Annotated in this window: 66 protein-coding genes and 2 tRNA genes; 34 read left to right on the top strand and 34 right to left on the bottom strand. The window is 68.9% G+C overall.

What is annotated here, in order from left to right; translation table 11 throughout:
• The first annotated feature begins 49 nt into the window (after nucleotides 1–49).
• Nucleotides 50–123, top strand: a tRNA-Met gene (locus GVN67_RS02490).
• Nucleotides 124–426: 303 nt separating this feature from the next.
• On the opposite strand, the gene GVN67_RS02485 is transcribed toward GVN67_RS02490, so the two are convergent.
• The 5 genes from GVN67_RS02485 to GVN67_RS02465 all read right to left on the bottom strand — a co-directional run bounded on the left by GVN67_RS02485 (nucleotide 427) and on the right by GVN67_RS02465 (nucleotide 6,815).
• Nucleotides 427–2,148: an ABC transporter ATP-binding protein gene (locus GVN67_RS02485; protein ID WP_159992685.1), complete on the bottom strand. Its 1,722-nt coding sequence runs from the start codon at nucleotides 2,146–2,148 to the stop codon at nucleotides 427–429.
• Between the two features lie 124 nt (nucleotides 2,149–2,272).
• Nucleotides 2,273–3,280 (bottom strand): MBL fold metallo-hydrolase, encoded by a 1,008-nt coding sequence (locus GVN67_RS02480; protein WP_159992684.1) that lies wholly within the window; start codon nucleotides 3,278–3,280, stop codon nucleotides 2,273–2,275.
• Between the two features lie 134 nt (nucleotides 3,281–3,414).
• On the bottom strand, nucleotides 3,415–4,074 hold the full coding sequence (locus GVN67_RS02475) for an EI24 domain-containing protein (protein ID WP_159992683.1): 660 nt from the start codon (nucleotides 4,072–4,074) through the stop codon (nucleotides 3,415–3,417).
• A gap of 109 nt (nucleotides 4,075–4,183) precedes the next feature.
• On the bottom strand, nucleotides 4,184–5,875 hold the full coding sequence (locus GVN67_RS02470; RefSeq protein WP_159992682.1) for an acyl-CoA dehydrogenase: 1,692 nt from the start codon (nucleotides 5,873–5,875) through the stop codon (nucleotides 4,184–4,186).
• A 55-nt stretch (nucleotides 5,876–5,930) separates the two neighbouring features.
• On the bottom strand, nucleotides 5,931–6,815 hold the full coding sequence (locus GVN67_RS02465) for a LysR family transcriptional regulator (RefSeq protein ID WP_159992681.1): 885 nt from the start codon (nucleotides 6,813–6,815) through the stop codon (nucleotides 5,931–5,933).
• A gap of 110 nt (nucleotides 6,816–6,925) precedes the next feature.
• Here GVN67_RS02465 and GVN67_RS02460 point away from each other — a divergent pair, with 110 nt between their 5' ends.
• Genes GVN67_RS02460 through GVN67_RS02450 form a run of 3 tightly spaced genes read left to right on the top strand, consistent with a single transcriptional unit; the run spans nucleotide 6,926 to nucleotide 9,607 of the window.
• Nucleotides 6,926–7,909: a tripartite tricarboxylate transporter substrate binding protein gene (locus tag GVN67_RS02460; RefSeq protein ID WP_159992680.1), complete on the top strand. Its 984-nt coding sequence runs from the start codon at nucleotides 6,926–6,928 to the stop codon at nucleotides 7,907–7,909.
• A gap of 4 nt (nucleotides 7,910–7,913) precedes the next feature.
• On the top strand, nucleotides 7,914–9,293 hold the full coding sequence (locus GVN67_RS02455) for an acyclic terpene utilization AtuA family protein (protein ID WP_159992679.1): 1,380 nt from the start codon (nucleotides 7,914–7,916) through the stop codon (nucleotides 9,291–9,293).
• Nucleotides 9,290–9,607 (top strand): hypothetical protein, encoded by a 318-nt coding sequence (locus GVN67_RS02450; RefSeq protein WP_159992678.1) that lies wholly within the window; start codon nucleotides 9,290–9,292, stop codon nucleotides 9,605–9,607. Before GVN67_RS02455 ends, GVN67_RS02450 begins: the two co-directional genes overlap by 4 nt.
• Nucleotides 9,608–9,650: 43 nt before the next feature.
• Here GVN67_RS02450 and leuD read toward each other — a convergent pair whose 3' ends face one another.
• From leuD to GVN67_RS02435, 3 genes are read right to left on the bottom strand one after another with little or no spacing between them, the layout of a single operon-like run.
• Nucleotides 9,651–10,247: a 3-isopropylmalate dehydratase small subunit gene (gene leuD, locus GVN67_RS02445; protein ID WP_159992677.1), complete on the bottom strand. Its 597-nt coding sequence runs from the start codon at nucleotides 10,245–10,247 to the stop codon at nucleotides 9,651–9,653.
• Nucleotides 10,247–11,650, bottom strand: a complete 1,404-nt coding sequence (gene leuC, locus GVN67_RS02440; RefSeq protein WP_159992676.1) for a 3-isopropylmalate dehydratase large subunit — start codon at nucleotides 11,648–11,650, stop codon at nucleotides 10,247–10,249. Before leuC ends, leuD begins: the two co-directional genes overlap by 1 nt.
• Nucleotides 11,651–11,652: 2 nt before the next feature.
• Nucleotides 11,653–12,783, bottom strand: coding sequence for a CaiB/BaiF CoA-transferase family protein (locus GVN67_RS02435; RefSeq protein WP_159992675.1), 1,131 nt, complete (start codon nucleotides 12,781–12,783; stop codon nucleotides 11,653–11,655).
• A 64-nt stretch (nucleotides 12,784–12,847) separates the two neighbouring features.
• On the opposite strand from GVN67_RS02435, the gene GVN67_RS02430 reads away from it, so the two are divergent.
• From GVN67_RS02430 to GVN67_RS02420, 3 genes are all read left to right on the top strand, one after another.
• Complete coding sequence (locus GVN67_RS02430) at nucleotides 12,848–13,822, top strand: tripartite tricarboxylate transporter substrate binding protein (protein ID WP_159992674.1); 975 nt, start codon at nucleotides 12,848–12,850, stop codon at nucleotides 13,820–13,822.
• A complete protein-coding gene (locus GVN67_RS02425) occupies nucleotides 13,819–14,853 on the top strand; it encodes an NADPH:quinone oxidoreductase family protein (RefSeq protein WP_159992673.1) in 1,035 nt (344 codons plus the stop codon). Before GVN67_RS02430 ends, GVN67_RS02425 begins: the two co-directional genes overlap by 4 nt.
• Nucleotides 14,854–14,938: 85 nt before the next feature.
• Nucleotides 14,939–15,352 carry a hypothetical protein gene (locus GVN67_RS02420; RefSeq protein WP_159992672.1) on the top strand — a complete coding sequence of 138 codons (414 nt, stop codon included), beginning with the start codon at nucleotides 14,939–14,941 and terminating at the stop codon, nucleotides 15,350–15,352.
• 6 nt (nucleotides 15,353–15,358) lie between these two features.
• On the opposite strand, the gene GVN67_RS02415 is transcribed toward GVN67_RS02420, so the two are convergent.
• The 5 genes from GVN67_RS02415 to GVN67_RS02395 are packed head-to-tail and all read right to left on the bottom strand — an operon-like array spanning nucleotide 15,359 to nucleotide 21,399.
• Nucleotides 15,359–16,636 (bottom strand): four-carbon acid sugar kinase family protein, encoded by a 1,278-nt coding sequence (locus GVN67_RS02415; RefSeq protein ID WP_159992671.1) that lies wholly within the window; start codon nucleotides 16,634–16,636, stop codon nucleotides 15,359–15,361.
• A complete protein-coding gene (locus GVN67_RS02410; protein ID WP_159992670.1) occupies nucleotides 16,633–17,907 on the bottom strand; it encodes a ribulose-bisphosphate carboxylase large subunit family protein in 1,275 nt (424 codons plus the stop codon). The genes GVN67_RS02415 and GVN67_RS02410 overlap by 4 nt, the downstream gene beginning before the upstream one ends.
• 5 nt (nucleotides 17,908–17,912) lie before the next feature.
• Nucleotides 17,913–18,452 carry a VOC family protein gene (locus tag GVN67_RS02405; RefSeq protein ID WP_159992669.1) on the bottom strand — a complete coding sequence of 180 codons (540 nt, stop codon included), beginning with the start codon at nucleotides 18,450–18,452 and terminating at the stop codon, nucleotides 17,913–17,915.
• A gap of 35 nt (nucleotides 18,453–18,487) precedes the next feature.
• Complete coding sequence (locus GVN67_RS02400; protein WP_159992668.1) at nucleotides 18,488–20,365, bottom strand: TRAP transporter large permease subunit; 1,878 nt, start codon at nucleotides 20,363–20,365, stop codon at nucleotides 18,488–18,490.
• A 14-nt stretch (nucleotides 20,366–20,379) separates the two neighbouring features.
• Complete coding sequence (locus GVN67_RS02395) at nucleotides 20,380–21,399, bottom strand: TRAP transporter substrate-binding protein (RefSeq protein WP_159992667.1); 1,020 nt, start codon at nucleotides 21,397–21,399, stop codon at nucleotides 20,380–20,382.
• A 138-nt stretch (nucleotides 21,400–21,537) separates the two neighbouring features.
• Between GVN67_RS02395 and GVN67_RS02390 the strand changes: the two genes are divergently transcribed.
• Together GVN67_RS02390 and GVN67_RS02385 are read left to right on the top strand one after the other, a co-directional pair.
• Nucleotides 21,538–22,593, top strand: coding sequence for a LacI family DNA-binding transcriptional regulator (locus tag GVN67_RS02390; protein WP_159992666.1), 1,056 nt, complete (start codon nucleotides 21,538–21,540; stop codon nucleotides 22,591–22,593).
• Nucleotides 22,594–22,827: 234 nt separating this feature from the next.
• On the top strand, nucleotides 22,828–24,120 hold the full coding sequence (locus tag GVN67_RS02385) for a site-specific integrase (RefSeq protein ID WP_159992665.1): 1,293 nt from the start codon (nucleotides 22,828–22,830) through the stop codon (nucleotides 24,118–24,120).
• A 157-nt stretch (nucleotides 24,121–24,277) separates the two neighbouring features.
• Here GVN67_RS02385 and GVN67_RS02380 read toward each other — a convergent pair whose 3' ends face one another.
• A complete protein-coding gene (locus GVN67_RS02380; protein WP_159992664.1) occupies nucleotides 24,278–28,990 on the bottom strand; it encodes a hypothetical protein in 4,713 nt (1,570 codons plus the stop codon).
• A 362-nt stretch (nucleotides 28,991–29,352) separates the two neighbouring features.
• Here GVN67_RS02380 and GVN67_RS02375 point away from each other — a divergent pair, with 362 nt between their 5' ends.
• The 4 genes from GVN67_RS02375 (at nucleotide 29,353) to GVN67_RS02360 (ending at nucleotide 32,901) form a co-directional block, all read left to right on the top strand.
• Nucleotides 29,353–30,468: an alpha/beta fold hydrolase gene (locus tag GVN67_RS02375; protein WP_200845096.1), complete on the top strand. Its 1,116-nt coding sequence runs from the start codon at nucleotides 29,353–29,355 to the stop codon at nucleotides 30,466–30,468.
• A 26-nt stretch (nucleotides 30,469–30,494) separates the two neighbouring features.
• Complete coding sequence (locus GVN67_RS02370) at nucleotides 30,495–31,607, top strand: alpha/beta hydrolase (protein ID WP_200845095.1); 1,113 nt, start codon at nucleotides 30,495–30,497, stop codon at nucleotides 31,605–31,607.
• A 74-nt stretch (nucleotides 31,608–31,681) separates the two neighbouring features.
• Nucleotides 31,682–32,167, top strand: a complete 486-nt coding sequence (locus tag GVN67_RS02365; protein ID WP_159992663.1) for a cytochrome P460 family protein — start codon at nucleotides 31,682–31,684, stop codon at nucleotides 32,165–32,167.
• A 113-nt stretch (nucleotides 32,168–32,280) separates the two neighbouring features.
• Nucleotides 32,281–32,901, top strand: a complete 621-nt coding sequence (locus tag GVN67_RS02360) for a DUF4405 domain-containing protein (protein ID WP_200845094.1) — start codon at nucleotides 32,281–32,283, stop codon at nucleotides 32,899–32,901.
• Here GVN67_RS02360 and GVN67_RS02355 read toward each other — a convergent pair.
• Nucleotides 32,864–33,754, bottom strand: a complete 891-nt coding sequence (locus tag GVN67_RS02355) for a LysR family transcriptional regulator (protein ID WP_159992661.1) — start codon at nucleotides 33,752–33,754, stop codon at nucleotides 32,864–32,866. The genes GVN67_RS02360 and GVN67_RS02355 overlap by 38 nt on opposite strands.
• A gap of 301 nt (nucleotides 33,755–34,055) precedes the next feature.
• On the opposite strand from GVN67_RS02355, the gene GVN67_RS02350 reads away from it, so the two are divergent.
• From GVN67_RS02350 to GVN67_RS02330, 5 genes are all read left to right on the top strand, one after another.
• The gene (locus tag GVN67_RS02350) at nucleotides 34,056–35,525 is read left to right on the top strand and encodes an MFS transporter (RefSeq protein WP_235034906.1); all 1,470 of its coding nucleotides are present in this window, start codon (nucleotides 34,056–34,058) and stop codon (nucleotides 35,523–35,525) included.
• Nucleotides 35,526–35,579: 54 nt separating this feature from the next.
• Complete coding sequence (locus tag GVN67_RS02345; protein WP_159992660.1) at nucleotides 35,580–36,407, top strand: oxidoreductase; 828 nt, start codon at nucleotides 35,580–35,582, stop codon at nucleotides 36,405–36,407.
• An 89-nt stretch (nucleotides 36,408–36,496) separates the two neighbouring features.
• Nucleotides 36,497–37,486, top strand: a complete 990-nt coding sequence (locus GVN67_RS02340) for an aldo/keto reductase (RefSeq protein ID WP_159992659.1) — start codon at nucleotides 36,497–36,499, stop codon at nucleotides 37,484–37,486.
• 77 nt (nucleotides 37,487–37,563) lie between these two features.
• Nucleotides 37,564–38,589, top strand: a complete 1,026-nt coding sequence (locus GVN67_RS02335; protein WP_159992658.1) for an alpha/beta hydrolase — start codon at nucleotides 37,564–37,566, stop codon at nucleotides 38,587–38,589.
• A complete protein-coding gene (locus tag GVN67_RS02330; RefSeq protein WP_159992657.1) occupies nucleotides 38,586–39,371 on the top strand; it encodes an SDR family oxidoreductase in 786 nt (261 codons plus the stop codon). The genes GVN67_RS02335 and GVN67_RS02330 overlap by 4 nt, the downstream gene beginning before the upstream one ends.
• Nucleotides 39,372–39,410: 39 nt before the next feature.
• Here GVN67_RS02330 and GVN67_RS02325 read toward each other — a convergent pair whose 3' ends face one another.
• Complete coding sequence (locus GVN67_RS02325) at nucleotides 39,411–40,061, bottom strand: flavodoxin (protein ID WP_159992656.1); 651 nt, start codon at nucleotides 40,059–40,061, stop codon at nucleotides 39,411–39,413.
• Nucleotides 40,039–41,229 carry a carboxymuconolactone decarboxylase family protein gene (locus GVN67_RS30510; protein ID WP_368667221.1) on the bottom strand — a complete coding sequence of 397 codons (1,191 nt, stop codon included), beginning with the start codon at nucleotides 41,227–41,229 and terminating at the stop codon, nucleotides 40,039–40,041. The genes GVN67_RS02325 and GVN67_RS30510 overlap by 23 nt, the downstream gene beginning before the upstream one ends.
• Before the next feature lie 565 nt (nucleotides 41,230–41,794).
• Between GVN67_RS30510 and GVN67_RS02315 the strand changes: the two genes are divergently transcribed.
• Nucleotides 41,795–42,241: a (2Fe-2S)-binding protein gene (locus GVN67_RS02315; RefSeq protein WP_159992655.1), complete on the top strand. Its 447-nt coding sequence runs from the start codon at nucleotides 41,795–41,797 to the stop codon at nucleotides 42,239–42,241.
• Entirely contained in the window at nucleotides 42,238–44,514 is a 2,277-nt protein-coding gene (locus GVN67_RS02310; protein ID WP_159992654.1) for a molybdopterin cofactor-binding domain-containing protein, read from the top strand. The genes GVN67_RS02315 and GVN67_RS02310 overlap by 4 nt, the downstream gene beginning before the upstream one ends.
• Nucleotides 44,515–44,565: 51 nt before the next feature.
• Here the strand turns inward: GVN67_RS02310 and GVN67_RS02305 are convergent, their stop codons facing one another.
• From GVN67_RS02305 to GVN67_RS02285, 5 genes are read right to left on the bottom strand one after another with little or no spacing between them, the layout of a single operon-like run.
• Entirely contained in the window at nucleotides 44,566–45,411 is an 846-nt protein-coding gene (locus GVN67_RS02305) for an oxidoreductase (protein ID WP_159992653.1), read from the bottom strand.
• A 16-nt stretch (nucleotides 45,412–45,427) separates the two neighbouring features.
• Complete coding sequence (locus tag GVN67_RS02300; protein WP_159992652.1) at nucleotides 45,428–45,826, bottom strand: Zn-ribbon domain-containing OB-fold protein; 399 nt, start codon at nucleotides 45,824–45,826, stop codon at nucleotides 45,428–45,430.
• A 2-nt stretch (nucleotides 45,827–45,828) separates the two neighbouring features.
• The gene (locus GVN67_RS02295; protein ID WP_159992651.1) at nucleotides 45,829–46,953 is read right to left on the bottom strand and encodes a thiolase family protein; all 1,125 of its coding nucleotides are present in this window, start codon (nucleotides 46,951–46,953) and stop codon (nucleotides 45,829–45,831) included.
• Nucleotides 46,954–46,956: 3 nt separating this feature from the next.
• Nucleotides 46,957–47,733: an enoyl-CoA hydratase/isomerase family protein gene (locus GVN67_RS02290; RefSeq protein ID WP_159992650.1), complete on the bottom strand. Its 777-nt coding sequence runs from the start codon at nucleotides 47,731–47,733 to the stop codon at nucleotides 46,957–46,959.
• 5 nt (nucleotides 47,734–47,738) lie between these two features.
• Complete coding sequence (locus GVN67_RS02285) at nucleotides 47,739–48,923, bottom strand: acyl-CoA dehydrogenase family protein (RefSeq protein WP_159992649.1); 1,185 nt, start codon at nucleotides 48,921–48,923, stop codon at nucleotides 47,739–47,741.
• A 130-nt stretch (nucleotides 48,924–49,053) separates the two neighbouring features.
• Here GVN67_RS02285 and GVN67_RS02280 point away from each other — a divergent pair, with 130 nt between their 5' ends.
• From GVN67_RS02280 to GVN67_RS02270, 3 genes are all read left to right on the top strand, one after another.
• Complete coding sequence (locus tag GVN67_RS02280; protein WP_159992648.1) at nucleotides 49,054–49,800, top strand: FadR/GntR family transcriptional regulator; 747 nt, start codon at nucleotides 49,054–49,056, stop codon at nucleotides 49,798–49,800.
• Nucleotides 49,801–49,905: 105 nt separating this feature from the next.
• Nucleotides 49,906–51,147: a CaiB/BaiF CoA-transferase family protein gene (locus tag GVN67_RS02275; protein WP_159992647.1), complete on the top strand. Its 1,242-nt coding sequence runs from the start codon at nucleotides 49,906–49,908 to the stop codon at nucleotides 51,145–51,147.
• Between the two features lie 44 nt (nucleotides 51,148–51,191).
• Nucleotides 51,192–52,175, top strand: coding sequence for a tripartite tricarboxylate transporter substrate binding protein (locus GVN67_RS02270; protein WP_159992646.1), 984 nt, complete (start codon nucleotides 51,192–51,194; stop codon nucleotides 52,173–52,175).
• A gap of 66 nt (nucleotides 52,176–52,241) precedes the next feature.
• On the opposite strand, the gene GVN67_RS02265 is transcribed toward GVN67_RS02270, so the two are convergent.
• The 3 genes from GVN67_RS02265 to GVN67_RS02255 form a co-directional block, all read right to left on the bottom strand.
• Complete coding sequence (locus tag GVN67_RS02265; RefSeq protein WP_159992645.1) at nucleotides 52,242–53,585, bottom strand: cytochrome c; 1,344 nt, start codon at nucleotides 53,583–53,585, stop codon at nucleotides 52,242–52,244.
• A gap of 90 nt (nucleotides 53,586–53,675) precedes the next feature.
• Nucleotides 53,676–55,934 carry a molybdopterin cofactor-binding domain-containing protein gene (locus GVN67_RS02260; protein WP_159992644.1) on the bottom strand — a complete coding sequence of 753 codons (2,259 nt, stop codon included), beginning with the start codon at nucleotides 55,932–55,934 and terminating at the stop codon, nucleotides 53,676–53,678.
• Nucleotides 55,935–55,945: 11 nt separating this feature from the next.
• Complete coding sequence (locus GVN67_RS02255) at nucleotides 55,946–56,392, bottom strand: (2Fe-2S)-binding protein (RefSeq protein ID WP_159992643.1); 447 nt, start codon at nucleotides 56,390–56,392, stop codon at nucleotides 55,946–55,948.
• A gap of 571 nt (nucleotides 56,393–56,963) precedes the next feature.
• Between GVN67_RS02255 and GVN67_RS02250 the strand changes: the two genes are divergently transcribed.
• The 4 genes from GVN67_RS02250 to GVN67_RS02235 all read left to right on the top strand — a co-directional run bounded on the left by GVN67_RS02250 (nucleotide 56,964) and on the right by GVN67_RS02235 (nucleotide 61,768).
• A complete protein-coding gene (locus GVN67_RS02250; RefSeq protein WP_159992642.1) occupies nucleotides 56,964–57,464 on the top strand; it encodes a hypothetical protein in 501 nt (166 codons plus the stop codon).
• Between the two features lie 88 nt (nucleotides 57,465–57,552).
• Entirely contained in the window at nucleotides 57,553–58,479 is a 927-nt protein-coding gene (locus tag GVN67_RS02245; RefSeq protein ID WP_159992641.1) for a hypothetical protein, read from the top strand.
• A gap of 456 nt (nucleotides 58,480–58,935) precedes the next feature.
• The gene (locus GVN67_RS29870; RefSeq protein ID WP_235034905.1) at nucleotides 58,936–59,511 is read left to right on the top strand and encodes a hypothetical protein; all 576 of its coding nucleotides are present in this window, start codon (nucleotides 58,936–58,938) and stop codon (nucleotides 59,509–59,511) included.
• A gap of 166 nt (nucleotides 59,512–59,677) precedes the next feature.
• A complete protein-coding gene (locus tag GVN67_RS02235; RefSeq protein ID WP_159992640.1) occupies nucleotides 59,678–61,768 on the top strand; it encodes a hypothetical protein in 2,091 nt (696 codons plus the stop codon).
• Between the two features lie 365 nt (nucleotides 61,769–62,133).
• Here GVN67_RS02235 and GVN67_RS02230 read toward each other — a convergent pair.
• A tRNA-Ser gene (locus GVN67_RS02230) sits at nucleotides 62,134–62,224 on the bottom strand.
• 308 nt (nucleotides 62,225–62,532) lie between these two features.
• Here GVN67_RS02230 and speD point away from each other — a divergent pair.
• Both speD and speE read left to right on the top strand, forming a co-directional pair.
• Nucleotides 62,533–62,985 carry an adenosylmethionine decarboxylase gene (gene speD, locus GVN67_RS02225; protein WP_159992639.1) on the top strand — a complete coding sequence of 151 codons (453 nt, stop codon included), beginning with the start codon at nucleotides 62,533–62,535 and terminating at the stop codon, nucleotides 62,983–62,985.
• A 90-nt stretch (nucleotides 62,986–63,075) separates the two neighbouring features.
• Nucleotides 63,076–63,945 carry a polyamine aminopropyltransferase gene (speE, locus tag GVN67_RS02220; protein ID WP_159992638.1) on the top strand — a complete coding sequence of 290 codons (870 nt, stop codon included), beginning with the start codon at nucleotides 63,076–63,078 and terminating at the stop codon, nucleotides 63,943–63,945.
• Between the two features lie 7 nt (nucleotides 63,946–63,952).
• On the opposite strand, the gene GVN67_RS02215 is transcribed toward speE, so the two are convergent.
• Nucleotides 63,953–64,249 (bottom strand): hypothetical protein, encoded by a 297-nt coding sequence (locus GVN67_RS02215; protein WP_159992637.1) that lies wholly within the window; start codon nucleotides 64,247–64,249, stop codon nucleotides 63,953–63,955.
• Between the two features lie 101 nt (nucleotides 64,250–64,350).
• Between GVN67_RS02215 and GVN67_RS02210 the strand changes: the two genes are divergently transcribed.
• The 3 genes from GVN67_RS02210 (at nucleotide 64,351) to recA (ending at nucleotide 67,510) form a co-directional block, all read left to right on the top strand.
• Complete coding sequence (locus tag GVN67_RS02210; protein ID WP_159992636.1) at nucleotides 64,351–64,584, top strand: hypothetical protein; 234 nt, start codon at nucleotides 64,351–64,353, stop codon at nucleotides 64,582–64,584.
• A gap of 49 nt (nucleotides 64,585–64,633) precedes the next feature.
• Nucleotides 64,634–66,199, top strand: coding sequence for an ATP-binding protein (locus tag GVN67_RS02205; RefSeq protein WP_235034904.1), 1,566 nt, complete (start codon nucleotides 64,634–64,636; stop codon nucleotides 66,197–66,199).
• A gap of 270 nt (nucleotides 66,200–66,469) precedes the next feature.
• Nucleotides 66,470–67,510, top strand: coding sequence for a recombinase RecA (recA, locus tag GVN67_RS02200; protein ID WP_159992634.1), 1,041 nt, complete (start codon nucleotides 66,470–66,472; stop codon nucleotides 67,508–67,510).
• A 93-nt stretch (nucleotides 67,511–67,603) separates the two neighbouring features.
• Here recA and GVN67_RS02195 read toward each other — a convergent pair whose 3' ends face one another.
• The 4 genes from GVN67_RS02195 to GVN67_RS02180 all read right to left on the bottom strand — a co-directional run bounded on the left by GVN67_RS02195 (nucleotide 67,604) and on the right by GVN67_RS02180 (nucleotide 73,028).
• Nucleotides 67,604–70,168: an AsmA family protein gene (locus tag GVN67_RS02195; RefSeq protein ID WP_159992633.1), complete on the bottom strand. Its 2,565-nt coding sequence runs from the start codon at nucleotides 70,166–70,168 to the stop codon at nucleotides 67,604–67,606.
• Nucleotides 70,169–70,172: 4 nt separating this feature from the next.
• On the bottom strand, nucleotides 70,173–71,153 hold the full coding sequence (locus GVN67_RS02190) for an RluA family pseudouridine synthase (RefSeq protein ID WP_159992632.1): 981 nt from the start codon (nucleotides 71,151–71,153) through the stop codon (nucleotides 70,173–70,175).
• 100 nt (nucleotides 71,154–71,253) lie between these two features.
• Entirely contained in the window at nucleotides 71,254–71,643 is a 390-nt protein-coding gene (locus GVN67_RS02185; protein ID WP_159992631.1) for a CrcB family protein, read from the bottom strand.
• Nucleotides 71,640–73,028 (bottom strand): replication-associated recombination protein A, encoded by a 1,389-nt coding sequence (locus tag GVN67_RS02180; protein ID WP_159992630.1) that lies wholly within the window; start codon nucleotides 73,026–73,028, stop codon nucleotides 71,640–71,642. Before GVN67_RS02180 ends, GVN67_RS02185 begins: the two co-directional genes overlap by 4 nt.
• A gap of 140 nt (nucleotides 73,029–73,168) precedes the next feature.
• On the opposite strand from GVN67_RS02180, the gene alaS reads away from it, so the two are divergent.
• Nucleotides 73,169–75,814: an alanine--tRNA ligase gene (gene alaS / locus GVN67_RS02175; RefSeq protein WP_159992629.1), complete on the top strand. Its 2,646-nt coding sequence runs from the start codon at nucleotides 73,169–73,171 to the stop codon at nucleotides 75,812–75,814.
• Nucleotides 75,811–76,899 (top strand): P1 family peptidase, encoded by a 1,089-nt coding sequence (locus tag GVN67_RS02170; RefSeq protein ID WP_159992628.1) that lies wholly within the window; start codon nucleotides 75,811–75,813, stop codon nucleotides 76,897–76,899. Before alaS ends, GVN67_RS02170 begins: the two co-directional genes overlap by 4 nt.
• Nucleotides 76,900–76,940: 41 nt before the next feature.
• Here GVN67_RS02170 and GVN67_RS02165 read toward each other — a convergent pair whose 3' ends face one another.
• The 3 genes from GVN67_RS02165 to GVN67_RS02155 all read right to left on the bottom strand — a co-directional run.
• A complete protein-coding gene (locus GVN67_RS02165) occupies nucleotides 76,941–78,302 on the bottom strand; it encodes a glycosyl hydrolase (RefSeq protein ID WP_159992627.1) in 1,362 nt (453 codons plus the stop codon).
• Nucleotides 78,303–78,961: 659 nt separating this feature from the next.
• Nucleotides 78,962–79,978, bottom strand: a complete 1,017-nt coding sequence (locus tag GVN67_RS02160) for an NAD-dependent epimerase/dehydratase family protein (protein ID WP_159992626.1) — start codon at nucleotides 79,976–79,978, stop codon at nucleotides 78,962–78,964.
• An 11-nt stretch (nucleotides 79,979–79,989) separates the two neighbouring features.
• The coding region (locus GVN67_RS02155; protein ID WP_159992625.1) for a glycosyltransferase family 1 protein at nucleotides 79,990–81,913 on the bottom strand (1,924 nt) is incomplete at its 5' end.

Raw genomic sequence — 81,913 nt, 5'->3', positions numbered from 1 at the left:
CCACCAAGCCGGACACAACACCTTGTCTTGCATCGACGCAGTTCACCACCGCGGGGTGGAGCAGCCCGGTAGCTCGTCAGGCTCATAACCTGAAGGTCACAGGTTCAAATCCTGTCCCCGCATCCCAAATCGACACATCACAAAAAAGCCGCCCAGGGCCATCAAGCCCAGGGCGGCTCTTTTGCGTGCGCGAGGCGCCAGAACAGAGCGCGGGGTTTGCGCCTCGACAGCAACCGACAACGACGAGCCCGCGACGTCGGCATGCCGAAGGCGAGCACGACAGCGCCAGAGGCGCAGCGCCCTCAGCTTCAGCAAGGGCCTGCCTGAGCCGGGCCTCAAAGATCACCCCCGCCAGCCCAAAGAAAAAGCCGAGACCCGCAAGGGTCCCGGCTTCCACAAGCCATATCAAAACCGACGGGCAGAGCCTTACCCCGTCACCCCATACTGCACCGAATGCAGCCGCTGGTAGAGCCCCGGCTGCGTCACCAGCTCGTCGTGACGGCCGCGGGCGACGATGCCGCTCTGGTCCACCACCACGATGCAGTCGGCGTTGCGGATGGTCGCCAGGCGGTGGGCGATGACCAGCGTGGTGCGGCCTTCCGCCAGCTCGGCGAGCGACTGCTGGATGGCGCGTTCCGTCTCGGTGTCGAGGGCGGAGGTCGCCTCGTCCAGGATCAGGATCGGCGGGTTCTTCAGGAAGATCCGCGCGATCGCCAGCCGCTGCTTCTGGCCGCCGGACAGCTTGACGCCGCGCTCGCCGATCACCGTGTCCAGCCCCTCGGGCAGCGCGTCGATGACGCTTTCCAACCGGGCGCGGCGGGCGGCATCCAGGATCTCGGCCTCCGACGCGCCGAGGCGCCCATAAGAAATGTTCTCCCGCAGGCTGCCGGCGAACAGGAAGACATCCTGCTGGACGATGCCGATCTGCTGGCGCAGCGAGGCCAGCGTCATCTTCTGGATGTCGATCCCGTCGATGGTGATGCGCCCGGCCTCGACGTCGTAGAAGCGCGGCAGCAGCGAGCACAGCGTCGTCTTGCCGGCGCCCGAGGGGCCGACAAAGGCCACCGTGTCGCCGGCGCGGATCGCCAGGTCGACGCCGTCCAGCACGGGTCGGCCCTCGCCATAGCCGAAGCGGACCCCTTCGTAGCGGATGTCGCCACGGAGCGAGGTCACCGCACGGGCATCGGGCGCGTCCTCGATATCGGGGGCGGTGTCGAGCAGCTCGGTATAGCGGCGGAAGCCGGCGACGCCCTTGGGATAGACCTCCAGCACCGCGCTGATCTTTTCGATCGGGCGGAAGAAGACATTCACCAGCAGAAGAAAGCCGACGAACTCGCCATTGGTCAGCCCGCCCTGGATGACGAAATAGGCGCCGGCGATCATGACGATCATCTGGGTCAGCCGCATGCCCAGGTAGTTCAGCGAGGTGCTGGCCGCCATGATGCGATAGGCGGCGAGCTTGGTGCGGCGGTAGCTGAGATTGTCCTTGGCGAAGAGGGCGCGCTCATGCGCCTCGTTGCCGAAGGCCTGGACCACGCGGATGCCGCCCACCGTCTCCTCGATGCGGGCGTTGAAGGCGCCGACCCGGCCGTAGATCTCGCGCCAGGTGCGGGTCATCCCCGCGCCGTAATGCGCCGAGGCCCAGGCGATGCCGGGCACCACCAGGGTGGTCAGCAGCGCCAGCGGCCAATGGACGCTGAACATCAGCGCGAAGGCGCCGAGCAGCGTCATGATGGCGATGAACAGGTCTTCCGGCCCGTGATGGGCGACCTCGCCGACCTCTTCCAGGTCGCGGGTGACGCGCGCCACCAGGTGCCCCGTCTTCTGGTTGTCGTACCAGCCGAAGGAAAGCTTCTGCAGATGGTCGAAGGCCTTGCGGCGCATCTCCGTCTCGATGTTGATGCCCAGCGCATGGCCCCAATAGGTCACGATCGCCATCAAGCCGGTGTTCAGCACATAGATGCCGAGCAGGCCGGCCGCGGCCGCCATGATCAGCCCCCAATTCTGCCCGGGCAGCAGCTTGTCGACGAAGACCTTGACCGCGATCGGGAAGCCGAGCTCAAGCAGGCCGGCCAGCACGGCGCAGGAGAAATCGAGGATGAACAGCCCCTTATGGGGCCGGTAATAGGCAAAGAAGCGCCGCAGCATGGGGTCATCCGGCCGGAGGAGACAGCGCCGTGGCGGGGTCGCCGCGACGCTGCCCGGTATCCGACCGGAATGGCGGGCGGGTCAACCGCCCATCCCATGCCCCAGGGGCGCGTTCAGCCCCGGATCAACCCAGACCCGACAGGTTCATCGGCTCGGCGATCCAGTCATAGCCTTCGCCGGCCTTGCTGACATGGCCGAGGCCCGGCCAGGGGAAGTGGTAGGACAGCACGGCGTGGCGGTCGGTCGCCAGCCGGTCCAGCATGCGCGAGCGGCTTTGCGCCGACAGCTTCGGGTCGGTGTCGAAGGAGAATTCCCACATCGGCTTCTTCAGCAGCAGGATGTGGTGATGCGCCAGGTCGCCGGTGTTCACCAGCGTCTGGCTGCCGGAGGTGATGGCATAGCAATGATGTCCCACCGTGTGGCCCGGCGCGAACAGCGCCACCACGCCCGGCGCCACTTCCTTGCCGTCCTGCACCATGATCATCCGGTCGCGATACGCGGCTAGGTTCTTCTTCGCCCCATCGATGAAGGGCGTCATGAATTCCGGGCCGCGCTTGTTGTTGTCGTCGGTCCAGTAGCGCAGGTCGATCTCGCTCAGCGCCACCTGCGCATTGGGGAAGACCTTGGCGCCGCTGGCATCCGTCAGGCCCCAGCAATGGTCGCAATGGGCATGGGTCAGCACCACCAGGTCGATCTGCTCCGGCTGGATGCCAGCGGCGCGCAGGTTCTCCAGCATCTTGCCGGTGGTCGGCCCGAACATCTTGCTGGCCGCGCCCATGCTGTCGCCCATGCCGGTGTCGAACAGGATCAGCTGCTTGCCGGTGTTCAGCACCAGGATGTTCTGCTCCAGCGTCGCGGCATCCGGCGGCAGGAAGGCACCTTCCAGCAGGCCGACGATCTCGGCCGGCGGCGAGGCCGGGAAGGCCGGCACCGGCTTGCCCAGCGGCAGCCGCCCATCGGAGATCACCGTGGCCTCGAACTCGCCGAAGCGGAATCGGTGCCAGGCCGGCGGCAGGCTGTTGAGGAAGGGCGCCGCCGCCTCGGCCGGGCGGCTGCCCAGGCCGGAGAGCAGCGGCGTGGCAGCCAGGGCTGCGGCGCCGGCCATCAGGCCGCGCCGTGTCATCGATGTCATCGGACTTCCTCCCCCGTCATTTTGCGGGAATACCGCGCCGCCGTTCGAGCCGCGGCGCAGGGCTAGCCGAGCATGGTTCGCGCCGCCGCCGCAACGTCTGGCTTCACAATTCTTTGGGCGGGGAGAGGCGTGCGTCAGGCCCGGTGCAGCAGGTGGGTCATGGCCGCCGTGCCCAGCACCGGCACCAGCAGGTTGACCACGGGCACCAGGGCCAGCGCCGCCAGCGCCGCGCCGATCGCCAGGATCTGGCTGCGGTGGCGGCGGCGCAGCGCCAGGCTGTCGGCCACGCCCATGCGCCGCTGCGCCACGCCGTCGAACAGCCCGTAGCCCAGCGACACCGCCGCCAGCACCCAATAGACCACGACGCCCAGCGGCGGCGCGACCAGGGCCAGCGGCAGCAGCGCCAGGCTGATCACCAGGAAGCGCAGCGCCAGCCCCAGCCCGGCCTTCACCTGCGCCGCCACCGAGGCGCCGGCGGCGGGCGGCAGGGCCGGGTAGAAGCGGCGCTCCACCGCCTCGGCCACCTCGTCGGAGAAGATGCCGGTGATGCCCAGCATGACCGGGACGAACAGCCAGAAGGTGCTGGCCAGCACCAGCAGCCCGCCCAGCAGCCCGGCGATGGTGGCCAGCCAGCCGGTGCCGCCGGCGAGCCAGGCCACCCCCCAATCGGCCAGCCAGGCCAGGCCGGCAAAGGCCAGCAGGGCGACGCCCAGCCCCTTCAACAGCGGGCGGCGGAAGGCAGGGTCGTCGAGCTGGCGCAGCGGCAGCAGCAGGCTGGCGGGCACGGCCTTCATGGGCGGGGCATCTCCGGGCGGCAGGGGGTGCCGGCAGAGATGGCCTTTTTCCATCCCGCCACAATGGGTGTCCTCGTCGACGCGCCGGGCGTGGCAAGGCGCCTGCGTCTCAGAAGATATCGTCGTCGGGGGCCATCAACGTCGCCGGGCCGGCGGCGATGGCCGCGGCGAGGCCCGCGCTCTGCGGCAAGAGGCGGGCGAAGAAGAAATCGGCGCCCTGGCGCCAGCGGCGGTGATGCGGCTGCTCGGACGCTCCGGCCGCGACCCGCATCCGCCGCCACATCCAGCCCAGCGCCACCAGCGCGAAGAGCCGCAGGTAGTCGGCCGCCGCCGCGCCGGGCTCGGCCGGATCGGCGCCGGCGCGCTGCAGCTGGCGGGTCGCCGCCTCCAGCCGGTCCAGCGCCGCGATCAGTTCGGGTTCATCCGCGCCATCGGCGCGGACCCGGGCAAAGAAGCGGTGGGGCAGGGCGCCGTCCTCGGCGGCCAGCTTGCGGGTGACCAGGTCCATGGCCTGGACGCCGTTGGTGCCCTCGTAGATTGGGGCGATGCGGGCGTCGCGCACCATCTGCTCCAGCCCGAGCTCGCGCAGATAGCCGGCGCCGCCCAGCACCTGCTGCCCCAGCACCGCCGCCTCGAAGCCGAGATCGGTGAAGGCGGCCTTGACCACCGGCGTCAGCAGCGCGACCAGCCCCTCGGCCTCCGCGTCGTCCTCGGCACGGTCGAGCAGGATCGCCAGCCACAGGGCCAGCGCCCGCCCGGCGCCGGTGAAGCCGCGGATGGTCAGCAGCATGCGCCGCACATCGGGATGCACCAGGATCGGCTGCGGCGGGCCTGCCGCGACACCCGGCGCCCGGCCCTGCAGCCGGGTCCGCGCGTAATCGCCGGCGGCCTGGCCGGCGGCCTCGGCGATGCCCAGCCCCTGGATGCCGACGAACAGCCGCTCGGCATTCATCATGGTGAACATGGCGGCCAGCCCGCGATGCGGCGCGCCGACCAGCCACCCCTGGGCGCCGTCATACTGCATCACGCAGGTGGGCGAGGCATGGATCCCCATCTTCTGCTCCAGCCCGATGGGGGCCATGGCATTGCGCGGCCCGGGCCGGCCCTGGTCATCCGGCAGGAACTTCGGCACCAGCACCAGGCTGATGCCGCGCACCCCGGGCGGCGCATCCGGCAGCCGCGCCAGCACCAGGTGGATGATGTTCCCGGCCAGGTCGTGGTCGCCGGCGGTGATGAAGATCTTGCTGCCGCTGACGCTCAGGCTGCCATCGCCGCGCGGTTCCGCCCGCGTCGTCAGCAGGCCGAGATCGGTGCCCGCCTGCGCCTCGGTCAGCGCCATGGCCCCGGCCCATTCGCCGGAGACCATCTTCGGCAGGTAGGTTTCCTGCAACTCGGGCGTGGCGTGGCGGGCGATGGCCTCGGCGGCGCCGCGGGTCAGGCCGGGGAACAGGCCGAAGGCGAAATTCGTCGAGGCCGTGAACTCGTCCAGCGCCAGCTGCGCCAGCCGCGGCATGGCCTGGCCGCCCCAGCGCTCCGGCTGCGACAGCGCCGGCCAGCCGGCCTCGACCATTTTTTGGTACGCTTCGGGGAAGCCGGACGGGGTGCGGACATTGCCCTGCTCGATCCGGCAGCCCTCGGCATCGCCGGATGCGTTCAGCGGCGCCAGGATCCTGCCGCAGAAGCGGCCGCCTTCCGCCAGCACCGCCTCCAGCGTCGCGAGGTCCAGGCCCTGGGCCTCGGCCGCCAGCACCTCGCGCAGGATCGACAGGATTTCTGGAACGGGCGGTTCATAGGCGGGCATCGGCGCTTCCCCTGGGCGGTCTTGCCGCCAGCCGACACCGCGCGGGGCTGCGCCGTCAATCGCCGGGCTGCAGCACCTCGATCAGCGCCTCGGCGGCCGGCGACAGGCTGGCGCCGCGCCGCCGCAGCAGCACGATGCGCCGGCGCAGCAACGGGCTGTCCACCGGCCGCGTCGCCAGCAGCGGCGCCACCCGCAGGTCCATGGCGCTGGCCGGCAGCAGGCCGACGCCCAGCCCGGCCCGCACCAGCGCCACCGCCGTGCTCATATAGGTGGCCTCATAGGCCGGGCGGGGGGCCAGGCCGGCGCTGGCGAAGGCGGCCTCGGCCAGGGCCCGCAGGCTGCTTTCCGGGTCGGTCAGCACCAGCGGCGTCGCCGCCAGCTCGTCCAGGGTCAGCCGGCTGCGCGCGGCGAGCGGATGCCCGGGCGGCAGCACCGCGACCAGCTCATCCTCATAGAGCAGGGATTCCGACAGTTCCGGATCGGGGGCGGTGGCATGGCCGATGCCGAGCTCGACGCTGCCTTCCTTCACCAGCGTGGCGACCCGCCGGGCCACCGCGTCGCGCAGCATGACGCGGATGCCCGGATGCGCCGCCCTGAGCCGCGCCAGCGCCCCGGGCAGCAGGGTCGAGGCCACCGAGGGCAGCACCGCCAGATGCACCACCCCCGCCCGCCGCGCCGCCTGTTCCCGCGCGCCATCCACCACCGCATCCAGCTCCGCCAGGATTCTCCCGAAGCTTTCGGCCAGGGCGGCGCCGGCGGCGGTCGGCCGGGCGCCGCGCGCCGTGCGGTCGAACAGCGAGACCCCCAGCGCCTGCTCCAATTCCCGGATCTGCACGGTCAGCGCCGGCTGCGACAGATGCAGCCGCAGGGCGGCGCGGCCGAAGCTGCCGGTCTCCACCGCGGCGGTCAGGGCGCGAAGCTGGCGGATCGATGGGGTCATTTCCTTTTCTTATGACTGGCCTCGGAAATCTTCAATTGCCTGATGGCTCGCGCGCCCGCTTTCTGGCGGCCAGAAAAACAAGGCCGCATTGCCGGCCGCGAGGGTCCAAGATGACGAACACCATCCCGCGCCGCGCCCTGCTGGGCGCAGGCCTCGGCCTGCTTTCCGCCCCCGGCATCCTGCGCGCCCAGGCGCCCTGGCCCGCGCGCGCCATCCGCATGGTGGTGCCCTTCGGCGCCGGCACCAGCACCGACATCATGACCCGGCTGGTCAGCCAGCGCATGACCGCGACGCTGGGCCAGCCGATCGTGGTGGAGAACCGCGCCGGCGCCGGCGGCGTGGTCGGCAGCGATGGCGTCGCCAAGTCCGCCCCCGATGGCTACACGCTGTGCATGGGCAGCATCGCCTCGCATTCGGTGAACATGTCGCTGATGCCGAACATGCCCTACGACGTGCTGCGCGACTTCGTGCCGATTTCCCTCGTCACCAACGCGCCAAACCTGCTGGTCATCTCGCCGAAGATCCCGGCGAAGACGCTGCCCGAGTTCATCGCCTGGGCGAAGGGGCAGCGCAACGGCGTCAGCTACGCCTCGGCCGGCAACGGCACCTCCAGCCACCTGGCTGGCGAGCTGCTGAAGATGAAGACCGGCGCGCCGCTGGAGCACGTGCCCTACCGCTCCGGCTCGCAGGCGGTGACCGACGTGGTGGCCGGCAACGTGCCGATGATCGTCTACCAGGTGACCGCCGTGCTGCCCTTCGTGAAGGACGGCACGCTGCGGGCCCTGGCCGCGACCTCGGCCCAGCGGCTGGAGCTGACGCCGGAGATCCCCACCGCCATCGAGCAGGGCATCGCCGATTTCGACGTCTCCGCCTGGCACGGCCTCTTCGCGCCGGCGAAGCTGCCGGACGCCATCCGCGACCGGATCTATGCCGCCCTGCGCGAGGCGGTGAACACGCCCGAGCTGCGCGGCCAGTTGCTCGACCAGGGGCTGCTGCCGGTGGCCATGCCGCCGGCCGAATTCCGCCCCTGGCTGGAAGCGGATATCGCCAAGTGGCGCGAGGTGGTTCGCGTTTCCGGCGCCAAGGCGGATTGAACGAATGGAACAGACCCTGTTGCGCATCGGCTGCGGCTCCGGCTTCTCGGGCGACCGGCTGGATGCCCCGGGCCCGGTGGTCGATGCGTTGATCGCCGCCGGCGGCCCCGCCGCCCTGATGCTGGAAGTGCTGGGCGAGCGGACGCTCGCCCTGGCCCAGCGCGAGCGCCTGACGAAACCCGAGGCCGGCTTCGAGCCCGCGCTTGTCGCCCTGCTGCGTCCGATCCTGTCCCGCTGCGTCCAGCACGGCATCCCGATCGTCACCAATGGCGGCGCCGCCAATCCGCGTGGCGCGGCGGATGCGGCGCTGGCCCTGGCGCGGGAGCTGGGCGTGGCGGCGCTCCGCGTCGCCATCGTCGAAGGCGACGACATCCGCGGCAGCGGGGCGCTGGCCGACCTCGACCCCTGGGAAGGCGATGCCGGCGCGGTGCTGGACCCTGGCCAGGTGATCGCCGCCAATGTCTATCTCGGCGCCGCCCCGATCGCGGACGCCCTGCGCCAGGGCGCGCAGCTGGTCATCACCGGCCGCTGCTCCGACCCGGCGCTCGCCCTCGGCCCCATGCTGGCGCATTTCGGCTGGGCTGAGGATGACTGGGATCGCCTGGCCGCCGGCACCATGGCCGGGCATCTGCTGGAATGCGGCGCCCAGGTCACCGGCGGCTACTTCGCCGACCCCGGCACCAAGGATGTCGAGGGCATGGCCGAGATCGGCTTCCCCATCGCCGAGATTTCTCCCGACGGCAGCATCCTGATCACCAAGCCTGCCGGCACTGGCGGGTTGGTCGACCGCCGCACGGTCACCGAGCAGCTGCTCTACGAGCTGCACGACCCCGGCGCCTACCTGACCCCCGACGTCATTCTCGACATCACCAACGTCGCCATCACGGAAGAAGCCCCCGACCGCGTCCGCGTGACCGGCGCGCGTGGAAAACCCCGCCCGCCGACGCTGAAGGCCACCGTCAGCCTGCCCGGCGGCTGGCTGGGCGAGGGCGAGATCTCCTATGGCGGCCCCAACTGTCGCGCCCGCGCCGAGCTCGCCGGCCGCACCCTGCAGGAACGGTTGAAGAAGCTTGGCCTCGAAGGCCAGGCACGGCTCGACCTGATCGGCGTGGTCAGCGTCTTCGGCGGCGATGCCGGCGTGCCCGCGGGTCTGGAAGACCTCGCCCCGCCCGATATCCGCCTGCGCCTGGCCGTCGCCACCGACGACCGCGCCACCGCCGAATCCGCTGTCCGTGAGGTGCTGTCCCTCTACTGCTGCGGTCCCGCCGGCGGCGGCGGCGTGCGCAGCCGTGTCATCGACCGCATCCGCACGCTGTCCTTCCTGGTGCCGCGCGAGCGCCTCTCCCCCCGCGTCACCCTGCTGACCCTGGAGCCCGCCGCATGACCCCGGTCCCGCTGCACCGCCTGGCCCATGCCCGCGCCGGCGACAAAGGCAACCGCCTGAACCTGTCGCTGATCCCGCACGACCGCGCCCATTACGACCACCTGGCCGCCCAGGTGACGGAGGAAAAGGTGCTGGCCCGCTTCGCCCATCGCGGCGCCACCGCCGTCCGCCGCTACGACCTGCCCAACCTCGGCGCCTTCAACTTCGTCGTCGAGGACGTGCTGCAGGGCGGCGTCAACGGCGCGCTGAACCTGGATGGGCATGGGAAGTCGCTGTCGTTCCACCTGCTTGGGATTGAGATCGACAAACCGTAAAGGCTGGGGGAAGGAATTCCCCCAGGCCCCCATCTTTTTTCTGTCAGTTAGAATCCAAACGCGCCCAGGGGCGATGCGAACGATCGGCTGCGGCAAAGGCACGGATCGCATCGGCATGACTCAAGGTCAGGTCGATGTCGCTCCACCCGTTCAGCAGCTTCACCCGCCACACCGGGTCTATGCGGAACGCGAACACCGCATCCCCCGCCACCACCTGGCACGCTTCCAGATCCACCGACACGACATCGGCCGCCAACAAGACTTCCACGCAAGCCTCGTCGACGACAGCCGGCAGCAGCCCGTTGTTCACGGCGTTCCCCGCGAAAATGTCGCCGAAGCTGGGCGCGATCACGCAGCGGAACCCCGCATCCACCAGCGCATAGACCGCCGCCTCCCGCGACGACCCGCTGCCGAAGTTGCGCCGCGCCACCAGCACCTGCGCGCCGCGTCCCAACGCCGCGTCGACCACGTTCGCCCGCGCCGCCCCCGCCTCGTCGAACCGCGTGTCGTAGAGCAGGAAACCGCCATAGCCCTCGCTGCGCGGCCGCTTCATGAAGCGCGCCGGGATCAGCTGGTCGGTGTCGACATTGGCCAGCGGCAGCGCGCAGACCGGCGCGCGCACCTGACGGAACGGCCGCATCACCCGCGCCCCTGCAGGAAGTCGCGGACATCGGCGATCCGGCCCACGACCGCCGCCGCCGCCGCCATGGCCGGCGACATCAGATGCGTCCGCGCCCCCTTGCCCTGCCGCCCCTTGAAGTTGCGGTTGGTCGTCGAGGCGCAGCGCTCGCCGGCCGGCACCAGGTCGCCATTCATGCCGACGCACATCGAGCAGCCGGAATCCGCCCAGACCAGCCCGGCATCGCGGAAGACGCGGTCCAGCCCTTCCTGCTCCGCCTGCTGCTTCACCAGCGACGACCCCGGCGACACCAGCCCGGGCACCACCGCGCGCCGCCCGGCCAGCACGGCGGCGGCGGCGCGCAGATCCTCGATCCGCGCATTGGTGCAGGACCCGATGAAGACCCGGTCGATGCCGATCTCCTGCAGCTTCTGCCCGGGCCGCAGCCCCATATAGTCCAGCGCGTCGCGGATCTGCGCCGCCCGCGCCGGCGAGGCCGCCACCGCCGGATCGGGCAATTGGCCGGTGACCGGCAGCGCATCCTCCGGCGCCACCCCCCAGGTCACCACCGGCGCGATGGCGGCGGCCTGCAGCCTGTGCTCCACGTCGAACTCGGCATCGGTGTCGCTCGGCAGCGCGGCCCAGGCCTCGACCGCGGCGTCGAACGCGACGGGCGCGAAGGGACGGCCGCGCAGGTAGTCGAAGGTGGTCGCGTCGGGCGACACCATGCCGCAGCGGGCGCCGCTCTCGATCGCCAGGTTGCACAGCGTCAGCCGGCCTTCCATCGACAGGCTGGTCACCGCGCTGCCGGCATATTCCACGGCATGCCCCTGCGCCCCATCTGCGCCGAGCCGGGCGATGATCGCCAGCGCCAGGTCCTTCGCCCCGGTCCCCGGCGACAGCGCGCCGTCGACCACCACCCGCATCCGCTTCGGCCGGCGCTGCCAGAGCGTCTGCGTCATCAGCACATGCGCGACCTCGGAGGCGCCGATGCCGAAGGCCAGCGCGCCGAAGGCCCCATGCGTCGAGGTATGGCTGTCGCCGCAGACCACCGTCAGCCCGGGCAGCGTCAGCCCCTGTTCCGGCCCCACCACATGCACGATGCCCTGCCGCGGATCCTGCAGCCCGAAGAGCCGCGTGCCATGCGCGGCGGCATTTTCTTCCAACCCCGCCACCATGCCGGCGATGCCGGCGTCGGCGATGGCGCGGCCGGGCGACTGTGTCGGCACGTAATGGTCGGCGACGCCGATGGTCAGCGACGGCTCGGCCACCTTGGCGCCGCGCGCCCGCAGCTGGGCGAAGGCGTGGTGCGAGCCCTCATGGAAGAAATGCCGGTCGATCCAGAGCAGGCTCTGCCCGTCCTCGCGCGTCAGCACGACATGCGCGTCCCAGAGCTTGTCGAACAGCGTGCGGGGCGGGGCCATGCTCAGGCCGTCGCCAGCTCGGCCAGCACGGCCTCGGTATCGGCGCCGAGCCGCGGGGCAGGGGCCAGCCAATGCCCCAGCCCGGGCAGCGCCGGCATCGGCATCGCGCCGAGCTCCGGCTGCTGCAGCATCGCCGTCGCCCCCACCGCCTGCACATGCCGGTCGGCGAGGAAATCCAGCGGCGCATTGACCCGCTCGGCCAGCAGCCGCGCCGCGCCCAGCTTCTCCAGCCAGTGGCTGGCGCTTTCCCGCGCGAAGACCTCGCGCAGCTGCGGCAGCAGCGCCTCGCGGTTCACGTCGCGCGCGGCGAAGCCGGTGAAGCGCGGATCCTCCGGCAGATGCGGCAGGCCCAGCACGCCGCACAGCGCGACGAACTCCGCCTCCCGGACGAGCGCCACCATCACCCAGGCGCCGCAGGCGGTGCGGTAGCTGCCGGCCGGCACGTTCAAGGCCGGCGGCGCCTGGCCGAGCAGCCCGGCCTCGGCCAGCGGCATCACCAGCATCGCCGCCATCCCCGCCATCAGCGAGATATCCAGCCGGCGCTGCTGCGGCGCGGTGTCCAGCGCCCGCTGGGCCAGCGCCGTCTGCACCGCGGCGAAGGCGGTCAGCCCGGTCACCACATCGGCCACCAGCGTGCCCACCTTGTGCGGCGTGCCATCGGCGCCGGTGTTCAGCGCCACCAGGCCGGAAAAGGCCTGGGCCACCGAATCCGTGCAGGGCCGCTCGGCATAGGGCCCGTGCTGGCCGAAGCCGGAGATCGACAGGCAGATGGTCGCTGGCCCGGCATTCTCCGGCCCCAGCCCGATGCGGGCGGCGACGCCGGGGCGGAAGGCCTCGATCAGCACATCGGCCCGGCCGGCCAGGGCGCGGGCGGTGGCGCGGCCGGCCTCGCTCTTCAGGTCCAGCACGATGCTGCGCTTGCCGCGATTGAACGAGACATGCATCACCGACTGGCCCTCGGCGCGGGTCGACAGGCCGCGCGACCAGTCGCCCTCCGGCGGCTCCAGCTTGATCACCTCGGCGCCCGCGGCGGCCAGCAGCATGGCGCAATAGGGGCCGGCGATGCCCTGGCTGGCATCCAGCACCCGCAGCCCGGCATAGGGGCCCAAGGGTTCCTGCCGTCTTTCCTGCATTGTGTTCCCTCCAATCCTTGGCCGATCATCCGGATAAAGAACGATCAGGGGAAGGAACATCCGGATGACCGAGCTCACCCGCCGTGCCGTGCTGGCGGCCGCCGCGCTGCTGCCGCTGGCGGCCCAGGCCCAGGCCGAGACCGCCTGGCCGCCGCGCTCCACCCGGCTGGTCATCCCCTATCCGCCGGGCGGGCCGACCGACATCCTGGGCCGGGTGGTGGCGCAGGGCCTGCCGCAGGCCGGGCTGGGCGCGGTGGTGGTGGACAATCGCAGCGGCGCCTCGGGCGTGATCGGCGCCGGCGAGGTCGCCCGCGCCGCCCCGGATGGCGCCACCTGGCTGGTCAACGCCTCGCTGCAGGTGATCCTGCCGCATATGAAGCCGCAGATGCCCTACGACACGCTGCGCGATTTTCTCCCTGTCACCAACATCGCCCGGGTGCCGCTGATCCTGGTGATCGATCCGCGTCTGCCGGTGCGCTCGGTGCCGGAGCTGGTGGCCTGGTTGAAGGCGCAGGGCGGAAAAGCTTCCTATGGCTCGTCGGGCATCGGCGCGGCGCCGCATCTGGCGGGGGAGCTGTTCAAGCAGCTGACCGGCACCGAGATGACGCATGTGCCCTATCGCGGCTCCGGCCCGGCGCTGCAGGACCTGATGGCGGGGAATATCCAGCTGATGTTCGACTCCATGCCGAGCAGCGCCGGCGCGGTGCGCGAGGGCCAGCTGCGCGCGCTGGCCGTCACCACCGCGGGCCGGGTCGCCGCCTTCCCGGACCTGCCCACCGTCGCCGAGGCCGGCGTCCCCGGCTATGAGATCGCCACTTGGTACGGCATCTGGGCCCCGGCCCGGACGCCGGCCGAGATCATCGTCAAGATGCAGCGCGCGGTGGCGACGGTGCTGGCCACCCCCGAGGCGCGCACGCGGCTGGAGGCGCTCGGCGCCGACCCCGTGGCCGACACGCCGGAGGCTTTCGCCGACTTCACCCGCGCCGAATGGGACCGCTGGGGCCGTCTGGTCCGCGACGCCCGGATCGAAGCGCAGTGAAGGCCCTGGTCTGCGAATCCTGGCGAGACTTCGACGATCTTGAGCTGAAGGAGGTCGACCCGCCGCCGATGCGGCCGCGCGGCGTGCGCATCCGGGTCGAGGCGGTGGGCGTCTCCTTCGCCGTGCAGCTGGTCGTCGCCGGCAAGTACCAGCGCAAGCCGCCGCTGCCCTTCAGCCCCGGCACCGAGATCGTCGGCACCGTGCTGGAGGCCGCCCCCGATGCCGAGGCGCCGCCGGTCGGCACCCGCGTCTTCGCCGTGCTCGACTGGGGCGGCATGGCGGAGGAGGCCATCGCCGACGACATCCATGTCATGGCCTTGCCGGAGGGGCTGCCGGAGGGGTTGCAGGCGGCGGCCGCGGTGGCGCTGCCGATCAGCTACCCGACCGCGGCCGCGGCGCTGCTCTGGCGCGGCAGGCTGGCGGCCGGGCAGACGGTGCTGGTGCAGGGGGCGGGCGGCGGCGTCGGCCTCGCCGCGCTGGAGGTGGCGCGCGCCGTCGGCGCCCAGGTCATCGCCCGCGCCGGCCTGCCGAAGCATCCGATGCTGGCGGCGCGCGGCGCGATCGCCGTGCTGGACAGCGCCGAACCCTTCCGCGCGGCGGTGTCCAATGTCACGCAAGGCCGCGGCGTCGACCTGGTCGTCGACACGCTGGGCGGAGAAGCCTTCGACGAAGGGCTGCGCTGCCTGGCCGAGGGCGGCACGCTGCTGACGCTGGGCTATGCCGCCGGCACCATCCCGCAGCTCGGCGTCAACCTGCTGCTGCTGAAGAATATCGGCGTCGCCGGGCTGAACTGGGGGACCTATATCGGCTGGTCGCCGGGCGACAACCGCCATGCCCATGCGCCGCGGGTCCGCGCGCTGTGGCAGCAGCTGCTGGACTGGTGGGGCGAGGGCAAGCTGCGGCCCGAGCTGCATGCCGCCCTGCCGCTGGAGGATTTCCGCGCTGGCATGGCGCTGGTGCGCGGGCGGGGCGTGACCGGCCGCGTCGTGCTGTGCCCCGGCGGCGTCCCACCAGGCCGATCGATCCCATAGCCGCGGTCTATTGGCCGGCCCGAGACGCTGCCCCTACTGTCCCACACGAGGCCGTGAGGACACGGCGCAACCGGGGACGACACCAATGACCAAGCGTTTCGCGATGATGGGCCTGATCGCGCTCGGCGCCGCCGCCACCCTGGCGGCCACTGCCGGCAGCAGCGCCGCGCAGCCGGCCAATGCCTGCGCCGGCAAGATGTTCATCGATACCGTCTATCCGCAGAGCACCGGCGGCAACAACTTCGACTATTTCATCCAGATCCGGAACCAGACCAACGCGACCGTGGTGGCCGACGTGCTGCTGGGCGGCTTCCCCACCGGGGTGACGCTGTTCTCGCCGCAGCTGCCGGGCGTGCCGACCCCCGCCTGGCAGAGCCAGCAGATCCGCATCGGCCGCGGCACCGTCGCGCAGATCAACCCGGGCACCGTCGACCGCCTCTATGACCGCGCCGGCAGCGGCAAGCCTTTCGTCACGCTGCGCAACTGCCGCGCCGGCTGAACCGCCTCAGGCCGCCAGCCGGGTGAAAAGATCGGGAGGCCCCATCTGGCCCCCCTTCAGCATCAGCTCCATCCCGTCCAGCCGCGGGTCGTGGCTATGCGCCCGGCACAGCGTGACGCCCGGCGCCAGCGTGGTGCGGTAGGACAGGCCCCAGAGGTCCAGCCCCTGGGTCGCCAGGCTGGAAGTGTCGCCGCCGGCGATGCCCAGCCGGCGCACCGGCGCCTCGGCCAGCAGGCCTGCCAGGAAATCGGCGGTGGCGAGCGCCACGTCGCGCGCCGGCGGCGGCGTGCTGCCGGGAGGCGAGGTCGCGACCAGCAGGTGGCGGCCGTCGCGCAGGGCGCGCAGCGCCTCGGCCCGCAGCGCTTCGCGATGCGCGGCATCGGTCAGCAGCCGGGCGGGATCGGCGGCGAGGTGCAGAAAGCCGGTGGCGGCCTCGGCCTGGGCGCGGCTGATCGGCGACAGGCTGCCGACCATGACCAGCACCGGGCCCTGCGCCGGGCCGAGCGGCGGCTCGGGCAGGGGTGCCATGGCGGCGGCGCCCGGCCAGGTGGCGGCCAGCGCCTGGGCCAGCCCGCTGGCGCCGGCGGCCAGCAGCGGGGCGCGCGCCGCCTCCCGCCACAGCAGCTTTCCCAGCGGCGCCAGGTCTTCGTCGCGCGCCACGTCGAGCAGCATGGCTTGCTGGGGCGTCGTCAGCGCCGCATCAAAGGCGGCCTGCAGCCCGTCGCCCTGGTCGGTGAAAGGCAGGTGAGAGATCGGCGCCAGGCCTTGGGCGGCCAGATGCGCGCGCAGATCGGCCTCCTGCATCGGCGTCACCGGATGCGCGCGCATGGTAGGGTGGCGGTCCAGGCGATACACCGCGCCCCCGGTGCCGGCGGCGGCGAAGAGATTGCCGAAGAGGCAGTAGCGGCCAAGATCCGGCTGGCCGCCCAGGATCGGCAGGCAGCGATGCGGGAAGGCCGGGCGCAGCGCCGCCAGCGCCGCGCCGATGCTGCCGCGATCCGGCGCGCTGTCGAAGGTCGAGCAGATCTTGTAGTGCAGCACATCGACGCCGAGCTCGCGGAAGAAGCGGCCGACGGGTTCCAGCGTCTGGGCGATGTCCTCGGGCGTCATGGCGCGGGTGGCGCCGGCGATGCCCAGCGCGTCGAGCGGCCCGGCCTCGGCCAGGTCCTGCGGCGAGGGCGGCCGCAGGAACAGCAGCGCCCGCTTGCCCCGCCGCGCCAGGTTGGCCAGCGTGTCGGTGGCGCCGGTGAAGTCGTCGCCATACCAGCCGAGGCGCGGTGTCACGACGTCTTCGCCCCGAAGAAGGCCATCGCCTGGGCCAGCGCCGGGTGGCGGCGCGCGGCGTCGTCCAGCGTCTCGCCGCGGGTCACGGCGTCCCAGGCCTGGCGGATGCTGCGCACGCCTTCGGCGGGCCCGGCCGGATGCGCCATGATGCCGCCGCCGGCCATGAACAGCAGGTCGTCATGGCCGATGGCGTCATAGGTCGCCGGCGCCGTGCCCGCCCACTGCCCGGAGGAGAAGGCGGGCAGCACGCGGTCATCCACCCCGTCGGCCAGCGGCGTGACGCAGTCGCGGGCGGATTCCACGACCTCCTCGTCGGTCTGGGCGAACTTGCCCTGCAGCCCATGCACATGCATGTGGTCGACACCCGCCAGCCGCCACAACACCTGATAGGCCTGAAAAGAAATCCCCAGCAGCGGGTGGCGGGAGAAGCCGCCATAGCCGTTGCGATGCCCGTGCAGCGCCAGCCCGGTCGAGCGGCGCAGCGTCTCGATCGCCGAGAAGCCGCACCAGTTCAGGCTGGCCATGACGCAGCTGCCGCCCTCGCGCGCGACGAGGTCGGCATGGCGGCGCATCGCATCCGTCTCGTCGGTGATGTTGAAGGCGACCATGACGTGCTGGCCGGTGCGGTCCTGGTGCCGGCGCACCGCCTGCATCACCAGCGGGATGCGCTGCGCCAGCGGCGCATGCGGCGGGTCGGCGCAGATCTCGTCATCCTTGATGAAGTCGAGGCCGGCGGCGCAAAGGCGGCCGACCAGATCGGCGGTCTCCTGCGGCGACAGGCCGACATTCGGCTTGATGATCGAGCCCACCAGCACGCCGCGCCCGACGCCGGTCAGCCGCCGCGTGCCGGCGATGCCCTGGGCCGGCATCGCAAACTGCGCGCGATAGGCGGCGGGAAGACGCACTTCCTCCAGCCGCATCCCCGTCACCTCGCCAAGATCGAACAGATTGCCGGCGACGGTGGCGGCGAGGCTGGCGAGATTGGCGCCGACATTGGCGACGGGAAAGGAAATGCGGATCCGCGCGCGGCGCCACGGGCCGGCGACGCCGCGGCGTTCCAGCCAGGCATTGGGCAGGCTGGGGGCGGGGGCGGCTTCGAGTTCTTCCACCGCCTCGACGATGGCGCCGGCGCGGGCGCGCAGGGCATCGGTCTCGCCCTCGACGCGGGTGAAGGTGCCGCAGGACTGCTCGCCGGCCATGATGCCGGCGATGCGGGCGGGGTCGAGCGGCGTCTCGACCCGATAGACCGCCTCGAAGCGCGCGGGATCCATCGGCGTCAGAGCTTGCTGAGATCGGGGAAGGGACGCACCGGGTCGCTGCCGTCCCAGCCTTCGGAGGCTGCGCGGATCAGGCGGAACATCTCGCCCTTGGGACCTGCGACCTCGGACAGCTCGATCACCGTGCCCGGGTGGTAGTGGGTGTCGAAATAGACGAAGCGGCCGCGCTCGCCGACCTCGCCGCTCATGACGGGCTTGAAGCCCTCGGCGGTCAGGCGCGCCAGGTCGGCATCGTAGTCTTCCGTCCAATAGGCGACATGCTGCAGCCCGCTATGCCCGGCCTGGGTGAAGTCGCGATACATGGAAGGAACATCGTTGCGGCATTGGATGAGCTCGATCTGCAGCGGCCCGGAATTGGCCAGCGCCACCGAGTTGTGCGGCTCGTAGCTCTCGCCCTTGTAGCGATAGTTCTTGATGGGCACACGAGGGTTGTAGAAGAAGGGGCCGACGCCCAGGGTGCGGCTCCAATAGTCCATCGCGGCCTCGATATCGGGCACGACATAGCCGGCCTGGCGGATCTGGCCGAAGAAGCGGCTCATGCGGGGGTCTCGCTTGCGACAGGAGAAAAGGGGGATCAGCGCGCCAGGAAGCCGGTGGAGAACCACGGCACGGCGGCGACCAGGATCAGCCCGACCAGCAGCGCGGCCATGTAGCCCCAGATCGGGCGCAGGCCCTCATCCGGGTTGACCTTGCTGATGGCGCAGGCGCCGTAATAGCCGACGCCGAAAGGCGGCGCGAAAAGCCCGATGCCCATGGCGAAGATGACGACCATGGCATAGTGGACCTCATGCACCCCGGCCTCGCGGGCGATCGGGAACAGCAGCGGGCCGAACAGCACGATGGCGGGAATGCCCTCCAGCACGCTGCCCAGCAGGATGAAGGCGACGATCGAGACCGCCAGGAAGCCATGGGCGCCGCCCGGCATGCCGGCCATCATCTTCGCCAGCTCCTGGCTGAAGCCGGATTGCGTCAGGCCCCAGGCCATGGCGGTGGCGCAGCCGACGATGAAGATGATGGCCCCCGTCAGCGAGGCGGTCTCCACCAGCATCGGCTGCAGCCGCCGCCAGTCGAATTGCCGATAGACCAGCAGCCCCATCACCAGCGAATAGGCGATGCCGATGGTGCTGACCTCGGTCGCCGTGGCCACGCCCTCGACCACCGCGGCGCGGATGACGAAGGGCAGCGCGATGGCGGGGATGGCGATGGCGGCCAGCTTGCCGATCTCGCGCAGCGGCGCGCGGCGGATCTGGCTGAGATCCTCAGCCCGGTAGCGCCACCAGACCACGCCGCAGAGGCAGGCGCCGAGCACGAGGGCCGGCACCATGCCGCCGGTGAAGAGCGCGGCGATGGAGACGCCGGTGACCGAGCCGATGGTGATCAGCACGATGCTGGGCGGGATGGTTTCCGTCTGAGCGCCGGTCGCCGCGAGCAGGGCGACCAGATCGCCCGGCTTCGCCCCCCGCTTCTTCATTTCAGGGAACAGGATGGGCGCGATGGCGGCCATGTCGGCGATCTTCGAGCCGGAAATGCCGGAGACCAGGTACATGGCGCCGATCAGCACATAGGACAGGCCGCCGCGCACATGGCCGAGCAGGCTGGCCAGGAACTGGATCATCGCCTTGGCCATGCCGGTCATCTCGATCAGCAGGCCGAGGAAGATGAACAGCGGCACCGCCAGCAGGATCAGATGCGACATGCCCTCGTCGAGGCGCCCCACCACCACCAGCAGCGGCGTCGTGGTCGTGCAGGCGAGATAGCCGAAGGTGGCCAGCGCGAAGGAGAAGGCGATGGGGACGCCGGCGAAGACGTTCACCGCAACGACGCCGACGAAGAAGATCAGCAGGTTCAGCTGGCCCAGCGGCTTCAGCACCGGCGAGAGCAGCCAGAAGCCCATGACCACGGCGAGGGTGATGCTGCCGGCCAGCGCGACCGCGGTGACCGAACCCTGCCGCGCCAGGCGGAAGAAGCTGGCGACGATCATCAGCCCGATGCCGACCGGAATGGCCGAGGCGCGCCAGGCATTGGTGATCTCCAGCGCCGGGGTGACGACGAAGCTTTCTTCCTGCGCGTATTCCACCGCCGAATGCATGACCAGGATCAGGAAGGCCAGCGACGCGGTCAGCGCCAGGGTGTCGAGCAGCAGCTGCGCCCCCGGCCCGACGCGGGTGACCAGCCCGGTCATCCGCATATGCTCGCCGCGACGCAGCGCGACGACTGCGCCCAGCATCGACAGCCAGAGGAACAGGATGGAGGCGAGCTCGTCCGACCAGATCAGCGGGCTGTGGAACAGGTAGCGCGCGGTGACGCCGGCGCCGAGGATGCCGATCTCGGCCAGCAGCAGCAGGGCGGCGGCGCCCTCCACCAGATGGCCGAGGGCGCGGTCCAACCGCCCGGCGAGGCCGGTCAGGGCAGGCGCGGCGCCGGGGGCGAGAGCAGGGGCGTGGCCGGCCATCGTCGTCGTCCCGCTCAGGCCAGCCGGCCCACGGCCTCTTCCAGCAGCCCCCAGGCCTCGTCGCCGAAGCGGGTCTTCCACTCGGCGTAGAAGCCGCCCTCGCGCAGCTTGGCGCGGAAGCTGTCGGGGGCGGGGCTGTTGAAGCGCAGCCCCTTGGCCTCGAGCTCGGCCTGCAGCGAGGTGTTCAGCGTCTTGATGTCCTCGCGCTGCTGCATGCCGGCATCGTTGATGGCGGCGGTGACGATCGCCTGCAGGTCGGCCGGCAGCCCGCGCCAGGCGCGGCCATTGGCGATGAACCAGTAGCCGTCCCAGATATGGTTCGACAGGGCGCAGCTCTTCTGCACCTCGTAGAGCTTGGCGACCTGGATGATCGGCAGCGGGTTCTCCTGCGCGTCGACGATGCGGGTCTGCAGCGAGGAATAGACCTCGCTGAACTGCAGGCTGGCCGGCGCCGCGCCCAGCGCCTTGAACATCGAGATCGACAGCGGGCTGACGGGCACGCGGATCTTGAGGCCGTCCATGTCGCGCGCCGTCTCGATCGGGCGGCCGCTGGTGGTCATCTGGCGGAAGCCGTTGTCCCACATCTTCTCAAAGGCGAAGAGGTTGACCCGGCTGATGGCGGCGCGGACATGGGCGCCGAGCTTTCCGTCCATCGCCTTCCAGACCTGGTCGTAATCGGCGAAGGCGAAGCCCACGGCGTTGATCGCCGCCGCCGGCACCAGCGTCGCGATGACCAGGGCCGAGGGGGTGAAGAAGGTCAGCGCGCCGTTCCTGACCTGCGACAGCATGTCGGTGTCGCCGCCGAGCTGGTTGTTCGGGAAGATCCGCATCTCGACCCGGCCGTTGGTCTCGCGCGCGATGCGCTCGGCGGCCTGTTGTGCGCGGGTGTTGAGCGGATGCGTCATCGGCAGGTTGTTGCCGTATTTCAGCTCGAACTCGGCGGCGCGGGCGGCGCGCGGGGCGGCCAGCAGGGGCACGGCGAGCGGCGCTGCCGCCAGGCCGCGCAACGCCGCGCGGCGGGTGATGATGCTCATGGCCGGTCTCCCCTGACAGCGTCGCCTGGACGGCGCGCCGACCGTCATTGTGCTGATGCAAAATGATGGTTTGTTCTTGATGGAGAAGGATATGAACGCCAATAGAGGGGTGTCAAACGCAATTGGTGATGGTTTTTGATGGACGAGACCGTCGGGGAATCAGTCAGGACCCTGCCGCGGGTGGTGGATGTGGCGCGCCGCGCCGGCGTCTCCCCCGCCACCGTCGACCGCGTGCTGAACCGCCGCGCCGGGGTGCGGCCGGCCACCGTCCAGCGCGTGCTGCAGGCGGCCGAGGCGCTGGCCTATCTGCCGCCGGACCTCGCGCCGCATCCGGCGCTGGCCCAGCGGCCGATGCGGCTGGTCTTCCTGCTGCCCGCGGGGGGCAACCGCTTCCTCGCCCTGCTGGCCAGGATGATCGCCGAGGCGGAGGCGCTGCTCGCCCCCTTTGGCGTCACCGCCCGGGTCGAGCCGGTGAAGAGCTTCGACCCGGCGCTGCTGGCGCGCCACCTGCTGCGCGCAGGCGCCGAGGCGGACGGCGTCGCCTTCATGGCGATCGAGCATCCGGTGGTGCGCGAGGCGGTCAGCCAGCTGGCCGCGCGCGGCGTGCCGGTGGTGACGCTGATCTCCGACATCGGCCATGCGCCGCGGGCCGCCTATGTCGGGCTCGACAACCGCGCGGCGGGGCGGCTGGCGGGCTATCTGATGGCGCGCTTCCTCGGGCGGCGCCCGGCCAAGGTCGCCGTCATCGCCGGCAGCCTGAGCTACCGCGCGCATCAGGAGCGCGAGGCGGGGGTGCTGCAGCTTTTCGCCGAGATGGCGCCGGAGATCCGCATCGTCGCGGTGCGCGAGGGCCACGACGAGCCGGCGCAGAACTACCGCCAGATGCGGATGCTGCTGGCGGGGCATCCGGACCTCGACGGCATCTACAATATTGGCGGCGGGGCGGAGGGGATCGGCCGCGCGCTGCGCGAGGCCCGGCGCGACCAGGCCATGGTCTTCATCGGCCATGGGCTGACGCCGGAATGCCGCGCCATGCTGATCGACGGCACGATGGAGGCGGTGATCACCCAGAACCCGCGCGCCACGCTGCTGGATTGCGCCCGGGTCTTCGCCAATCTCAGGGCGGGAAGGCCGGCGCTGCAGGACGTCGACCCGGCGCGCAGCGAGGTGCTGTTCCGGGAGAACCTGCCTTAGGGCGGGGAGAAAGCCGGGGGAATGCCGGCGGGGGTCATGGCGGATCGGGTGTCTGCCATTGTGGAGTCCACCGTGATGCAGGATTGTCTATCAGAAACTATTTTATCATTTATAATCAGACATATGAATGGATCTGGTGTCTACCGGCGCCTACCCACAGCCACCAGAATCTCCTACATTTCGTGGGAACGGGCGTGGGAACTCCATCCCTCGCTATGACCGCGTGTGGTGCTCATGGCCAAGTTGACCGCCCTTGCTCTCAAGGCAAAGCTTGTGACGATCGGTAAGGAGGTTCAGACCTCGCCGATCCGCATCGGCGACGAGCGGGGCCTGCATCTGCTTGTCAAAGCCAACCAGGTCGGCGCCGGGAGTTGGGTGCTGCGCTACACTTTCGCCGGCAAGCGTAAGGATATGGGCCTCGGCGCCTATCCTGGCGTCAGCCTGGCAGAGGCGCGGGAGACCGTGGAAAAGGCGCATCAGCAGATCCGCCGCGGGGAAGACCCGATGGCGCATCGGCAGGCCAGCAAGCAAGCCCTGATCGAGGCCGCCCGTCAGCCTGCGGAGAAGCTGATCACGTTCCGCGACGCATGCCTGGCGACGGTCGAAGCCAAGCGCGGCGGCTGGAGCAATCCGAAGCACGCGGCCCAGTGGATGGCCACCTTGGAGCAGCACGCCTTTCCCGTGATCGGAGGCCGGCCGGTGGCGGAGATCGATTTGGCGGCGGTGCTGCAAGTCCTGCACCCCATCTGGCCCAAGATTCCTGAGACGGCATCGCGCCTGCGGCAGCGGATCGAGGCCACGCTCGATCTTGCCCGCGTGCGGGGCTGGCGCGAGGGCGACAACCCGGCCCGTTGGCGCGGCCTGCTGTCCGAGGAATTGCCGCCGCCGCGCCGCGTGCAGCGCGTGGCGCATCGGCCGGCGCTGCCCTGGCAGGAGATGCCTCACTTCTGGGCCGCCCTCTGTACCGTCGATGGCATGGGCGCCAAGGCGCTGCGCTTCTCCATTCTGACCGCGGCCCGCACCGGCGAGGTCCGCGGCATGCGGTGGCGGGAGGTTGATCTGGCGGCGGGCGTCTGGTCGGTCCCCGCTCTCCGGATGAAGGCCCGAAGGCTGCATCGGGTGCCGCTTTCCGACGCGGCTTGCCGGCTGCTCCATGAACTGCAGCCTTTTGCCCGATCGGGCGATGATCTGGTCTTTCCGAGCGCGCGCAGCGCCTCGCCGCTATCGGATATGACGATCTCGGCGGTCATCCGACGTATGAACGAGGATGCCGGGACGTCGGCCGCTTCTCTTCCACGATGGCGCGATCACGAAGGGCGGGCCATCGTCCCGCACGGCTTGCGCTCGACCTTCCGCGACTGGGCGGGGGAAACCCGCGAAGAAGGGCGAGAAGTGGTGGAGCGAGCGCTGGCCCATACGATCAAAGACAAGGTCGAGGCGGCCTATGCACGCTCCGACCTGCTCGAGAAACGGCGCGCGCTGATGCAGGCCTGGGCATTCTGGTGCACGGATGCCGTCACGCCGTAAGCCGCGGCGGCATAGGGATCATAGGGGTCATGGCGCACCGCCAGCGGCCTCAGCAGCTGTCAGCCCGCTACGGAGCGGCAATCATGGCCTCGGCTGGCGGATCGATTGTTATCCGTCCTACCCGGCACTGGGCTGACGCCCTGCCCGAAAAAGGCTTTCAGCCCTGCGAGGACGTTGCTGCCGCGCCGCCTGCTGATGTTTTACCCAGGACAAAGGGAGAGATATGCCCGCGCTGGGTTCGCGTACCGAACAGCTTGCCTTCTTCGCCGGCACGCTTCTTTATCGCCTGTGACAAGGCGGTTTCGTTGCTGGCGACATAGGGCAGCTTCCAGGCGCCATGGAGTCCAGCCTCCGCTGTCGTTCTCCAGATCGCGAACCGGCCATCCGCCGTCGCGAGAACCATGCGGAAGGCGCCCCAGGACGTCACGGGATCATCCGCCACGCAGAATCGCCGATACCATTCCTTGGCCCGCCGGTTCGCCACTACCCTGGCACGCAGATCATCCACCCTGCCTGTCACCCAGGTCCCGGCAATATCCGCTTTCGCCAGGAAGACGTCGAAACGATCCAGCTCGACATCCGAGAAGCTCAGGAGGTAAAGGCCCACGGCCCGCCGCCAGAGAGGCCCTGCGCCGAGACACCGGTCAACGGCGGCATCGAACCACGCCTGACGATCCGACCACATGGTATGGAGCGCGACGCGCTGGAGGGCTTCGTCGGACCGGCAGGCCGCCAGGACCTCATCGCGTGCCGCGTCACCAGCTTCCTCGCCATCCGGTGCATCGAAGGCAATGCGGATGATGTCGTCACCTGATGAGGAACGGCGAAAAAGAGCCTGCCAGAACTCAAGCGCAAGCGGATGGCGTGACTGAAACATGGCCGCGGCCAGAGGGCCATTGAAACCATTCAGGCGAATCTGGAGGGCGTCATCCAGGTCGTCGATGACGGCCTGAGCCCACCGGTCAGCCAGATCGGGACGTTGCTTTACGATCCGCGTCAGGCCATCGGCGGAAAAGAAGGTCGCGTACCAACTGAATGCGTCGGTTCCCCAAGCCTCCTCAAGCGCCCGCTCGCGCTCGGCCATTCGGCGGAGAAAGGCGTCCCACTGCCGGCCACGGTCATCAGGCAGGAAGGCTTCGCGCCCCTGGCCGAGCGATGCCGTCGAATCGTCGTCATCGGCACCGCCGGTCTGCACGACCGGCCGGCCCATGCCGGCCGTCTCCTCCGTCGGCAAGCTGTCCACCGCGGGTGGGGTCATGGTGGTGGACGCGTCTGCATCTGCAGCGCGCGCCCAGCCCAATTCCAAGAACGCCGCGGCACGCCTGATGTCGGCATCGTCCCGATCTTGCCAAACTAGCGCGAATGACAAGGCCGCCGGATGCAACCGGCTCGCCAAATCATCCAATGGCAGATGTTTGCCGTACCGGGCCAGCAAAGACGACCCGTAGCCCTCCTCCCACTGACGCCGGTGTTCCGTCGCGGAGGGCTGGACAATGTCTGCGAGGGCGCGACCAAGCTTGGCATCCTTCAGGATGTAGGCGGCGCGCAGGGCAGCACCGCGAACAAGCTTGCTCCCATGGTGCGCCAGGCGAAGGATGTGTTGGGCAAGACCCATCGTAGGCCCTGCATTGGCGCCCAGCAGTAGCAAGCAACGAATCAGTCGTTGGGGCGAGGTGGCAGGATCGTGGAGCATACTAAGGATGTCAGCCCGCATCTCCGACGCGAGGCCTCCGTTCCACTTCTCGCAATCTCGAAAGTCAAATCCGGCCTCGGCGCGTCGAAGAAGCTGCTGGGCACGCTGCTCCGGCGTGAGCAGCAGCAAGGTGCCGAAGAACAGCCCTCCAACCAGGCCGACTTCGCTTTTACCCAACTGCTCTGCGTCGAGCCGTTGGACCGCGGCCAACAGTATATCGGCATCCCTTCGCGTCAGCAGGGGAGCGAAGGCCGGCAAAGACCGGCCTATCCCGGCTGCATCTTCAGGGCAACGAGCTGGAAGGGAGGCGATGACACGCCGGTAGAAGACTGCCAGCGGACCCGGCCGGCGCCCGGCGAGGACAACTTCCATCCGCTCCCGATCGTGATCCTGGGATGTATGTGAGCGGTGACTGCCGAATGCGTCTGCGGAAATCAGTGCCAATTCGACTTCGACCCGATCCAGAAAGGCTGACGGGACACTTGCATTCGGATCGAGAAGATAGCTCTCGCTTTTGAGAAGCAATGCCCTCATCGGAATATCGTCGCGCCCGAGGCAGGTCTCGCATTCGGGCTCGGTCAGCTGGAAGAACCCACGGCAAGGATCGGCTGCATGCTGGCGCCTTAGCCGCTCGAAGTCCTCGTTCAGCGGCGCCGGATGGAGGGTAGCGATGTTGCCTGCCCCGTGCGTCCCCAGGGCGCGAAGCAGCATACGCGCCGCCTCCCTCTCGGTCTCGTCGCCCTGTGCCAGTGCAAGGGCCGCAGGCAACAAAACGGGATCGAGATCCTCATCCGTGAGCTGGAGGATCCAGGCGGCCTTGTCGGCTTCGAGCGTGTAATCCATGACCGCCGAGGACACCGCCCAGGTCGGGATGGCGCGTGCGAATGGCAGGCGCGATCCGGCCGACATGACCCCAAGCGCGAGCGAGCGTAACCGGATCAGGCCGTCGCTCCCGGTTGCATGCAGTTTGATGCCCAGTTTCCCAGCAACCGAGCCTTCGGCGGCAAGGGCATCGAGGCGGGACCGGATCTCCGCCGGCTCCGGGCCGAGGCCTGCCTGCCCCTCCTGCGCGCGGTGGAACGGAAAGCCGACCTCCTGGACAAAGCCGAGCCAATATTCGACGGCGGCAATCAGGATCGGCTGCACGGCAGGGTCGTCGCGATGCTCGATAAAGGCTCGCGCGACGAAATCCTCGCCACCGCCATAGGCCCCGTCGCTGGACCATATGCGCTCGGCGGCTGCGACGAAGTCCTCCGGGATACGCCGGACATAGGCAAGGACTGCGATGCGGGCGTTGTCGTTCCAGTTCCGCAGACGCAGCCAGTGATGCAACAAGGCACGCCTGGCGATGGCAGGATAGCTGTCCATCGCGAGGGTCGCACGGAACAGCGCAGCCGCCGCGGCCTCTACCTTTAGGTCAGCATCCGGCTCTGGCTCCAGCCATTGAGCGATCGCCTCGTCGATCTCGGCCTCGCCGGCGCCTGATCGGGCTCGGCTGGCGAGATCCTCGGCCAGGAGCAAGCCGATCGCATAGGCAAGGCGCACGGGTTCCACCCTGTAGCGTCCCGTGCTGCCCGCGACCGGCACGAGGATACCGGAGCTGTGCAGCTCCGCGACAACGTCGCGGCTTCGGTCAGGGCCTGGAACAAGGGCGGCAAAGTCGTGCTTCGGCACGCCGTCTCGGGATTTCCGATGCAGACGCGCGGCCTCGACCACAAGGTCTTCGAATTCTTGATTGGTAAGCGGATACTTCCGACGGCTCGCGGCACGATCGCGCGTATCGAGATAGATAACCCTGGCCCGGGTGAAGTCCCCAGATGCCGCCATCTCCGCGAAATGGCGGCAAACCAGCCCGCAGTACCGCGGCAGCCGGATCAGGTCATCAAGGTCTGGCGGCACCTTCGCTGCGTCGACGCCCTGGGCACGCAACGCAAGGCGAAGCTCCGCTGGCGTGTAGCCTGCCACCGGCACCCGGTGAAACGGCGTGCCCATCTTCCGGGCGCAGGCTTCGTCCCAGTGAAGCGGCCGATCGACGATGACCGCGGCGACCCGCCCCGCCCAAGCGGGCTCCTCCAATCTGGACAGGATGGCTGCCCAGTAAAGCTCCGTCCGCTCGTTCAGACCATCCAGGATCACGAGCAGGCGCGGCGGGGTCGGCCCCTTGTCGTTGAGCCAGCGCCGCAGCCGGGGCCGCCACTCTTCCTCGTCGGTTTCCGTCCATCGGGCCAGCGCAAGCGGCAGGATATCCTCGATCGTGTCGCCATCGCCGAACCGGGTCGCCGAAGCGGATATCGGCACCACCAGCCAGCCGGTCCAAGGCTGCTCGAGGAGATCGGCAATCCACGCCAGGACCGCCCAGGTCTTACCAGCGCCTTCTTCTCCGAGCACTGCGGCATGCGTGCCGGCAGGTGCAAGATCGTGCAACCAACGGTCCAGCCCTCTGGAGATATCGAGACGTGGGACGACTTCGCGGCCCGCGGCGAGCACCGCAACATCCTGGTTGAAGCGTCGGCCCATCTCAGAGGGAGAACTGAGGGCGCCGCGGACCGCCGCGTGTACCTTGCCTGCTGCGTCGGCAAACCCGAGGATCTTGCTGTGCAAAGCGTGTCGAAGTCGGGCGAGGCGATCGCCAAACCCCTCCGACTGCGTCAGGGCTTGCAGCGCCGATGCCAAGGCAGCGCGATCGACAGTGGGATGATGCTGCTCGGCAAAGGCCAGTACCGCCTTTTCCTGCGCAGCAAGCAACCAGAGCAGCCTGGGTCCCTCGGGGTCAGCATCGAGCGCGAACCAATCGATGCCATGACCCCGAGCGTGCTCGCCGATCTCTCGCTGCATCTCCGGGGAGAGCGGCGCCGTCGTCGCCACCACCCAGACATCGACCGGAGGGTGAAGGAGTGATGCCTGCGCCAAGCCGCCAGTCAAGTCTCGCAGGTCAGGCATGGACTTCGAATAGTGCTTCGCCTCCATGCTGATGACCGTGCCGGTTCCGAGCTCAGTCTCGGCATCTCGTCCCGCCTGGTTCCCAGAGCGCTGCAGGCGGAAGGTACGGCCCGTCTCGGCCGTGAGGACACGAGCGACGAGGCCTTCGAAGCCGGCCTCCCCTGTGTGTGGCAGGGAGCAAAGGAAGCCGTTAACGGGGTCGATAGGCAAGCTAGGCTGGCGGGGCTTCTTCGCCATGCACGTTCCTTGCGAATCGTAGCGAACATGGCGAGAAGACCACGCCTCATCGTGCACTACTAGGTCCGAGCAGCACCAAAATACTGGAGATCGGCGGAGGCGACAGAGCCTCTCCAGAGATCTTCAACCCCAGCGCGGCACCGATTTCCATGTGCCCACCCCGCGCTGCCTCGCGTCGTCATCAAAATTGGATTCTAGGAGTGGCGAGCAGGTACAGCCGTCATTCCACTAGCGCAAGGCGAAAACTTGGCAGCACCTACCGGGCTGAGCGCCACGTTGAGAATCCCACCAGAGATTAGATGGGCTAATGATTGTTATTGGCGATACCCGCCTAATCGGAGAATGAATTGGGGTTCATGTTAGTGCAGCAGTTCACGCCAGAGGCTCGCACCGTGCATAGAACGAAGTCCCTTGCCACGACGCTGTGGATGGCCGCGAGCCTCCTAGCGGCGCCCGTCGCCCTGGCCCAGCAGGCCGGGCGGCCTGCGCCGCTGGTGATCCAGGAGCAGGGCAGCTTCGCCGTTGGGGGCACCGTCGCAACGGCACCCGGGACCTTCGATCCCCACCGCCCGCTTGAGCCCGCCGGGCAGACTTTCCGCGGCGACCACCTCTACGCCTTCTACCAGGTCCCGCCCGATGCGCGCCGGCTTCCGATCGTCATGTGGCACGGGGCAGGGCAGTTCTCGAAGACCTGGGAGACCACCGCGGATGGCCGCGAGGGCTTCCAGAACATCTTCCTGCGCCGCCGTTTTGCAACCTACCTGGTCGACCAGCCCCGCCGCGGCAATGCCGGTCGCAGCACGGTCGCAGCGACCCTCACGCCGACCCCGGATGAGCAATTCTGGTTCGGGCAGTTCCGTGTCGGCATCTGGCCAAACTATTTCGACGGCGTGCAGTTCGACCGCGCACCCGAGACCCTGAACCAGTATTTCCGTGCCATGACGCCGAACACCGGCGCCTTCGACATGAATGTCGTGTCGGACGGTGTCGCCGCCCTGTTCGGCCGCATCGGGCCCGGCATCCTGTTCACCCATTCGCAGTCCGGCGGCCCGGGCTGGGTAGCGGCGATCAAGAGCCCGAATATCCGCGCCATCGTCGCCTTCGAGCCCGGCAGCAACTTCGTCTTCCCCGAAGGCGAGGTACCGGCCGCGATCCCGACCAGCTTCGACACCGTCGCCGGCATGCCGGTGCCGATGGCCGAGTTCATGGCGCTGACCCGCATCCCCATCGTCATCTTCTACGGCGACAACATCCCGGCGACGCCGAGCGACATCCCCACCCAGGATGCCTGGCGCGGACGGCTGAAGATGGCGCGGCTCTGGCGCGACGCCGTCAACCGGCATGGCGGCGACGTGCAGGTCGTGCACCTGCCGGAGGCGGGCATCCACGGCAACACGCACTTCCCCTTCTCCGACCTGAACAACGTCGAGATCGCTAATCAGGTCTCACGCTTTCTCGCCGCGAAGAAGCTGGACTGACACGCTCTCATCGAGAGGACACCACGATGCACGACGCCGACATCCGCATGTCGCGCCGGAACCTCCTCGCGGCAACCACGCTGGCCGTATCAGGAACATTCACAGGAGTCATGGCCATGGCGCCAGCAACAGCAACCGCCGCCGACAACGCGCGGAACCCGTTCGGGCTGGTCTATCGTGGTGCGTTGACAGCGAACGAAGCCGGCAAGGTCAATATCCGCCCGGTCAGCTACAAGCTCAACGGCCTCGACATCGCAGCCAATGTCTATACCCCGCCCGGCTACGACGCGGCCCGGCGGTACCCCGCGATCGTGGTCGCGCATCCCAACGGCGGCGTGAAGGAGCAGGTGGCGGGCCTGTATGCACAGCGCCTGGCCGAGCTCGGCTATATCGCGATTGCGGCTGACGCGGCCTATCAGGGCGGTAGCGGCGGCCTGCCGCGCAGCATCGACAAGCCGGCCTTCCGGATCGAGGACATCCATGGTGCCGCGGATTTCATCACCCGCTACGCCGGGGTGGATGCCGCACGGCTCGGTCTGCTGGGCATCTGCGGCGGCGGCGGATATTCGCTGGCGGCAGCAGCCACGGACAAGCGCTTCAAGGCAATTGCGACGCTGAGCATGTTCAACTCCGGCCGCGTTCGCCGCAACGGCTTTGCCGACAGCCAGGTCAGAACGATCGAGGCGCGGCTGCGGCAGGCTTCAACCGCGCGGGCGCAGGAAGCGGCGGGGGGCGAGATCCTCTATGCCGGCGATGCGGACATGACCGATGCGCAGATCGCGGCGCTGCCCTTCGAGATGTACCGCCAGGGCTACGAATACTACTGGAAGACCCATGCGCATCCCAATTCCACCTTCAAGTACACCACGAGCAGCCTGCTCGACCTGATGCGCTGGGACGCGACGGACTCGATTGCGCTGATCGACCAGCCGCTGCTGATGATCGCCGGCAGCAAGGCCGACAGCCTGTACATGACCGAGGAAGCCTTTCCGAAGGCGGTCGGCACCACGGACAAGGCCTTAGTCCGGATCGACGGTGCGACGCATATCGAGACCTACTGGGTTCCGGCCTATGTCGCGGCCGCCATGGACAGCCTGACACCTTTCTTCGCCCGGACGATCGAAGCTCCTCCCACCTGAGCGGGCCGTGCCCGGTCGACGGCAAGTGATCGTCGACCGGGTGCATGCCACGCGTCTTCGCGAGCACAGCAGCCATGAAGTTTTCCGCGCGCAGCCTCGCTCTGGCGGCCCTTGCCGCCGTGGCCATCCTGGCGATCGGCTGGCAGGTCCAGGCCGAGCCCAACCGGGTCAGCTTCCCCGAGAATCTCGACCAGCTCGTCCATTATACGACGGTCCGGCGCGGCAATGTGACCGAGCACATCATGACCACGCCTGAGGCGATCGAGGCGGTAAAGAACCGCCAGCCGATCCCGGCAGGCACCCATTTCGTGCTGGTCGATTACCGCGACGGCAAGCTCTACCGCTACTTCGTCATGGAGAAGGGCGAGGGCTTTGGCGCCGACTACGATGCGCGCCGCCGCACCGCCGATTGGCAGTTCCAATGGTACTGGCCGGATCGCAGCCTGAACCTCAACGAGAACACCGCCCGCTGCCAGTCCTGCCACACCAGCCAGCAGGGCGCCGACTACCTGTTCACCGCCTATCGCATTCCCCGCTTCAACGGCACGCCGGTCGAGTGAGCTCTGCCCTGTCCCGGCGCCTGCTGCTGGACCTGGCCTCGGCCAGCCTGCTGCTGTTCGGCCTGTCCTACTGGTGGCTCGGCAATACCGCGCATGAGGTGGCAGGAACCGCGATGTTCCTGCTGCTGATCCTGCACAATGTCCTTAACCGGCGCTGGTGGAGCCGCCTGCCCCAGGCGCGGCGCGAGACGCGGGGGCTGTTCAACACCGCGCTGACGCTGCTGCTGCTCGGCTGCATGCTGGCGTTGCTGGTGACCAGCATCATGATCTCGAACGCGCTGTCAGGCCTTCTCTCGGCCTTCGGCGGCTTTACCGTGCGGCAGATCCACACCCTGGCCGCCTATTGGGCACTGGTGATCGTGGCCGTTCATCTGGGCCTGCGCTGGCCGATGCTGATGGGCGCGGCGCGCGGGCTGTTCGGCCTGGACAGGCCCAGCAAGGCGCGGGCCTGGCTCCTCCGCGCCGCGGCCGCCGCCATCGCGGTCCAGGGCGTCTGCAGCGCCTTCGTGCTCGGTCTGGGCGGCAGGCTCAGCATGCAGGTGTCGCTCGACTGGTGGAACTTCGAGGACAGCGTCGCCGGCTTCTTCCTGCATTGCCTCGCGATTGCCGGCCTGTGCATTGCCCTGACCCATTACGGGCGGCTGACTTTGCGCAAGCCAACCGGCAGGACGCCGCGAAGGCCGCCTGCGCCGTCGGCTATCCCCGATGGCGAAGAACGTCCACCAGCAGGCTGAAGGCCGGGGAGGCGTGCCGACGGCTCGGGTAATAGAGGTGGTAGCCCGGAAAAGACGGGCACCAGTCGTCGAGCACCCGCACGAGCCGGCCCTCCGCGATCGCCGCGCTGGCCTGGTCCTCCGGCAGATACGCCAGGCCCAGGCCGTCCAGCGCCGAGCTCAGCCGCAGACCAAGGTTGTTGAAGATGAGCTGCCCCTCGCCCCGGACATTGACCTCTCGCCCATCCTTCTCGAGATCCCAGGGAAACAGCCCGCCATAGGTGGGCAGGCGCACATTGATGCAGTTGTGCGCGGCAAGGTCCTGCGGCGTCATGGGCTTCGGATGTTGGGCGAAGTAGGCGGGCGACCCCACCACCGCCATGCGCAGGTCGGGGCCGATGCGGACCGCGATCATGTCCTTCGCCACCTGCTCGCCCATGCGCACGCCGGCGTCATAGCCCTGGGCCACGATGTCGGTCAGGCCGTAGTCGACGATGATCTCAATGGTGATGTCGGGATAGTTCGGCAGAAAGCGCTTGAGGGCAGGCTGCAGCACGGAAATGGCAGCGTGTTCGCCTGCCGTGATCCGGATCTTGCCCGACGGCTTGTCGCGCAGTTCCTGCAGGGCACCCAAGGCGTTCTCGATCTCCTCGAAGCTGGGCGCGATGGAAGCCAGCAGACGTTGTCCGGCCTCCGTCGGCGCAACGCTGCGGGTGGTGCGGGTAAGCAGCCTGACCCCGAGCCTCTCCTCCAGCCCGCGGACCGACTGGCTCAACGCCGACTGGGAAACGCCGAGCTTGGCCGCGGCACGGGTGAAGCTGCGCTCCCGAGCAACCAGGGCCAGGGAAGCCAGGTCATTGAAATTCGCCGCCATTCATTAATAAACCTTATGCCGACATTCGATTTATAGCGCCGGCTTCCGGAATGCGACATCGCCAGAATTGATGCGCGATGGTGACACGGCGAGGACGGGCTGACTTGGCTCGGTCGCGCGCCCTGGTGGCGAAGCCTGCGCGGAGATCAGTTGCCGCCATCAAAGCTTGCTTCTCCGCAGCCGAAGGAATGCCGCTGCGCAGGGATGTGACCAGGTCCTTTTATTAGGTCTGCTTATCTCGACATGCGGATCCATGTGTCTAATCGAGCTCGCCGGTGGGATTTAAGGTGCCTGCATTCTCATGGCAGCCGCGAAGACAAGAATGCCTCCAGCGCTCACGCTCACCAACGCGATCAATCGAGGCAAGGACCAGCCGGCTCCTGCTTCGCTTCCGCACGTCGACAAGCGGGCCATCCTCGCCATCATCATGATGAGCTACATCATGATCGTCCTCGACATTTCCATCGTGATCACGGGCTTGCCCAAGATCCGCATGGAACTGGGCTTTTCCGACGCTGGCCTCTCCTGGATCTCGACCGCCTACACGCTGACCTTCGGCGGCTTCCTGCTGCTGGGCGCGCGCGCCGGCGACATCCTGGGGCGTCGGCGCGTCTTCGCGATCGGGCTCGCCATCTTCGCCATCGCCTCGCTGTTCATCGGCTTCGCGCAGACGCCGACCACCATGATCGCAGCGCGCGCCGCCCAGGGCCTCGGTTCAGCGATCCTGGCGCCTTCCACCCTGGCCCTGCTGCAGATCAATTTCCCCGCCGGCCCGGAACGAACCCGCGCCGTCGCCTATTACGCCGCGGCAGCCGGAATTTCGGCGAGCTTCGGCCTCGTCCTGGGCGGCATCCTGGCGGACTGGCTGTCCTGGCGGGTCGGCTTCTTCATCAATCTGCCCGTGGCGCTCGGGCTGATCGCCGCAGCCTACCGCTTCATCGCGGAGACGGAGCGCCATGGCGGCACCTTCGATTTTGCCGGCGCGGTGACCTCGACCCTCGGCATGACCGCGCTCGTCTTCGGCATCGTCCATTCGGCCGCCGCCGGCTGGGCCGATGCCGCGACCCTCGGCGCCGTGCTGTCGGGCGGCGTGCTGCTCGCCGCCTTCGTTGCCATCGAGGCCCGCGCCCGCCAGCCGATCATGCCGCTTCGGTTGTTTCGAAGCCGCGAGCGCGCCGGCGCCTATCTCGCGCGCCTGCTGTTTCTGGGCGCGAATGTCGGCTTCTTCTTTTTCGCCACGCAGTTCATGCAGGGCGTGCTGGGCTATAGCCCCGCTTTGACCGGCCTCGCCTTCCTGCCGGCGATGGTGGTCAACTTTATCGTCGCCCTGCGCGTGCCCCAGCTGATGGCACGCCTCGGCGCCACGCGGCTGCTCGTCGCGAGCATGATCGCCAGCCTGCTTGGTCTCCTCTGGCTCAGCCTGCTGCCCGCCGAGGCGACCTATTGGGGCAGCCTTGCCCTGCCGATGCTGCTGATCGGGCTCGGCCAGGGAGGCGCGATGGCGCCGCTGACGCAGTCCGGCATCGCCGGCGTTGCGGACCAGGATGCCGGCGCGGCCTCCGGGGTGGTCAATGCCGCGCACCAGCTGGGCGGCTCCCTCGGCCTGGCTGGACAGGTCGCCGCGTCGGTCATCGCTTCCGAAGGGTTGGCGGGCATCGCGCTGCTCGCCCATCGGGTCGACAACGCCATGCTGGCCGCCGCCGTCATGGTGTTCCTGGCGCTCGGATGCGTCTTCCTCCTCATCGCACGGCGCAAGCCCTCAGCTGCCTGAGCGAGGATGGCGATCACCCGTCACATCGAAGCTGCAACACGAAGGGAGAGTCCCATGGCCACCTGGCTCATCACCGGATGCTCGACAGGATTGGGCGGCAGCCTGGCGCGTGCCGTCCTGGAGGCGGGATTCAACGCGGTCATCACCGCCCGCAAGCTGGACAGTCTCGAAAGCCTTGCGGCCGAGTTTCCAGACACGGCCTTGCCGCTCGCCCTCGATGTCACCGATCGAAGCCAAGTCGAGGCCAGCGTGACCGCGGCTGTCGAGCGGTTCGGCGCGATCGACGTGCTGGTGAACAATGCGGGCTATGGCTATCGCGCCGCCGTCGAGGAAGCCGACGAGGCCGAGGTCGCCACGCTGTTCGCCACCAACTTTTTCGGTGCCGTCGCGATGATCAAGGCGGCCCTGCCAGGGATGCGGTCGCGCCGCTTCGGCACCATCGTCAACCTCTCCTCCATTGCGGGCCGCCGTGCCTCGCCTGGCTCCGCCTATTACGCGGCGTCGAAGTTCGCGCTGGAGGGGATGTCGGATGCCCTGCGCAAGGAGGTCGGCCCGCTCGGGATCCGCGTCATCGTGGTGGAGCCTGGCGCCTTCCGCACCGATTTCGCTGGCCGCTCCCTCCAGCAGGCCGGCGCGAACATCGCCGACTATGCCAAGACCGCCGGGTTGCGCCGCAAGGAGAATGACCGGACGCACGGCACCCAGCTTGGCGATCCTGCTTTGGCGGCCCAGGCGCTGATCAAGGTCGTCGGCGGGAACACGCCGCCCTTCCGCCTGCTTCTCGGCAGCGATGCCGTGCAGGGAGCAAAGGACGAGCTGGACAGCCAGCGTCAGGAGCTTGAGCGCTGGGAATCCGTCAGCCTGAGCACCGACCATCGATAAGAAATGCCGCCTCGTGACGCCTGCCGCGATGGCCTCTTGCCGACGCGCCGCGGTCCGCGAGCCTGCTTCATGAACAGTGAGAAAATATGATGAACCAGCGTCGACTTGGAAATCTGCAGGTCTCGAGCCTTGGCCTCGGCTGCATGAGCATGAGCTCCGCCTACGGTCCTGCCGGTGATGTGGCCGAGATGACGGCGCTCATCCGCGCCGCGTATGAGAAAGGTGTCACGTTTTTCGACACCGCCGAGGTCTACGGTCCTTTCGCCAATGAGGAGCTGGTCGGCGCGGCGCTCGCGCCCATCCGCGACGAGGTGGTGATCGCGACCAAGTTCGGCTTCGACATCGACCATGCCACCGGCGAGCGCCGCGGTGGCACGAACAGCAGGCCAGACCATATCAAGCAGGTCGCCGATGCCTGTCTGAAGCGCCTCCAGACTGACCGGATCGACCTGTTCTACCAGCACCGGGTCGATCCGGCTGTGCCGATCGAAGAGGTCGCCGGCGCGGTGAAGGACCTCATCGCCGCCGGCAAGGTGCAGCATTTCGGCCTGTCGGAGGCGGGCGTCGCCACCATCCGCCGGGCCCATGCGGTGCAGCCGGTGACGGCGGTGCAGAGCGAGTATTCTTTGTTCTGGCGCGGCCCCGAGCTGGAGTTGCTGCCGGTGCTGGAGGAGCTGGGCATCGGCTTCGTGCCCTTCAGCCCGCTGGGTGCAGGCTTCCTCACCGGCAAGATCGATGCGACCACCCAGTTCGATCCGAGTGATTTCCGCAACCACGTCCCGCGCTTCTCGCCGGAAGCCCGCCAGGCCAACATGGCGCTGGTGGCGGTGATCCAGGCGGTCGCGGATCGCAAGGCGGCGACGCCCGCCCAGGTAGCCCTGGCCTGGCTGCTGGCGCAGAAGCCCTGGATCGTGCCGATCCCGGGCACCACGAAGCGGCATCGCCTGGAAGAGAATCTGGGTGGCGCGGCCTTGGCGCTGAACGCCGCGGAGCTGGCCGAGATCGAGGCCGGGGCCGCCAAGGTTGCGGTGCAAGGCGAGAGGCTGCCCGAAGGGGCGCTGAAGATGACCGGCCTTTGAGCCGGAGGGCCTCCGCGCTCGGCACGGCGGTCAGGCGGGCGGCGGAGCTTCGGCCTCGCTGTCTGCCCGGCATGGCGATGAGCCTGGCGCTGCTGGCAGGTGTGCAGGAGGCCCAGGGCCAGGCTGGCGGCGGCAGCGCCGCGAATGCGCAGGGATCCGAGATGTCAGGCACGACCGCCACTGCTCTCCATCTTGGCCCGGACAGCAGCCTTGGCCAGCTTCTGGATCACCCCGGCTTCACCGGTTTCGCTCCGCTGCTGCTGCCCTGGGATGGACGGAGCTATGACCGGGCGTTGCGGCTGCGCGACATCGGATCGCTGCTGCCCTATCACAGCCACGTCGAGCCAACGGTCGTGGCCAGCGGGTTGAACCGCCTGATCGACGAGGTCGCGCGCGGCGCGGTGGTCTTCCATCGCTTCTACAGTGAGGCCGAACAGCAGGCCGACCCGGCCAAGGCGAATACCGGCCTTTTCCTGCTCCGCGGTCGCCCGGGGGCACCCTTTGCCGTGATCGCGCCTGGCGGTGGCTTCGCCTATGTCGGCGCCGTGCATGAAGGCTTTCCCTATGCGGAAGCAATCAGCCAGGCCGGATACAATGCCTTCGTGCTGCGCTACCGGACCGGCGGTGGCGGCGCCGTCGCCACCGAAGATCTCGCGGCCGCGCTATCCTATGTTCTCCGCAACGCCGGTGCGCTCGGTGTCGGTGCCGCCGGCTATTCCCTCTGGGGCAGCTCGGCAGGTGCGCGCATGGCCGCGTCCATAGGATCGCACGGCACCGCCGCCTTCGGTGGCGAGCCCTTGCCCGGGCCCGCAGCCGTTATTATGGCCTATACCGCCCATGCCGATCATGCCGCGCGGGAGCCACCGACCTTCGTCGTGGTTGGCGACGAAGATCGCATCGCGCCGCCCAGCGCCATGGCGCGCCGCGTCCAGGCGCTGAGTGCCCAGGGCAGCCTGGTGCAGTTCCACCGCTACCCTGGCGTCGGCCATGGATTTGGTACCGGCGCGGGCACCGTCGCGGAAGGCTGGATCGGCGAGGCCATCGCCTTCTGGCAAGCGCAGCTCGCCACCGCCGACGATGGCAAGACAGGAAAAGCACAATGAAGCAGCAGCCCTTGACGATCCTCGTGGTCGGCGCGACGGGAAGCATCGGACGGCAGGTCGTCGATCAGGCCCTGCGCGACGGCCATCACGTGCGTGCCCTCGTCCGCAGCCCGCGCAAGGCCTCGTTTCCGCCAGGGGTTGAGATCGCCGAGGGCGACCTGACCCGGCCGGAATCTCTGGCCGCCATCGTGGCCTCCGTCGATGCCATCATCTTCACGCATGGCAGTTCCGGCGGACTCCGCGGCACCGCCGAGGCCGTTGATTACGGCGGCGTCCTCCATGTCCTCGAAGCCCTCGGCGGCAGATCCGTTCGCGTCGCGCTGATGACCACCATCGGCGTGACCGACCGCAAGGGCGCGCATGACTGGAAGCGGCGCGGCGAGCGGCTGCTGCGGGCCAGCGGGCTGCCCTATACCATCGTCCGTCCCGGCTGGTTCGACTACAACGAGACCGGCCAGCAGCGGCTGCTCATGCTGCAGGGCGATCGGAGGCAATCCGGCACCCCGGCGGATGGCGCGGTCTCGCGCCGACAACTCGCGCAGGTCCTGGTCCAGGCGTTGTCCTCCGCCGAGGCGGTGGGGAAGACCTTCGAGCTGATCACCGAGCATGGTCCGCCGCAGCCTGATCTGGACGCGGTCTTCGCCTCCACGACGGCGGATCGGCCCGGTGCCCTGGACGGCGTCTCGGACGCGGCGAACATGCCGCTGGATCGCGAGCCGGCGACGATCCGCACCGCGCTGTCCAGCTTCTCACGGCTTGCTCAGGGCACGACGGCAGGCTGACGCTGGTCGCGCCGGCCGAGGGGGCAATGCTTGGGGCGGTCAGCCCGTATCGCCTTGAACGCCCAACGCACGGCGCGCCCATGCCTTCGCGCGGGCCTTCGACGGCGCCACCGCGTCATCGCGGACGGCCAGGCCATCCAGAAGCCGGGCCCGCGGTGCGATCTGCATGACGTTCCGGCGGACCTGGCCCATCCGGCTGACCTTGTAGGTCACGAAGGGTGCGATCCTCAGCCCTGCGAGGTCATGATCGGCCAGGAAGCGCTTCATCGGCGGGTTCAGGTGGTCGCCCCAGATTGGCGAGCCCAGGAAGATCATGTCGTATCGGCGGATGTCGGCGATCCGCGGCCGTATCGAAGGCCAACGGCCGCTGTCGCGCTCGCGCCGGGCCTGTTGCACCGTCGCCTGATAGTCCTCGGGATAGGCCTCGAGTGTCTCCACGCGGATCAAGTCGCCACCCACCTGCCGATGGATGGCTTCCGCCAGCTGCCGGGTATTGCCCGTTCGCGTGAAGTAGACGGTCAACGCATGCCGGGACGAACCTCGGCGCGCCTGCGCCCCGAGCTTGCCTGCGGGCAGAAAGGCCAGGCCGAAGCTGCCTGCGGCGGCGGCCAGCAGCCGTCGCCGTCCCGCCAGGATCGATCCCGCAGGCATCATCTTTCCAGACAGCTCAGCCGCCACAGCGACCGGCATTGCCGGCGGCCCCGTCATATTGCTGGTCGCTCACCTGCTCCATCCAGCGCACGCTGACGCCTTCGCTCGCCTCGGCAACCGCCAGATGGCTCATGGCGGTGTCGGGGGCGGCTCCATGCCAATGCCGCACACCTGGTGGAATCCACACGACATCGCCGGGCCGGATGACCTCGACGGGCCCGCCCTCTGCCTGAACGCGGCCGCAGCCGGCGGTGACGACCAGCGTCTGGCCGAGCGGATGCGTGTGCCAGGCGGTCCGTGCCCCTGGCTCGAAGCTGACCAGGCCGCCACCGACCCGCGCCGGGCTCTCGGCCTGGAAGCGGGAGGCGACGCGCACGGTTCCGGTAAAATTGGCGGCGGGCCCTGTCGTGGTCGCACCCGCCGCATGGCGCTGCAGCCGCAAGCCGGTGGCCGCGGGCGGTGCCGTGCGATCTGCCAGGATCTTCTGCACCACCGGCACCGCCGACATGGCGCGCGGCCAACCGGCATAGAAGGCCAGATGCGTCACCGCCTCCGACAGCTGCGCCGCGGTCAGCCCTGCATCCATGGCCCGATTGACGTAGAACGGCAGTTGCTCCGATGCACCGTTGGCGATCAGCGCTGCGATAGTGACCAGGCTGCGGTCGCGCGGCGTCAGATCGGGGCGCCGCCAGAGGTCGGCGAAGAGCACGCGGTCGGTGAGCTCGGCCAGCGGCGGCGCGGCGGCACCGGCGGTGGCCTGGAGGTCAGCCTTGCGCCGCGCTTCGGCAGCAGCGTCGACCGGCAGCGGCTCGGCACCGAAATCGGGGGTCTCGATCTTCCGCTGGTCGAAGACAGCCTTGATCTCCTGGACAGAAGAAACGGCGACAGGCCAGCCGGCATAGAAGGCGAGATGCGTCACGATCTCAGCGATCTCGGCTGGCTTCACGCCATTGTCGAGCGCCCGCCCGACATGGCCACGCAGCTGCGCCGCTCGGCCATTGGCGATCAGCGTCGAGACAACCAGCAGGCTGCGATCCCGGGGGCTGAGCCCTTCCCGCCGCCAGACCTCGCCGAACAGAACCTCGTCGGTGTAGCGGCCCATCGGCGGGGCAACCTGGTAGACCGCCGGCGGTGAGACCCGGGGCGCCGTGCCGCTTTGGGCCAGGGCAGTGCCGGAGGCACCAAGCGCCGCCGCCGCGACGGCCACGAACAGGTTTCTCATGAAGGCTGGTCCTTGGCGCAAAGGTGGACTGCTGGCGGGCGTCCTGGGCAAAAACGATCCACGAGGATGGCTGTGCTCAGGCATGGTCTCGTTCAGAAGATGGCCCAGCAGTAATTTTTGGATTAGGGGGCCAGAACTGCATGAAGTTATTAGGCTGACTAATAGGTTGGCAGCTCTTCCCAGAAAGCGTTTGATCCTCACCCGGCATCGGCCGTCGTTATCGAGGGGAGGGCAACGGCGCCGAAGGCCATGCGGGGCAGTTTTGGGAGCCGGTGCTCTTCAGCGAACCTCGTCACCAAGGTGCAGCGGGGTGCAGCAGGGCTGCCGCCTCTCATGTGACCCGACCTGCCGATTCAATGAAATTGATAAGCCTGCCTAATGCTAGCTAGCGGAAAGCCGTGGCTAATGCGCCGTCGGTGGCGGCGGTAGGATTGCTGGAATGTTGGGCCAGAGGGTGGGCCGCGTGCGGCCCCGCCATCGTCCCGTCCGACCCCGCTTCGAAGGATGCGCTGCGGGGCGAGCCTCTGCCGATCCTGCCAGGAGAATGACCATGCAGTTGAGCATCAACGGCACGACGCACGACATCGATGTCGAGCCGGAAACGCCGCTGCTCTGGGTCATCCGGGAAGAACTGGGCATGACCGGCACCAAATACGGTTGCGGCCTGGCGCAGTGCGGCGCCTGCACGGTGCTGGTCGATGGCGAGGCTGTCCGCTCCTGCGTCACACCGGTCGATAGCATGGCCGGCGCCGATATCGTGACGATCGAGGCGGCCGCGGCCGATCCCGTCGGCAGCAAGGTGATCGACGCCTGGATCGCCCATCAGGTGCCGCAATGCGGCTACTGCCAATCGGGGCAGGTCATGGCCGCGGTGGCGTTGCTCAAGGCCAATCCGAGCCCGTCGGAGGAGGACATCCTCGGCAGCATGGCCAATCTGTGTCGCTGCGCTACCTACAACGGCATCGTCGCGGCCGTGCAGCAGGCAGCCAAGGCATGATCCCCGCCGGCACCGCTGCGCCCGCTGGCTTCGATCCCCATGTTGTCGACGCGGAACTCGCCGCAGATCCGCCGGTCAACCTGTCGCGCCGCGGCGTCCTCGGTGCCTCGCTCGGCGCGCTGGTGCTGGGCTTCACCCTGCCGGGCGGCAGCGCCAGGTCCCAGGCGCTGGCTCCCGCCATCGAGGCCGGAACCCGGGTGCCCGCCTTCCTGGAAATCCGCCCGGATGGCAGCGTGGTGCTGCAGAGCCCCTTCATCGAAGGCGGCCAGGGCATCTACACCGCCATGGCGCAAATCGTCGGCGAGGAGCTCGACGCCGACCCCGCTCGCTTCACCGTGGTCAGCGCGCCGCCGGGCCCCGACTATCTGGTGGTCAACGGCCGGCTGCGCTTCACCGGCGGCAGCACCTCGGTTCGCTCCAGCTACACGCGGATGCGCCGCCTGGGCGCGCTGGCCCGGCGGATGCTCATCGAGGCTGCGGCAAGCCGCCTCGGCGCGCCCATCGCCGAGCTGACGACCGAGCCCGGCCGCGTGATCCATGCCGCCTCCGGCCGTTCGCTCAACTATGGAGACCTTGCCGCCGATGCGCTCGCCTTGCCTGTTCCCGATCAGGTGACGCTGAAGGCCGACGCGGCCTTCCGATGGATCGGCAAGGGGATCGCGCGGCTCGACGTGCCCGACAAATCCACTGGCCGCGCGGTCTATGCCATCGACATCCAGGTCGAGGGGATGCTGCTCGCCGCTGTGCGGCACGCCCCGCGCCTGGGCTGCGAGCCGGGCATCATCCGCAACGAGGCTGCGGTGCTGGCCATGCGCGGGGTGTATTCGCTGCACCGGCTGCCGGGCGCCATCGGCGTCGTCGCCGACCGCTGGTGGCGCGCGCGGCGCGCGGCCGAGGCGCTTCAGGTCAGCTGGAACGAGGCCGAGCCCGGCAAGGCGCGTGGCTTCCCGGCGATGCCTGCGGATTTCTCGACGGTGGCGCTGCGGCAACGGCTGGCGGACGGCACCGGCCCGGTCTTCGAGGCTGCGACCACCGGCAATTCGGCGGCCGCGCTGGCGGCGGCCGCAACCCGGCTCGAGGCCGTCTATGACGCGCCGCTGATCGCGCATGCCCAGCTCGAGCCACCCTCGGCCACCGCCCGCTTCAATGCCGATGGCACGCTGGACCTCTGGGCGCCGAACCAAGCGCCGGACGCCTTTCTCCGCGCGGCCGCCGCCGTCGCCCAGCTCGATCCCGCGAAGATCCGCCTGCACTCGCCGCTGCTGGGCGGCTTCTTCGGGCGCCACTTCCTCTACGAGGCCTCCAATCCCTTTCCCCAGGCCATCCTGCTGGCCAAGGCGGTCGGCCGGCCGGTGAAGCTGATTTGGAGCCGGGAGGAGGAATTCCTGCGGGACACCCTGCGGCCGATGGGCGTGGTCCGCTTCCGCGCCGGGTTGGATGCGCGCGGCAAGCCGGTGGCGCTGGAGGCCGAGGTCAAGGGCGAAGGCCCGCGCTTCCGGGTCAACAAGATGCCGCTCGACAAGGTCGATCCCACCGCCGTCGAGGGCATCGCCGGCAAGCCCTATGCCATCCCGAACGGGCGCGTCACCCAGGTCGTGCTGCAATACCCGGCCTTGATCGGCTTCTGGCGCTCGGTCGGCGAGTCGATGAACGGCTTCCTCTACGAGACCTTCTTCGACGAGATGGCGGATGCCGGAAACCAGGATCCTTACGCGTTGCGCATGGAGCTGCTGTCGGGCAACGCGCGGCTGACCCATCTGCTGCGCGCGGTGGGCGAGATGTCGGGCGGCTGGAAACGCGGTCCCTATACCGCGGGCGACGGCTCCCGCCGGGCCCGCGGCGTGGCCATGGTGTCCCCCTTCGGCACCGAGGTCGCGACCATCGCCGAGGTTTCCATCACCGGCGGCGAGATCGTGGTGCACGACATCTGGGTCGCGATCGATCCGGGCCGCGTCGTGAACCCGGCGATCGTCGAGGCGCAGGTCCGCTCGGCGGTCGGCAACGGCCTGTCGACGGCGCTGTACGAGGAGATGGTCTTCGAAGCAGGCCTGCCGCGGGCGCGCAACTACGATGGCTACCCGATCCTGCCGATGCACCGCATGCCCAGGGTGCATGTGCGTATCATCGAAAGCGGCGCGCCCATGGGTGGGGTTGGCGAGCCGGGAGTGCCGGGGGTGCCGCCGGCGGTGACCAATGCCCTGTCGGTGCTGCTCGGCCGCCGGATCCGCAGCCTGCCACTGTCCAAGGTGTCGTTCACCGGCGCACCAAGCTGAACTGAGCTCGGCGCGGCGGGCGTCCCTGCCGCGCCGCGCAACAGCAGCGCCTCACGACGCGTCGGCGAAGTCGGTGGCGCCGGAAGCGGCTTCCCAGGCGTCCAGGTCCGAGGCCAGGGCCGCGAGCTTTGCCCGGGCGCTACGCATCGCCGAGGCACCCAGCACCAGCCGCGCCGGTGGCGAGGCCGCCAGGGCCGCGTCCAGGATGACCTCCGCAGCCCGCGCCGGATCGCCAGGCTGTTGCCGCGCAGGATCACCCAGTTCGCGCATCCGCTGCCCCGCGGTGCCGGCGTAATCGGCGAGCTCCGCCTGTCCCCGCGCCAGGGAGCGGTCGTTCCAGGCGGTGCGGAACGGACCCGGCTCCACCAGCATCACCTGCAGGCCGAGCGGCGCCACCTCCTTCGACAGCGCCTCCGACCAGCCCTCCAGCGCGAATTTGGTCGAAGCGTAGAAGCCGGAGCCGGGATTGGCGACCAGCCCGCCAATCGAGGAGATATTGACGATGCGGCCCTGGCCGCGCTGCCGCATCCCCGGCAGCACCAGCCTGGTTAGTTCCAGTGGTGCGAAGAGATTGACCTCGAAGAGCTGCCGCACATCTTCCATGCGGCCCTCCTCGATGGCGGCCAGGTAGCCGCGGCCGGCATTGTTGACCAGCGTCCCGATGCCGCCGAAGCGCTGGGTCACCGCCGCCACGCAGGCTTCGCGCTGCACCGGCTGCGTGACGTCGAGCGGCAGGGCGACGACCCGATCCGGCGCCAGCGCCACCAGATCGGCGATCTCCTCCACCCGCCGGGCGGTGGCGGCAACATCGAAGCCACGCCGGATCGCCTCCAGCGCGATCTCCCGCCCGAAGCCGCTGGAGCAGCCGGTGATCAGCCAGGAGTCAGTGCCGGTCATGGGGTTCTCCCTGTCCTTATTCAGCGATGCAGCGGAAGCGCGGCACGTTCATCCCGGCGACCGCGCCGATCTCCAGCGCCAGCTTCTGGTCGATGCGCGCGGGGCCGGGCGGCAGCACGCTGCTGATCAGCCGCGGCCCTTCCTCCAGCTCGACGATGGCGACGTTGTAGGGCACCAGGTCACGGAACCAGTCGTGGAAGGCGCGGTGATAGATGACCCAGCTGACCAGGCGGCCGGCACCGGAGGCCTGCTCCCAGGCCCAATCCGCCTCCAGGCATTCCGGGCACTCACCCCTCGGCGGCAGCCAGGCATGCCGGCATTGCTGGCAGCGCTGGAAGGTCAGCCGGCCTTCCTGCAGCGCGGCCCAATAGGGTTCGGTCAGCGGCGTGCGTTCGGGCGCCGGAAAATCCGCCATGGCTAGCGTCCCAGGATCATGGTGGCGTGCGTGGTCATCATGCCGCCCTGGTTGCTGACCAGGCAGCGGCGCGCATCGGCGACCTGGTTGCACGAGCTGCCCCGCATCTGCCGCACCCCCTCGATCACCATCTGCAATCCGGGCAGGCCGGTCTCGGAGAGCAGGCCGCCGCTGGTGTTGATCGGCAGCGTGCCGCCCAGTTCGATGCCGCCAGCCTCGACGAAGCGGCCCGACTGGCCCTTGGCGCAGAAACCGTAGTCTTCCAGCGTCATCAGCACGGCGACGGTGTAGCAGTCATAGATCTGCGCCACGTCGATATCGGCGGGCGCCAGCCCGGCCATGGCAAAGGCGGTCTTCGCCGATTGCCGCGCCGCCGTGCTGGTCAGGTCCGGGCGAAGCGCCACGTCCCAGGAGGTATGCGCCTGGCCGTAACCCAGGATCGGCACCGGTGTCGCGACGCCCAGCTGGCGGGCGCGGTCCTCGCGCATCACCACCACGGCCGAGGCGCCGTCGGAGACCAGGCAGATGTCGTCACGCCGCAGCGGTTCCACGATCATGGGGGACGCCATGTAGTCGTCCATGGTCAACGGCTTGCGGAGTTGCGCATGCGGGTTGCGCGCACCGTTGTTGCGACAGGCGATAGCAATGGCGCCGAGCTGCTCCGGCCGCGTGCCATAGGCCTGCATGTGACGTTGAAGGATCATGCCGTAGCCGGCCGCCACGCCGAACCAGCCGTGCACGGCATCATCGCCCCAGCCCTTCTCATAGGCCTGGCGGGTGCCGGTCTTGGGATTGTCGGCCAGGGCGACGATGGCCACCTCGCATTGCCCGGCCTCGATCGCCATGCAAGCGAAGGAGATCATGCTGATCGGCGCCGCGCCGCCCTGGTCCCAGACGCCGCCGACCCGTGGCTGCAACCGCATCGCCTCGGCCAGCTTCTGCCCGTACATCGCCTCGTAGCGGGAGGTGGGCACCTTCACCAGCAACCCGTCCACCGCGCATTTGGCGATGCCGGCATCGGACAGGGCCTTGCGGCAGGCCTCGACATTCAGGGACAGCGTGTCACGCCCGGGATGCCGGCCGTATTCGGTCTGGCCGATGCCGGCGATGACCATGCGGTGCGCCATGGCTCACGCCCCGCGGAACTGCGGCGGCCGCTTGGCGGCGAAGGCGGCGGGGCCTTCCGTCGCATCGGCGGTGCATTGCAGCAGCCGGTTGACCAGGCTTTCCATGCGCAGCCCGGTGCCGCGATCGACGTCGCGGGAACGAACCGCCAGCTCCTTCGCCGCCTGCACTGCCAGCGGCGCATTGGCGGCGATGCGTTCGGCATAGCGCCGCGCCGTCGCCATCAGCTCCGCCATCGGCACCACGGCATTGACCAGCCCGAACTGCGCCGCGCGCGCGGCGTCAATGGCGTCGCCGGTCAGCAGCATTTCCATGGCGATGGGGTAGGGCAGCTGTTCCAGGATGCGCTGGGTGCCGCCATTGCCGGGCACGATACCGCGCTTCACCTCCGCGACGTTGAAGGTCGCATGCGTGGCGGCGATGCGGATGTCGGTCGCCATCAGCAGCGTCATGCCGCCCGCCAGGCAATAGCCGTTCACCGCGGCGATGATGGGCTTCCACACTTCCAGCCCACGGTTCAGCAGCTGGTCCTTCTGCGTCAGCCACATATCGGAGAAGGTTGGCGGTGCGGTCAGGAAGCTCTTGATGTCGGCGCCGGCGCTGAAGGACTTTTCCCCCGCGCCGGTGACGATGGCGACGCGCACCGCCGGGTCGTCGCGCACCCGCTGCCACGCTTCGGACAGGCCGCGGTAATGCTCGGCGTCCATGGCGTTCATGCGGTCGGGGCGGTTGATGACGATGGTCGCGATCCCCCCATCATCGAGCGTGAAGTCGATCGACATAAGGGCTAGCTCCTGGTCTGGCTGTTCAGCAGCTCGCGCGAGACCACCATGCGGTGGACCTCGGACGGCCCTTCACCGATCCGCTTGATCCGCAATTCGCGATACCAACGCTCCAGCGGCATTTCCTGGGCGACGCCGAGACCGCCGAAGATCTGCATGCAGCGGTCGACGACGCGTCCCGCGGCCTCGGTCGCGTAGACCTTGGCAATGGAGGTCTCCATCTTGATGTCGCGACCGAGGTCGCCGTGCCAAGCCGCCTGGTAGACCAGCAGCCGCGCGGCCCGCAGCTCGATCTCGGAATCGGCGATCATCCATTGGATCGCCTGCTTGTCCGCCAGCTTGCTGCGGAACACCTCGCGGTTGCGCGCCCAGTCGATGGCCAAGGCCAGGGCCGCCTGGGCCACGCCGATCACCGCCGCCGCATAAGGGACGCGGGCATGCACTAGCCAGGTTTCGGCCAGCTTGAAGCCGCCGCCTTCCTCGCCCAGCCGGTTCTCCACCGGCACCTCGCAATCGACCAGGCTGATCTCGTAGGGCGAATAGCTGCGGATCACCGGGATTGGTTTGTAGGAGAAGCCCTTGAAGCCTTTCTCCACGACAAAGGCGGTGATGCCGTCGCGCCCCTTGCCGGGCCCGGTGCGCGCGAACAGCACGCCCCAGTCTGAATCGCCGACGCCGGAGATCCAGGTCTTCGTGCCGTTGAGGATGTAGCGATCGCCGCGGCGCTCGGCGCGCGTCTCGATGGCGCGACCCGGATCCGATCCGCCGCCGGGCTCGGAGATGGCGACGAAGCTCTTGTCGCCGCTTTCCATCACCGGCACCGCGTAGCGCCGTATCTGATCCTCGGTGCCGCGGAAGATGACGTTCGGCGGATCCCAGCCGAAGGCATGCCCGGCCGGGATATAGGCGCCCATCTTGCACTGGGAGGACTCTTCGGCAACGACCGCCTGCCCCAGAAGGCCCAGCCCCGCACCGCCCCATTCGGCAGGCGACTCGATCTGCCACAGCCCGAGCGGCCGGGCCTTGGCCTGGAGCCGCTTCAGCGTTTCCGCAGGCAGCCGGGTCGCATCATGGGGCAGCCCATCCTCGGCCGGGCGCACTTCCTCCTGCATGAAGCGGCGCACGCTGTCGCGCAGCATCCGCAGCTCGTGGGGCAGTTCCCACGCACCCAATGCGGCGTCTTTCTCCATGGATCTTCCTCCCCGCGCCCTTCCTGTCCGGCGCGCCGTTGACCGCACCGGAGCATGGTCGGGTCAGACAGTCAATAAAGGTCTGACCTTTAATAATTGACGGACCGATGCCGCTGCTTATGATGGGCGCATGGACCAAACCTCGCCGATGCGATCACTGCTGACGGGCGTGCAGGCCCAGAAGGCCTCCAACGTCCTGGCCGACAGGCTGCGGGAGGGCATCCTGACCGGTGCCCTGGCCGAGGGCGCGCCGCTGCCGAACGAGCGGGCGCTGGCCGACATGTCGGGCGTCAGCCGCGCCTCGGTGCGCGAGGCGCTGCGCTTGCTGGAAGTGGAGGGCCTGGTGCGCACCCGCTCCGGCCGCGGTGGCGGATCCGTGCCGCATTTGCCAGGGGCCGACATGCTGGAGCGGTCCATCCGGCTGTTCACCCGTGGGCAGCGGGTGCGCTTCGGCGCGCTGCTGGAAACCCGCAGCGCGATCGAGCCGCAGCTGGCGCGGTTGGCGGCGCTGAACCGCACGGAGGAAGACCTCGCCCGGCTGGCGCAGATCCAGGCCCGCTTCGAGGATGATTCCGTCGGTGTCTCCGCCTGGACGCATATGAACGTCGACTGGCACCTGGCAGTGGTTGTCGCCAGCCGCAACGAGCTGCTGATCGGCATCTGGAAGGCGGTCAGCAGCCTGATGCACGAGGCGACAGGACTCGAGGAGCCCTACAACCTGCCCGAAGTGCGCGTCGCGGTGCGGCGCGTCCATCGCCGCATCCTCGACGCGATCCAGAAGGGTGATGGAGAGGCGGCGGCGCGCCGGATGGCGCGGCACCTCGACGCCTATGTGGCGCATATCAAACCGCAGGCGCCGCCCGACCTGGAGGTCTGAGGCGCTTCCGGCACCGACTTCCCGGGATGCAGGTCCTGGTGACGACAAGCCGCCTCAAGGCGGCAAGGCGACAACGAGCCGCTCAAGGCGGCAGAGGGAGGATGCATGGGCCAGGACGAGGGCCAGCCGCAGGCCGCGGTGCCGCAGCAGGAGTCGCGCGCCCTGCCGCTGGCCGGGGTGACGGTGCTGGATCTTGGGCAAATCTATAACGGCCCATATTGCGGCTTCCTGCTGGCCATGGCGGGCGCCCGGGTGATCAAGGTGGAGCCGCCCGGGGGCGAGCATCTGCGCAGGCGTGGCTCAGTGGGCGGCGGCGCGCTGCCCTTCGCCATGCTGAACTCCAACAAGCAGTTCGTGACAATCAACCTTAAGACGCCGGCGGGGCTCGACCTCCTTAAGCAGATGGTAGCGCGGGCGGATGTGCTGCTGGAGAACTTCGCCCCCGGCGCCATGGACCGGCTGGGCGCCGGATTCGAGGTGCTCAGCCAGATCAATCCGCGGCTGATCTATGCGCAGGGCTCCGGCTATGGCCTGTCGGGGCCGAACCGCGACAAGCCGGCCATGGATCTGACGGTGCAGGCGATGACCGGGATCATGTCGATCACCGGCTTTCCGGACCGCCCACCGGTCAAGGCCGGCCCAGCGCTGTGTGATTTCCTCGGCGGCGTGCATCTCTACGGCGCCCTGGTCACCGCGCTGTTCGAGCGGGAGCGAACCGGACGCGGCCGTCTCGTCGAGGTCGCCATGCAGGAGGCGGTGTATGCTTCGCTCAGTTCCAGCCTCGGCCTTTGGTACTCCACCAAAGGAGCGGTCCCGGCGCGCACCGGCAACCAGCATGGCGGCCTCGCCGAGTGTCCCTACAACGTCTACCCCACGCAAGACGGCCATCTGGCCATCATCTGCGTCGGCGAGGCGCATTGGCATTCGCTGCTGCAGGCGATGGGACGCACCGACCTCGGCGCCGATCAACGCTATGCCAGCCTGAAGGATCGCGTGGCTCGCATGGCGGAGGTGGACGAGATCGTCAGCGCCTTCACCGCAGGCTTCCGGCGCGACGATCTGCACGCGCTGCTGGTGCGGCACCGCGTGCCCTGCGCCCCGGTACGCGACCTGGGCGAGGTCGCGACCGACGCGCATATGCACAGCCGACGCGCGCTGGAATGGGTGGACCACCCGGTGCTGGGCCGCGTCGTGCTGCCCAATTCACCGCTTCGCTTCGACGGCTCGGACCTGCCGCAGATCGATCCTGCCGGCGAGATCGGGCGCGATACCGGCGCCGTCTTCGGCGACTGGCTCGGCTTTTCCGCCACCGACATCGAGCGCCTTCACGCGGAAGGCGTCCTCTAGCTCCCCCTCAACCAGAGTCCCAAAACGGACCTGAGGAAACGACCATGCAGAACGATCCAGGGCGCCGCTGGCTGCTGCGGCTGGCGGCTGCTGCCCTCACCGCGACCGCCGCGCCGCGGCTGGCAGGGGCACAGGCGCCGTCCAGCCGTCCGATCCGCGCCATCGTGCCTTTCCCTGCCGGCAGCGCCACGGATGCGATGGCGCGCTTCCTGGGCGAGCATTCAGCACAGAAGCTGGGTCAGGCCACCGTGGTGGAGAACATGGCCGGGGCCAATGGCGCGATCGGCGCGCGGTCCGCGGCCCGGATGCCGGGTGATGGAAGCGTGCTGTTCTATGCGACGAACTCGACGCATTCAGCCAATCCGCATCTGTTGCGCGATCCCGGCTATGATCCGATCCGCGACTTCGTGCCGGTCACGCTGATCGGCACCAGCCCGCTGATCCTGTTCGTCTCGCCTAAATTCCCCGCCAGAACCCTGCAGGAGTTCATCGCCTATGCGAAGGAGAGCAGCGGCACGCTGAACTTTGGCACCGGCAACACCGGAAGCTTGGCCGCGGCCCACCTGCTGCTGAAGCTAGCGGGGATCCGCGGCGAGCAGATCTCCTATCGCGGTACGCCGGAGGCGATCACGGATCTACTGGGCGGGCGCCTGCAATTCGTGGTGACGGATCTGGGGCCGACTGCCGGGCACCTGAAGACCGGCGACCTGCGGGCTATCGCAGTGACCACGAAGACCCGCAGCCAAGCGGTGCCGGACCTGCCGACGATGCAGGAATCCGGCCTGGCGGGCATGGATTTCGCGTCGTGGAACGGCATCTTCGCGCCGGCCGGCACGCCCGATGCCGCGGTGCAGCGGCTGAACCGCGCGCTGGTCGAGGCCATCCGCAGCCCCGCCGGCGTGGTCTTCTTCCGCAATCTGGGCATCGACGTCGTCGCCTCATCACCGGAGGAGATGGGGCAGTTCGCTGCCACCGAGCTTGGCAAATGGGGACGAATTCTGGCGGATGCGGGGGTGCCGCGGAACTAGGACAGGATCGCCTGGCGCCAACCCTGGACCACCGCCGGCGCATCGGCGCTGGCGGCGGCGCGCGTGTCAGCGCATCTGCAGCACGATCACCTCGCTGCTCGCCGGGTTGGTGTGCTGGCGCAGCGTACCAACCTCCGCCGCGGTCACGGCTGCTGCCTTGTTGCCCCAGGCGCCGCGCAGGAAGGTCAGCAGCTCCGCAATCTGCCCGTCCGATAGCTGGCTGCGCAGTGCCGGCATGCGGTAGGCGTCGGACACGCCCCCGGCCACCACGCGGCCGCCACCGTTCAGGGTGATGTTGATTGCCGAGCTTGCATCCGGCGCCAGCAGCGACGTGGCCCCGGCCAGCGGCGGGATCCACGCCCCCCGGCCCATGCCGTCACGCCCGTGGCAGCTGGCGCAACGGGCCAGGTAGGTTGCCGCCCCTGGCATCGCCGGCGCCGCACCGCTGCTGAGCATCTGCGTCGTCGCGCTGTCCGGCTGCCAGGGCGGGCCATCCCTGTCAGGGTCGCCCGGCAGGGACTTCAGGTAGCGTGCGATACCCTGCAGATCATCGTCGGTCATGAACTGGGTGGAGTTGTTGAAGGCCTCCATCATCGAGCCGAAGACGACGCCATGGCGGTTACGGCCCTGCTTCAGATAGGCGACGATGTCCTCCTCGCTCCAGCGCCCGAGGCCGGTATTGTGGTCATTGCGCAGGCTCGGCGCATACCATCCGTCCAGCAGCGCCCCGGAAAGATAGGCTTTGGCCGACCCGTCCAGGGCTTCCTCCTGCATCGCGAGGCCGCGGGGAGTGTGGCAGCTGCCGCAATGGCCTGGTCCCTCGACCAGATAGGCGCCCCGGTTCCACGAGGCGTCCCGCGACGGGTCGGGGCGGTAGACCCTGCCGTCGGTGAAGGCGGCGCTCCACAGGGCAAGCGGCCAGCGCATGTTCATCGGCCAGGGGATGGTGCTGGCCTGGTTGGCCTGCTGCACCGGCTGGACGTGGTTCATGAAGTAGTCGTAGAGCGCCTTGACGTCGTCATCGCTGAGCCGCGCGTAAGACGGGTAGGGCATGGCGGGGTAGAGGCGCCGGCCGTCCGGGCCCACGCCGCGCCGCACCGCATTGTCGAATTGCGCCAGCGTATAGCTGCCGATGCCCGTTGCCTTGTCCGGCGTGATGTTGGTGGTGAAGATGGTGCCCAGCGGCGTGCCCATCGCCAGCCCGCCGGAAAAGGGCGCGCCGCGTTCGGTGCTGTGGCAGGCGACGCAGTCACCCAGCCGCGCTACGTATTCGCCGCGTTCCAGCGTCGTGGATAGGCTGGATTTGCCTTGCCCGTCGAAAGGCGAAGCCGGGATGCGGGTCGTGAACCAGGCGCCGACGGCAAGGACGGCGATGACAGGGATCGCCAGGCTGGCGAGAAGCCGTTTCAATGTGCGTCTACCGTGAAGGGGGGATCATTGCGAAGCCTCCGGCAGCATCGGCATGCTGCCTGGCAGGAGGCGTGACGAAGCATCGGTGGCCTAGACGGAACCGCCCAGGCTGGCCCGCGCCAGCGGGAGGCGTCGGACGCGCTGCCCTGTCAGAGCAGCCACGGCATTGATCACCGCCGGCGGCACGCCGGGGACGCCGGGTTCGCCGACGCCGGTCATCGGGGCGCCGCTCTCGACGATGCGGACGTGGACCTCGGGCATCCGGTCCGGCGTCAGGATCGGATAGCCGTCATAGTTCCTGGCGCGCGGCATGCCGCGCTCATAGACCACCTCCTCGAACAGCGCCGAGGACAGGCCGAGCGCGACCGCCGAGTTCATCTGCGCCTCGATGATGGCCGGATTGATGGCGCGCCCGGGATCCACCGCGACCCAGACATGGTGCACCTTGACCTGGCCTTCGGCGATCGAGACCTCGGCGATGGTGGCCATCTCCGTGCCGAAGGGCGAGGCCATGGCAACGCCCCGCGCACGCCGGCTGCCATCCTCCGCCGTGAAGGGTCCGCGCCGCCAGCCGCCGGAGAGATCGCCCACGGCTTCGAGCAGGGTGGCATGCCGGGGACTGCGGGCCACCATGCGGCGGCGCAGTTCGAAAGGGTCGATGCCGCCGGCATCGGCCATCTCGTCCGTGAAGCTTTCCATGAAGAAATCGTTGAAAGAGTGCCCCACCGAGCGCCAGGCGCCGATCATCGGCGGATAGCGGTGCATCACATGCGCGATGCGCCGGTTCGGGATGGCGTAGACCTTCTTGGCGATGCCTTCGACCACGGTGGGATCGAACTTGTCGTAGGCTGCGCCATACATGCGAGCGTAAAGCCCATCCGAGACCGATTCCGATTCCAGCGCCAGCGGCATGCCTTGTGCATCAAGACCCGCCTTGAAGCGCACCAGCACCGCGGGCCGCAGGGCGTCCCGCAGAAACTCTTCCTCGCGGCTCCAGATCACCTTGACGGGGCGGCCAACGGCCTTCGCCAGCGCAATCGCCTGCAGATAGGGGTTGCTCTCGTCGTAGAAGAAGTAGCGTCCGAAGAAGCCGCCAACCATGGGCGAGTGCAGCGTGACATTCTCCGGCGCAATGCCCGCGAACTTCGCAGCGGCATCGCGGAACAGGAGCGAGGCTTGGTTGGACATCCAGAGCTCGAGCCGGCCTCTCGCCGCATCCCAGGAGGCGATGGCCGAGGGCGGCTCCAGCTGCGCATGCGCCAGGAAGGGCGCATCATACACCGCCTCCAGGGTCTTGGCGGCGCGGCCCATCGCCGCCGCGGCATCGCCCGCCGCTTCCGCCAGAAAGCCCGGCCCCGGCGCCGCCAGCATGTCCTGGCGCAACTGCTCGGTCGAGAAGTCAGCCGGCATCGGGCGCGGCGTGTCGCCCGTGGCCTCTTTCCATTCCGCGCGCAGCGACTGCACGGCACGGTGCGCACGCCACCAGCGGTCGGCGACTACCGCAACGCAGCCGGACAGCAGATGCACGGAATGTACGCCGGGCATCTGGCGAACCGCAGCTTCGTTCAGCAGGCGAACCGGCTGCATCCCAAGCCGCGATGCGTGCTGGACGGCGGCCTGGAGCATGCCGTCGATCGTCAGATCGATGCTGTAGACGACCTTGCCGGTCGACTTGTCTTGCATGTCGATGCGGGGGACCGACTTGCCGATCCAGCGAAAGCTGTCGGCGGAGCGCAGCGGCACATCCACCGGGACCGGCAACTCGGCAGCTTCGCCGGCCAGATCACCGTAATCGGCATGGCGTCCCGACGCTGCATGGATCACCTTGCCGTCGCTGGTCGACAGGCTGTCCACCGGCACCTCGAAGCGGACCGCAGCAGCTTGCATCAGCATCGCCCGGCTGGTGGCACCCATCCGCCGCATGGGCATGAAGTTGCGCCACATCGAGCTGCTGCCGCCCGTGCTCAGCCGTGTTCCCAGCGCGGCGATGCCGGGCCCGGGCTCAGCGCACTGCACAACGAAGTGCGCCGGATCGAGGTCGAGCTCTTCGCCGCAGACCTGCGCCAGGCCGGTAAAAATGCCCTGGCCGCCCTCGATCACCGGGACCTGCAGAAAGGCGGTGCTGTCGGAACGGATCTGCAGCAACGCTGTAAAAGGATTGAAGGGTGGCCCGGCCGGGGCCGATGCAGCCGCCAAGGGGGTTGCCGCGGCCTGCGCGACAGCGGCGACGGGCCGTAAGCCGACGGCCAGGGTCAGCGCGCCGATGCTGCCGCCCAGCAGGCCCCGACGGGACAGGCTGATGGGCTGGTCCCCGGCATCGCTGTCGGCGGGATGGAGGAGCCTGTCCATGATCCGCGCCCTCACCCCTGTGCCACGTTGCGGATGGCGGCGGCGATGGCATTGTAGGTGCCGCAGCGACAGAGATTGGTCATCGCGGCGGCAATGTCGCTGTCGCTCGGGGCGGCCACCTGCTTCAGCAGCGCCGTCGCCGCCATGACCTGCCCGGACTGGCAGTAGCCGCATTGCGGCACCTGATGCGCGACCCAGGCCTCGACGATCCGTCGGCCGACGTCATCTTGCTCCACCGTCTCGATGGTGGTGACCGGCAGGCCCGCCACGCTCTCGACAGGCGTGACGCAGGACCGAACCGGCAATCCCTGCACCAGCACCGTGCAGGCGCCGCATTGCGCGAGGCCGCAGCCGTACTTCGTGCCTGTCAGGCCGAGATTGTCCCGAAGCACCCACAGGAGCGGGGTGTCCGGCTCGGCATCGACGATGCGGACAGCGCCGTTGACGGTGATTTCCATGAGCGCCCCCCTCAATGCAGCCTGTCAAAGGACAAGCTGAAGGATGACAGCTGTCGCTGTGACATCGCGTACAGCGGGTTATCTTGGGGCGGCAGCACAGCGACTGTTAAGCTGGGAATTTCTAATAGCCGTCAGAAGACAGGCTTCTGAATGCCAAGTCTTCGGAGGGCTCATGTCATACCTGTTGGAGGGCGAGGATCTCGCTTGCAGGTTTTTCGCGCCCATCGACTGCTATGCGACGATCGCAAAGCGATTGATGACCAGTCCAGCTAAGCGCACTGAGCCGAGGTGCAGCTTATGGCCAAGATCCTGCGGCGTGTTCCCCTCGATCCCTGCCAGATGCCAGGCCGGGAACCAGGATGAACCCAACATAGTGGAGCTGTCCCCGTGTTCCATCGTCGTTGAGGAAAGAGCGCGCGATTTCACAGAACACACCATGCCGCGGAGAAGACGAGGTGCCGCCCTTTGTGGTGCTTTGGTAGATGCTCGGCGGGGTGCCGTGTTAGACATTGGCGACCGGCCGCGCAGGAGGTGCGGTCCCTGCTTTCGAGAGATGGCGAAGGGGCTGATAATGGCGCAGACACGACAGATGCCCAAGACGGCACACGGCCCGCTGCCGTCGAAGTCCGCCAAGCGGCATAGTCCTGGGCGGCCGCCGCTGAAACCATCGCCGGACGATGCGGAGGCGGTCGCCCGGCTCTGTGACCTCATCATCAGCGGCATGAGCATGGGCCAAGCCTGCGCTCGCAATGACTGCCCAAGTAAAACGGCGGTTTATGCGCGCATGGCTGCAGACGACGCATTCCGGACGACTATCGCGCGCGCGAGGGAGGCGCAGCAGCACGCCATGATCGACGACACGATCGATCTTGCCGATGGCGCCACACCGGACAATTGGCAGGTCGTGAAGCTGCGCATCTGGGCGCGTCAATGGCGAGCGGCGAAGCTGGCGCCGAAGGTTTATGGCACGCTGGCGGAGCCGGCGAATGCGGTCGAAGCCAACCCGCTGGCGCTGCTGGTGCAGCAAATACAGGGGCGTGCGCTCATGCCCGTCCGAGATGACGTCGATTAATTAAGGGGCGCAGGGTAAATACTTTTCTTCTTCTCGGATATAAATCTATTTCTGAATTTCAGTTTTATTTTTAATTGGGATGGCAAGGATGGTATATGTCAATAGAGATTTTTTTGAGGAGCCTTGGGTTCTAAGGAAAAGTGACACTCAATCCAAAATAATCGACGCCTCTGAGTTTCGTGCAAATCCTGGCGACATAGCACTCCCAATATCGGAGTCTTGTTGCATGCCAGGTGGTCTAACGAAGTACCTTTCAGAAATTTTCAACGCCGCCCAAACGGGTCCAGAATTAATTAAATCCACCAAAGAAGATACCGATTTATTCTCCAGAGAAATTTCCTGGATAAGATATAATTACTTAATATCGCATCTCCCTCAGCGGAAAAAAACTGCTGTACCGCCACCGGAAGATCGAGAGATAGCAAAGCTATGGTGGGCACGGCAGCGCAAGTACCAAGCTTTTGTGAAGTCGCATCGTAAGTATCTTGAGAAAGTTGAGCAGGCCGTTCTTGCTTCTAGCAAAAATCGAGAGGAGCTGGAGAAGAAGCTTGAATTAGGTCGGACCGGCAATGTGGCATTGCGGAGAGCAATCTCCGACATAATGATTTTGTACCAACATATTTCTGGGAAGACGCTAAAGACCACCAGAGGAGGGATTTTATTTAGAATTATGAGGGAGTTAATAAAAGTCGAGTTTTCTTCGCTGAAATTTATAACAACAGATTATGTCGACCTTAATAATGGCGATATAAGAGTTTATATGGCAGGGCCCGTGCATAAATTTGTTCCGCCCAATCAAGATCAGGTCCGCGATACCGCTCGGGCGCTGCTGGCGAAGCGTAAATTGGGGGCACTTGATCTTGGCCCACGGTCGGTCGACAGGTTCGCTCAATTCCAAGCGCCAGAAGCGGTGACCGGTTTCTTTTTCTCGGCGGAGGAGGGGGAGAAATGGGAGGCAAAAACGGCCAAAATTCCTCCATTGTTCCGCGTCCCCTACGACGATGCATTGCCATAGATAGCTACACCATCACCTGAACGGAGATGGTTTTCCGTGGACATTGGATCGAAGCAGCCCCCGGCGGGGGGGCTCCGCAAGACTGCTCAGCCGCACGTCGCGGCTGATCCTCTGCTGGCAGCAGCAGCTGCTGCGGTCGAAACGGGGCGTGCCCTTTCGACCTTCTGGCGGGATGTCAAAATTGGCCTTTTGCCGCCGCCATACTACGTGACCCCGCGCTGCCCTCGGTGGCGCTTGTCGGAGCTGCAAGCGACGGTCGACGCCGTGCCGCGAACGTCGCCGTCATGCCGTGGGCACGATAGGCGAGATCGCCTGAAAAAAAACTCTATTTGAAATGCCGCCGGGCACTCTGGCACCCGACGGCTGTCGACGCTGAGCAGTTTCTCCAAGCATAAATTATAGCTTAGCGCTCCATCGTTGTCATGCCTCGTGTCTGGCCTCCCAAGGGGAAGCCTCATGATCGAGCCGAATGACTTGATCTGCGAAAGCTGCAGATCGTTCGATACCGCCTATATTGCCAAAAATAGAGCCATCGGTTGCTACAGCTGCGGCATCCATCCCGACCTTGACGACACATCAGATATCGACACCTCCGATAGCCCTGATGCCGTTTCCAATGACTGCGGCCGCCAGCCTGAGAGCGGTAGCAAGCCCTCTGCGGCCCAGGCATCCGAGCCCATGCCCAACAACATCGGTCGACGTCCGGCCGCAATGCGCCGAGCCCAAGTTGATTTTGCGGCGATCAACCAAGCGGCCTTGGCTCGCTGGCAGGACGTCCTGGGCCGGCTGCTTCCAGGTGGCCGGGCACACGGCAACGAATGGATCGTCGGCAGCTTGCGAGGGGAAGCTGGTTACAGCCTGAAGGTGCGGTTGCGTGGCAGCCGGATGGGCGTCTGGTGCGACTTCGCCACCGGAGAAAGCGGCGGTGATCCCGTCAGCCTGGCCGCTGCAGTAGCAGGCGTATCGCAATCGGAGGGCGCGCGGCAGCTGGCCCGGATGCTCGGCATGACGGACGCCGGCCATGCACGGTAACAGGGCCGTTGATGCTTTCGCGCCTCTGGAGCCGCTGGCGGCGTGCGGCAGAGCTGAGGCCCCCACTGGGCCCACGGCTGCAGCGCTCCCCCTGCCGAGCGTTATCCGGCACTCCCGCCATGGCATCCCCACTGCGATCTGGCGCTATCGCGATGCTGATGCCCGGGTGATCTTCGCTGTCTGCCGCTTCGATCCTCCAAATGGCCGGAAGGAAGTCCTTCCTTTCACCTGCGATGGCCAGGGTTGGCACTGGAAAGGGCCGGAAGGGCCACGCCCGATCTACGGTCTGGATCGGCTCGCAGCCCGTGAAGATGCACCTGTGATTGTCGTCGAGGGCGAGAAGGCCGCCGACCGAGCAGCCGAAATCTTCCCCGAGCTGGTCGCAATATCTTGGCCGGGCGGTGCGCAATCCGTCGGCAGAGCAGACTGGTCGGCGCTGCGTGGCCGCTCGGTCGTGATCTGGCCCGATGCCGATGCGCCGGGGCGGAAGGCCGCGGCGGCTGTGGCAAAGGAAGCCGCGAAAGCCGGTGCGGCATCCATCCAGATCGTCGATGTCCCGGACGACTGGCCACCTGGCTGGGATCTTGCCGACTTCGGCGTGGAGGATAGGCCGCAGCCCGTTGGCATCGATCAGTCGGCGCTACGCCGAATGCTGATCTCTGCGTCGTGGCACATGGAGGCAAGCCGTGTGGACGACACCCCCGATGTGGGAACAGCCGACGCTGCTCAGGACAGGATTGCGTTTCACGTCGACCGCGCGGAGCTTCCGGTGGTCGCTGCAGATCTCGCCCGGCATCTTTCGGCAGTGCCAAATCTGTTCGACCGCGCCGGTCCTGTCTACCTCGTCTGTGATCCGACCACCGGGGCAACTACTTTGGCTCCGCTGAATGTCGAGAGAGTGCTCCTCTTTGTCCATGACATGCTTCGACCCTATGAGCTGGTCAAAATGTTTGGGAAGGTTTTCCAGAAGTTCATAACGATGCCGGACAAGGTTGCGAAACTCTATCTGGAGCTAGCCAAAGGCGAGGGCGCCGGGTTGCGCCCTCTTCGTGGCATCAGCTTTGCGCCGGCTCTCCACGACAGCGGCGCAATACGCGCTGTCACCGGCTATGATCCTGCGACGCTTCTCTGGTGCGTCGATGTTGCGGACATCGCCGTCCCGGAGCGACCGTCGCGAGACGAAGCCGCGCAGGCGCTCTATCGTCTGAGGAATCACTTCAAGAGTTTTCCGTTCGCCGATTCCCCGCGCACTCTCGCGACAGAGTCATCGCCTTCGGTCGTCGATATCGACCAGCCGCCGGGCGCCGATGAAAGCGCTCTTCTGTGCGGATTGCTGACGGCGGTCTGCCGGCCTTCTTTGCCGCTGGCGCCGGCCCTGCTCTTTACAGCGCCAGAGATGTCCGGAGCAGGTACAGGCAAGGGGCTCCTGGCGCGAACGATCTGTGGCATCGCCTTTGGCGAGCAGCCTGCGGCGATGACCATGGGACCTTCCGCGGAGGAATTCGAGAAACGTCTCGGCTCCATGCTTCTCGACGCCCGGCCGGCGGTCCTTCTGGACAACCTCAACGGCATGTCGCTCAAGTCCGATTTCCTGGCGTCGGTCGTGGCCGAAAATCCGGCGGCAATCCGACCTCTTGGTCACAGCAAGACCATCAGGGTGAACTCGTCGGCTCTCATCATCATCAATGGCAACGGACTGGCGCCAAGCGAAGATCTTGCGCGACGTATGCTCATCACCCGCCTCGATGCCGGGGTCGAGAATCCCGAGGCTCGTCCGTTCACGAGCGATCTGATCGAGGAGACGAAAGCAAAGCGAGCCGACTTGCTGTCGGCAGCGCTGACCATATGGCGTTGGGGGCGCCGTCTCGGCGAGGAGCTTCCAAAAGGGCGATACCTCGGCAGCTTCGGCCAGTGGGGGCGATGGTGCCGAGATCCTCTCCTTGCCCTCGGCTGCCAGGATCCTGCTCTGAGGGTGGCGGAAATCAAAGCGCTTGATCCGCGCCGGCAAGCGATGATCGAAGCCTTCGAAGCCTGGTGGGCGATCCATCGAGACGAGCCGGTCACCGCCAGGGAGCTTGATGCCAGCATTTTCGAGGCCTTTTCTCCAGGCCCCTTATCGCGCCAGCGCGCTTCCAGCATGCTAAATGGATGGGCCGGAACACGCATCGAAGGATACCATCTGTTGCGCCTACCCAAGATGGGCACATGGGCGACATTTCGATATCAGATGCGGTTCGACGATCAGACCAAGTCGTGAGGCGCGTCGAATGATCAATGCGGGGCAGCCCCTATGGCCCCTATGGCCCCTATGGCCCCTATGACCCCTATGCCTCTCAGCCCCGGCCTTGCGGTAAGCCGCCTGGTGAATTGCTTCTGGGGTGGGAGTGCGGCGGGGCCGTGCTTGCTCTTTAGGGCTGCTCAGCGCCCGCATTGGTGGGAAGGCCCGCTGTTGAGGGGGCGACGCAAAAATTCGGCGGCGCTCGCCTCCTGCATTACCGGCTGCGATAGGGAACCGATCAGCATACCGATGGCAGGCAAATCCCCAGCAATCCACGAAAGTGGGAACCGCTGTGGGAACAGTCGCCCACACGATCGCTAAGTATCTGATTTTACGAGAGTATCTGGCGGATCGGGTGGGATTCGAACCCACGATACCCTTTTGAGGTATACACACTTTCCAGGCGTGCGCCTTCGACCGCTCGGCCACCGATCCAGCTAGGCGGCGGGGTATAGCAGCCTTTCTGCCGCCGACAAGGGGTCTCGTGCATGAAGTTCTGATGGCGAGCGGAGACGGGAGTTTTTCCGGCCCCCCCTATAGGGTCACGGGGGGTATTTCCCGAGACCCCCAGGGGCTGGCGAGACGAGATGCGCGCCAAACGCAGGAACGACCCGCGTTTTTTTCGGCCTCAAGGTCCCGAATTTTCTTGCGGGGAAGGACCCCCATGCCCCATATGCGGCGCCGTTGACCTGGTCGGAAACGACCACCCTGGTCATCTTCTGGTGGGAAGGAGCCCGCAGCTCATGGACGCTCTCGTTTCTCCGCTGGGGATGGTTTCGGATAACAGCCCGAGCGAAGCCCAGTCTGTCGATATCCGCGCCGAGGCGAAGGACCACTTCGTCGTGCGCGATGGTGTGCGCTTCGCCGGCACGCATCTGATCATTGATCTGTGGGGGGCCACGAAGCTCGATGATCCCGCCCATATCGATGCCGTCCTCCGCGAGGCGGCGATCGAGACCGGCGCGACCATCCTGCACGGCCACTTCCACCACTTCGCGCCGGACGGTGTCTCGGGCGTGCTGGTGCTGGCCGAGAGCCATGTCTCGATCCACACCTGGCCGGAGCGGGCCTATGCGGCGCTGGACATCTTCGTCTGCGGCGACTGCAACCCGTATCTGGCGCTGCCGGTGCTGAAGAAGGGCTTCCAGCCCGAGCGCGTGCAGCTCGCCGAGCACAAGCGCGGCCTGATCGGCTGACACGCCGCCTATCTGTCACGTGACGCGACAGGGGGCGGGACCTTAGGGTCCCGCCCTCTTTCGCATGTTTCCCCTTCCGAGGATTTTGCCATGCCGACCGATTCCTGGGTGAACGAGACCCTCTACCCCGACTGGGGCCAGCGCTTCCTGGTCAAGCGCGAGCTCGCGCGGGTGCAGAGCGAGTTCCAGGACATCATGCTGTTCGAGAGCTACAGCCATGGCCGCGTCATGCTGCTCGACGGCGTCACGCAGATCACCGAGAAGGACGAGTTCGTCTACCAGGAGATGCTGACGCATGTGCCGCTGCTGGCGCATGGCGACGCCAAGCGCGTGCTGATCATCGGCGCCGGCGACGGCGGCGTGCTGAAGCGCGTGCTGCAGCACCGCAACGTCGAGAAGGCCGTGATGGTCGAGATCGACGGCGAGGTCATCCGCCTGTGCAAGGAGCACATGCCCGACATCGCCGGCGACGCCTGGAACGACCCGCGCGCCGAGGTCATCGTCGGCGACGGCATCGACTACGTTCGCAAGGCCGAGGCCGGCAGCTTCGACGTCGTCATCGTCGATTCCACCGACCCGATCGGCGTCGGCGAGGTGCTGTTCACCGACGAGTTCTACGCCAATGCGGCGCGGCTGCTGTCCGACCGCGGCCTGATCGTCAACCAGTGCGGCGTGCCGGCGATGCAGGCCGAGGAGCTCGCCGAGACCTCGCTGCGTCGCGGCAAGGTCTTCGCCGACATTTACGCCTATGTCGCCGCGGTGCCCACCTATGTCGGCGGCTTCATGACGCTGGGCTGGTCGAGCAAGGACGCGTCGCAGCGCCAGGTGGACATCGCCACCATCCGCGCCCGCGCCGAAGCGGCCGGCATCCTCGGCACCACCGAGTATTGGACGCCGGAGATCCACGCCGGCGCCTTCAACCTGCCGCCCTATATCAGCAAGCATCTGCCGAAGGCCTGAGCCTTCGTCACCGCTGCCGCGACGAGGGGCCGGGCCGCAAGGACCGGCCCCTTTCGCGTTCCAGTGCCGGCATCGCGGCGAGCAGTTCCTCAACCGCGATGCGCAGCCCGAGCAGCGCCCGCCGCGCGGCCCCGCGCCCGCCCGGCGGCAGGGTGACGGCGGCGGCGCAGAGCGCGGCCACCTCCCGCTCCAGCCCGGTCATGTCGACCTGCCGCCCGGCCAGGGCCAGCGCCTGGGCCAGGGTCAGGGTGCTGCGAAGGGTTTCGGCGGCGGCCTCGACGGCCTGCAGGGCGGCATGCGGCATCCTTCTTCCATGCCGCCGCGCTGGTTAAGGATCCGCCACGCTTAACCGCTTTCTCATCCGCCCCCGCCATGCTGCGCGCCCGACAGACCAGGAGGCGCGGCATGGAGATGGACGAGGCGCTGCGGCGCGGCGCCGCGCGGCTGGACCGGCAGTCGGGCCGGCTGCTGTCCCGCGCCCGGGCGCTGGCGGGGCCGGGGCAACGCGTCGTGGCGGCCGCCGGGCAGGGCGACGCCGGCACCCCCGCGCCGGCCGATCTCGCGGCCAGCCGGGCCGCGCTCGGCGCCAGCCATGTCCTGCTGAGCGAAGCCATCGCCCTGCTGGCGCCACCGCGCTGACGGATCCCCCTTGCGGCCTCACGCTTCCGTGATGTTACGATGGCGCATCATGCGCTTGCTCGACCGATGGACCGGCGACCGGGGGAGGCGAAAGGCACCGCGCGGCGCGCTGGCGGCGCTGTTCGCCGGCCTGCCCGAGGCCGCGCTCTGGCTCGATCCCGGCTGGCAGGTGCGCGACGCCAATGCCGCGCTGCGCCTGGCGCTGGGCCCGGCGCTGCCGGTGCGCCCCGGCATGGCCGCCGACCGGCTGTTCGACGGCGATTCGCAGGCCGCCTTCGCCGCCTGGCAGGCCGGCGGCCCGGCCCCGGCCGAGCTCTGCCTGGCCGCGCCGGAGGGGGCGAAGAAGACGCCGGTGGCGCCGCACCGCATCGCGCTGCCCGGCGGCGACGGCGTGCTGCTGCTGCAGCAGGATGTGGCGCAGCGCCAGGCCCTGGCCGCCCGCCTGGCCGAGGCCGACCGGCTGCAGGCGCTGGGCACCCTGGCCGGCGGCATCGCGCATGACTTCAACAACCTGCTGACCGTGGTGCTGGGCGCGACCGACGATGCGCTGCGGCTGGCCGGGCCGCAGGCCGACCCGGCGCTGGCCGCCGAGCTCGCCCAGGTGCAGGCCGCCGCCCGCCGCGGCGCCGCCCTGGTGCAGCAGATGCTGGCCTATGCCCGGCAGCAGGTGCTGGCGCCGCGGCTGGTCTCGCTGAACGGCGCGGTGGAAGGCATGGCCTCGCTGCTGCGCCCGCTGCTCGGCCGCGGCATCAGCCTGGAGCTGGAGCTCGACCAGCCCGGCCGTCCCGTGCTGATCGACCCTTCCGAGCTCGACCGCGTGCTGATGAACCTGGCGATGAACGCCCGCCAGGCCATGCCGCAGGGCGGGCGGCTGACCTTGCGCACCCGCCGCGCCCTGCTGCTGCAGCCCGAGCCGGCCGAGCCGGAGGAAATCCCGCCCGGCCGCTGGACCGTGCTGGAGGTCGAGGACACCGGCACCGGGATCCCGCCCGGGCTGCTGCCGCGGATCTTCGAGCCGTTCTTCACCGGGCGGGCGCAGCAGGGCGGCACCGGCCTCGGCCTGGCCACCGTGCACGGCATCCTGCGCCAGTCCGGCGGCTTCATCACCGTGCGCAGCCGGGCCGGGCAGGGCACCTGCTTCCGTATCCTGCTGCCGCGGGTGGAGGAGGCGGCGCGCCGCCCGCCCGCCATCGCCGCGTCGCCGGCAGTGGCGTCCGAATCGGCGGCGCCGGGCCTGCTGCTGCTGGTCGAGGACGAGGCGCCGCTGCGCCGCCTGGCCGAGCGCGCCCTGCGCCGCGCCGGCTGGGTGGTGGAGGTGGCCGAGGATGCCGAGGCCGCCCTGGCGCTGATCGACTCGAAGGCGCTGGCGCCGGCGCTGCTGGTCTCCGACGTGATCATGCCCGGGATGGACGGCGCGGCGCTGGCCCGGCTGCTGCGGCCGCGCTTTCCGGCCATGGCGGTGCTGCTGGTCAGCGGCTATGCCCCCTCGATGGTTGAGGAAGGGCTGGCCGGCGCCGGCGCGCCGCATTTCCTGGCCAAGCCCTATGCTCCGGCCGAGCTGGTGGCCCGGGCGCGCGCCATCCTGCAGGGCGCGGTCGCGCCGGCCGGGGGTTAAACGCCTCTTGCGGAAGCTGCCGAAAGCGAACATATAGCGAACGAAGATTTATGGCGGGCTTCGTCGCTTTCGCTTGAGGCGCGCAAATCCTTCCATAATAGTAACGGAATAGTGATCCCGCTTTTTCGAGGCACCCGTGCCGTCGTCCCCAGGGGCTTGGCACCGGCCATCGGGAAAGCGAGATTCGCAGCGACCATGGCGCGTGGCGCGGATGCCACGTAAAGCGGCGCCGGTGACAAAGAAAGCCTGACGGCGAAGGGGTTCCGAGACATGGATAAGAACAAGGCGCTCGACGCCGCGCTCAGCCAGATTGAACGGGCCTTCGGCAAGGGCTCGATCATGCGCATGGGCGCGAAGCAGCAGTCGGACGGGGTCGAGGTGATCCCCTCCGGCTCGCTCGGCCTCGACCTGGCGCTGGGCATCGGCGGCCTGCCCAAGGGCCGTATCATCGAGGTCTATGGTCCCGAGAGCTCGGGCAAGACCACGCTGGCGCTGCATGCCATCGCCGAGGCGCAGAAGCGCGGCGGCACCTGCGCCTTCATCGATGCCGAGCATGCGCTGGACCCCGGCTATGCCCGCAAGCTGGGCGTCGATGTCGACAGCCTGCTGATCAGCCAGCCCGATGCCGGCGAGCAGGCGCTGGAGATCTGCGACACCCTGGTGCGCTCCGGCGCGGTGGACGTGCTGGTGATCGATTCGGTCGCCGCCCTGGTGCCGCGCGCCGAGCTCGAGGGCGAGATGGGCGACAGCCATGTCGGCCTGCATGCCCGGCTGATGAGCCAGGCGCTGCGCAAGCTGACCGGCTCGGTCTCGCGCTCCAACACGCTGCTGATCTTCCTGAACCAGATCCGCCTGAAGATCGGCGTGATGTTCGGCAATCCGGAGACCACGACCGGCGGCAACGCGCTGAAGTTCTACGCCTCGATCCGCCTCGAGATCCGCCGCATCGGCCAGATCAAGGACCGCGAGGAGGTCACCGGCAACCAGACCCGCGTGAAGGTGGTGAAGAACAAGATGGCCCCGCCGTTCCGGCAGGTCGAGTTCGACATCATGTATGGCGAGGGCGTCTCCAAGGTGGGCGAGCTGCTCGACCTCGGCGTCAAGGCCGGCGTGGTCGAGAAGTCGGGCGCCTGGTTCAGCTGCGACAGCCAGCGCATCGGCCAGGGCCGCGAGAACGCCAAGCAGTATCTGCGCGACAATCCTGCGGTGGCCGACAGCATTGAGCAGCGCGTCCGCGCCCAGGCCGGGCTGATCGCCAACACCATGCTGGTCGGCGAGAACGACACCGACGAGGCCGCTGCCGCCGAGTGATTTTTCCCGGGCCGCCATTGTCGGGCACGACGGTGGCGGTCCGGCAGCGCGACAGGTTTCAAAGGGGGCGCCGCAGGGCGCCCCCTCCGCGTTCTAGCGGCCGAAGAGGTTGCGCAGCAGGTCGGCCGGGTTGACCCGCGGCTCGCCGGCGGGGGCGCGGCGCTGCTCGGGCGGCACCGGGCCGTTGCGGCCGCCGCGCGCCACCGCCAGCTGCTGCGCGCAATCCGGCAGGCTGCCCGCCGGCCGCCCGGCCAGCTGCTGCGCCAGCTGGCCCAGCAGCCCGCCCTGGTTCTCCGCCTGCCGCGCCACCAGGTCGCCGACGATGCCGGCCGCCGCCTCGGGCACGCCGGCCGGATCCAGCCGGTAGCTCGGCGCCGCCAGGCTGCCGCCGACCTGCACCGGGGCGCTCAGCCCGAGCCCGCCCAGGCGGATCTGCGGCAGCAGCCGCAGCGCCAGACGCTCTTCCTTCAGGTTCACCTCGCCGCTGCCGACGACATCGGCCAGGTTGGTCTCCACCAGCATCGCCTGCGGCCGGGCGATGCCGTCCCGCAGGACCATGCGCAGCGCGAGGCAGCGCAGCGCGGTGGTGCCCTCGGTCGGCGCGTTGGGCAGCAGCAGCCGGCGCAGGTCGCCGGCCAGCGAGGCCAGCAGCCGGTTGTCGATCTGCCCATTGGCCATGGCCAGGCTGACATGGCCGGTCAGGCTGCCGGCGACGGCGCGCAGATCGGCGCCGCTGCCGGCGAGATCGGCCTCTGCCTCCAGCCTGCCGCTGCCCTGCGGCGGCAGGCCATAGCCCTGCAGCAGCGGCCGCAGGTCCAGCCCGGGGCCGTCATGGCGGAAGGCCAGGCTCAGCCGCGGCAGCTCGCCGCTGGCATCGGCGCCGAACCGCCCGCCGATCCGCCCGCCGGGCAGCGACAGGCCGAAGGGGTCGAGCGCCAGCTTGCCATTGGCCAGCTTCGCCGTGCCGCGCACGTCGCGATAGGGGACGCCGCCGGCCAGCAGCTCGGCGGCGTTGAGCTGCAGCTCGGCATCCAGCGCCCGCAAGGATTGCAGCGGCAGCGGCAGGGCAGGGATTACCCGACGGGCTTCCGGCGCCGGGGCCGCGGCGGGCGCGGCCGGGCGGGGTGGCAAAGCGGGCACGGCGGGAATGCCGGCCGGCGCCGGGACGGCCGGGGCCGCGACAGGCGCCGGCGCGTCGAGCAGCGCATCCAGGTCCAGCCGCTGTGCCGCCAGCCGGGCCGTCAGCAGCGGCCGCGGGCCGGACTGGCGCAGGCTGGCCTCGCCCTCCAGCACCGCCTGGCGCGACTGCAGCCGCAGCCCGTCGAGGCTGATCCGGTCCTCGGCCATGCCCAGCCGGGCGGCCAGCCGGGCCTCGGTCAGCCGCGGGCCGGGCAGGGCGAAGGCCTGCAGCAACGGGGCGGTGTCGGCGGCGCTGGCGTTCAGCTCGCCGCTGGCGCCGCGCCAGCCGGCGCCCTGCAGCCGGCCATCCAGCACCGCCTCGATCCCCTGGCCGCGCAGGACCAGGCGCAGCGGCCAGGCGACATCGGCCAGCAGCACCGGCAGGCCGGGCAGGCTGGCCTCGGCCTGCAGCGCCAGCCCGCGCAGGGTCAGCGCCGCGGCGAGATTGGCCGGCTGGCCGGCGCCGGCGATGGTCAGGCTGCTGGCGCCGAGGTTGAGCCCCGGTATCCAGGCCGAGAGATCGGCGCTGGCCACCCTGGCATTCATCCGGTTGACCTGCGGCGCGGCGCCGGGGCCGGGGTCGGAGAGCTCGGCGGTGACGTCCAGCCCGGTCAGCGGCGGCAGCACGCCGGCGCCGAGGAAGGGCGCCAGCCGCTCGGCGCGGTCGGCTGTCGCATTGACCGAGAAATGCCAGCCGCCGAGCGATTCCGGCAGCCGCGCGGCGCCTTCGGCCACCAGCTGGATGCCGGGGGCGGCCATGGCCAGGCGCAGCGGCCATTGCTCGGGTGCGGCGCTGGCGCCGAGCAGCCGCGGCAGCGGGCCGCTCTGCCCCTCCAGCATCAGGGCAACGCCGCGCAGGCCGAGCCGGCCCCCGAAGGTGATCGGCCCGGCCGGCTCCGGCGCCTGCAGGACGAAGCGGCGGATCTCCAGCGTCTCGGCGCGGTTCTGCCGGGCGTCGCGCCAGGTGAAGCGGCCGCCCTCGATCTCGATGGTGGCGACCGAGAGCGCCAGCGGCTCGGTGGTGCCGGGGGCAGGGGAGGTGGCAGGGCCCGGGCTCGGCGCGCGCGGTGGGCCGAAGCGCCAGTTGCCCTGACCCGCGGCATCCAGCTCCAGCAGCAGGTCGGGCTGCACCAGGGTCAGCCGCTCGAAGGCCAGCTTGCGCGACAGCAGCGGCAGCAGCGCGAGCTCCGCCTCGACCCGGCGCGCCGTCAGCATGTCCGCGCGGCTGCCGCCCGGCGCATTGGCCAGCGCCACCCCCTCCAGCGTCACCGTGGGCACCAGCGACAGCTTGATGCCGATCGGCCCCGACAGGGTCAGGCTGCGCCCGGTCGCCTGCTCGACCGCGGCGATGACGCGCGGCCGCAGCACCTCGTCGCGCAGCAACAGGCTGAGCCCGCCCCAGGCCAGCGCCGGCACCGCGACGACGACAGCGAGCGTGATGAGCGCAGCGCGGCCGCGCCGGCGGCGGGGCGGGGCCATGCGGTCAGCCCCGGCGCTTCGGCGCGGTGTTGCGCGGCTTGTCGAAGCCCAGCGTGGCGAAGCTTTCCAGCATGTGCGGCGGCAGCGGCGCGGTCACCTCCAGGGTGCCGCCCTCGGGATGCGGGATGTTGATGGCGCGGGCATGCAGGTGCAGCGCATGCGACATCCCCTCCAGATGCGCGGCATGGCCGCCATACTTGCCGTCGCCCAGGATCGGGCATTCCAGCGCCGAGGCGCAATGGACGCGCAGCTGGTGGGTACGGCCGGTATGCGGCTTCAGCTCCAGCCAGGTGGCGTGGCGGCGGGCCACGTCGACCGTGCTGAACTCGGTGATGGCATGCACGCCGTCGCGGCCCTCGGCGGGGACCACGCGCTCGCCCTGCGGGCCGCCGCCCTGCTTGACCAGCCGCATGTCGATGCGGCCGCCTTCGAATTGCGGCTGGCCGACGACGATCGCCCAGTAGGTCTTCTCGGCATCGCGGCCGCGGAAGGCGGCGGCGAGCTTGCTGGCGGAGCCTGCGTCGCGCGCCAGCAGGATGACGCCGGAGGTGTCGCGGTCCAGCCGGTGGACCAGCCGCGGTCGCTCCTCCTTCTCGAAGCACAGCGCGTCCAGCATGCCGTCCAGGTGCTTCTTGATGTTCGGCCCGCCCTGCACCGCCAGCCCGTGCGGCTTGTTCAGCGCGATGACGCTGTCGTCGCGGTACAGGATCATCTGCTCCAGCGCCCGGGCATCCTCGGGCGAGACGCCGCGGTCGCGCGGTGTCGCCTCCGGCGCCGGCCCCTCGGGCAGCGGCGGGATGCGGATCTCCTGGCCACGGGCCAGGCGGGTATTGGCCTCGGCGCGCTTGCCGTCGACGCGCACCTGGCCGGTGCGCAGCATCTTCTGCAGCGCGCCCTGGGTGAGCTGCGGGAAATGCCGGCGGAACCAGCGGTCCAGGCGGGAATCGGCGTCCGCGGCATGGACGGTGCGGTGCTGGATGGTCATGACAGTCTCTATTCGTGCGGGGCGGCTTGTAGCAGGGGGGCCGCCAGGGTCGGAAGTCGGGTCGGAAGCGGGGCCGTTCCGGGGCAGGGGCGCAGCCGGATCAGAACAGCCGCCGCCCCAGGGCATGGCACAGGGCGAAGGCGCCGAGGCCGAGCCCCAGCGTCGCCGCCAGGTAGCCCAGCGCCAAGCCGGGCGAGCGCTGCCATAGCACACCGGTATCGAGCGAGAAGGCCGAGAAGGTGGTGAAGCCGCCAAGAATGCCGGTGATGAGCAGCAGCCGGGCCTCGGGGGGCATGGGCAGGCCGGCCGCCATGGCGCCGCCGAGCAGGCCGATGATGGCGCTGCCGGTGACATTCACCGCCAACGTGCCCCAGGGCATGAAGCTGCCGAGCCAGGCGGTCGACCAGATGCCGACCGCATAGCGCAGGATCGAGCCGGCGGCGCCGCCAGCGCCCACCAGGAGCAGCGCGAGGGGCGAGAAGGCGGTCACCGCCGGCGCGTCCGGTCGGGTTCGCCGGCCTCGCCCTCGGCCCGCTCCTCGCGCAGCTTCGCCCAATGCTCGAGCCGCTCGAGGATGCGCGCTTCATGGCCGCGCCCGGCCGGCCGGTAGAACTGCACCCGCTCCATCCCGTCCGGGAAATAGTTCTGGCCGCTGAAGGCCTCCTCCGCCTCGTGGTCATAGGCATAGCCCTGGCCATAGCCGAGCTGCTTCATCAGCTTGGTGGGCGCGTTCAGGATATGCGCCGGCGGCGTCAGGCTGCCGGTCTCCTTGGCCGCGCGCCGCGCCGCGTTGTAGCCGGCATAGACGGCGTTGGACTTCGACGCGGTGCCCAGATGCACCACCAGCTGCGCCAGGGCCAGCTCCCCCTCCGGCGAGCCCAGCCGCTCATAGGTCTCCCAGGCGGCGATGGCGGCGGGCAGCGCGGTGGGATCGGCCAGGCCCACATCCTCGGCGGCGAAGCGGGTCAGGCGGCGGGCGATGTAGCGGGGGTCCTCGCCGCCTTCCAGCATGCGGCAGAACCAGTAGAGCGCGGCGTCGGGGTCGGAGCCGCGCAGCGACTTATGCAGGGCGGAGATGAGGTTGTAATGCTCCTCCCGGTCCTTGTCGTAGAGAGCGGCGCGCTTGGCCAGCAGGGTGGCGAGGCCTGCCGGGTCCAGCGCCGGGCTGCCCTCCGGCAGGGCCAGCAGCTGCTCGGCCATGTTCAGCAGGTAGCGGCCGTCGCCATCGGCCATGGCGCGCAGCACCCCCCGCGCCGCCTCGTCCAGCGGCATCTTTCTGTCGGTTTCCTGCTCCGAGCGGGAGAGGAGCAGCTCGAGGGCCTCGTCGTCCAGCCGGCGCAGCACCATCACCTGGCAGCGCGACAGGATGGCGCCGTTCAGCGCGAAGGAGGGGTTCTCCGTCGTGGCGCCGACCAGCGTCACCGTCCCATCCTCGACAACCGGCAGAAAGCCGTCCTGCTGGGCGCGGTTGAAGCGGTGGATCTCGTCGACGAAGAGCAGCGTGCCCTGGCCGGCGCGGCGCCGCGCCCGGGCCTCGTCGAAGGCGCGCTTCAGGTCGGCGACCCCCGAGAAGACCGCCGAGAGGGCGGCGAAGCGCAGCCCCGCCGCCTCGGCCAGCAGCCGGGCGATGGTGGTCTTGCCCACCCCGGGCGGGCCCCAGAGGATCAGCGAGGCCAGCGCGCCACGCTCCAGCATGCGGCTGATGCTGCCCTGGGGGCCGAGCAGATGCGCCTGGCCCACCACCTCCTCCAGCCGGGCCGGGCGCAGCCGGTCGGCCAGCGGGCGCGGGGTGTCGTCGGCCGGCAGGGCGTCGGTCGCGGGGTCGGCGCTGGCGGGGGCGCCGAACAGGTCGTCGGTCTGGGCTTTGCGCGGCATGGCGTCCTTATAACGCCGAAGCGACGAAAGGCTGCCAAGGGGCGGCGACTCGCGCCAAGGGGTGCCAGCCCTTCCCACCCTGGCCGGGCCGCGCTACGTCAGCGGCCACGGAATATCATGCCACGGCGACAGAGCGGACGATGACCAGCAGCAACGACATCCGGGCCACCTTCCTCGACTACTTCGCCCGCAATGGCCACACGGTGGTGGAATCCTCGCCGCTGGTGCCGCGCAACGACCCGACGCTGATGTTCACCAACAGCGGCATGGTCCAGTTCAAGAACGTCTTCACCGGGCAGGAGAAGCGGCCGTATTCGCGCGCCACCACCGCCCAGAAGTCGGTGCGCGCCGGCGGCAAGCACAACGACCTGGACAATGTCGGCTATACCGCCCGGCACCACACCTTCTTCGAGATGCTGGGCAATTTCTCCTTCGGTGACTACTTCAAGGACCAGGCGATCACCCATGCCTGGACCCTGCTGACCAAGGATTTTGCCCTCCCCAAGGACAAGCTGCTGGTCACCGTCTATTCCGAGGATGAGGACGCCGCCGCCCTCTGGCGGAAGATCGCCGGCCTGCCGGACAGCCGCATCATCCGCATCCCGACCTCCGACAATTTCTGGCGGATGGGCGATACCGGCCCCTGCGGCCCCTGCTCGGAAATCTTCTTCGACCATGGCGACAAGATCCCGGGCGGCCCGCCGGGCAGCCCGGATGAGGATGGCGACCGGTTCATCGAGATCTGGAACCTGGTCTTCATGCAGTTCCTCGAGGAGCCGGCCGGCACCCGCAACCCGCTGCCGCGCCCCTCAATCGACACCGGCATGGGGCTGGAGCGCTTCGCCGCCATCCTGCAGGGCAAGCATGACAACTACGACACCGACACCTTCCGCGCCCTGATCCTGGCCAGCGCCGAGGCGACCGGCCAGGCTGCCGAAGGCCCGTTCAAGATCAGCCACCGCGTGGTCGCCGACCACCTGCGCTCGGGCGCCTTCCTGATCGCCGACGGGGTCATGCCCTCCAACGAGGGCCGCGGCTACGTCCTGCGCCGGATCCTGCGCCGGGCCATGCGCCACGCCCATATGATGGGCGCCAAGGAGCCGTTGCTCTATCGCCTGCTGCCCGCGCTGGTGCGGCAGATGGGCGCCGCCTATCCGGAGCTGGTCCGCGCCGAGGCGCTGATCTCCGAGACGCTGAAGCTGGAGGAGAACCGCTTCCGCAGCCTGCTGGAGCGCGGCCTCGGCCTGCTGGCCGATGAAAGCCAGAAGCTGGGCGACAAGGGCACGCTGCCGGGCGACGTGGCCTTCCGCCTCTACGACACCTATGGCTTCCCGCTCGACCTGACCCAGGACGCGCTGCGCGGCGAGGGCAAGGCCGTCGACGTTGCCGGCTTCGAATCCGCCATGGCCGAGCAGAAGAAGCGCGCCCGCGCCGCCTGGGCCGGCTCCGGCGAGGCTGCCACCGAGACGCTGTGGTTCGACCTGAAGGACAAGCTCGGCGCCACCGAGTTCCTCGGCTACTCCACCGAGAGCGCCGAGGGCGAGATCCTCGCCGTCGTCTCCGGCGGCGCCGTGGTCGAGAAGGCGGGCCCCGGCGCCGAGGTCGCCATCCTGCTAAACCAGACGCCCTTCTACGCCGAGAGCGGCGGCCAGGTCGGCGACACCGGCACCATCACCGGCGCCGACGGGCTGCGCATCACCGTGCGCGACACCCAGAAGAAGCTCGGCCTCTTCGTCCATCTCGGCACCGTCGAGGCCGGCGAGGCCGCCGCCGGCAAGGCCGTGGTCGCCGAGCTCGACCACACCCGCCGCGGCGGCATCCGCGCGCATCACTCGGCCACCCACCTGCTGCACGAGGCGCTGCGCCGCCGGCTCGGCACCCATGTGGCGCAGAAGGGGTCGCTCAACGCCCCGGACCGGCTGCGCTTCGACGTGTCGCAGCCGACGCCGATGACGCCTGAGGACCTGGCCTGGACCGAGGCCGAGGTGAATGCCCGCATCCGCGAGAATGCCGAGGTGGTCACCCGGCTGATGACCCCGGAAGCCGCGGTCGAGGCCGGCGCCATGGCGCTGTTCGGCGAGAAGTATGGCGACGAGGTCCGCGTCGTCGGCATGGGCTTCGACCCCGAGGCCACCGCCAAGCACGGCGTCTATTCGCTGGAGCTCTGCGGCGGCACCCATGTCCGCCGCACCGGCGATATCGGCCTGTTCAAGATCGTCGGCGAAAGCGCCGTCTCCGCCGGCGTCCGCCGGGTCGAGGCGGTGACCGGCGCCGCCGCGCTGGCCCTGATCGAGAACGAACAGAAACTGCTGCGCGAGGCCGCCGCCGCGCTGAAGATCGCGCCGGCCGAGCTGCCCGCCCGCATCGCCGCCCTCGCCGAGGAGCGCCGCAAGCTGGAGCGTGACGTGGCCGAGCTGCGCAAGCAGCTGGCCACCGGCGCCGGCGCCGCGGCGGCCGAGACCGTGGGCAGTGTGACGCTGGCCGCCCGCAACCTGGGCGACACCCCGGCGCGCGACCTGAAGGGTCTGGCGGACGCCATCCTGAAGGCCGGCACCGCCGAGGTGGTGGCCCTCGTCTCCACCGCCGAGGGCAAGGCCAGCATCGTCGTTGGCGTCGCCGAGGCCGCCAAGGGCCGCGCCGATGCCGTGGCGCTGGTGCGCGTCGCCGCCGCCGCGGTCGGCGGCAAGGGCGGCGGCGGGCGTCCCGACATGGCCCAGGCCGGCGGCCCGGAGGCCGACAAGGCCGATGCTGCGCTGGACGCCATCCGCGCTGCCCTGGCGGGATGACCACCGCGCCTGCCGGACGCTGCCGCGCCCGTGACCTTGGCCTGCGTCCGGGGCAATTCGCCCCGGGCGCGCTGAACGCCATCACCGACGTGGCCGGCGTGCTGGTCGGCCAGGTGACGCGGATCGAGGGCGACTTCATCCGCACCGGCGTCACCGCCATCCGCCCGCATGGCGGCGACCTGTTCCGCGACCGCGTCCCGGCCGGGCTCGCCACCATCAACGGCTTCGGCAAGCTGGCCGGCGCCACCCAGCTGCAGGAGCTGGGCGAGCTCGAGACGCCGATCGTCCTGACCAACACCCAGGCCGTCGGCCGCGCCATCGAGGCGGTGGTGGACTGGGCCCTGGCCCAGCCGGGCCACGCGGATATCCGCTCGGTCAATGCCGTGGTCGGCGAGACCAATGACGGCAAGCTAAACGACATCCGCGCCCGCGGCATCTCGGGCGAGGATGTGCTGCGCGCGCTGGAGACGGCGAGCGCCGGCCCGGTCGAGGAAGGCAGCGTCGGCGCCGGCACCGGCACGGTGGCCTTCGGCTGGAAGGGCGGCATCGGCACATCGTCGCGCGTGCTGCCGGAGGCGCTGGGCGGCTTCACCCTGGGTGCCCTGGTGCAGAGCAACTATGGCGGCGCCCTGCTGATGGATGGCCATCCGGTCGGCCGTGCGCTCGGAAAATTCTACCTGAAGGAGCATGCCGACAAGGGCGATGCCGACGGCTCGGTCATGGTGGTCATCGCCACCGACGCGCCGCTGTCGGACCGCAACCTGCAGCGCCTCGCGCTGCGCGCCATGGCCGGGCTGGCCCGCACCGGCGCGGCCTTCTCGGACGGGTCGGGCGACTATGCCATCGCCTTCTCCACCCATCCCCGGGTGCGGCGCCCGGCGCCGGACAACCTTGTGGCCGACTGGCCGAACGAGCGGATGTCGCCGCTTTTCGTGGCGGCGATCGAGGCGGTGGAGGAGGCGGTGCTGAATTCCCTGCTCTGCGCCACCACGGTGGAAAGCCGCGACCCCGCCACCGGGCGGAAGCGCCGCGTGCAGGCCATCGATCTCGAGGCGGTGCGCAGCCTGCTGGCCCGCACCGCCTGAGCGAAGCCGGCGGGGACGATGCCCCCGCCGATGCGGTCCTGCTACGCGAAGATGTAGTCGCGGGCGCCGAGGCTGGTGACGCCCTCGAGGGTGACCTGGGTCACCGAGCCATCCTGCGCCTGGATCGAGACGACATTGCCCGAATTCCAGACCCGCGCATTGCTGCCGAAGCCTTCCAGCAGCAGGGTGTCGGCGGCGCCGCCCCAGGCATGCGGGTGGAAGTCGGTGATGACGTCGCCGCCCTGGCCCTTGCCGATGACGAAGGTGTCCGCCCCGCCGGCGCCGGTCAGCCGGTCGGCGCCGCCGCCGCCATTGAGGCGGTTGGGCGCGTCATTGCCGATGATGGTGTTGTTGAGGCTGTTGCCCGTGCCGGTGCTCCAGCCGGTGCCGAAGAAGGTCAGGTTCTCGACATTGTCGGGCAGCGTGTAGTTCTTCACCCAGGTGACCACGGTGTCGATGCCGCCATTCGGCGCCTCGGTGATGCGCGTGCTCTCCGAGTTGACGTAATAGGTGTCGTTCCGGCCGGTCTGGGCGACCGGGGTCGGGTTGGCCGGGGTCGGCGCCGGCGTGGCGGGCGCCGGGGTCGTCGGTGCCGGGGTGCTGGGCTGGTTGGTGCCGCCGTTGCCCGCATTGTTCGAGGCGTCGCGGAAGGCGTCGCGATAGGCCTGCGAAGCGGTCGGGATGTGCCAGTCGGTCAGCTTGCCGACGCCATCGCTGCTGGCGTTCCAGTAGGACTGGTAGACCACGTCGTGGCTTTCGAACCAGGCATCCAGGTTCTTGATGAAGGACGCCTCGTTGCTGTCGACGCCCCATTCGGAATAGGCGGTGGGCTTGTTGTGGATATCCGCCTGCCGCTCGAACCATTCCAGGCCATGCGGCGCGGTGCGCATCTGGTTCCAGGCGACCTGGGCGTTGGACCCCTGCTGGCTGACGTTCCAGTAGATGTCCATGCCCATCACGTCGACATAGGCATCGCCCGGATAGGCGCGCATCGGATCGGGGCCGTCCCAGGTGTGGTTGATGTTCCACTCGAACTTGAAGCGGCTCGACACGTCGCGGAAGCTGTCGACGAATTGCCGGAAGGCGCCGATGAAGGCGTCCTCATGCCCGATCGAGGTCCAGGGGAAGTTCGGGAGATTGTTCTCCCAGCCCGTGCGGACATAGATCGGGTCATTATCGCCCTGGCGGCCCGCCAGCAGCGATTGCGCGACGCTTCGGTACTGGTTGTTGAAGGCGCCGGTCGCCGCCTGCTCCAGGGTCGGCCTGCCGTCCCAGACGAGCAGCGGCACGGACCAGAGCACCGGGTGTCCGATGCCCTTCCACAGGTCATTCGCGGCCCAATTGGCGCTCTGCGTGAAGTCCCACCAATTGGCGCCGCCGACGACGCCGTGGACCGCGTCCACCGGTCGGCCTAGGAATGATTCGAATTCGCGGATCGCTGAGGGACTGTTGGCCCCATAGACTCCCAGAATGGTCAAAACACGATACCCCCGCTGCTGCCGCAGCCCCCAGCGCGCGCGCACCCGAAGGTGCCCCCGGCGCGCCTTGCTACGGAGATTGGATGCAAACACTGCGCAGGATAAAATCGCGCAGCTTGCGTTCGCATCCTGCTCAGTAAAATACAAAGATCAACGCTGGAAGAATCTGGGAGTATATGTTAGCGCGATCTCGAAATATTTGCCTAAAAAATGAGCCACTCAAGAAATATGGATAAATTTACGCCTCATGAAAAAACTGCGCCAATTAATCGATTGTGGTGTTACTTGATTCTATTCCGAAACAGATTGGCGATGCTGCGCAGCTTGCGATTTTGTTTCATGAAAAATGCGCAAGGCGTCCATCAGACCCTTTTGATCCGGCATTGAGCGCGTCAGGCTGGTCGGGAAGGTGAATGGCGAGCTCTCGCGCCCGCCTCGGGACGGCCGGGCGCCGTCGGGTCGCGCGGTCCCCCGCACCCTGCGCAACCACCTCGCCGGCGCCGGGCTCGTCGGCGGACCGGCTGGCTGAAAGGGCGCGCAAGGAAGCCACGCAGGCCACCCGGCCTGCCGGTCGCGGCGGCTGATCAGCGGATCTGGTGGTAGTCCCGGTACCAGCCGACGAAGCGCCGCAGCCCTTCTTCCAGCGGCGTGCGTGGCGCGAAGCCGATGGCGGCGCGCAGGGCGGAGACGTCCGCCCAGGTGCGCTCGACGTCGCCCGGCTGCATCGGCAGTTCCTCGCGGATGGCGCGGCGGCCGGTCTCGGCCTCCAGCACGCGGATCACCTCGTTCACCGTCACCGGCGCGTCATTGCCGATGTTGAACAGGCGGTGCGGCACGTCAGGGGTGATGCGGCCGGGCTCATCGGCGGCGACCGGGGGCAGGGGGGTCAGCCGCGCCAGCGCCTCGACGATCTCGTCGACATAGGTGAAGTCGCGCTGCAGCGCCCCGCCATGGAAGATCGGGATCGGCTCGCCGGCCAGCAGCGCCCGGGTGAACTTCCAATAGGCCATGTCCGGCCGGCCGAAGGGGCCATAGACGGTGAAGAAGCGCAGCCCGGTCAGCGGCAGGCCGTAGAGATGCGCATAGGTCTGCGCCATCAGCTCATTGGCCCGCTTGGTCGCGGCATAGAGCGAGATCGGCAGTTCCACCGCATCCCGCTCGGAAAATGGCACCTTGGTATTGCCGCCATAGACCGAGGAGGAGGAGGCATAGACCAGGTGCCGCACGGGATGCGCCCGCGCCGCCTCCAGCACCTCCAGGAAGCCGTCGATATTGGCCGAGGTATAGGCGCGCGGGTGGTCGATCGAGTAGCGGACCCCGGCCTGCGCCGCGAGATGCACCATATGATGCGGCCGCTCGGCGCCGCAAAGCGCGGTCAGGGCGCCGGCGGCCGACAGGTCCATGCGGTAGAAGCGAAAGCCCGGCTTGTCCTTGAGCAGCGCCAGCCGCGCCTGCTTCAGCGTCGGATCGTAGTAGTCATTCAGGTTGTCGACGCCGATCACCGTGGCACCCTCGGCCAGCAGGCGCTGGCTCAGCGCCGCGCCCACGAAGCCGGCGGCGCCGGTCACCAGCACGCGGCATCCCGCGAGATCCGTGTCCACAGAAAAACCCTTTACTGAGCGGCCGGCAGGAAGCTCTGCAGCTCAAGGAAGGCGAGCCGCGCCGCGTGGTCGTCCAGACGACATAGCATGAAGCCGCGCAGGCCAAGACCGATGCGGCACTCGGCCTGGCCGGCGACTCCCTCGGCCGCGACGCCGGCACCGCTGTCGAAATCGAGCTCCAGCGGCGCGAGCTCCGGCAGCGCCGGCAGGTCGAGCATGAAGGTGCGGTCCGCGCCCGGCACCAGCGGCAGCTCGACCAGGCTCAGCACGGTGCCGGCGGCGGCGCAGCGCAGGCTGACGCTGCAATCCTCGAAGGGCGGCCGCAGCTCCAGGTAGAGGCGCAGCGGCGCGCCGAGCGCGGTCTCCGGCAGGGACAGGCGCAGGCTGGCGCTGCCCTCGCGGCTCCAGACGCCCCATTCCTCCAGCCGGTGCCAGCCGGCGCCCTCGCGCGCCGCATCGGCGAGCGCGGCCGACAGGTCGGGCTGGTTCCGCATCGCGCGGCGGGTGACGTAATGCTGGCCGAGGCGCAGCTGCGCCCGCTCCTCCAGCGGATACTCGCCCTGCTCGGCCATGCGGGCGACGGCGGTCAGCACCTGGTCCTTCACCGCGCTCCAGCTGCGCGGCCGGCCCTTGTCGCGGACGATGGCTTCCTGCGCCTGGCGGAAGGGCAGGTCGAAGATCACCCGCTCCAGCACCTGCTGCAGGTCGGGCAGGCTCTGCGGCGTGAAGTACAGCGCCGCCTCGCCGCCGGCCTCGGTCAGCGCCGAATGCCGCGGGGTGACGACGACCTTGCCATGCGCCAGCGCCTCGGTGATCGGCAGGCCCCAGCCTTCGTAATGGCTGTTGTAGACGGTGAAGGCGCAGCGGGCGTAGAGCGCGTCCAGCTCCTGGTCGGAGACATGCGGCAGCAGCACGATATGGCGCTGCAGCTCCGGCGCGTTGCGCAGCAGGGTCAGCGCCGCCTCGGCATGCCAGCCTGGCTTGCCGACGCAGATCAGCCGCGGCACCCGCGCCGCGCCATGCTGGCGCAGCAGCTGCAGCCAGGCGCTGAACACCAGAAGGTGGTTCTTGCGGCTTTCGATGGTGGCGACGAACAGCGCGAAGCTCTCGCCGTGGCGGAGGACGCGCAGCGCCTCCAGGCTGCCGGCCTCGGCCGGGGCGGCCAGCTCGCGCGGATCGGCGTCCAGCCGCACCACCTCGCCGGGCAGCTCCATGCCCGGCAGGATGGCCGCCAGCTGCTGGCGCACGTCGCGCAGCGTGTTCTCCGAATTGGCCAGGATGCCATGGGCATGCAGCCCCATGGCGCCGAACCAGCGGGCATAGTCCTGCACCATGGTGGCGCGGCAATGCTCGGGCACGATCAGCGGCACGCAGTCATGCAGGAAGGGGATGTAGCGCAGGCCATAGCGGCGCTGCATGTCCTGCAGCGCCCGGAAATACTCGGCCAGGCCCCAGGAATTGCCGAGATTGACCAGCACCGCGCCGGCCGGGAAGGCGATCGGTGCCGCGCCGGCGACCTGGCCCCGCAGCGCGTCGCGCGCCGCCAGCCAGCCCGGCTCCTGCGCATCCGACCCGGTCGCGGCCAGGGCGCAGAGCGCGGTGAAGCCCGCCGCATCGACCGGCCGCCAGCATAGCGCCGCCGGGTCGTAGCAGGCGAGGGCGAGCTGCGTGCCGGCCGGCGCCGCCTCGGCCATGGCGCGGCGGACGATGCCCATCTGCACGCGCTGGATGCCGGTCGGCGTGCGGGCGCCGTCGAAATAGACCAGCACGTCCGAGACATCGAGCATCAGCTTCAGCACGCCGTCATGCAGGATGCTGGGCGGCTGCCGGTGGCGCTGGGCTGGCCTTGCCGGGGCGTCGTCGAGGAAGCTGAGCGGGGCCGGCGCGGCCGGCGCTGGGGGCGGCGGAGGCGGCGCGACGCTGACCGGCGGCGGC

It is taken from the genome of Roseomonas sp. 18066, from assembly GCF_902706185.1.
Classification (GTDB): Bacteria; Pseudomonadota; Alphaproteobacteria; order Acetobacterales; family Acetobacteraceae; genus Pseudoroseomonas.
This window is presented reverse-complemented; position numbering and strand designations above follow the sequence as displayed.

What these genes read in the sequence shown, in the direction of transcription:
- GVN67_RS02485 (WP_159992685.1), bottom strand. Translation starts at nt 2,148, where the DNA reads ATGCTGCGGCGCTTCTTTGCCTATTACCGGCCCCATAAGGGGCTGTTC.
- GVN67_RS02480 (WP_159992684.1), bottom strand. Translation starts at nt 3,280, where the DNA reads ATGACATCGATGACACGGCGCGGCCTGATGGCCGGCGCCGCAGCCCTG.
- GVN67_RS02475 (WP_159992683.1), bottom strand. Translation starts at nt 4,074, where the DNA reads ATGAAGGCCGTGCCCGCCAGCCTGCTGCTGCCGCTGCGCCAGCTCGAC.
- GVN67_RS02470 (WP_159992682.1), bottom strand. Translation starts at nt 5,875, where the DNA reads ATGCCCGCCTATGAACCGCCCGTTCCAGAAATCCTGTCGATCCTGCGC.
- GVN67_RS02465 (WP_159992681.1), bottom strand. Translation starts at nt 6,815, where the DNA reads ATGACCCCATCGATCCGCCAGCTTCGCGCCCTGACCGCCGCGGTGGAG.
- GVN67_RS02460 (WP_159992680.1), top strand. Translation starts at nt 6,926, where the DNA reads ATGACGAACACCATCCCGCGCCGCGCCCTGCTGGGCGCAGGCCTCGGC.
- GVN67_RS02455 (WP_159992679.1), top strand. Translation starts at nt 7,914, where the DNA reads ATGGAACAGACCCTGTTGCGCATCGGCTGCGGCTCCGGCTTCTCGGGC.
- GVN67_RS02450 (WP_159992678.1), top strand. Translation starts at nt 9,290, where the DNA reads ATGACCCCGGTCCCGCTGCACCGCCTGGCCCATGCCCGCGCCGGCGAC.
- leuD (WP_159992677.1), bottom strand. Translation starts at nt 10,247, where the DNA reads ATGCGGCCGTTCCGTCAGGTGCGCGCGCCGGTCTGCGCGCTGCCGCTG.
- leuC (WP_159992676.1), bottom strand. Translation starts at nt 11,650, where the DNA reads ATGGCCCCGCCCCGCACGCTGTTCGACAAGCTCTGGGACGCGCATGTC.
- GVN67_RS02435 (WP_159992675.1), bottom strand. Translation starts at nt 12,783, where the DNA reads ATGCAGGAAAGACGGCAGGAACCCTTGGGCCCCTATGCCGGGCTGCGG.
- GVN67_RS02430 (WP_159992674.1), top strand. Translation starts at nt 12,848, where the DNA reads ATGACCGAGCTCACCCGCCGTGCCGTGCTGGCGGCCGCCGCGCTGCTG.
- GVN67_RS02420 (WP_159992672.1), top strand. Translation starts at nt 14,939, where the DNA reads ATGACCAAGCGTTTCGCGATGATGGGCCTGATCGCGCTCGGCGCCGCC.
- GVN67_RS02410 (WP_159992670.1), bottom strand. Translation starts at nt 17,907, where the DNA reads ATGGATCCCGCGCGCTTCGAGGCGGTCTATCGGGTCGAGACGCCGCTC.
- GVN67_RS02405 (WP_159992669.1), bottom strand. Translation starts at nt 18,452, where the DNA reads ATGAGCCGCTTCTTCGGCCAGATCCGCCAGGCCGGCTATGTCGTGCCC.
- GVN67_RS02400 (WP_159992668.1), bottom strand. Translation starts at nt 20,365, where the DNA reads ATGGCCGGCCACGCCCCTGCTCTCGCCCCCGGCGCCGCGCCTGCCCTG.
- GVN67_RS02395 (WP_159992667.1), bottom strand. Translation starts at nt 21,399, where the DNA reads ATGAGCATCATCACCCGCCGCGCGGCGTTGCGCGGCCTGGCGGCAGCG.
- GVN67_RS02390 (WP_159992666.1), top strand. Translation starts at nt 21,538, where the DNA reads ATGGACGAGACCGTCGGGGAATCAGTCAGGACCCTGCCGCGGGTGGTG.
- GVN67_RS02385 (WP_159992665.1), top strand. Translation starts at nt 22,828, where the DNA reads ATGGCCAAGTTGACCGCCCTTGCTCTCAAGGCAAAGCTTGTGACGATC.
- GVN67_RS02380 (WP_159992664.1), bottom strand. Translation starts at nt 28,990, where the DNA reads ATGGCGAAGAAGCCCCGCCAGCCTAGCTTGCCTATCGACCCCGTTAAC.
- GVN67_RS02370 (WP_200845095.1), top strand. Translation starts at nt 30,495, where the DNA reads ATGCACGACGCCGACATCCGCATGTCGCGCCGGAACCTCCTCGCGGCA.
- GVN67_RS02365 (WP_159992663.1), top strand. Translation starts at nt 31,682, where the DNA reads ATGAAGTTTTCCGCGCGCAGCCTCGCTCTGGCGGCCCTTGCCGCCGTG.
- GVN67_RS02360 (WP_200845094.1), top strand. Translation starts at nt 32,281, where the DNA reads ATGTTCCTGCTGCTGATCCTGCACAATGTCCTTAACCGGCGCTGGTGG.
- GVN67_RS02355 (WP_159992661.1), bottom strand. Translation starts at nt 33,754, where the DNA reads ATGGCGGCGAATTTCAATGACCTGGCTTCCCTGGCCCTGGTTGCTCGG.
- GVN67_RS02350 (WP_235034906.1), top strand. Translation starts at nt 34,056, where the DNA reads ATGGCAGCCGCGAAGACAAGAATGCCTCCAGCGCTCACGCTCACCAAC.
- GVN67_RS02345 (WP_159992660.1), top strand. Translation starts at nt 35,580, where the DNA reads ATGGCCACCTGGCTCATCACCGGATGCTCGACAGGATTGGGCGGCAGC.
- GVN67_RS02340 (WP_159992659.1), top strand. Translation starts at nt 36,497, where the DNA reads ATGAACCAGCGTCGACTTGGAAATCTGCAGGTCTCGAGCCTTGGCCTC.
- GVN67_RS02335 (WP_159992658.1), top strand. Translation starts at nt 37,564, where the DNA reads ATGAGCCTGGCGCTGCTGGCAGGTGTGCAGGAGGCCCAGGGCCAGGCT.
- GVN67_RS02330 (WP_159992657.1), top strand. Translation starts at nt 38,586, where the DNA reads ATGAAGCAGCAGCCCTTGACGATCCTCGTGGTCGGCGCGACGGGAAGC.
- GVN67_RS02325 (WP_159992656.1), bottom strand. Translation starts at nt 40,061, where the DNA reads ATGCCGGTCGCTGTGGCGGCTGAGCTGTCTGGAAAGATGATGCCTGCG.
- GVN67_RS02315 (WP_159992655.1), top strand. Translation starts at nt 41,795, where the DNA reads ATGCAGTTGAGCATCAACGGCACGACGCACGACATCGATGTCGAGCCG.
- GVN67_RS02310 (WP_159992654.1), top strand. Translation starts at nt 42,238, where the DNA reads ATGATCCCCGCCGGCACCGCTGCGCCCGCTGGCTTCGATCCCCATGTT.
- GVN67_RS02305 (WP_159992653.1), bottom strand. Translation starts at nt 45,411, where the DNA reads ATGACCGGCACTGACTCCTGGCTGATCACCGGCTGCTCCAGCGGCTTC.
- GVN67_RS02300 (WP_159992652.1), bottom strand. Translation starts at nt 45,826, where the DNA reads ATGGCGGATTTTCCGGCGCCCGAACGCACGCCGCTGACCGAACCCTAT.
- GVN67_RS02295 (WP_159992651.1), bottom strand. Translation starts at nt 46,953, where the DNA reads ATGGCGCACCGCATGGTCATCGCCGGCATCGGCCAGACCGAATACGGC.
- GVN67_RS02290 (WP_159992650.1), bottom strand. Translation starts at nt 47,733, where the DNA reads ATGTCGATCGACTTCACGCTCGATGATGGGGGGATCGCGACCATCGTC.
- GVN67_RS02285 (WP_159992649.1), bottom strand. Translation starts at nt 48,923, where the DNA reads ATGGAGAAAGACGCCGCATTGGGTGCGTGGGAACTGCCCCACGAGCTG.
- GVN67_RS02280 (WP_159992648.1), top strand. Translation starts at nt 49,054, where the DNA reads ATGGACCAAACCTCGCCGATGCGATCACTGCTGACGGGCGTGCAGGCC.
- GVN67_RS02275 (WP_159992647.1), top strand. Translation starts at nt 49,906, where the DNA reads ATGGGCCAGGACGAGGGCCAGCCGCAGGCCGCGGTGCCGCAGCAGGAG.
- GVN67_RS02270 (WP_159992646.1), top strand. Translation starts at nt 51,192, where the DNA reads ATGCAGAACGATCCAGGGCGCCGCTGGCTGCTGCGGCTGGCGGCTGCT.
- GVN67_RS02260 (WP_159992644.1), bottom strand. Translation starts at nt 55,934, where the DNA reads ATGGACAGGCTCCTCCATCCCGCCGACAGCGATGCCGGGGACCAGCCC.
- GVN67_RS02255 (WP_159992643.1), bottom strand. Translation starts at nt 56,392, where the DNA reads ATGGAAATCACCGTCAACGGCGCTGTCCGCATCGTCGATGCCGAGCCG.
- GVN67_RS02250 (WP_159992642.1), top strand. Translation starts at nt 56,964, where the DNA reads ATGGCGCAGACACGACAGATGCCCAAGACGGCACACGGCCCGCTGCCG.
- GVN67_RS02245 (WP_159992641.1), top strand. Translation starts at nt 57,553, where the DNA reads ATGGTATATGTCAATAGAGATTTTTTTGAGGAGCCTTGGGTTCTAAGG.
- GVN67_RS29870 (WP_235034905.1), top strand. Translation starts at nt 58,936, where the DNA reads ATGATCGAGCCGAATGACTTGATCTGCGAAAGCTGCAGATCGTTCGAT.
- speD (WP_159992639.1), top strand. Translation starts at nt 62,533, where the DNA reads ATGGACGCTCTCGTTTCTCCGCTGGGGATGGTTTCGGATAACAGCCCG.
- speE (WP_159992638.1), top strand. Translation starts at nt 63,076, where the DNA reads ATGCCGACCGATTCCTGGGTGAACGAGACCCTCTACCCCGACTGGGGC.
- GVN67_RS02215 (WP_159992637.1), bottom strand. Translation starts at nt 64,249, where the DNA reads ATGCCGCATGCCGCCCTGCAGGCCGTCGAGGCCGCCGCCGAAACCCTT.
- GVN67_RS02210 (WP_159992636.1), top strand. Translation starts at nt 64,351, where the DNA reads ATGGAGATGGACGAGGCGCTGCGGCGCGGCGCCGCGCGGCTGGACCGG.
- GVN67_RS02205 (WP_235034904.1), top strand. Translation starts at nt 64,634, where the DNA reads ATGCGCTTGCTCGACCGATGGACCGGCGACCGGGGGAGGCGAAAGGCA.
- recA (WP_159992634.1), top strand. Translation starts at nt 66,470, where the DNA reads ATGGATAAGAACAAGGCGCTCGACGCCGCGCTCAGCCAGATTGAACGG.
- GVN67_RS02195 (WP_159992633.1), bottom strand. Translation starts at nt 70,168, where the DNA reads ATGGCCCCGCCCCGCCGCCGGCGCGGCCGCGCTGCGCTCATCACGCTC.
- GVN67_RS02190 (WP_159992632.1), bottom strand. Translation starts at nt 71,153, where the DNA reads ATGACCATCCAGCACCGCACCGTCCATGCCGCGGACGCCGATTCCCGC.
- GVN67_RS02180 (WP_159992630.1), bottom strand. Translation starts at nt 73,028, where the DNA reads ATGCCGCGCAAAGCCCAGACCGACGACCTGTTCGGCGCCCCCGCCAGC.
- alaS (WP_159992629.1), top strand. Translation starts at nt 73,169, where the DNA reads ATGACCAGCAGCAACGACATCCGGGCCACCTTCCTCGACTACTTCGCC.
- GVN67_RS02170 (WP_159992628.1), top strand. Translation starts at nt 75,811, where the DNA reads ATGACCACCGCGCCTGCCGGACGCTGCCGCGCCCGTGACCTTGGCCTG.